Source organism: Legionella hackeliae, assembly GCF_000953655.1.
GTDB lineage: Bacteria > Pseudomonadota > Gammaproteobacteria > Legionellales > Legionellaceae > Tatlockia > Tatlockia hackeliae.
The window spans coordinates 3,215,858-3,331,200 of the sequence record NZ_LN681225.1 but is presented as its reverse complement, the minus strand read 5'-3'; the positions used below and the strand labels follow the sequence as shown (position 1 = coordinate 3,331,200).

The following is a 115,343-nucleotide window of genomic DNA, read 5'->3' as shown; positions in this document are numbered from 1 at the left end:
AAGCTACTCTAAACAAAAATACCTAGGCCAGCTTCAGCCATTTTTAACGTATGAAGTTTCCCAAATCATATCATCACGCTAGAAGTAAGAGTAGATTCTTCATGGTGTTGGAGCGCGGGATTCTTCCATGTCCAACCTTCCAGTAAATTCAGATCTACAAAATTATCGGCTCGTTGGTATTCTGGATCGGCATTAAAACCAAGTTTGGAATAAAATATTCTTCCCCCTTGATTTTTTTTACGAAGAAGCAAATGTACTGCATTGAGATCTGGTATCTCTTTGAGATTAATTAACGCATTGACTAACTGTCCACCGATGCCTTTTTGCTGATATTTCGGATCAACCACCAAAAGATTCATGTACACTTCTTTAGGATTCTTATGTTCACGCTCAAATGTTGCCCACCCAGCAATTTTTCCATCTACGCTTACTTGAGCCCAATAATCAAGCTTTCCTTCAAAAAAATCACGGAATTCATCATGAAAGTATTTATCATAATATGCATGAACATCCTCCCAGGTATGCAAACTGCAATCAATGTCAGAAGGAGATAGATATTTTTTATACTCACTAATAAAACTATTAATAAGTACTGCCTTGGACTCTTCTTGATTAATATGTTCAGGATTTTTTATTAACTGCATTATCCCTGTGGACTGTTCTCCTTTAAGAGAGAAGGTATATTTTTTAGGAAGACTTTGAAAAAATAACTTTGGTAACATTTGGAAATCTCTAAAAATTCAGATGGCCAAATGATAAATGACTGGTTCAATTAGAGTCAATTTAGACGTCGACTAAAAATCTTTAGTTATTTTTTATTCACTTTTATTTAATAAGCGCGCCCTCTTTTATCCAAGTCTAAAGGGTTAAGAGCGAGCATTCAGCGCGCAGCAGAGGTAGCTGAAATATTAGAAAAAAATATTTCTGGTCTTGGTCCGGTTAGAGACAGATTAATAAAAAAGGAAATGATTTATAGTCCAAGGTATGGAGAAATGGATTTTACAGTACCGCTATTTTGATGAGTTTATGAAATGAGTTATTCCAACTTTTCAAAACAACTAATAAGTCAAACTGAGTTACAGATGAAGACATATCACCAACCTTAGAGTCAACTAGCTAATGTAACCCGATTTTTGCAACCACGCCTATACTAGTGTAACTATATTTTCAGTTTTTCTAATAAAATAATGTCGGTACCGCGAATATGCGATATTTTTTGTACTGTTACTGAAGTTCCCCGTAGGATTTTTTGTACATCAAAAAATAAATCAAGACCGTGATGTTTCAATGGACGTAATAAAAAGTACGCTTTTCCTTTGTTTGTCAGCGAATTTTCTATCGCCCGAATATAACTCTGAAAGGAACTGTCTAGGTAAAATCGACAACGATTTTTAAATTGGGACGGAGAGAGTGTTCCATGGTCTGGCAGAAAATAGGGGGGATTGCTGATAATCACATCAAATTGTTCTTCCCATTTTTTTTCTTGTAATTCATCATAATTTAGAAGATACCAACGAAAGTTGAGCTCAGGTCGATTAACGTTAGCTATATTTTGATAAAAATAGTCCGTATAAATATCCTGAATCTCAATAAAATCAATGTGTCGGATTTCTTGCAGATGCCACGATAGCTCAATCCCAATGACTCCGCAGCCTGCACAAAGATCCAATATCTTTAGTGAAGAAAGATTTTTGCAGGATTTCAATTGTGTTGCGACAAATTGTGCAAGGTGAATTGAATCAAGGCTGAAATGATACTCGTCCGGTTGTTTGTAATTATAAGTGTAATGAATATTTAGTTCGTTCTGCATTGTATCAATCATTTTGAACTTAGTTCCGCCATTATAATCTTAAATGATTTTATTGTGTTGATTGTTATCTCAATCACTGAACAATGCGCTAAAAAACATAACTTTTTCTTTATTAATATAGTAATTACTTCAATAGACTAATGGCCTATAATAAATAGTAACCAAATACTAAGTAGTACAGGCAGGGACGTTTATATGAACTTAGGTAACTGGTTTCAGCTGGATACAATTCCAAATAACGCGATTAGCGGGCATTATGATATTAAATTGGTCATTCTTTCTTATATTATTGCCGTCCTGGCCTCCTATGTTGCCTTGGATTTGGTGGGAAGTTTGCGTGCTGAGCGTCGCAAAAGAGCGAGAATTTTTTGGCTAATTGGCGGTGCTATTGCTATGGGCTTAGGTATCTGGTCTATGCATTTCGTGGGTATGATGGCTTTTATTATGCCTATGCCGATGAGGTATGAGTTTACCTGGACAGCGGCCTCTTTGTTAGCAGCTATACTTGCTTCAGCATTAGCTCTTTTCATTTTGCAGAAAAAGAATTATTCATTAATTCATTTAGGTCTTGGCGGTATAATAATAGGTTTGGCGATCGCCACAATGCATTATATGGGTATGGAAGGCATGAAAACTCATGTCAACATACACTACTTACCCGGTTTGTTCGTACTCTCAATTATTATAGCAATTGTTGCGGCTGAAGCAGCACTTTGGCTAGCGCTGCGCAGTAATAAAGGGACCAATCGCCAACAATTTCATTTTAAACTGGTTAGTGCATTAATTATGGGGGTTGCTATTTGCGGCATGCACTATACTGGCATGGAAGCCTCTGTCTTTACTCCTCTTACTACTCACCATATGTTCTCGGGTATGCAGATAATTACAACGAATTATTTACCGTTCTTTGTTGCTGGAACAACAATTTTGATTTTAATTTTAGCGTTAACAACCAGTACTTATAAGAAAATGATTAGTAATGAAAAAGAATTTTTAAAGGCGATGTTAAACAATTTAGAGGACGGTATTATCGCTTGTAATTCTATGGGAAAAATAACCATGGTGAATGATTCACTGAATAAGAAAATGTCTTCAAATATTATAGGGAAATACGTCGATGATCTTCCTAAGCATTTTAGCATGTACTCAGTTAATAATGAGAAAATTTTAGATGAAAAATTACCACTAAAGAGAGTGCTAAAAGGCGAAAAAATTCAAGAGTTACCTTTACTAATTAAATTTAATAATAATTTAGTAAATGATGTTGTAATTGATGGTCAAGAAATTCTTAATGCAAGCGGCAAACGGCTTGGAGCTTTAACCGTTATTCATGATGTGACTGAATTAAAAAGAACAGAAAAATTAAAAAAAGAATTCGTTTCTATTGTGAGTCATGAATTACGAACCCCACTTACCTCGATACGAGGTTCACTTGGATTGTTAGTCAGTGGTGTGATGGGAGGATTTTCTGATAAAGCAAAAAAACTATTAGAAATCGCAAACAACAACTGTGAACGATTACTTTTATTAATCAATGATATTCTCGATATAGAAAAAATAGAAGCAGGAAAAATGGAGTTTCAATTAATCGAAGCGGATTTACAAACATTGGTGAATGAGGCGGTTGAAAGTAACAAAATGTATGCTGAAAAATATGGCGTTAAATTTAATCTCCTTAGTCCTGACGAGTCATTTCCAATACAAGTTGATCCAGACCGACTAATTCAAGTATTAAATAATTTGATTTCAAACGCTTGCAAATTCTCAGAGAAAGGAAATAAGGTTGAAATTTCGATTCAAAAACAAAATGGAATCGTGCGTTGCTCTGTCAGCAATTATGGCCCCGAAATTCCCATAGAATTCAGGCCACGTATTTTTCAAAAATTCTCTCAAGCGGATGCCTCAAATACTCGTGGAAAAAGTGGGACAGGGCTTGGTCTTAATATTAGCAAGGCAATTATAGAAAAACTCGGTGGACAGATAAATTTTGCGAGTACACCTGAAAAAACGACGTTTTATTTTGATCTACCCCTGATTCAAAGCCCTGTTTGCGATACATCATTTAGTAACGAAGAGATATTTGCTGATAAAAAATTATTAATTTGTGAAGACGATGAAGATCAAGCAAATTACTTAAAAGTGCTTTTAGAGTCCGCAGGATATGTTGCTAATATTGCGCATACTGCTAAAGAAGCAAAGAAATTATTAACGTCAAATCACTATGAGGCTTTGTTATTAGATTTGGTTTTACCCGATCAGGACGGTGTATCGTTTATTCGCGAGCTACGTTCAAATCGAGAGACGAAAGACATTCAAATCATTGTTCTTTCAGTGATGGCTCAAACAGGACGTACTTTATTAAACGGTGATGCAATCAGAGTAGTCGATTGGTTAGATAAACCAATCGACTTTAATAAATTATTAACTGCAATTAGTAAAATAAAAAACATAGATAGCAATAATAAGCCAAATATCCTTTACATTGAAGATAACCATGATCAGCAGCATCTTATGACAGTTTTATTAAATAAACACGCAAATATAATGACTGCAGATAATCTGCGGGAAGCCAAAGAAATGCTGCAGCAAAGAAGATACGACTTGGTTATTTTAGATTTGTTATTACCAGATGGTAATGGAGTAGATATTTTACCTTGGTTGGCTAAGTATCATTTTCCAGTATTAGTACTTTCAAATCTAGAGCTAAGTCAAGACTATGCGAAATATGTCAGTGATGCATTAATTAAATCAAAGTCATCTAATGAGGTTTTACTAAAAACAATTGCTAATCTGTTGTAAGAAAATTTTTTAGGGGTAATTTTTTGAATAAAAGGATAGAAATGACAAAGAAACTTAAAAATATTTTATATGCTGAGGATGAAGAAGATATCAGATTAATTGCGCAAATTGCCTTAGAAGATATCGGCGGATTTTCAGTAAAATATTGCACCAATGGTGAAGAGGTTTTGTCCATAGCTCAAACTTTTATTCCTGACTTAATACTTCTTGATGTGATGATGCCTTTAAAAGACGGACCAACTACACTCTCCGAATTAAGGCAAGTAAAAGGTTTTTCCTCAATACCAGCTATTTTTATGACTGCTAAAATTCAAGCAAATGAAATTGAGGAATACAAGGAAATGGGCGTTGTTAACATTATTGCCAAGCCATTTGATCCCATGATACTGGCGGCTGAACTTCATAGAATATGGAATCAATATCATGGAAAAAATAGCGAATAAATTACACGAACTCTTTATAGGGTTTTCAAAAAATTTACCGAATAAAATTGAGCAGATAGAGCAGGCTTGGCAGGAGCAGATGGATTGCTTTGATCATGAAAAATTTAAAGTGTTTCATCGCTATGTACATAGTTTATGTGGTTCTGCAGGAACTTACGGATATACAGAGTTAAGTAAAGCAGCACGAGAATTAGAGATTTATTTAAAAAATATATTAGATAACTCCAGTTTGAATGAGGAAGAAGAGCAAACGATCTCTCATTTATTAATTAAGCTAAAGGAAAAGTTAGAATTACCACCACCTAAAATGTTTTCATCAATCCTGGAAACAAAAATCACAGAAAATAAGGTCATCTATATTTTAGAGCAGGAAAAATCGTTTGCAGAAGAGCTTGGAGGCATACTTAGTCAGGCAGGTTATTCTCCTGAACTGTTATCTGATTTAAGTGAATTAGAAAATAAAATTGAACGACATCAATCCATAGCTTTATTGGTTGATACTCATTATTTAATGAGTAGTGATAAACAAAAATTATTAACCAATCTTCTAAAAAAACAAAATGCTCCTCTACATTTATTTTGTATTGTTCCAAATTCACAACTGGCACCACGTTTAATTGCTGTACGAGCAGGCTGCAGTGCTTTTTTTCAGAAGCCAGTAGATATATTTCATTTGATGCAAGTTATTAATCAAAAATGCAGCTTTGAGACAAATATTCCGTTTAGAATTTTGATAGTCGATGACTCTGAATCTCTTGGAGAATATTATTCTTTAATTTTAAAACAAGCAGGAATGGTTGCTAAAGCTATTAACAATCCTATGGATATTTTTAAGCAGCTTGAAAAATTCCGCCCGGATTTAATTTTAATGGATATTTATATGCCTGAATGTACTGGATTAGAGCTTGCTTTAGTACTACGTAAGGAAGACAAATATAATAGAATACCCATCATTTTTCTTTCCACAGAGCATGATAAACGTAAGCAGATGACTGCTTTAAGTGTCGGGGGTGATGACTTTCTAACTAAACCCATCACTCCTGCTCACTTGGTGTCCGCGGTGAGGGTACGCTCGCAAAGAGCTGGTGTATTAAATTATTATATGTCGACTGATAGTTTGACTGGATTATTGAATCATTCAAGCTTTTTAAAGCGCTTAGAACTTGAGTTAGATTATTCTAAACAAAACAATTCAATCTTATCTTTAGTAATGGTTGATATTGATAACTTTAAAAAAGTTAATGATAACTATGGTCATCCTTTTGGAGACACAGTTATTAAAAAATTGGCAACGCTACTAACCTTACGTTTACGTAATCAAGATATAATTGGCAGATATGGTGGTGAGGAGTTTGCTATTCTATTGCCTCAAACCACTGCACACCAAAGTAAAAAAATTATAGAGGAGATAAGACTACAATTTTCGAGTTACTGTTTTCCAAACACTAACTTTTTTACAACATTTAGTGCTGGCATTGCTCAAGTGTCTCAAGCTAATAGTATGAATGAAATAGTGAACCAGGCCGATCAGGCGCTTTATGAAGCGAAGAATTTAGGTCGCAACCAAATCGTTATTTTTAAAGAAATAAAATAAGGCCTTCAAGTAGGCTATATGTCTCAATGAGGCAACACGGATTTAGTGTAAATGATACGGGTTGCCTGAGTTTAACGTTTAGGCAATGCCACGAACAAAGAGCCTACGTTATTTAGCGCATTTGCTTCTATGCCCGCTAAATCCCCCTCACCTTTGTAGACATCAACGTGAGCTCCCATAATAGCGCCACCTGCGTCTTGGGCTACACACCATGAGGTGGAATTTTTACAACTATAGATAAAATTCATTCCAATAGGAATCACTTTGTGATCGGTTGCGCATGAAACGTGTGGGGTTAGAGAAATATTTTCTGAACCATAAGGTCCGCCATATTCTTTAGCAAAAAATACAAAGCTTTGATCGCGGTTTCGCAAGTTGGCGGCTTTATCGCGGTTAAGAGGATGATCCAAATATTGGCGAATTAGCTTTTCTGATGCAGCACTTAGCCTAATTTCTTTTGATACGTTGCAGCGTAACTTTTCTTCATCATGACATTTTGGATCTTTGGCACAGCGTTCCATGGTATCAAGATTGCCCCCACAAGTTGGGTCTTGGGCACATTGAACTATTCTGCCAAGCATGGTGCGTGGTCTGCCATTGTAGCCATCGTAATTAAGACGAAATAATTTACCATCGAGAATTAATGAACCAGAACCCTCTACCATCAAAAAATCTGGATCATTAGGGTCTTTAACATAGCCAATAACATATTTGGGGTGTAAAGCTCCACGACTAATTTCTTCCCGGTCTGGGGCTACAGAGTATTGCCCTTTGTCATTTTTCAAACAAAATCCACGGGGCACTTTGGTGAATGGATCAACCCCACAAAGAGGGGCTTTCAAATTAAATCGCCTGGTTTCCAACGCCACACTCACAACACCAGGGTTACTATAGATGGGGTATAAAAATGATCCGCCACGTTTGGTACGCGCTTCTACGGCAGCAGGTGCATAATAGGCAGTAAATTGAAACTCACCCTTTTTAAATCCGGCGTGATTTTCAGGCCAGCCATCGCTTTTATACCAGTCAAACTCGTTTTTGATGCTGGATAAATATCTTTTAAAATCACCGTGAGCTGCTTTTGCAAGAGTGAGCATTTTTTTGTTGGTATTGAGGCACCATTCTTGACGTTTAAATTTATGACCAGCAATAGTTACTGTCTGAAATTCACCACGGCTTTTATTGCAGTTTTCAATCTGAATATTCAATGCCGTGATAACTTCATCCATATTGCCCACAGGATTATTGAATGGTAGCTCTGATGCTGAAATTTTATGAAATTTAAAGCGCAGGACCCCAGGTTCTTTGGCGGCCATTTTCTGTCTTGTAGTAAAGTCTGCGAGCCTTCTGACATCTAAACAGCGCTGTATAGCGTCGGCAGGTAAAGCTGCTTGAGCAATGGTGCTAAAAGTGATTAAGGCAATGATTAAAATTGACTGAAACATGGATATTCTAGCCTGGCTTTGGTTGAGCTTTTGACAACCTTTAATTGTTTATGAGTTAGATTATATAGGGCAATGGTCAGGTATTCAAAGAGTATGATTTTCTCAATAGATGCGGTGGATTTAATCGGAGTAACTATAGGATTTTTAATGAAAAAAATTGAGGTGATTGACAATTCATCCTACACTGCTGTCAAGATCAAATGTTAATGCACACCCAGAATTACTTTTCTCAATCTTCCCCTAAGGTGATATTATTTAGATCAATTATTGTGTTGTGTGAACAAAAATAATCCAATATAATGAGCGAGTCCAATCACGGTAAAAGGAGCTTTATAGTGCATTACGAAATAAGAAATCTGGGTTGTAAAACCATTGCCGCAATAACCAAAGACTTCTCCAAAATTCCTCAAGGTGTATCCTCTCTTAATTTGAGCGATAACTTTCTTGGTCGCATACCTGGTACTAAATTGGCTCGTCTTTTTGCAAGACTTCGAGGCGTAACTTCACTTAATTTGAGGAACAATCATCTTCATCTCTTACCTGGTATTCAACTAGCACATGTTTTGACCGCCATTCCTCATAGTGCAGGTTTTCTTAATTTAAGTCGGAACTCTCTTGATAAATTTAGCGTTCATGCATTGATTCAAATTTTGGCCGCAATTCCTGCGAGCGTTCACTCTTTGGATTTGAGTGATAATGATCTTCAGATGAAATCCGGTACTGAGTTGGCAAAAATCTTGGCAGCAATCCCTGTGAGAGTGACTTTGCTTAATTTGAGCGAGAATGAGCTTGGTAAAAAAACAGGTGCTGAACTGGCTGAGGTCTTTGCTGCCATTCCTTCAAATGTAACCTCTCTTAATTTAAGTAAAAATTCATTTCACCTCTTATCTAGCGCTGAATTGGCTAAAGCTCTGGCTGCGATTCCTGCGCATGTAACTTCGCTTACTTTAAGTGGAAATCATTTAAATCTCAGAGCCGGCCCCGAATTGGCCGAAATTCTGGCAGCAATTCCTGCAGGTGTAACTCATCTTGATTTAAGCTGGAATCCTCACTTTAAATTGGGTGCTTTAACTCAAGGTTTGGCGGCGATTCCAGCGAGTGTCATTTCTCTTAACCTGCAGGGGAATTGTCTTCACTTGAAATCCAGTGCTGAGTTGGCTGCAGCAATGAAAGCTATGCCTGCGACTGTCACTTCTCTTAATTTGAGTGATAATGGGCTTCACTATAAATCCGTAACAGAATGGATCCAATTCCTGGCTGCAATTCCTCCAAATGTGACTTTTCTTAATCTCAGCGGGAATGAGCTTTATCTAAAATCTACTGCAGAATTGGTAAAAATCTTGGCAGCAATTCCTCCACATGTGGTTTCTCTTAATGTAAGTAGGAATAAGTTTCATCTTAAATCTGCTACGAAATTGGTCAAAATATTAACGGCAATTTCCCCACAAGTGACGTCTCTTAATCTAAGTGAGAATGAACTTAATTTCAAAACTGCTACCGAATTGAGTCAAATTTTGGCAGCAGTTCCCAAAAACATAACCACTCTGAATTTAAGTCAGAACGGTTTGGGTGAAAAATCGGCTGATGAGTTAGTCGAGATTTTGAGCTTAATCCCTGCAACAGTTACTTCTCTCGATTTGAGCGATAATGCCTTAAATAAACTTTCTGCAAGCGATTTGGTGCGTGTTTTAAAAGCAATTCCAACAAATGTAATTATCAATTTAGGGAAGAATAATTTATTGACTAACAAAACCACGACTGAACGAGATCAGTTACTGAAAAGCTTACAACCTCTCGAGCAAAACGGTCGGCTAAAGTTGTCACATAACGGCGAAGCCTCTTTTGCAAGAGCCTTATTGCCAATGTTATCTCTAGTAAAACAAAAAAAACTATCTTTTGATATAGTGAGTCACATCTTAGGTCATCTTTTATCAAACCCTGGAAATGTTTCTGGAATTACTTTACTGAATAACAAAATAACCCAATCGCTTCTGGCAAAAAATGGCTCATTAGTAAGGCATAGTTATTCACGCAATGGGGCTTCGTTTTTTCAAAAACTTCCCATGTTTTTTTGTGATAACTCTTCAAAAATAGAAAGATTAAAAAATTTGGCTAAAAATCATCCTGAAGGTGCTGAGGCAAAAACGTTAAAACATTTTTGTTTAAGAGCAAATTAATCAGTGCGTGATGCCGAGTTACTCACAGAAATTTGATGCAAGATTAACCTACTAAGTGCAACCTGCTAAAGATAGCGGCCGGGCTTACTTGTCCCCATAAAAACCCGGCCAATAAATTGCGACAGACATCATTAATCGCTGACCATTAAAAAAAGTTAACAAGCTTTATCCTAAAAGAATAAGGGGTAGGCCACGATACATTCAATCTTTTGATAGAATTATAATTCTGGTATAAGTAATGTTGTGAAGCATCAGTGAGAATGGATTTACAATGAAAAAAATAATAATCCTATTACTAATTTCATCAGGCTGTTTTGCTGATGGTTATCCAAACAACATAACTGGGCTGTACAAATGCAAGGGATCAGAGATTGATACTGGGCTCGTCTTTTTTTGTAAAATGAATATAAAAAAGACCCAGGCTACCTATGATGTAATTACTAAATGCAATGATGGGACGTTTTATTTAGGAACTGGCATCTATGATGTCGTGAAACACAATCTTTCGCTGATTTTTATGAATCCCAAAAATAAAGAGGAGACTGGGGTTGCCATGGTGGATATAAAGGAAGATGGTACTATGACTTCAGTCTGGACACACCTAAATAAAACTACGCTTGGTCATATGAATTGTGGAAAATCATTTATAGCGGGTTGAATGCGTTACAATATTTGAACCCTGTTTGGGAAGTAATCGATGAAAACAATTTTTTTACTATTAGGTTCTAATGTCTTCATGACTTTCGCGTGGTATGGTCATCTTAAAAACCTCAATAATAAACCGTTGTATATTGCCATTTTAGTGAGTTGGAGCATCGCTTTTTTTGAATACTTACTTCAAGTGCCGGCCAACCGAATTGGCTATAAAGAATTTGATTTAGGGCAATTAAAAATTATTCAGGAAATAATTAATGTGTGTGTTTTTGCTTTTTTCGCCTATTACTATATGAATAAACCAATAGGATTTAATTTTCTTTGTGCCGGTTTATGTATGGTGGGGGCTGCTTATTTCATTTTTAAAACTTAAATTACCGTGCAAATTCTTGTTTTGAATAAGCGACTCTTTCTGTAACGGATTCTTTTCCCTTCGCTGCATGTGCTTCAATTTTCTGATAACGTTTTAAACCCCCTTCGCGATTAGCAATTTGAATATTTAATCCAGGACGAGCATTTAATTCTAACATTAAAGGACCATGATCTTTATCAAGAACAATGTCGACACCCAAATAACCAAGACCAGTTAACTCATAGCAACTTGCCGCAATTTCTAAAATTTTATCCCAGTAAGGCACAGTGATATCCACAATAGGTCCTAAGGTATCGGGATGGTAATCAATAGCATCATTTTGAAATACACCACCTAGCGTTTTTCCCGTTGCTAAATTAATACCGACGCCGATAGCACCCTGATGAAGATTTGCTTTCCCGCCTGATTGCCGAGTTGGCAGACGAACCATTGCCATTGCTGGGTAACCTAATAAAGTAATGATCCGAATGTCAGGAATTCCCTCATAGCTAACTTCTTTAAAAACAGGATCAACGACGACGCGATGTTCAATGATTGCATAGTCACTGTGACCGCCAAGGCTATAAGCACCAGTAAGTAAACAGGAAAGATGATAGCTAAGCTCTTGGCTAGTGAACAATCGACCATTAATTTGGCGATAGCGACCAAAAACTCGATCGGTGATTACGATAATGCCATCTCCACCAGCACCATGTGCAGGTTTGATAACAAAATCTTTATAGGGTTCCAAAATCTTATCAATATTTTTTATCTGATGTTCACTGTCTATAATCTCATAGAGTTTAGGAACAGCTATTCCGGCTTGAATAGCCAATTTTTTTGTTTGTAATTTATCGTCAACTAATGGATAAAGCTTGCGGTCGTTATATTTTAAAACGTAATCGCTATTACGACGATTGATGCTTAAAATTCCTCGCTGATGCAGTCGACGATACAACTTCCACATTATAGTCGCTCTCCGCCTAGGACTTTAAAGCGTAGCAATTCGGAAAGGCGATAACCTCGATATTGGCCAAACCATAAAATAAGTGCAAGTAATACCAATAACAATTCTGGGAAAGCGAAGACTAGATATTGCATGGGTTCATAATTCATTGCTCCAAAAGCAATGACTGCAGCAATCAAACTTCCTATGCCAGATTTAATGGCTTCAGAGGCACCGCGCTCGTCCCAAGTAATGCACATGCGCTCAATAGTCATTGTTAAAATGACCATTGGGAATAATGCAACGGATAAACCGGATTCCAATCCTAGATTCTGACTCATTACGCTTATAAAAATCATTAGCAAAATCACGACAGTAAGAATAGCTGCCAATCGCGGCACTAACAGTAACCTGAGCTGATCTAAATAGAACCTCGCGAGAAGACCAAAGGAGACAATGATTACAAATAAGGTAATACCCCAAATAACATGAGTCTCCCGAAAAGCTAGTGCAATTAGTACCGGCATAAAAGTACCGAAAGTTTTCAAGCCAACAAAATTGCGTAACAATAAAATAATAAACGCCCCGATAGGAACAGTAAGCAGGATTTTATAAGTTTCCTGGACGCTAACAGGCAATTGCAACAATGAGAAGCGAAGTAGTTGAGAATCTGTTTGTACACCGCGTGCTTTTGCGATAGACAGTGCGTTTATTGGCGTCGGGGATACTGTTAAATTAAAAATAGGTTTTTTTCCGCCAATGACATTGAAGACGGGATCAAATCCATATTGCCAAACGAGGAAATCTTTGGGAAAACCGGCACTTCCTGTTCGCGGATTAATGTATACCCAATCTTTGCCGTTATAAACAACCATAAATAATTTAAAATCAGATTTGTTTTGATGTTTCAAATAAATACCTTTCACAGGCATTGCATAAATTTTTGCCTGATTTAATACGATAATGGCTGCATTGATGACGCTGTCATCGGTGAAATCACTACCAACTAATAATTTCGCATTACCATCCTGCTTGTTTAATTCTTTTATTGTACCTTGCGCAAAAGTTTGAATATCCGCTGAGGATTGGCGCACTTGATTAGTGATGGCATCCACTGCTGCCTTTTGATTTTCAGTTAAAGGCTGTGCTTTGACAGCAGGCGGTTTGACCAGTGAGGATTCGTTATTATCCGTTTCGCGAAAAATCGCGCGATAATAAAGCGATTGTGTGCCACTACTCCGTCGAAGAGACCACACGGTAACTCGATTATAACCGCTTAAATTGGTGGTGACACCATAATTGTGCGAGACAAAATATTCATCGAGAATGGCAAAATAGGGTGGCATATAGGGAATTGTAAAACTCGCTTTTACAGGAGTATTACGTTCCGCAGTAAAGCGTAAATGAGCCTCAACCATCCAGCTATTAACTGTTTCTGTATCAGTGAGGGGAACATCAAGGATTAAGTGGCGATAAAGGAAAACGCCAGTACCAACGATGAATAAAGTTAGAATTAATCCATAAACATGGCGTTTATTTGACTTCATTTTTTCTCAACTTTTTCGGTTTTAATTAAAAAGGCATGTTGTGGATCAATGAGACCATCGAAAGCAATAATTGCATCTCTACCCAGTAGGAGAGGATAATTGAAGCGTTTACGATTTGTTAAATTTACAGGGATGGTCCGTATTTTATCGCCGATTTTAATATCAATTTTTACAACAGGGCGCTTTATAGGCTCTACATGATGTTGTAAAGATAGATGTTCTCCAGCACGGACCTTAATTTTGACTTTACCTACGTACTCACAAGTAAATTCAACTTCACCTTCTTTACCGGGAACTTTAAAACGTAAATAAGCTTTTCCATCTTCTTCAATTTCGTGGATGTCGACGGCACTGAGTGAAGCCGATTTTGCACCCGTATCCAATTTGGCCGATAAAATCATGTTTTTATCAACTAAGGTTGCTTTTTCAACATAGCCATAAATAATTTTTTGATTGGCAGCCATGGAACACCCTAAGAACAATGATGAAACTACAATAAGAAAGCTACGCAGACTCATTAAACCCTTTCCAAATTATGTGAAAAACACTGTTAATCCTAGCAGATTTGTAATTTTACGCCCAGACTTGAGTTGAGTCATTAAGAATTTTTGTAAAATGTTTGGTTCTTGGCTAAGATGTTGTTTTTAGCCTAAAAAACAATCAATTTTAGCATAAAAAATTCTTTTTTAAGGTATTCTTAACTACAACGAATGAAATATTTAATCTTGGAGTGGAAGTTTAAAAAATTGTATTATCAGATAGTTAGCCGAATAGGGAAAAGAGAAAATTTCAAAAAGTATTTATTTAATTATTCATTATGATATTATTAGCGATGGACTATGCGTTTTGTTTTGTTTTAGTTCAAGATGAAAAATTGGTTGCCATTTAGTTCTTAATTCGGTACAATTCCTGCCATCTTAGCCGTTGCTTCTATTCGCATGACAAACGAGCTTACTCCTACAGATTCTATAGAACTTACCGAGCAAGGTTATGTCTATCATATTGCTGGGAGAATGGATACTCAAACCCGCTTGATGGCAAAACAACTGCATGAGCTGGGTATTGTTTATGCCATATATGGTGCGTTAGATGGCTTAAGTCTTTCTTACAGTATGATCAAATACCTTTTTGATCTCCTCTATGGCAATGGCAAAATCTCTACTTCCGACATAATGCATGACTGGATGCTCACTCCTGAAGGCATTGCTGTTGCTGCTTCAAGCACAATTACTTTAGTCGTCTTTGCAATGTTAGCGAATCACTTTAAAGATGATGATAAAAATCAATTTAAAGCCTTTGTAGCTACTGCCTGGCCTTATTGCCGTGACACAATGAAGGGCTTAAAAAATGCCTATAAAGGTTTTCGTAGTGCAGTGCAGGTTATTGATCTCCTTGGCGGTCAGAATCTTAATTTTATGATAGTCCCTATGGGGTTGTTGCTGGGCGTGCTGTCTGCTGCGAATCGTATTTGGTTTCGTTATCAAGTCAATATTCGTAAAGACATGATGAAAGCGAATGCAAAGTTACTTACAGAAATTAAGAATATGGAGAAGCTCTCTCTGCCAGAGATAGCAATAAAACGCGCTGAAATACAAAGTCAATCGATGGCTTTAAGACGTCAAATGCTGCTTTCTGCTGCCTATGGTGGAGTTGTAGATGGTCTTTATCTTTATGTCGGAGTATTGTCGTTATGCTCCCTGACGCCACCTTTGTTTTTAGCGATGTCTGTGTTTTGTGCAATTTATTTTGTAGCCTGTATTGCCACACGAGTCTACGAAGAACATGATTTTCAACGTCGTTTAGTCATTACTCAAGCTAAAATTGAATTAGCTTTATGTGGAAAAGAGCTGGAAACACAGTTTAATGCGCTTGTTAAATTAGCTGAAGAGATAGCTACAAAAGTAACGGATGAGAAATTAACAGACCAAAGAAAATTAGTCGACGAAATTAGCCATTTGCGTGAGGATTTTGAGAAAAGACGCGCCTATCTTCGTGAATTATCGACTCTTTCCTATTCGTCTGCCTTTCTTGCAGGAATTAAAAATGGTTTAGCAGCTTATGGGGCTCTGGCAAGCTCGATGTTTGCTGTGGCAACCGTTATTGTTTTGGCATCTTCCAGTTTCCCCCCCGCATTACTTGTAGCTTGTATTAGTGCAGGGATGGCGCTGTTAGTTGCATTTGTAGCTCATGCACTTATTAACGCTTATCGACATCAAGTTAAACAAGACAAAATAACTATCGACAATCCTCACGATGAAAAATTAAATACAATATTGGAGTCGCTTAAGGGAGCCAAACAGCACGTTGAGGATTTAAAACCGGAAAAAGTGAGAACTGCGATTACTGATGGCATGGTAGTCGATCCTTCACCTCAATTCTTCTTTCAGGAATGGTTCGAAGTGGTTCGCTCATTTTTTTCAGGCTTAGGTAAAGGCTCTAAAGCTGTCGATTTCACAATGAATAGCTTTCAAGAGCGAGGAACGGATGGTCATTATCATGACACTCCTATTATGTTAGGCTTAACAGTAGTAAGTGCCTTAGTGCATGGGACAGCCTTGGCATTAAGAGCCCAGGCACGTGGATTTGGAAGGGACCCTATTGACAACGTACCATCAGTTGTCAAAGCAAGTGAGACAAGCGGGGTCACAACCACCTCGCTGGAGGGGGAGTCAGACCGTTCTTGCGAGCTAGTTTCTGATTCCCCTAAGGCCAATGCGTCTTTGGCATCTGACAAGCCTAGAATGATTAATGGTGGTGATACTGACGAAATAAAACCTACCTTAACAAGTGAAAATCCCAGAATAACAGCTCCAGAATCAAAAAACCGCAATCCTCAACCTTTCTATGCATCCTTTTTTAGAGCAGATCGCAAATCTCAAAGCCATCTACCCCGCTCACAGAGTTCAAAAGAATTACAAGCGTTAGTGCCAGGAGGTAACTCCACCAGAGACGCACAACATACTCCAACACCGACTATACCTACCCAATATTGGTAATTATTTTTGCTGATAGAGTTCGGGATTTAAGCTTGGATCGTTATACATTTTAAATTGATGATATACTCGGAAAGTACGCTTTTGTTCAGTGACTTCATGACATAATTGGCTAAGGCAACTGAGTAACTGCTTTTGTTGTTCTTGGATAGTTTGCCATTTTCTTTGGCATGCTTGACGATGTAATTCATCCACATCCTGGCGATGAACTTGTAACTCCATATGATAGGCTTTGAGGGCAAGGATGGATAGGCGGTCAATCATCATTCCCGGTGTTTCAGAGTGTACCGGACACTCAGTGGGTGCTGCTGGTTGTAGTTTTGTAAATAACCATTCATCCATAGCTTCCATACGATTATTACGCTGCTGATTGCAATAGTCGATCTCTCGTTTGGCATGATAAACAAATTCGAAGCCCATATCTTCTCGTCGAGCTTTATCTTCTGCATGCCACAAGCGGTAGTTAAAAGCATGGTTTTCCTCTACTAACCCCATGAAATTGGTTTGCGTCAGGAGTATGCTACTCGCCTTCCACTGGATAATGCTATCCTTATGGAGCCTAGCTATTTCAGAAACTTGCAGTTCAAACATAGTGGTAATCGTATGGTAAAACACTATATTAACATGTCTTGGGACAAAGCCCTATTTAAAACAAGGATTGCTGAATGAAAGAAGCAGGTTTTTCATGGGAGGAAAAATGCACTCCTAGCCCAAGTAGACGCATGGGTTTAGAGGTTTCATTTCTAATTTTATGAAAAAGCTCATAAAATTTTTGCAATTCAGGTTTAGAGCTTTTAATTTCAGCAGTCGCCAGCTTAAAATCATGAAATTTGATTTTAATATATTGGTTTTTTATTAATAAATTAGGAGTTGAAGTCTTAATGCGTTTTAAAAGCTCGTTGTAAAGTTCGTTAATAATCGTCGTTGCTTGTCCAGTATCATTAATATTCTCAACGAAGGTAGTTTCTACACTTAAGGATTTACGTTCTCTATTGGGTTGTACGGGCCTGTTATCGATGCCACGAGATTGGTAATAAAGATTTTCTCCTAATTTGCCAAAATGGTTGACTAAAGTTTGCAGGGATAGCAATTGCAAATCGGCACAAGTGTGCAAATTCATAGTCTGCAATTTTTGGGCTGTAACCTTGCCGACTCCAAATAGTTTATTGACAGGAAGCTCACTTACAAAAGAGTGAACCTGTTCTGGTCGAATGACAAATAAGCCATTGGGCTTATTCCAACCGGAAGCAATTTTCGCCAAAAATTTGTTAGGAGCCACCCCGGCAGATGCTGTTAAATGCTCGGCCTCCCAGATTTTCTTGCGAATCGCGTCTGCAATCCATGTAGCACTTCCTTGATGGAGGGAACAGTCAGTGACATCAAGGAAAGCTTCATCCAAAGCTAAGGGCTCAACGAGTTCCGTGAACTCCTTAAAAATACGATGAATAGTTTCTGAAATTTGGCGATATTTAGACATATTCACAGGTAATACAATTAAGTCAGGGCAATGTCGATAAGCAATAGCAGTGGGCATCGCTGAATGAATTCCATACTGCCTTGCAATGTAATTGCAGGTACAAAGCACACCACGTTGATTCGCAGCACCGCCTACTGCTACTGGTTTTGTGGCCAAGGAGGGATTATCTCGAATTTCTATAGCCGCATAAAAACAATCCATATCTACATGGATAATTTTGCGGGTCTTAATAGTAGTTAGAGGCTCCATAGTCGGGGTCGAAAATTTAAATACAATTTAATTTTAGCAAGAGCGGGTATTTTTATAATGCTCATAGCAATTTATTCTAAATGCCGACGTGTCGCGGTTTATCCACGCACCTATGGATCCCGCGGACAAGCCGCGGGACGTGGTCTTTAAGACGAAGTGTTAACCTACTCTAAAACATTGGCGTAAATAACATTAATAATTCATCTTAAAGTGCCGACGTGCCCGGTTTATCCCCAGCATCTATAGATCTCACGGACAAACCGCGGGACGTGAACTTTAAGATGAAATGTTAATATACTTTAAGACATCGGCGTAAAATAACGTTGATAAATTTTCAAATAAGTACCATCCGATTCCATATCGGTAAGGGCTTTATTGACTTGATTAATCAAGTCCTGGGATTTTTTATTGGCCATTATTCCATAGCCTAAACCAATGGGAATAGGATTTCCAACTAATTTAAATTGTTGATCAGTATTCGCTACCCAATATTTTGCGTTTTCTTCATCCGTAATTAAAATATCAATGTCACCGTTGTCTAAGGCTTGAAATACTTCAGGTAGTGTCCGATATTCAATAACTTGCACTTCTTTATTAAATTTTGCCAATGTAACGTCTTTGAATACGGTGCCTTGTTCTATACCTACGATCTTATTACGAATATCTTCGGTGCTATTAATCGATGACTTAGTGTTGGTAAGATATTGGCCGTTACTTGTAAAATAGGGCAAACTAAATAAAAATGTTTTCTGTCTTTCTGGGGTAATACTAATTGCACCTACGGCTAAATCGATGTTACCTGCTAATAATTCTGTGAATAATTGGACAAACGTTAATCCCTTAAACTCACAGTCAGCATCAATGCGTTTGCAGATCTCTCGTATTAAGTCGATATCAAAACCAAAATAATGATTATTTTTATCTGCTGAGGTTTCAAAGGGAGGATTGTAAATTAATGCGCCAACTAATACAGTTTTTGCATTTAGGACTGGAAAAAATAAAATGGCAATGAATAAAATGAAACCTCTCACATCAATTCCTTTGATTTTTATTACAGGGTACTTTACTTAGAGAGGGTTGCCAAGTTAGCTTTTGTGCAATTTTTAATTGTTTGGAGGATATAAATGAAGTTAATTGTATCAATTTTATTGATCTTGTGTTTTAGTGCAGCGAATGCTGAAATGACTATGCCTGCATCTTGCAAGCCAATTTCAGTAAAAGAGTCAGTTATGCTATCCACCAAAAAGCCGCTGTTGGTTATGATACATAATTTATCGAGTACGGATTTATGGATTACCCATCCTGTTTCCGAGCCGAGTGCCAGTGCTGGTTGGAGTAGCCGTTTGCAGGCAGGTAATTGGTCTGCTTTAGCTTTAGATAAAGAGTCATTTGAATTAAGTTGCATAGAATCGAAACCTGGCCATGAGCAACAAGTGCCTTGTATGGGAGTCATCTCAGTGTGTCGTTGGCCTGTTGTAACCATGCCGAAGCAAGCTTCTGGGACATTTTGGGCCGGTGAAGATATGAGTTTATCGGCCTTAGCTGAGCATTTAGGGGGTCGAGGTTTTGGATTACCTGATTCTCAATAAATGATAGACTGAAAGTAATAATATAAAAAAATGTGGTGAATGTGAGTAAAAAATCAAAGGATCCTTTCTATAAAAGGGAAAAAGAAAAATACGCTACTCCAATACCAAGTCGTGAATTAATCATGCAGGTACTGGATGATTATGGGCGTCCCATGTCTCGTAATCAATTAATTAGTAAGCTTGAAATTGATAATGCTACTGAACAGGAAGCATTGGGGTTTCGTTTAAAAGCGATGGTTCGAGACGGTCAAATTATGCAAGATCGTCGGGGGCGTTTTTGTTTGTTGGGTCGCATTAATTTACAACGCGGAAGAGTACAGGGGCATCCTGATGGTTTTGGCTTTTTTATTCCTGAGGATGGTGGTGATGACATGATCATGTCTGCCAAAGAAATGCAGACGGTTATGCATGGTGATTTAGTGTTAGCGTACCAGACGGGTATTGATAGACGTGGCAGACCAGAAGGTAAAATTCATGAAGTATTAGAGCATGCTAACCAAACTGTTGTTGGACGTTTCTTTACAGAACATGGTGTAGGATTTGTTATCCCTGATAATAAACGTCTACTTCATGATATTTCTGTCCCATTAGAGTTTGCTGGCGATGCTAAAAATGGCCAAATGGTTCTGACTGAAGTTGTCGCTTTTCCAACTAAAAGGAATCAAGCGATTGGTAAAATAATTCATATTTTGGGTGACCATATGGCGCCCGGTATGGAAATTGAGGTCGCTATTTTTGCTCATGGAATTCCTTCTGAGTGGCCTGACGAAGTATTGGCTGAAGTTGCCAAGATTTCACAACATGTTAGTGAGGAAGACTGTGCAGGACGCACAGACTTAAGGCATTTACCTTTCGTGACTATTGATGGCGAAGATGCAAAAGATTTTGATGATGCAGTTTATTGTTATCAAAAACCCAAAGGTGGTTTTCAACTCTACGTTGCTATTGCTGATGTCAGCCATTATGTCAAAGTAGATTCGGCGTTGGATAAGGAGGCTGCAAAACGCGGTAACTCTGTTTATTTTCCGGGGCAAGTTGTTCCCATGTTACCTGAAGCGTTGTCCAATGGTATTTGTTCTTTGAACCCTCATGTTGATAGATTATGTATGGTTGCCGAAATGGCTATCTCTGATGACGGTAAAATAACTCGTTCACGATTTTATCGCGCAGTTTTTCATTCACAAGCACGTCTAACCTATACCAAGGTAGGAAATTGGTTAGAAGATAAGCAGAAAAGTGGTATTGATGAAGCATTGTGGCCGGCGCTCGATTCGTTGTATACCTTATTTAGTACTTTATTAAAGGCTCGCAAGGAGCGTGGTGCCATTGATTTTGATACTACAGAAACAAGTATTGAATTTGATGAAAATAGAAAAATAAAACGAATTGTTCCTGTAGTACGTAATGACGCTCATCGTTTGATTGAGGAGTGTATGTTGGCTGCGAATGTGGCTACCGCACGCTATTTAGAACGAGCTCAAATACCCACGCTATATCGCGTACATTCTTTACCTGATGAAGAAAAGATTAATGCGTTAAGACTTTTCTTAGGTGAATTGGGTTTAAGACTTGGGGGTGGCAAGAAACCTCATCCTAAAGATTTCCAAAAGACTATGGGGGATATAGGTGATAGACCTGAGCGGCATTTAATTGAAACTGTTATGCTACGCTCGCTTAAACAAGCACAATATGTTGAAGAAAATGATGGTCATTTTGGACTGGCTTATCCTGCGTATACTCATTTTACCTCACCAATTCGTCGTTATCCTGACTTGTTAATTCATAGAGCCATTGGACATTTAATTGATAATCAGGAGGCAAACGAATTTACTTATACTAAGGAGGATATGAGTCGCCTGGGCAAACATTGTTCTGCTACCGAGAGAAAAGCAGATGAAGCCACACGCGAAGTGGTTTCCTGGCTTAAATGTGAATATATGCAGGATAAATTAGGGCAAGTATTTCAAGGGACAATTTCGGCCGTTACTGGCTTTGGCATTTTTGTCGAATTGAACGAAATTTATGTAGAGGGATTGGTACATATCACTTCTCTTAGAAATGATTATTATGCATTTGACGCTGTGAAACATCGCTTGGTAGGAGAACGCAGTGGCCATGTTTATCGCTTGGGCGATAAAATGTCGGTGATGGTTGCGCGCGTGGATTTGGATGAGCGTAAAATTGATTTTGAACCTGTAGAAAATGGGGATTAGCATGAGTGAGCATTATGTTTTTGGTATGCATGCCGTTCATGCTTTATTATTAAATGCTCACCGCCCTACAAAAATGTTGTACGTAAGCCAGGATCGTTTGGATAAAAAGTTGCAAATGATTCTTACTTTAGCCGAGCAAAAGGGCATTCCTGTTGAGAAATTAACAACACAAAAAATGAATCAGCGTTTTGCTGAATTTGCCCATCAAGGTGTTGTCGCTAGTGCAGGAAATTTACCGCAGTATGGGGAAAATGATTTATTAACTTTGCTTGCAAACGCTAAAAAACCTCCTCTTATTTTGATTCTCGATGGGGTTACTGACCCTCACAACCTCGGGGCTTGTTTACGTACAGCAGATGCAACTGGTGTTGATTTTGTGATTATTCCTAAAGATAAAAGTGCAAGCATTACCCCTGTTGTCAGTAAAGTCGCTTGTGGTGCAGCAGAATCAATTCCTGTAGTTCGTGTGACTAATCTAGTTAGAGCTATTGAAATTATCAAACAAGAAGCTGTTTGGGTTTATGGTGCAGCCGGAGAGGCTGGCGATAGTATTTACTCTCTTGATTGTAAGGCGGCGATTGCTATTGTGATGGGCGCTGAAGGAGAGGGATTGCGACGCTTGACTCGAGAACATTGCGACGGGTTATTTGCATTGCCCATGCAAGGAAGTGTTGAGAGTCTGAATGTTTCTGTGGCTACCGGTGTTTGTTTGTATGAGGTGGTTCGTCAGCGCTCCTGATATTTGCAGTGGAAGCAACAAAGGATTGTGTCTATTTATCAACAGGTTCAGCAGGGATTGCTCCGTAGCGTGCCATAATGAATTGGCCCATGTTTTTAGCCAATTCTTTTTCAGCATAAAAGAATTTTCCTTCAATTTCTTGTTTCAATAATTTCTCTTCTTCCTCGTTACTGACGCGAATAGCTGCTTCAATTTGAGGGTTAAGAGTACGTGCAATACTCATAATTTGTCGTATATTAAATGTGTCTGAAGTAGCAACAACTAACATCCCTGCACGCGCAACATGCGCCTGTATCAGGACATTGGATTCAGATGCATCACCAAAAACTGCCGCCATTTTTTTCTTGCGTAGTTGCTCCACAAGTTCGCGATTTTGTTCAACAATAACAAAGGGCAAGCCTTGTAAAAGGAATACTTGAGCTATACGCCGACCCACACGTCCATAGCCTACCAAAATGATTTGCTTCGATAGATATTTTTCTTCGGTAGTCATGGGCAATTCGCCCAAGGGATCCTCATCACGTTCGAAGCGTTGAATCCAGGAGGATTTAGATCGCATCCAAATTTGCAAAGGCCCCACCAATTTAAAGATTAAGGGGTTTATCGCGATGGAAAATAAAGCCCCTGCCAGTATTAATTCTTGTCCCTCTCTTGGTAATAGTTTTAAACTAACACCAAGTCCTGCAAGAATAAAGGAGAATTCACCAATTTGTGCCAAGCTGGCTGAAATAACCAATGCCGAATGTAGAGGATAACGTAATGCTAGTACCAAAGCGGCAGCAACAATGGATTTACCAATAACAATAATCCCTACGACCGCTATAACCTTTATTGGTTGTTGGATAAGAATGAGTGGATTAAATAACATCCCGACTGAAACAAAAAACAATACTGCAAAAGCATCACGAAAGGGTAAACTCTCCTCTGCTGCGCGATGGCTGAATTTAGATTCCCTCATGACTACGCCAGCAAAAAAGGCACCCAGTGCGAAAGACATTCCAAATAACTTTGACGCTGCAAATGCAATACTTACCGCTGCCGCAATGACACACAAGGTAAACAATTCTCTAGACCCTGTACGGGCTATATGCCATAACAATTTAGGAAAAACCCAACGGCCAATAAATAGCATGAATGCAATAAAGGAGGAGATTTTAAGAAGAGTAATTCCTAACACTAACCAAAGGTTTTTGTCCTGTCCTGGGGTATCAATACCCATCCAATCCGGTAACAAAGGTAGGAATACCAGGACAAGAATCATGGCAAGATCTTCAACAATTAACCAACCTACAGCAATTTGTCCGTTGATAGAGCCAAGAATACCTTGAGATTCAAGCGCTCTTATTAACACAACGGTGCTGGCTACTGATAAGGCAAGACCGAATATTAATGCACCGCCTAAATTCCATCCCCAAGCCATGGCAAGACCTGCACTAAGCAGAGTCGCGACTACAATTTGAATAAGAGCTCCAGGCAAAGCAACTTTGCGTACTTCAAGCAAACTACTTAATGAAAAATGCAGACCGACACCAAACATCAAGAGCATAATACCAATTTCAGCCAGTTCCGCGGCAATTTCAGTATTAGCAACAAAGCCCGGCGTAAAGGGACCTAAGATAACTCCAGCTAATAAATAACCAACCAAGGCCGGTAAATTAAGTTTGACAGTAATAAAACCCATAATTAACGCCAAACCCAGGGCCGTTGCAATTGTCGTAATCAAGGGCAGGCTATGAGTCACGATTACTCCCTAAGCATGGAGATAATTTTTACATCGCTATTGGGCAAAAAGAATTCTGACAAGGTTGTATAACCATTTTTCTCATATAATATTTGATTGCTCGCATGTGCTGTTTCTAAATAACAGGGGAAACCACTTTGATTAGCCAAGTCAAAAGTATGGTTCATTAAGGCGGTACCAAAACCTTGTCGCTGATAGCCTGGTTGGGTTGCAAGACACCAACAATACCAAAAAGACTTTAATCCCATTTGTCGATTACGTTCTTCTTGCGCTAGTTCATCAAATAGCATAACGCGATTGAAGGCTTCTGTTCCCAACTGTCTAGGCAAACCAAGATAGCCCGCACGAAAGGCTCTCCACCAGGAAAATTTATTATCCCCTGGCGACTTGCGAAGGGCCACAGCTTCTAAGTTTGTTGTACAAAATGCTTTTCCATACAACATGCAATAGCGAGTTATCGCATTAAACATGTGGGGGGCTTTTTGTTGATAATTCTCAGCTAAAACCCATTGCATCAGTGGATCTTTGGCGAATGCTTGCGTTAAAGTGGCGACAGCTGAGTTGATGTCGCCGGATTGTAAATTACGAATTTGAATAATGTGATTAGTCATTATTTCTCAAGAAATTGCTTAATTGTTTTTGTAAGCCTTAAAACCAATTCCTGAATTTCTTCTTCATTAATAATTAACGGAGGAAGTAATCTAATGACTGTATCGGCAGTCACATTAAAAAGTATACCATTTTCAAGACCAATAGCTCTGGCATCATTGGCTGGCCTATCAAGCTCAATTCCTAACATATATCCTTTACCGCGAAACGCCCGAATATTCGGATGTTCACCCAGCTCCATCACTAATTTCTCTTTCAAAATAGCACTGTTGTGGGCAACCAGGTCGCATAATTTATCGCGCTCAATGACATCTAGCACAGTGAGGGCCGTTGCACAGGCAAAAGGATTACCGCCAAAAGTTGAACCATGATTTCCAGGTTTAAACAAATCACTTGCTTTTTCACCCATTAAACAAACACCAATAGGAATACCGTTGCCAAGCCCTTTAGCAGTAGTCAGGATGTCTGGCTTAACGCTATTGTGCATATAGTAAAAATATTTTCCAGTTCTGCCGTTTCCGGTTTGAACTTCATCTAAAATGAGTAACCAATCATGCTTTTTGCACAGCTCAGCAACTGCACGCAAATAGGTATCATCAACAACATAGATACCTCCTTCACCTTGAATAGGTTCAATCATAATAGCGACGACATCATCACGATTTGCAGCGATGGTGTGGACAGCTTCGATATCGTTAAAAGGGGCTCGAATAAAACCGGGAACAAAAGGTTCAAAGCCTGCCTGCACTTTTCGACTGCCCGAGGCAGTTAAAGTAGCCATTGTTCGACCGTGAAACGCTCGCTCCATAACAATAATCGATGGTGTTTCAATGCCTTTTTTATGACCATAAAGGCGAGTAAGCTTAATTGCTGCCTCGTTTGCTTCAGCACCTGAATTGGCAAAAAAAGCTTGTTTCATCCCGCACATGCCAATTAGACGCTCGGCCAATAATTCTTGTTCTTTAATATGATAGGCATTAGAGGTATGCAGTAGTTTTGCTGCTTGCTGCTGAATGGTTCGAGTGACATCTGGATGCGCATGGCCTAATCCACAAACAGCAATACCACTTAAAGCATCAAGATAAGCTTTACCCTTATCGTCATATAGCCAGATACCTTCTCCATGGGTAAAACTGATGGGTAAAGGGTTATAGCTTGTGATTAGTGCCATGAAAACTCCTTTTGTTTAACTATTGCCTTCGTTAATCGAATAGCATGTAAATTAACGTAGATTGCTAGCGACAAATTCCCAATTTACGAGTGACCAAAATGCTTTAATGTAATCAGGACGCACGTTACGGTAGTCAATATAGTAAGCATGCTCCCACACATCACAGGTCAATAAAGCTTGTAAGCCTTCAGTCATTGGCGTGCCTGCATTACTTGTATTTATAATTTTAAGTGAACTATTTTTGTCTTGCACTAACCAAGCCCAGCCTGAACCGAAGGTTGTTGCAGCCACTTGAGAAAATTCTTCTTTAAATTTTTCAAAAGAACCAAAGTGTTTGCCAATAGCATCGCCAATCTTGCCTGTTGGTTCGCCACCGCCGTTTGGACTTAGACAGTGCCAGTAAAACGTATGATTCCAAACTTGAGCTGCATTATTAAAGATGCCACCAGACGATTTCTTGATAATATCTTCCAGACTAAGATTTTCAAATTCAGTGCCGGGAATTAATTTATTGAGATTGGTCACATAAGCGCTGTGATGTTTACCATAATGGTATTCTAATGTTTCTTTAGATATATGTGGTTCTAAAGCATCCATCGCATAAGGTAGTTGTGGTAACGTAATAGCCATTTTTGATCCTCCCGATTTAAAGAATGATAAGTGTAGCAGGAAGGTAAACATATTCAATCTTATATACAAGAGGTCGTTTTACAATCTATGTTCATTATAATCTATAACTTTTTGTTAAGTTTCGACGGCTTAAGCCGGTTGCTAGTTGCGAATTGATCTCATTTTCGCCATAATTAACACTGGCTAAATTTTTTTTGTTTTTTTGATAGGTGACCCAAGTGGATACAATAGACAAGATCAAACAACAAATTGCAGATAACGCAATACTACTCTATATGAAGGGTACTCCTAAAATGCCTCAATGTGGTTTTTCTGCTCGCGCCGTACAATGTATTGATGCTTGCGGAGTGAATTTTGCTTATGTGGATGTTCTTGCTAATCCAGACATTCGTCAAACACTGCCACAATACGCTGATTGGCCTACTTTTCCGCAATTGTATGTCAAGGGAGAGCTAATTGGTGGTTCAGATATTATTGCTGAACTTTATCAACAAGGCGAATTAGAGTCGTTATTACGTGAAGCTGTCGCACTTTAAGCTTTATAAAATTTGTGCACCTCTGTGCGCTTTCTCAAGGAGAAATAGATGAGTGTTTTAGTTGGACGCAAAGCCCCGGATTTTACAGTACCTGCTGTATTGGCTAATGGGGATATCACTGACAAATTTAATTTGCATGATTCATTAAAGGGCAAATACGGGCTAGTATTTTTCTATCCTTTAGATTTTACCTTTGTATGCCCTTCTGAATTAATTGCACTTCACCATCGTATGGATGAATTCCAGCGTCGTGGTGTTGAAGTTGTTACCGTGTCAATTGACTCTCAATTTACTCACAATGCTTATCGCAATACCTCTGTCAAAGAGGGTGGTATTGGGCATGTGAGTTTTACAATGGCTGCGGATATGACTCACACTATTTGTCAATCTTATGGTGTTGAGCATCCGGTTGCTGGTGTAGCGTTCCGCGGAGCCTTTGTTATTGATAAGAATGGTGTTGTGCGTTCGCAAATTGTTAACGATTTACCAATTGGTCGTAATATTGACGAACTTATTCGCATTATTGATGCGGTTCAATTCTTTGAAGAGCATGGAGAAGTTTGTCCTGCTGGTTGGCAAAAAGGAAAAGCAGGTATGAAGGCCTCTCCAAAAGGCGTAGCAGAATATTTATCCAGTCATTCAGACGACTTATAGTAATCTACATGAATATTGCGCCATGCGTTTAGCATGGCGCAAAAAAGTTCTGCTGTTTTTTCAGCATCATAAATCGCCGAATGTGCTTCACTTGCATTAAAATTAATTCCAGCTGCTTGTGCTGACTTTGATAGTACAGTTTGTCCATAAATAAATCCTGAAAGAGTTGCAGTATCAAAGCAGGTAAATGAGTGAAAAGGCGATTTAACACCAGTTCGTTTGACGGCTTCTTTTATAAAAAGCAAATCAAACCAGGCGTTATGTCCCACTAATACCGCTTTTTGGCATTTCTGTTCTTTTAACGCCTTATTAATGGGTGCGAAAAGATTTTTAAGGGCTTGTTTTTCTTCAATGGCAAACCTTAGAGGCTGATAGGGATCAACCTGAATAAACTCAAGTGATTTCTCATCAAGTTCAGCACCCTCAAAAGGAATAATATGTTCAAAATAACTCACTTTGGGGGCAAAAACACCTTCACTGTCAATTTCAAGTAAGACAATACATATCTCCAACAACGCATTTTTAAAAGGATCAACGCCAGCAGTTTCTATATCGACAACTACAGGCAAGAAGCCCCGAAATCTGTCCTTGAGTTTTGAACAAAAAATCGTATCAGGTCGATTCATGAATACTCCATGGCAAGGTCTCTCCAGCCGCAACAGGAATGACCTGTTCTGTTCCAAAAGGAAGTATGGCAGGTATAAGCTGCGAGGATTTTACTAAAGTCAATTTTTCTTTATTAATTGGTAATTGATAAAAATTAGCACCAAAGTGGCTTAAAAAAGCTTCTAACCTGGATAACGCATTTAATTGTTCGAAAATATCAGCATACAAGGCGACGGCATAAGGCGCTGAATAAATACCGGCACAGCCACAAGCACTTTGTTTGCTACCTACTGTATGGGGAGCACTATCTGTGCCTGCAAAAAATTTAGGATTACCGCTCGTTACAGCATCCCGCAGAGCATATTGATCAGCTTCGCGTTTTAAAATAGGCAAACAGTAGTAGTGAGGTCGAATGCCTCCAACAAGCATGTGATTACGATTATACATTAAATGGTGAACTGTCACAGTGGCCGCGACTGTATCCGGTGTTTGTTGAATAAAATTAACAGCAGCTTGAGTAGAGATATGTTCAAGCACAATGCGTAATTTAGGAAAATTACTAATTAAAGGCATTAAATCAGTATGAATGAATTCAGCTTCACGATGGAAAATATCGCCTCGAGTGACCTCACCATGAATTTGCAATACTAAATTTTCATCTTGCATTGTTTCAAATAGTGGGTATAGGGTACGTAAAGAATTGACGCCCTCTTCTGAATTCGTTGTCGCTCCTGCAGGATAGAGTTTCGCGCCTAATATAAAAGAATAATCTTTTACCTTTTGTAACTCATCTGCGGTGACGCTTTCATTAAGATATAACGTCATATAAGGAGAAAAATTGGTATTCTTAGGCAGTACTGAGAGAATTCGTTGGTGATAACTTACTACATCATCAACGGTTGTTAGAGCCGGTTTAAGATTAGGCATAACAAGAGCACGTGCAAAATGTTGTGCCGTTGCTGGGACTGTATCATTTAAATATACGCCATCCCGAAGATGTACATGCCAATCATCGGGACGAGTAATCGTTATAAAATCCATAATAAAGATTCCGCTAAATTTGCCGATATTTGAAGCATAACATGGATTCGCTAAGCGGGATGAGCAAAAAATGACATTTATACGGTTTGTTATACAATGTCAGTTACGAATTGCAATACTGTGCTGGCTACCTTTCAGTGCGATGGCTACTGTTCATGTTGATTACGCTAGCCCAATGGGAGATGAAAATTGGCGAATGAGCGGTAGTAAATTGCGCTGCGGGTTATCTTTAACTGTTCCTAATTATGGAATTGCTTATTTTGAGCAGTACGCCGCCAAGCCACCGCATTTTATTCTAAGTAAGTGGCAGCAAGTTCAAAAACAATTACCCGCTGTTGTTTACGCAGCACCACCCATCTGGAAACCCCAAGGAAAATCTTATTTTATTTCTAAAACAACTGTTAATCCTGGCGAATATGGTCTTTATCTACCTCGAGAGCCGGCATTAAAAGTACTCACTTATTTAGCAGAAGGTTTTCAAACAAAATTTGAATACCAGTCTGAAGAAGGATTTCCCGTTACTGTTGCACTATCCCCAGTCCACTTTCAACGTGTGTATGCGAAATATCAACGTTGTCTCGGGAATTTATTGCCTTTCGATTATGCGAGCGTAAAGACTACTATCATTTATTTTGATTCAGATAGTTTTGAGTTGAGTGATGAAGCGAAAAAATTATTGAAAAAAGTTGCTATTTATTCACGTGTCGATCAACAAGTGAAAAAAATTAAAATAGCCGGATATACCGATGACACAGGGCGGAAGTCTTACAACAACGCTGTATCTGAGGCACGAGCAAAGGCTGTGGCCAGTTATCTGCAAAGTCAAGGAGTACGCGAGGACCGCTTATCGGTTACTTGGTTTGGCATTAAAGATCCTGTGGCCCCCAATGATTCTGAAGCAGGCAAAACGTTAAATCGAAGAACAGTGGTAAAAATTATTAAATCAAATAATTGAAAAATATGTTAAAAAATAAATTGCACACCTCACTATATATCTGTTACATTCGAAAGAAATGAGCCGCTAGTAAACCTCAAAAAAAAAACCTAAAACCAGCTAATTTTAGTTTTTAGCGATGGTTGTTTTTTTTGATCTAAAACGAGAGGCTTTTTTTAGGAAATTTAAAAGTTAGCTACTTTGTCCCCTAATACAAGTTGGTAAAAAATTTATTTGTATGGATATAAAAGAGGCAACTTTGTGCGTTAAGCCGATTAAATTATCGAATTTATAGAGATTTTTTGTAGAAATAGTGTTGACTTTGGTAAAGTAGCGCTTGATAATCTGACCATGTACGTTCTCGGATAGAGCGATGATTGCGTACTATAGTCAATACCATGTTGTGGTTTGACGGCTAAACGGGAAATTAATAATAAAAAAAGTGGAGATGAAGCATGTTAAATCTGAAAAAAACAGCGGTGGCTGTTCTTGCTTTAGGTAGCAGTGCAGTATTTGCTGGTACCATGGGTCCTGTTTGCACCCCTGGCAATGTTACTGTTCCTTGCGAAAGAACTGCTTGGGACTTTGGTGTATATGCTCTGTACCTTGAGCCAGCATATGACGTAGACTTCGGCTACCCATTCTATACTTCTCCTGATGGTATCTCTACTCACTACCGTGATTTAGATGCTGATTGGGGATGGGGCTTCAAATTAGAAGGTTCTTACCATTTCAGTACTGGTAACGACCTGAACCTAAACTGGTACCACTGGAACAAAGACAACAGCAATAACTTTGGTGCTGCTTTCTTTGGTCCTTTCGGTCCTGTCTACGGTTCACACCATTGGGAACCTAAGTGGGATGCTGTTAACTTAGAATTCGGTCAACACGTTGACTTCGGTGAGTTCAAGGACATCCGTTTCCACGCTGGTGTTCAATACGCTCGTATCGAACATGAATTCACAGCTTCTGGTTATGTTCCACCAGCATCTGTGTTAACTGGCTTCTCAACAACTGGTAGCAGTGAGTACAACGGTTTCGGTCCACGTACTGGTATGGACATGACTTACAACTTCGGTAATGGTTTCGCTATCTATGGAAACGGTGCCGCTGCTCTGTTAGTTGGTGACTCTAAGTTCAGCACTTCAACTGGCGCTGCTGGATTCTTAATCGGTCATACTTCTGGTTCTAAGACAACTATCGTTCCTGAGTTGGAAGCTAAGTTGGGTGCTAAATACACTTATGCTATGGCACAAGGTGATTTGACTCTAGATGCAGGTTGGATGTGGGTTAACTACTTCAATGCTAACCACTTCATCGGTACTTTAGCTGGTAACCGTGAATCTAACTTTGCTCTACACGGTCCTTATGCTGGTTTGAAATGGGTTGGTAATGTGTAATTAACCCCCAAATCGGACATGTCTTACTGAAGCCCATCCTTGTTGATGGGCTTTTTTTTGATAGATGGAGTGATCAATGTTGAAAAAAACAACCCTCGCTATTCTTGGCTTGGCAGCAAGTAGTTTTGTATCAGCAGGGAGCATGGGTCCTGCTTGCGTTCCTGGTGATGTAACAGTTCCTTGTGAGTCCAAAAAATGGGACATTGGAGTGCAAGCACTCTACTTACAACCCGTTTATAGTGCTCACCGAGGTTATGAATTTACACCTATCTCTACCATAAAAGAAATTGAAGATGAGTGGGATTGGGGATATCGGTTAGAAGGTTCTTACCACTTTAATACTGGTAATGACATAACTATGACTTGGATGCATTTTGACAATGACTCCGATCGTCATTATGGTTATGGTGGTCTAACTCCTTTTACAGGACCTCTATCGGTTCCATTTGGAATTTCAATTGACAACCGATTTGACCAGGTTAACCTTGTAATGGGACAACACGTGGATATGGGACAGTATAAAAATGCCCGTTTCTACGGTGGATTACAATATGCCAATATTAGAGTTGATACCGAGTATGCTTATGCTTTAGGATTGCCTGTGATTTCTCCAGCAGGTTTCTTCCAAGATCGTGACGCAGACTTTAATGGTATAGGACCTGTAGTAGGTATTGATTACTCCTATGATCTAACTCCTGCCTTTAGTATCACCGCAAATGGCGCAGCCTCAATCCTGTATGGATCAAGTCGTTTCAACATGAATTACGTTTTTGCTCCAAGCGGGCTAGTGCCTGTAAATATTTATGCAAGCAAGAAGTCTGTGGTGCCCAGTTTAGAAGCCAAACTTGGCCTGAACTACGCGTATGAAATGGCTCAAGGTACCCTCAATATTCAAGGTGGATATCAAGCAGTCAATTATTTCGATGCATTACAATCTCTTGAATTATTGTGCGGATGCTTAAAGAACTCAGATTATGGTCTTTATGGTCCATACCTTGGAGTAAAATGGGTTGGTAATCTGATCTAACTTCTCCAAAAAAGCCCGAAAGGGCTTTTTTTTTACCCCTCAAACATAATTCCTTATTTTCGAAGTGAGCTTAACACCGCTCATAAGTTGCAAACATGAAAGCTCTCACTACGTATGCAGTGAAACAATCTACAATTGTGAGACTCATTAATTCCCATAAATCAGGTTTGTTTCGGGTTTGCTTGTAACGACGTTGTTGAAATCCTGAGAAATCAATCATAAATAACTATTTAATAATTTTGGCTGTAGTAATTTAATAAATATTGTGCGCAAACACTGGCCACTGCGATCAAGGCAAGTTATAATCTGCATCGATTAATAATCAGGAAGCAAAAAAAACAGCCAGGAGTACCCCGCGTGAAACAGAAAGTCTTATTGATGGCCATTGCCGCCATTTCCGGACCACTGTATGCTGCAAGCAATACAGAATTACAAAAAGAAATCCAACGACTACAACAACAGACAAAAGCATTGCAAACGCAGCTCAATCGCTTACAAAATAAATTAGTTTCACAATCGACAGTAAAATCAGAGCGAAACAATGAGAGAGCAATTAACCGAGAGCAGGTAAAATCGACTACAGCGCCTCCAACAGCTACGACAAAAGCTAAAGCTACTACTGAAAAGACAGTCAAAGAAGAAAAGGTAAAAGGAAAGTTCCATTCAGCCCATGTACTTGTTCATACAATAGATGGCGATCCTTCTTCAAGTAGCTTTTTTCCGACTGCACTGATTGCAGATAATCAAGTGGTAACTTATATTGCAGGTACGCCAGTGGTCACGTCTCCTTACACTGGTGAGCGACCCGCATTTGATGATTCGGATTATATTGTTAATATTTCAAGTATTAACCGTGATATTCGTTTAATGGAACAACGACGCCGAGTCTATAGAGCTTATGAACAAATCGGATATCCTATTCCTAATATTCCAATTATTGCATTAAGTGGGAAAGCAGAACCTGTCGCCGATATAACTCGTCCTTATTTCGGAGATACAACAGGTGACATAAACCTAGGCTCCTCAGAACTGGATATCGCTACTTTATTAAACGATAAAGTGGAAGCATTTATGTCGATAGCCTACGACGATACGCCACCTCAAATTGGGGGAACGCGGGTTGAAAATTCGACATTCTTTCTAAACCAAGGGTTTGTAAATATAGGAAATTTAGATATAACCCCTTATTATTTTACAGCGGGTCAGCTTTATGTACCGTTCGGACGATATACTAGTTCAATGATAAGTTCTCCCTTGACTTTAAGACTGGCTCGTACCAAATCAAGACCCATTATATTAGGCTACAAATCACAAACCGATTCCGGTCCATTTGCGGCTGTGTATGGTTTTAAATCAGATACAACAGATGGCCATTCTGGAGTGGGTGGTATAAATGCAGGTTATACTATTCATGCAGGAAATACACGAGGCGAAATTGGCGCAAGTTATATCGGTTCAATAGCGGATTCTGCCGGTATGCAAGATTCAGGCGGATCAACAGGAACCTTTGGTGGATTCGGTTCAGCAACTAACGGTAGTGAAGAAGTGCATAAAGTGCCTGGAGTCGGGGCGCATGCGACTCTGAGTGTCGATCGCTATAACTTGACGGCTGAATGGGTTGCCGCTACACAAGCCTTTACTCCTCAAGATTTAAGTTTTAATGGTAATGGAGCAAGACCACAAGCGGGACAGTTGGAAGCTGGTGTTACTTTTATGGCATTTTCCAAACCATCTTCATTTGCTGTAGGCTATCAATGGTCTCAACAAGCCTTGGCATTGAATTTACCACAACGCCGTATTAGTGGTGTGTTTAATATTTCTATCTGGAAGGACACGGTAGAAAGTCTTGAATACCGCCATGACATTGACTACAAGACTAATCAGTTTGCTAATGGTATTGCGCCTCCAGGTGTAGTTAACTTAAATACTGTGGGTACTGGTCGGGCTTCCGATTCTCTAATCGCTCAAATCGGAGTGTACTTCTAATTAGGGAGTTGTTCATATCATTCTTTGTCATGATATGAACATCAAACTTACACAGACTAAAGTATTCAACCTGGTTTCTAAAAAAATGCTATCCTTATCCAATAGGAAATATTCAGGGATAGTTATGGAAGTCCTTCACACCTTGTTGAGTGTGGCTTTTACTGACAAAAATTCTTCAAGCTCCTGTTCTTCTTCTCGGCCACTAGCCATTTTCTGGCGTCATCTAATTGTTTTTGTTGGCTTATTTTTAGTGACTGTCCCTGCTATGGCTAATAAAATCATAGAAATTAAAATTAATGGGGCTATTGGCCCTGCCACTGCTGATTTCATAAATCGAGGTATTGCAAAAGGTCAGGATGCAGCATTAATTTTAATAATTCTAGACACACCAGGTGGCTTAGATAAATCAACTCGCCTTATCGTGCAAGATATTTTAACGTCAAAAGTGCCAGTTGTTACCTATGTCTCACCCAATGGTGCACGGGCAGCTAGTGCGGGAACCTATATTCTTTACGCAAGCACCGTTGCTGCCATGGCACCTGGTACGCATCTTGGTGCTGCAAGCCCGGTTTATTTAACAGAAATCACAAGCGACAAGGAGGATAAGAAAAACAAGTCCTCGACCATGGATAAAAAAGTGACTAATGATGCGATAGCTTATCTACGCTCTCTGGCTCAATTACGAGGCCGTAGTGCCGAATTTGCAGAAAAAGCAATTACTAATGCAGAGACACTCACTGCAAGGGAAGCATTACAAGGCGGGGTAATCAATTTAATCGCTACCGACACAGCCGAACTTTTACGGCAATTAAATGGCATGGAAGTAACTCAGAATGGACAAAAAATAAAGTTGCTGACTACCAATGCTGAAATCTCTATTTTAACCCCCGATTGGCGTTTGCAGTTACTACAGATTATTACGGATCCCACGGTTGCATACTTGCTATTGCTCCTTGGAATTTATGGAATTTTTTTCGAGCTAGTCAATCCAGGTTTTGTATTACCAGGTGTCATCGGTGCAATTGCAATTTTGGTGGCACTCTATGCATTGCAGTTATTACCGATTAACTATGCCGGGCTAAGTCTTATTATTTTGGGAATCCTCTTTGTAATTGCCGAAGCGTTTACTCCCAGTTTTGGAGCTCTGGGTTTTGGTGGAACTGCTGCTTTTATCATTGGTTCTATCTTGCTGATAGATACCGAACAAAATAGCTACAAAATTGCATGGTCAGCCATTTGGGCCATGGCGGCAGTAAATTTGGTGATTTTACTGAGTTTAGCTGCTATGACGGTGAAATCCCGGAAACGTAAACTTCAGCATGGTGTTAATGTTTTATTAGGAGCGGAAGGTCGTGCTTTAGGGGACATCGATTTACAAGGCCAAGCTGTTATACGCGGAGAAATTTGGGCAGTGCATGCCAAGCAACCAATCACAGCGGATAAGCTCATCAGAGTAATTGCAACAAAAGGTCTACAACTCGAAGTAGAAGAAATCAGTGTCAAAGATAGTTAAAAGTAAAGGATACCGTATCAATAGTAAAATGGATGAGCGAATAAAAGGAGAAAAAAATGCTTTCATTTCTGGGATTTTTTATAATTATCGTTGCCATTTTTTTAATGTCTACCCTACGTGTACTTAGGGAATATGAGCGGGGAGTCATATTTTTACTGGGTCGCTTTTGGCGAGTGAAGGGGCCAGGTCTTATTATCGTAATTCCTGTTATACAACAAATGGTTCGCGTTGATTTGCGCACAGTGGTAATGGATGTGCCTAGCCAAGATGTTATTTCAAGAGATAATGTGTCAGTACGAGTGAATGCTGTGTTGTATTTTCGGGTGGTGGAGCCACAAAATGCAATTATTCAGGTTGAAAATTACTTTGAAGCAACCAGTCAGTTGGCACAAACCACTTTACGTTCTGTACTCGGGCAGCATGAGTTGGACGAAATGTTGGCTGAACGAGAGCAATTAAATAGTGATATTCAAAAGATCCTGGATGCTCAAACTGACAGTTGGGGCATTAAAGTTTCAAACGTTGAAATTAAACATGTCGATTTGGATGAAAGTATGATTCGTGCTATTGCCAAGCAGGCTGAAGCAGAGCGGGATCGACGTGCTAAAATTATTCATGCAGAAGGAGAACTGCAGGCCTCCGAAAAATTACTGCAAGCCGCTCAAGTGTTGGCTCAACAGCCACAAGCGTTACAATTACGGTATTTGCAGACTTTGGCAACCTTGGCAACCAATAATCCCTCAACCATTATTTTCCCCATGCCAATGGAATTAGGAGAGTTGCTTTGTAAATTAAGCTCTAAGAAATAGGAGACAAAAGAGTAAATATTTACTCTTTTGGCGTTCTCATCAAAGAATTTAAGTTGGTTTCGAGGGTGGAGGATTCTTAATTGTTTCTCCAACTATATCGGCAACATCCGCAGTTGCTGTTTTAGCTTGAAAGAAACGCCAGTTATTAGAGAATGCAAATTTTAAAGTAACAACATTTAAAAGAACATTTAGAATATCTAATAATATTTGCTTGTAACCACGATGTTGCTCCAAGACTGATTTAGCCTGAGTGATTAATTCTGTGCATTCTTTCTGAAAATTTTGATAATCACCATTTGGGTTATCAAAATAAGTTTTTGTAGCTTTATTCAGTTGGCAATAAAGAGTAATTGCTGTTCGAGCCACATTCTCGTAGCTGGGGCTATGCAGTGCTTTGACAGCATGTTTGCAAGCCTTTAATTTTAATTGCTCTAATGATAGCTCTATTTGCTGTTTAGCATCAGCAGGAAGCTGTTGTTTCATTTCGTTATATTGAGTCGTTCTAAAATCAAGCCAAGTTCTACGATCGCTTTCTGATAAATTAGACAGTGCCTTTGTTAAGTTGTCATAGCCAGGAACCTTATTCGCTACGATAATATATAGCTCGTAAGACAGACGATTTTTTTGTAGAATTTTTTCAAATTGATCTTCTTTTGAGCATTTCTTGGCAATTACTCTTAGCACAGGCTCAGTAAGCTCTTGTCGATTTAAGAGTTTATCAAGATCATTTTGAGAAGTAGTTTTTTCTGCTAAACTTAGTAAATCGTCCTCAGACAGTTTGCCTGTTTTATCAGGATCAACCAGTAATTTAACGTCATCCTCATTAGCAATTGAAATCATCGCTTTCATTGGTAATGTGATGGCTTCGGTTGCGTCTTTGCCGAACAGTCGTACCATAGTTAAACCTAGGCGAGGACTCAAATCACTCTGCTCTCTGATCACATCAAGAGCGTCTTTCTGTTTACCCTCTTCCTGATACTTCTCTAATAAGTCAATAAGAGTATCTTCTTGCGCATTGCCGAGTTTAAATAAAATATCCAGTAGGTTATTACGCACACCAAGGTTCTTAACAAAATTAGTATGCTCGATAATGCTTTTAACAACTTTCGGTGAAAGATGAGGAGTAGAAATTATTTCCTGAATAATTGTGTCTAGAGAAGCGTGCTTACTGTATTTCTTAATTAGCTCAATAAAGCAATTTTCCCATGAATTTTCAGGGAGCCTGATATGCGATTGCTCAATAGTTCGTTGAATTAAATTTACAAAAAGATGATGATCGTCATCGATACTATTGCTACTAGCAATAACTTGTTGAGCTACTGCTGGTGAGAAGCTTCTACTTTGAATGGCAAGATTTCTAACTTGAGTATTCGCATTTCGATGAGAAACTACCATTAACAAGTCATCAGAGTGAAGTTTCTCCTTGAGCATCGCTTCTAGTACGGCAGAGGTGACCGCTGGATGTTGTAAAGCTAATTTTACTTCATCCCTAGATAAGCCCTTTACTAATGACAATAAGAGGTTTGATGAGAGTGCAGCATGTTGTAGTAATGTTTTACGAACAGATTTAAGATCTTTAGCTTGTTTATAGACCGATGTTAGTGTTTCCTCAGTCTCCGCATCCATAAGAATGCTTAGTAATTGCGGTTCTGTGAAGCTGTGATCTGTTTTGAGCACAGCTTGAACAACTTTTTCAGTGAGATCGTCTCGTTCAAGCAATTTGTCATAATGAGTCTTGCTTTTGAAATTGGGTATTAACAATAGTAGCTGCTCTTCTGAGGTTGCAATTCTAATCATCTTTGTAAGAGGCAATTCTATGTCTCGTGCTTCTTTACCAAAGACGCGCAGGGTCATAAGGCCAATAATAGGACTCTTACTAGGATTGCTCTTAATAATTTCAATTATTTCTTCCCTCGAAAAATCATCAGCATGGATATATTTCATCAGCAGTTTGGCAAGAACAGGATCCCAACCCTCCGTCTGTTGTTTATCCTCAGTGAAAGAAAGCACTTTTTTTGCGAGTTTTGCCAACAGAGGACGGGAATCGTAGGTATTTATTTTATCAAGAATCCTAAGAGCAACATGTACTGAAAATTCATCATTTTCGACTATTAAACCCCATAGCTGGGTATTTGCGGATGAATGTGATGCTGCTGCAAGTAATACTTGCGAATTAACCTTCTTTAAAGCGATATGTGAGAGATGTCCAAAATTGATGAGTTTAGTATTGTCAAAAATAAAAAGAATCTCCTCATTATCTAATTTATCCTCATAGATTAGGGATAGCAGGGTATCGGAAGAAAATGCAGAACGTGTATAAATAAGTTTTCGGTTTGCAGGAGTAGCAGCTGGATGAGCATAAGCAAGTTTGAGAGTGCTATCTTCCCTAGCCATTTTTATAATTAAGCCTAATTGAGTCTCTGTTAATTCCTTATCCTCCAGAAACTGTCGTAGTATTTTTTCAGAGAGATCTGTTCGTGTAAGAATTAGGTCTCTCAGTTCGCTGGTTGTACATTTTTTAATAAGAAGTTGTAATTGGTCTTCCGAGAGATTACCTGTTTTTTCTTGCTGTAAAAGCAATTTCAGCTCGTCAGTGTTGGCTACATTAACCATTTCCTGGAATGGTAACATTGGAATTGCCTGGCTGCCAAAAGAAGATAAAAGCATAAATCCAAGTCTTGGATGATTAAATGCCCGCTCAGAAAAAGGTATAATGGAGAAGCCAGTTTTTGAAGTTAGCTGTGCTTTAACAACGGTCAGTATATTTTCTTTATGCTCATTGTCTCTCTTGATATAGTGTTTAAAAATTTTATCAAGACAATTTTCCCATTCGATTTTTTCCGATTCTTTAGCTATTTTGTATTTATCAAAAATTTTCGTTGTTAAGTTTTGACACAGCTCATGATCATTATCTTCGCTAAGTTTTTGTGCAACTTCGAGAGTAAGTTCTGTTATATTAAGAATCTTGCTTTTTGTTGAAGGAGTAATGGCAGAGTGAGAGAGAACGGGCAAAACAACTCTAGAGCCAAACTCCGCTACCATCGTTAATAATACAGGACTTGTGATCGCAGTAGGATGCGATAAAAGCCCTATAGCTGTGTTGGCATCGATTGCCCGACTCTTAAGCAATGTTTTTAATGTGACGGAATTAAATGCAATATGAGTGAATACTGCTTTTTTGATATCTTCGTTTGCAGATTGATGAGAATAAGCTGCTGCAACAATAGAAGAATTTTTGGTACGCTCTAAAATAAAGGATAATTGAGTTGTACTCAAATTCACTTTTTTATTGCAAATTAATGTTTCTAAAACATCATCAGAAAGATTTGTTTTTTTCAAAAGTTTATCGATCGATTCTGTTGAAAGTGATTTTTCTGCAAGGAGTTTTAATGTGTCTTCGGACAATTCCATGGAACTCAATACTGATTGTGTAATAAATTCATCACAACTATTATTTACAAGGATTGAATGAAGTACTGACATTGTAGGATTTTTTTTCAATATAGCTCTTAAAACCTCTTTCGATGAGGTATTTTGGGCGAGCTTTCTGAACCAGTTAGAAAATAATGTATCCCCCCTTTCTGATTGAAGCTCTGGAATCTGCATTACCGGATGATTCTGTAGGATATTAAATGCTTCAACGGTTGCCAGTTCTATGCTGCCAATGGGTGCGGTACTGGGATTTTTGATGCCTTGTTGCTCATAAAAAGTTTCAAGAGTTATGTCGAGACATTTTTCAAGGCAAAGTTTTTCTTCCTCAGGCAATTGAGTTAGCAGAGGGGTCTTCAATTGCTCCACCTGCTGCAATAATTTTTTAATTTTAGAAAGACGTTGCACCTGTTCATTAGCATAAAAAAGACTATTGGGTGGCAAATTAAATTTGGACAGTTCTTGCGTTAAATTTTTACTGAACCAATTCTTATTCAAATAATTAAAGACCGAGGCCATTTTTTGATATTCTGCTATTTGCACAGGAGCGGCGCTTGGAAATAGCGTTTGCCAATCACAGTCAATAAGATCATCAAAAGGATGTTTGGTGATATAAACAAATCCTTCGATATTTCCTTTGAGCAAGGTTGTTTTTAATTGTTCGAGTTCGGTTTCAGAGCCAGGTCTGTAAGGAAGTAGATGTTGCTCAAAGAAAGCAAGTTTGTCTGATGCTTTTTTATCCAGCCAGAGTAAAGGAGTATCCTGATTTAAGAGACTTTTACACTCACCATTAAAGAAGCGTACTTGCTCACGTAATTCTTGATACTCACTGTTGGAGCAAATATTATCCGGAGCTGTGCCAGCTATCACAGTATCATCGGTCGTAGCTAGCCAGCTGTTGTTGACACCATTTAAATTAATTAGTTTCTCCAATGATTCTGATTCTTGAGGAGTAACAACAGTGGCATGCAGGCATTTTTTATCGTCCAGATGATACCAGACAAGAAAAACTGGTTTTAAAAAGGCATCCGTATACTCATCTTGATATCTGTACGTCACAGCATAATTAGTACTGAGTCTCAAATTTTCAGAAAATAAGTTGGGCGTGGCCGTTTTGTCACAGAGGCTATTGGCAGTTACAGTCTTGTTTTTGATATTGTCTTGGAACGATCTAACCTGACTTGTATAGTTCCAGGTCAACTCATTCGCTGGTCTGCGCTGCTTATTATAAGAGGCGTTAAGAGCTACTCGTTGTGTTTGTACTTGCTTTTGCACCTGCTTTTGTACTTGTACTTCTTTGTTACCGGAGTCATGAGCATTTTCGTACTCTGCCTGACAGTTAGGGATTGCTCTATCAATAATATCCTGCAGGCTCTTGCCTATGAGGTCAAGAGCTTCAGAGCTTAAGCGAATATTTGCTTTTTTATGACATTCAGTCCAAATGTCAAGCAGCTGGGTTTTGAAGCTCTTAAAAATGTTCTCAATTTTATCTTTTCTGCTGAGAGCACCGTAGAGAGCAAAGAAATCACGCGAAGGAACGTCAATAAAGAACTCTTCGAAATGCTTAGCCAAGTTGGCTTTCGCTTCTACCTCTTCAGAGGGCAAATCTTGAATTAACGAAAGGCAAGTACGTCGCAGCAAATTAGTCATTTGCCCTTTTGCCGCAAATAAATTATCGAGTTCCAATACCTTTTGATCATTTGCTTGTAAGCGCTTAACTAATTCATCATAGGACAGACCCAGGATGCGCGTAGGGGATATAAACTCAACGGTTTGACTTTGGCTTAAGCCTCTCATGCGGTCATTTCCTTGCTTCCAGGCCTGGAATGAGTCTTTTTCATCAGTGAGTACCAGGGCGTGGGCATGAGAATATTGTCTAATATCTATTCCAAGAGTATGCACTTGATCATAAAGGGTAAATCGTTCTTCAGGAGACGAACCTAACAGGTGAGCTATTTCTTTTTCGTCGCTTGTACCAAGTACTATGGGTTTTTCAGGTTTTTCCACATCAAGTGCACATAACACTTGGTCAGCATTAAAATAGAGAACGTGCTTAATAGGGTTGCTAAAGTGCGTTGGATTTTCTTTAATAAAATTCACTATTTCTCTGGCAACATCAAGATTCGTTACCCCAGTGAATGTTGCATTGATATCGATGATGGCGCGAATACGTTCTTTGGACTCTGACTTAGTGAAAGCCGTTTTAATAAACTCTGCAACATTGGTGTAATCAAGATAGGTAATGTTGGTTTTCTTACTGCGTAATAATTCAACAGTATAGGCATCACTACCAAAAGAGTTTTTGGGATCGAAGTTTAAACGTTGATGATAAGTTGTATGATTGGAGGGCGTTCCTGAAACACCTTGAGTACTACGATAGATATCTACATGGTTATAAGCATCACTATGAAGAATCGCACCATCTTGATGAATCTGTTTTAAAACGCGCTCTTGTAAAAGCGTATTAATCAAAGAGCGATTGTATTTATGCCGCTCATGGAGCTCAGCCATCTGTTTAGGATTAGCAAGGTCCACCTGGTTTAAGGTGAGACCTTTTTCCAAAAGAGCAAAGCCACGTGCTGTTGGTGTTTCATCAAGATGTTTAAAATTTGGATTTTGGAATAATTCTTGGCGAGCTGTGGAAATCCAGCTAGCAATACGTTCGGCAAAAAGTTCTTCACTAATACCCCTGATAAGCATCATTTGGATGCTATAATTCATAGCTTCCAATTCATTCCCAAAACGACTTGCTTCATTAGAGACCTTATTGCCAACATAAGGAATCGCTAAAGTGTACTCGACTGGACTTAGCCCTTGAATAAGAGACGGACCATAAGTTACTTCGAATTTACTGACAGTTGTGTTACCTCGAAGAGTAGAGGGGAGCAACACATTGATTTGTTGTTTGAAGAAGGCCAGGGTCGCTTTGTCTTCCAATTTTGCATTCAAGACAATCGGGCTTAACTCAGTTGCTTTATTGGTCAAGTAGGCTAGAAGCTCTTCTTTGGCCTTATTTCCATAAAGTTTGACAGCTTTGGCAACAAAGTGACTCAATGGGCTGGCTTGCTCATTAAGTAGTTTGTTAGCAAGCTCATTCTGAAAGGGTTCCCAGTCGTAATTCAGCGGAAGTTCGTGAGCTTTTTTAACAAAATCTTTATCAATAAAACTGTATAGAGCAACACCATTCTTAATAAGATTGGGTTCAAGAGGAGACGTATTGCCCAATGTGTAATTTAATTTTTTCTTTAACCATAAGCCCTGATGGACTTCGTCAATGAGACAATCTGCATTGTGATGAAAGAGATTGGTGATTTTATCGAGCCAATAGACTTGCTTACGCCAATTACTGTCTCTATCTTTTGCAAATAAGAGTTCAAGGTATTTAAGCTCCAGAGACCGAATAGATGGTCCTGTTGTCATCAGGTAGCTTCTAGTCGTCATAATTTCTGTAAACAAATAATACATCTGTTGCAGACGCTTTGGAGAACAGTTACTGTCGCGGTTAAATTCAAAACGATAAGCACGCTTGCCAAATAGTCGCTGTGAGGTACGATTCGCATCGACATAGTTTGTTGCTAATAATTCCGGCGGAACCTCCCAAACAACGAGATTATCACCACGCGCTTTGCTTTCAGCGGCCACCGGAATAATTACTTTCGATTTACCGCCGCCTGGAATAATTTTTTCAATCGTTTCTTTAAACCCTTTACCATCTGGAGATGACTCAAGTAAAGAGGCTATTGCACTGACCTGACGTCTGCGTAGTAAAATATCTTCTTCATGCTGGATGATAACAGTAGCCGGTGAAGTTAAAGCAGGGATTTCTTCTCTGGCTAAAATTTCCAGGGCTTGCACAGCATCATCAGCATTACCCATGCTTACTGCGCTGTCAATTTTCTTTCCCACCTGCTTAAATAGCTGACCTTGTATGTCTTTAAAAAGAGCAGCATGAATTGCTGCATACAGTGTTTTAACTTTCTCAGGACTTAATCCAGTGAGTTCTGCTCCATAGTTAGCATCGCCTCGACAATACAAGGTAAATAGATCTTGCTTATTAAGAGTAGGTTTTTCTTTTGCCAGTCTGGCAATATGCCATTCTCTTGCCCGTTTTACATCTTCAGGGCCTTCATTAGCTAATGCTAAAGCGTTATTCCAGGCTTTCTCGCGTTGTTCCGCGAGAGGTTTTTCAACATGAGCAACCAGATCGCGAATGAATATGGCCAGCTGAGGTGTGTCAATAAGTCGTTGCGCAATTTCTTTTTGTTGCTGCTCTGCTTGAAGAAGAAGTGCTCCGGCTAACTCCTCGTTTGTTGTGTCCTTGATTTTTGTAACTGTTTCTTCGTGCACTTTGCGGTATTTAGCAATTAACCCATGGAATTCTTTTACTGCTGAATCTTTAGATTCTATAAAAACTTGAGCATCCTCTTGTTCGAGTAAAGCAGTTTTTTCCAATGTGGGAACAGTTAAAGGCACAAATTTTGGCCTGTCTTTGGCCAGTATTTCTTTTGGTTTCGCTAAAATAGGATCATAGACGTCTCTAGCCTCTAAAACCTCAAGAGAAGGACAATAAGAGTCACTTACCCTTGTGATTAAGTCGGCTAGAGTAATGGTAGTCAATTTGGTATTAAAATGATGATGACAGGCGCGATATAAAATATTACATAGAAGAGGGATATGAGACTCTTGTTTGTCTAAAGGAGTATGACGATTAGCAATTAGTGTTGCAGCACAAAAGGTGGATAAACGATGTTGTAATGTCGGATCTTGCCCAGAGGCAGCCAGTTTTAAATACGTAGGAAAATGGGTTATAAAGGTATCCTCGTTGATTTCGGAGGTTAATACATCGAAGGCAGCTTTAAGCTTTAGGTCATCTTCTTCTTTCTCAAGAGATAGTTGCATTTTCCACTTTTCAAAAATATCTTTAGTGGTTTTTTTAAGACGAGACTCCTCAATTTTACTATCTGATTTTAGTGTTAAATCAATCCTCACTGGAACAAGGCTAGATGAATTTGCTATTGTAGGCTTTATTTTTTGCAGTTGCTTTTCAATGAATGCCAGGCGTTTTGTATCGTCCTTTGATAATAAGCCTGACTGTTTGCGAGCAATGAGAGTGTCTTGTTCTTGCTGAATAGCTTCAATGCTTAAAAGCATCCATTCATAGCCTAATGCACCTTTTGGAAAAGTTTTATCAGGTTGTGATTGCTGATAATAATCTAAAAGACGCTTTCGTTCCAAAGTAGATAATGTAAAACTATGTTCAAGATGACGACGCATACTTTGAAGGCGTGTGAAGGATTGATAAATTTTTGATGGCAATCTATCAAGAAAATTTTTCGTCTGTTGATATTGAAGTTGTGCATACTGTGCGTTAGCTGTGTCCTCCTGACTTGGATTTTTTAAGTCAAATTTTCTGTCTTGCAAGAGAAAATCAGATACAAGACTCATTGCTTTAAGTTGGCATGCTACATAAGGCGGAGTACTACGTATGGCTTTTTTTTGTTTGTCATGTTTATGAGCCAAAATATGCGGCAAATCCTCGCAAATCCAGCTTACAAATTGAAGTTCGGCAGGATCTCCGGTAAGTCCGCCTAATCTAGCATTGCAGTCTTGCAATACAGCCCAAGCTTTCTCTGGCTGATTGGTGGCTAAGTAGGTATAGGCTAAATAAAGTGCGTCAGCAACGGTATCAGCAACAGGTTCTCCATTGTGTAGACGAAAGCTAATGGCTCTCTCGCTACCTTGATAATGCCACATAGGTTTTTGCAGAGGAGGGCGACGTTTCCATTCCTCTTTGACCTCGGATTTTGCTATAGTGCCGTACGTGTCATGAATAACTGGATAAAAATCACCAGGTTCAGCATCTTTCTCTGTGGCGTAAAAACGAGAAACTGGTACAAGATAGCGAGTATGTCCCTTTTTTTCCAAAAGAAGTCCTGCAACTGCTGGGTGAATGGGGGATGGAGCATCGACTACACACTCTTGGGTTTCTTGATGGATAAGTTCAGGTTTTGCATCACTGACGTTAAACGTTAAATTATAACGAGGGAGCTTAATCACGGTATCTGTCGGATTTGAATGTGCCAGAATAAATTGATTACTTTCAAATGTGTTCAGTAATCTAATCCATTCGGGCTTTAGTTTGCTTAATTGATAGTTTGTTTCTTCGCCTTTCTCATTTAATAGAACGAATTTCTCCCCACCTTTTACCAGATAGCTAGGTTTACCGTTACAAACTAATAAATTACCCTTGATAGGGTTTTTTGAACGCCAATAATCCATCGAGCCATCGGTTAGTACTAAGGGCAGCGAAGAATTAGTGGGTGATATGCTTCGATTGGCATGATAAGCATGGTGACGTTCGGTCAGCGGTTGAAGCTCATACTCATCAACAGTGCCTGCAACACGCCAAGTTTTTTGAACGGTGAGCTTGTCTGTTTGATAAAATAGACTTACTTCATTTTCCTTATCCGGCAGAATCATGTAGCTGCCATCAGAATTAACAAGGCATTCTTGTTTATCTTGTAAGCCTAAATGTTTCATCAGTGGATGATTTTGTAAAGCGAGAGGTACCCCACTCCGTGCTAATCCGCGTTCAAATAGCTTACATTCCAGGATATTGAATTCTAGTTGAGCCCCATCTTTATTCTGTAAACGATAGATTGGAAATTTTGCAGGGGTGACGGTATATTCTCTGCTACCAGGATCACTTTGCAAGTAGTCTTCTACAGCTTTTTGAAGCTTTTGCTCAGATTGTTGACTCAGTAGTGTTTGAAATTTTGCAATGTTGCTATCTACATCAACTCGATGCGCCAAGTCTTCGAGAATAAAAGGATTTGCATGACTTTGAATATACACATAAGCTTTAAAAGCATGTTCAAAAAGCTCGCCCGGATTTTGGTCGAGTTCAATGAGAGTCGTTGTAGTTAGAAATAAATATTGCTGTAAAACATAGGTAACCTTTGAGTCATTTTCTAGCTCAAGTTGTTTTAAAAGGTCTGCTTGAAGCATTTTAAGTCGTAATATACCCGCTGATTTATCCATTTGATAAAGGTAACGACTGACTAGAAAATTTAATCGCACAAATAAGAGGGAATCGGTTGTAAGCTGACCGTTCTTATTAAAAAAACGATAACCTGTTTTTAAGAGTCTATCAAATTGCGGGAAAAAGGCAGTTTTTTTGAATTCTGTCTGCAAAAGCGTTGATTGGAAGAGATTCGCCTCTAAGTATCGCTTATTTGCTTCAAGAGCAAGTTTGTCTATATTACGAGTAAAATAGTCAATTGTCAGAGCAACCTGAAATTTTGGTTGAGTTCTTAAATGTAGATAATCACGGGCTGTAATATCAGCTTGAGTAACGGGTCTATCAACCGCTACTTTGGACTTGATGGGCTGAAGTTGGATTTCGTTAGCACTTTTAAGTGGTCTTGTCTGATTCAGGCTGCAGTACTTAGTTATCTCTGCGTCTAAAGCATCCTTTGCTGGTGACTCTGGGAGCACATATTTATTCTCAGGAAGTTTTGTCGATAGCTCTTGCCAGGTTAAAAAAGTTGGGTATAAAGGCGTATAGAGCATCAAATGGCGGTCTTTATCATTTATGATAAAGTCTAGTCTTGGTTTATCATCAAGGTTTTTTAAAAAGAAAGGATTAATTGCACGGCGTAATTTAGCTTCAAAGGACAAATAGTCTTTTATTTTCTGAATTATAGGGCTGAAGTCTGGAGTTCCATTAGTTTTGAGGAGAGTTTTTCCTGAAAGATGTAAAGAAATTAGATAAAGTGCTCTAAGATCATTTTCTTTTAATCTAATTAGCTTATGCAATTCTGAGGTATCCGAACCGAAAGTGCTATCGTACTGTGCATTTAATTGTTCATAGAGAGTAGGCTCAGTAGCCATTAAGTCATTGAGAAATTTATAAAAAACAGGATGGGTATTTGTTTTGGCGTCAGAGAAATCTTTTTGCATTTGAGCAAAGTTTCTATCAAAAACCACATGGTTTGTGGCATAAAAAGGATTCCTGCGATTGTGCTCCAAAAGTGTGTTTAGCATGGTAGCGGCAAAAGGCATAAAAGAGGGTAGCTTTTGCGTCCGAGTGATCATTTCTTTCACTCTAACTTGCATCGTAATGAGCTGTAATCCCATCACGTTTAACGTCGGAACTTGTCCTGTTTTAAGCCAATTTTCCTGTAAATTCACTAATACTCTCTGAAGCGAATCAAGATGTGCTTCTAAGATCTGACAATCGATAACTGTCTTGAGCTCTTCATAACCAGGTCTTTTGGCCTCCACATCAAGTGGGAGTGAGGCCATTATTTGTTGAAGATAATAGTATTGAGCCTCGGGAGTTGGCAATTCCTTAAGATTTTGTATAGCCAACTCTAAATTCTTTAGAAGGTTCTTTCCTGAATTGAAATTAAAAGGTAATGGGAATTTATTGTCCGTAGTTGATCTGAATAATGAAGGTTTTCCAGTTATAGAAGAGGAAGAATATAATTCAAGATCAGGTTCTGGGTCATCCTCTGTAATTCTTTTGGAAGTCGCAGTGAATTTGTGCGTATCAAGTCTTTGTTGTATTGTTCGAAGTTCATTAACGTAATCTTCAGTAGTGACATCATCGAATAGAGGTTGTTTTATTCCATTATCAGACTGATGAGAAATCTTTAATATTTTTAAATTGTTTTCTACCGCTAAACGAATTTGACTAATAGCCCCCGGTGTAAGAGGAAGAACTTTAGTATCAAAACAAGCCTTTACATAATCAAGTAAAGCATAATGCTTAAATTCAAAAATAAAACGTTCATAGTCAATTGCAGATGGAGAGTTAAGCTTAAGCATTTGATGAAGACAACGTTGTGTACAAGTTCCTGACAATTGGCTGCCCGTATAACCAAAATCAGGAATTTTATTTTTCTCAGTTGCCATACCACCGATATGGCTAATACTTGCTAATGTCTCCTCATAGAGTACCTTTTCAGTAAAAAACTTACGTTTTTTTGTGGGTACCTTTGCTTTTAGCAGACGACTTAAGAAGAGGCCAAGCTCTTCTTTTTGAAAATCGGTAGTAGGAGCACGAAATTCCCATGCCTTGGTCGGATTATAAAGTTCTTTTTCTCGACTTGATTTTTTGTGATGATAATTAAGTCCGCTACCGGCATTAATAGCAGTAAACGAGAATTCTTCATCAGAGGTGCGCATAATTTGGTAAACCATAGCATGGCCACCACCGTTAATGTTTATCCAGCCGCCAGGAATAAATAATCTCTCCCCTTCTTTGAGGGCAAGAACTTTATTTTTAATATCCGTGGCTAATTTTTTAATATCAGCTTCGTAGAAAGCGTCTAATACTCTAACTGCCTCCAACTCTTTTTCGACCCGCTTTAAATAGTCCATGTCGTCTAATAACTTCTTGTATGCTGGTGGAACCTCTCCCTTTATCTGAAGTTCTTTTACATACTCTTGCAGGTAATCGATAGCATCGATAAATGGTTGCCCTCCAAGTTGGTAGAGTCCTCCAAGATGGGCATCATTTTCAATGCCAGCAAATATAGCGGGGGTAATTTTTGTCATTTTTCTCAGTGAACAGATTGGAATAGTATTGCTGTATTATAGTTGGACATTCTTAAGTAAATATTAACTTTCGCTCAAGAATTGTTTGTGATAAAAAGGATGTTTTTATTTTTAAGAAGGGGTGATGCAGTATGTCGATAAAATCAGATCGCTGGATAGAAAAAATGGCTCTTGAGCACGGAATGATATCCCCTTTTCAGTCGGGACAAGTACGTCATACTGATAACGGACGAATCATATCGTACGGAGTTTCCAGCTATGGATATGATGTTCGCTGTGCCAATGAGTTTAAAATTTTCACAAATATAAATTCTGCAATCGTTGATCCTAAAGCTTTTGATGAGAATAGCTTTGTTGATGTGCAATCTGATGTTTGCATTATCCCACCAAATTCCTTCGCTCTGGCGCGGACTGTTGAGTACTTCCGGATTCCTCGTAATGTTTTAACGATTTGTCTTGGGAAATCTACCTATGCGCGTTGCGGCATAATTGTTAATGTAACTCCGTTAGAGCCAGAATGGGAAGGCCATGTGACTTTGGAATTCTCAAATACCACAACATTACCTGCTAAAATTTATGCGCATGAAGGGGTAGCTCAAATGTTGTTTTTAGAGTCGGATGAGGTCTGTGCGGTTTCTTATAGGGATAGGGACGGGAAGTATCAAGGGCAAACTGGCGTAACACTACCTCGAGCTTGAATGTCGTGTGTTATACGAAATAGACTCGCCTAAAACAATCGTCACCCCGAACATAGTAAAAAGCTCTGTTACCACAGAACTTTACTAGGTTCTGGTTATTCGGTAAGAATGACTAATAAAGTACACAATAACTTATTGATCATCCTTGTCCTGCAATTTAACTTTGGCGCGTGAAGCATCAACTCGCTCTCTGAGCTCTTTGCCGGGTTTAAAGTGAGGACTATATTTCTCCTGTGTAACCACCTTTTCACCCGTTTTAGGATTATGAGCATTGCGAGGGGGACGATAGTGCAGCGAAAAGCTACCAAAGCCTCTGATTTCAATGCGTTTTCCGTCAATGAGTGCTTGACTCATTAGTTCTAAAATACGATTTATGCTGTCTGTGACTTGCTTCTCAGGCAGATGTGTCATTTTGGCAGCAAGGTTTGCAATGAGTTGCGATTTAATCATACCCACCTCGGTTAGCCGCGTTTTTGGGGCGTCATCACCAGGACACAGCAGGTGTTGACTTTCTAGCATTCAATTTTAGTATAGACTCGAAAAAAAATTATTCAATGTTATCAATTAACTGTAACAAGATTTTTAGCGTTAATGCAACAACATTGTGTGAAATATATTGTAGCCTATTCATGATCCTTCATATCATCTCTCGCCTGCCTAATGCTCTACCCGCTTGGGTTTTATCCATGTTACGTTGGCTCTACGTGTCTTGGCTTGTCCGAGGCATCCAGTGAATATTCACATTAAAATCTTTATTCTAATAAATTTATTATTAATAATTTTATACGAAAAAAATGCGCTTGAGCTGGTATCTTCCTGGATGCCTCGGACAAGCCGAGGCACGTAGAGGATAAAGAACAAGGCACGTAGAGGATAAAGAACAAGGCACGTAGAGGATGGGGAAAAGAGGCACGTAGAGGATGGGGAAAAGAGGCACGTAGAGGATGGGGAAAAGAGGCACGTAGAGGATGGGGAAAAGAGGCACGTAGAGGATGGGGAAAAGAGGCACGTAGAGGATGGGGAAAAGAGGCACGTAGAGGATGGGAAGAAGAGGCACGTACAGGAAGAAGGGTAGACGAGATAAATTAAGGTACAATGCCGTTAATGCATTTTTCTTGAATAAACGCATTAACGACGCCCCAATTCATTTGAATAGCGGTCACTTCTCGCGTTGTGAATTGATTTGAAAGGATTGCCTTGCTGGTTGAAATGACTAATGAACCGGGTTTTAACTGTTCTAAATGTTTGCTAATCGTAAGCCAATATTCACCAAAAAAAGCAGTGGCATTAATAAACACTAGGGAAGCATCATTAAACTGACTCGTTAATAAATCTCCCAATATAAATTCAATACGTTCCGCTTTTTGTTGATAATGTGAAAATTGTTTTAGCCGTCGTTGTTGCGTTTGAGCGCAGTTGTGCAAAGTAGGAAAAATTTCAATACCACAACTTTTCTGTACTTCAAATACTAAAGCGCAGGCAATCACTGCTTTTCCTGTACCACTCCCCAAATCATAAAAAATTGTAGAAGCGTTAGTTTTACACAGAGACAAGAGGGCTATAAACGATTCAAATTCAATTTCGCCGTAGACGTATTCCAGGGCATCTTTGTCTTCTCTTGCCCGTTTTGATAATGCAAAGCCATCAACATTGGCATACAGAGCTTGAAAAACTGCAAAATGCTTATCTAAGGCTAAATGTTTCCGCCAGCTATTAATGGCTCGTCGTTGTCGTGAGCCTATCCAAATGAAAAGAATAGCCAACAACAAGAGCAGCAAAAAAATTAACATAATTAAACTTTGTGAGGTTTTTGATGACTTAAGATCTTGGCTTTTTCCTCTTGTGTCAATGTTGGCCATGCCTTCATTAAAACCTGACCTGCTTCACGCTCATTTTTTGCTTGCTGATGAATTTCCCAGGGTAATTCATTGCTTACATAAAAACCCATCGCAAACGCAGTAATAATTGTTGTTATTAGGGCAAATGAAGCGGCACGCCATTGAAACCGTCCAAGTAATCCCTGACTTTTAATCACTGCATTTTGCGCCACTCGTTCTACTTGTTCACAGCTTTCATTCGCTATGCGACGAAAATGGTGAATATCATATTGAGTAAAATGTTCATCCAGACGTTCTATAGCGCGTAAAGTATATTGTTCGAGTTGACTGATTCCTTTTTCCAGGAATTTACTTAACTCTTGCTGCTTATTTGCGATCTCATCGAGCAATTCCTGACACACTTTTTGTAAATTATTGAGGTTATCTTCACCTTGCTTTAATATTTTTTCTGCACTTAAGCGAAAACGGGCAATTCCTGCTTGTGTCAGGACGTCCTGTAAAGCTTCCAATTCATTATGGAGGTTTTGCATTTGTTGTTGAGCTTTATTTTGTTGGATTTGGGCTTGTTGATCGATATCATGGCGCCATTCTAGCATTTTTGTCTCGGCTAGTTCAAAGTAGGCAATAAATTCCCCGGTATGACGCAATAGCTCTTTTAATTTAGCGATATCCTGATCCTGTAAATGCTCCATGATTGCCTCCTGGCATTTTTAATCCTTTTGATTCGTTAAAATAACTCTGATTACCGTATACTTAAGAACGCAAATTCAATTGTTTTTCTAATGGCTTTAAAATGATTAAGCAAGTGTTTCTAATTAGTACAGTTATCTTTGTTATCGCAAGTTTATTTATGTACTTCATGCAGCGAAATTTGATGTACTTTCCAGCAAAAGAAGTGCCAAGTCGAAAATTTTTCCATGCAGACGACATGCAAGTGGTAAAAATTCAAACCAAAGATGGTATCCACTTAATGTCTTGGTATAAACCTCCAATACCTGGGAAGCCAACAATACTTTATTTGCATGGCAATGCAGGTCATATTGGGTATCGTATGCCTTTAGTACGGCAATTTCTTGCAGCAGGCTTAGGGGTGTTGTTATTAGAATACCGTGGCTATGGAGGGAATCCTGGACACCCTTCGGAGCAGGGATTATATCGTGATGGGGAGGCTGGATTTAATTTTTTGCAGCAACAAGGAGTCCCCGCTCAACAAACCATTTTGTACGGAGAATCTTTAGGAACAGGTGTTGCGACGTATTTGTCTACACAATTCTCAGTATGCGCAGTCATATTGCAATCTCCTTATACCTCTATGACCAACGTAGCTCGATACCATTATCCTTGGGTATTTATCGCTCCTTGGGATAAATATGATTCTTTGTCACGGATATCTCAAGTTAAGAGCCCTTTACTCATTCTGCAGGGAGAAAATGATACGATTGTGCCTTACGAGCAGGCCCATATTCTTTTTGAAAATGCAAATCAACCTAAAGAATTTATTCATTTACCTGGTCGGGGTCATAACGATTTATGGGACAATAAATTTGTTAAGGATTTGCTTGATTTTATTGGGGCGCATTGTTCCTAATCGACGCATTTAAGTTGAAATTTGGGCAAAATAGTGTAAAGTCTTAGTTAATATTTCCTTAATCTGAATTGATTAAAATGAACTTATTGAGGTAACTAAGGGGAGATCCACCATGCCAGCTACAAGGTTTTTTGGAAACCTTAGCCAACAAAAAACTCAAGCCACACACCTTGGCAAAAAATCCGTGCATTATGTGGATGTGGGCGGCAATGGGGATTGTGGGTTTCGAGCAATTACAGCTGCATTGATCAGTAAAATTTTATTTGAGAACCGTAATTCACCAGAATTAGCCGCTTTACTGCATGAACATTTTAAATATTTTCCCGATCAGAAACCTCGTTTAGCCCTTGCGACGCCTGTTGAACAATTAAGATGGATGACAGAAAGCAGTAGAATGGCTACAAGCGTACAATCTCTAGCGTATACCATTCGCCAATTGACCGTTGATGAGATGGTTGCACATCCTGAAAATTACCGTGGCGCCTTCATCGGTGTTGAAAATATGCCAACCTCACCTGAGGCAATGCGTCAAGCTTCAACTTGGATCGATGAAACTGCTATTGCGGCAGCTGCTAAAGTCACTGGATTTCCTATTGATGTTCGTGTCGTCACCGAAGGAAGAGAATTACCGATGCGTTTGCGTTATCCTGCTAAACCCCAAACAGCTACCAGTCCTTTAGTCATTCAGCTGCAAGATAAGCATTATATCCCTGGGGTAAGAAACGCTGCCCAATTTCACACTGTGAAATCAGCACCTGTGCGCACTCTTGAACCTAAACAACTTGAAAGACACGATCCTGAACTCAAGGATATTCTGGCGAAAATCAAGGCGGAGGATGATCGCATATTAAAGCATTTCGAAGATATCAAAACTCGCTTAACAGCAGCTGTTGAGGCGGATGGAGCTACGAAAGAAGTGTTGTTAAATATTTACATTGAAGGCTTGAAAAAGGGTGATTATCTCCAAGGCTATGTTGGTTTTGAGCATGGCAGTGAACACTTCTTCAAAGTTCTCAGAGACTCAAGAAGTGACTTGCAGGTCGTTCGGAGCGAGTTTGAGAATCCAAATAAACATTTTACCACTCAGTTGGTGCATGCCATTGCAAGAGCAGTCAGTATTAATCAGCTAGATGGCAACGAAGTATTTGATAAAGTTGAACGAGCTCTTGATAAAAGAGTTGGTGCCGCTCAAATCATGTAAAATTTCACACCACACCTAGTATTAAACCGTATACTAGGTGTCGGTTGAACATTACAAAAATCCATGTTCCTTCATCCATTCATCGATAGGATATTTGGACATGTAATTGCGAATGGAATCAGGCAGGATAACCAGACAGCGTTGGCCTGCATGTAAAGATTTCGCAGCTTGCAGTGCTCCCCACATGGCTGCTCCAGAAGACCCTCCAACTAGCAATCCTTCCTCACGCATCAATCTTCTCGCCATGTCGAAAGAATTTTTATCATTTGTTTTAACATAGCTGTCGATTAAATTGTTATCGAGAACCTCAGGGAAAAAGTCATACCCTATTCCTTCTACTAAATAGGGTTTAATTTCATGGCCACCGCCTAAAATGGAACCTTCAGGGTCAATTCCAATGATTTTAATTTTGGGATTGTATTCTTTCAAACGTCTGGCGATACCAGTGATAGTGCCACCAGTGCCAACGCCTGCAACCACCATGTCTAAATCCATGCCGAAGTCATCAATAATTTCTTGAGCTGTTCCATAGTAGTGAGCATTCGGGTTATCAGGGTTGGCATATTGATCAAGAATATGCGAGTTAGGTATTTCACGTTGTAAGTCTTTGGCAAGGGAAATATGGCTATCAGGATCATCCCAAGCTGCTTCCGTTCGGGTGCGATAAATAGTTGCACCAAGGCGTTCAAGTACAGATTGTTTTTCCTGGCTCATTTTATAAGGCATGGTAATGACTACCTTATAGCCAAGAACCGCACCTGCTAAAGCGATCCCAATGCCGGTATTACCTGATGTAGGTTCAATTAATGTATCGCCAGGCTTGATACGACCAGTCTCCTGTGCTTTTCTAACCATTTCAAAGCCAATGCGGTCCTTAATGGAGCCTCCTGGATTAAAAAATTCGCATTTGGCATAGAGTTCGCAGGAAAGATCCTTGCCGACACGATTAATTTTTACGACGGGAGTCTGTCCTATGGTGGCAAGAATGTTGTCATAAATCATTGCTGGTCCTTGTAATCAAAGTTGCTGCTCAGTATACGTCAAAACCAACCCTTGTCGTCAATTAGACTTAGATGCTTGCTCAACAAACGGCGATTAGTAGATTAATTGCTATTTAATAGAAACGTTTTAGCGAATTGTTCGTTGTAATTCTTTTGTAGAATCTATATTGTGGATAAATAAATGTTAAAAATCATCAGACTGGTTTTACAAGTTCTTTAACACGGGCTAGAATGCAAGACAGTATAAATTACCTATTTTTCAAGGATGACACTATGAAAAAAAATCTAATTTTATCCAGTGTGACTGGTGCGTTGATTTCTTCAACATTATTATTAACCGCTTGCCAGGGTATAGAACAACTGTTTACTGATTCTCCAGCTAGAAGTGCTCAACCTAGTTATGGTACGAGCAATCAACATACTACTACTGTTTATCAAAGTGGCGCTTCAAACTCATCGGCATCAAGGGCAACAAGCGGTTCTAGCACAGCAAATAGTGCTAATACCAGCTCTTCAGGGTCGTCCTCTGCTTCAACAGCTACTGAGCCTACTACACAAGCGGCCAAGAAAACAGCGGGCACAGCTGTACCGTTAGAGGCACCCACTGTAGGTCAATAAGCTATCCATTATACTAGAAACTAACTCTTATGCTCCTCGCTTTGTTGAAGACGCGATGCAAGAGTTAGTTACGTCATTCGTCAATAGTCAAATAGAAGTTTTAGAGTTGGTTAAAACGTCTTTAAGGCGTTAGAATGCCCCGTAAATCTAAAATTTATGGATCAAACATGAGCACCTTGAAAGAAGCGGTTGCCAAAAAAGCTTTAACATACCTTAATGATGACGAAATGATTCTTGGCATCGGCACAGGATCTACTGTGAATTGTTTTATCGAACAGCTAGCCACCATTAAACATCGAATTGATGCTTGTATAGCCAGCTCGAAAGAGACGGAAGCTCGATTGCGTGCCTTAGACATTCCCGTTATTGATTTAAATGTTGCTAGAGAAGTTCCTTTTTATATCGATGGCGCTGACGAAGTCACTGAGCAACGCCAAATGATAAAAGGAGGAGGTGGTGCCTTAACGCGGGAAAAAATTTTAGCCTCAGTCGCCAATCAATTTATTTGTATTATCGATGAGTCAAAACTTGTAGGGCATTTGGGTAGCTTTCCAGTTGCTGTAGAAGTCATTCCTATGGCACGAAGTTATGTGGCTCGTGAACTGGTCAAGCTGGGTGGCGATCCTGAATATCGTGAGGGATTTATTACCGATAATGGCAATATAATTCTCGATGTGTATAATTTTGAAATCACCAAACCCATTGAATTAGAAGGATTAATTAAATTAATTCCCGGTGTCGTCGATAATGGTTTATTTGCAAAACGTCTAGCAGATACAGTTCTAATTGCAACCCAAAATGATATTAAAATTATTCGCTGAATTCTTAAGTTTCCCTTAAGGTTTGAAAGTTATACTCCTTTCTGAAAGTTGAAGGGAGTTTCTATGCGTGTATTAATTGTTGAGGATAATGCATTTAATGCGTTTTGCTTAACCCGACTGTTAACAACAGTTAATAAGCAAATTCAAGCCACTGTCGTTGGTGACAGTCTGAGCGCTTTAAATTATTTAGCTGAAAATGAGGTTGCCTTTGTCATTATGGACGGTGATTTGGGAGCCACAGATGGTCTATATTGCAATGGGCCTGCATTAGTCGAAACAATTTGGCAACAAAATTCTCAACTACCTGTTGTTGCCTGGTCAGATTCTGAATCTATGCGCAAAGCGTTTGCCGATGTTTTCAAACAATATAATAAAACTTTAAATGACTATACCTGTTGGACAAAGATAGTCAGCCACGAGCGTATTCGCCAGTCATTACCCTATCTATTGGCGCAAAATTTTGAAAACTATCTTTCAGTAAAACAAAAGAAACAAGAACATTGTTTGCCTGCTGCCTAAGGGAAAATAATAATTCCTACCTTTGTAATCTATATACTTGGCACAGAGCCCTGTTTCAAGTTAGGATTATGATTTTTGCACAGGGTATCACTCATGGAGCAACTCGATGTTACTTCAACTCAAACGGTCCAAGAACACCTATCGCAGATAAGCGCTCATTTAAATACGCGTATTCTTGGGCAACAAGATTTAATCTCAAGATTATTGATTGCTTTGCTAGCTGATGGGCATTTATTAGTTGAGGGTGCTCCGGGTTTGGCAAAAACACGAGCAGTTAAAGAATTATCCGCCGTGGTTGAAGGTGACTTTCATCGTATTCAGTTTACACCGGATTTATTACCAGGTGATTTAACCGGTACAGACGTGTATCGCCCAGAAAATGGCTCTTTCGTTTTTCAACCAGGTCCCATTTTTCATCATATGATCCTTGCTGATGAAATTAACCGAGCCCCTGCCAAGGTACAGTCAGCGCTGCTTGAAGCTATGGCCGAACGACAGGTAACCATTGGGGGAACGACCTATCCATTACCCGAGTTATTTCTGGTTATGGCAACGCAAAATCCAATTGAGCAGGAAGGTACATACCCTTTACCAGAAGCGCAACTCGATCGTTTTCTAATGTATGTAAGAATTAGTTACCCTGATGCTCAGGTGGAGCATGATATTTTAGCGTTGGCTCGCTCGGAAGCAAAAGGGACTCTTGCGTTAAATCCTAAAACAGCACCGATAACCCCCATTTCTCAGGTTACTTTATTTGAGGCAAGACGACAGGTTCTTGAAGTTCATACGAGTGAGGCGCTCGATAATTATTTGATTCAGCTAGTGGTTGCCACGCGTAATCCAGGAGTTTATAGCAAAGAATTGGCCCGCTGGTTGCGATTTGGGGCAAGTCCGAGAGCCACGATTGCCTTAGATCGTTGCGCAAAAGCTCATGCCTGGCTTGCTGGACGAAATTATGTAACGCCAGAAGATATTCATGTTATTGCTCATGATGTTCTTCGCCATCGTATTCTTTTAAGTTTTGAAGCAGAGGCTGAGGGTGTAAATAGTGATGACTTCATTGATTCTTTATTGCGGTTAATTGCCGTGCCTTAGAGGTGATTGATGGGTGATGGTATAGTTGCCGAACTCGATGAATTGATTGCGTTTAAGCGTTATGCTCAGAAAACGAACTACAAACCTGAGAATAATGCCGCTTACGCAGGTAATCATCGTTCAAAATTACGTGGACGAGGAATGGATTTTGCGGAGGTACGCAATTATCAGGCCGGTGATGAAATTCGACATATGGAATGGCGAGTCACTGCGCGTACCGGCCGTGCTCATATAAAACTGTATCAAGAAGAGCGTGAGCGACCGGTGGTTTTATTGTGTGATTTTAATCCTTCCATGTATTTTGGAACACGTGCAGCATTTAAATCAGTCGTTGCTGCTCGTTTGGCTGCGATGCTCGCGTGGACCGTCATCAAACAAGGCGATAAAGTGGGAGGATTACTTTATTCTGCAACGGAACATAGTGAATTTACACCCCATAGCCGTAATTTAGGGGTGTTGCCTTTCTTAGCCGCATTAAGTTACTTCACCACCCTCACCAAGGCTACCCCAGCAAAAGCAAAGCCCTTAAGTGAAGCATTAACCCGCTTAAGACGGGTAATTCGCCCAGGTAGTATTGTGGTTATCATTAGTGATTTTTATTCGCTGGATGAAGAGAGTGAGCGTCATTTAAGTCGCTTACGCCTTCACAATGATGTTTTGGTTTATCATTTGTGTGATCCGTTGGAATTAGTTCCACCTAAGCCGCAGCATTATCCAATTACGGATGGACAGCAAGAAACAATACTCGATACAACAAGAGATGACATCACGAAAAATTATCAGGAGTATTGTCAGCAGCGAATTTTTAATTTAAAGGCGCTTTTTCAACGCTTGCAAATACCCTATACCCAGGTCACTGCAGAAGAAAATATACCTAAACTCGTACGACAGACTTTTCCAAGGAGAACAGGTGGCTGACGCGCAGGTTTTAAATCAATTACATGATATTCAATTACCGCAGTCTATTGGCTGGTGGCCAATGGCTTCTGGTTGGTATTTTTTAATGATTATCGGTCTTCTTCTGCTGACCTTCATGTTTTACAGGTTTTATCGGCGCCGTCAATATGGCAGGGCAAAGAAAGAGGCACTGGATTTATTGGCAGATTTACAAAAAAAATATCAACATGATGGAGATAGCCAAGAGGCTAGCATGAGAATTTCTGAACTTCTACGTCGTGTGGCATTGGTTTACTATCCCAGACAAGATGTGGCCAGTTTACAAGGACAAGGCTGGATAGATTTTTTAAATAATACGGCGCGTAGGGTTGATTTTAACAAAGTGACGTACCATCTTTTAGAAGTGCCTTATCAAAAGTCGACTGATGCTGATTTAAACCCACTTTTTAGTTGTGCAAGGACGTGGATAAAACAACGAGGTTTACCATGTTCCAATTAGCCTTGCCTTGGGTACTATTTTTCTTGCCTCTGCCATTACTAATCTGGCTACTTTTGCCAAAGGCTCATGTTAAATTACCTGCAGCTCTCAAAGTTCCTTTTTTTAATGCAGTGATGACAATTGTCGATCAAAAAAAGCATGCATTTGCTGCTCAAGCCCAGATTGGTCTTCTTACTCTGATATGGAGTTTACTGCTTTTTGCAGCAGCAGGACCTCGCTGGATAGGCGAACCCCAGCCTTTAGAACGCGAGGGACGCAATATTATGTTGGTTCTTGATCTTTCAGGCAGTATGGAGTTGCCGGATATGATTCTTCATGGTCGTCCTGTGAATCGTCTGGCGGTGGTTAAACATACTGCCGAAGAATTTGTGCGTCGGCGCACAGGTGATCGTATCGGACTTATTTTATTTGGGGCACGGGCTTATTTACAAACGCCTTTAACCTATGATCGTCAATCTGTATTGTTACGTCTTGACGATGCGACAGTGGGTCTTGCAGGTCAGACTACTTCTATTGGAGATGCCTTGGGTTTAGCAGTAAAGCGTTTGCAAGATGTACCTGAAAAAGGACGTATGATCATTCTATTAACTGATGGCGCTAATAATTCAGGAGTGCTTGCGCCACTGAAGGCTGCTGAACTAGCCAAATTGGATAATATCAAGGTGTATACCATTGGCCTGGGCTCAGAAAGTGATCCCCGAGCATTAGGAAATGTATTTTTGAATATGAATGCCTCCTCTGATTTGGATGAAGATACCTTGCAAGAGGTCGCAAAAATAACGGGCGGTCGTTATTTTCGTGCAACGGACGTCCAATCATTAAATGCAATTTACGAAACAATTAATCAGCTAGAAACAATAGTTCAAGAAGAAGCCACCATACGTCCACAGCATGATTATTATCCCTGGCCGCTGGCGTTTGCGTTGATATTGTTCTCTTATTGGCTCGCAAACAAAACAGGATTATTCCGTAATTTGAGTAAAACTTCCCATCGTAAGGTTTCCCTATCATGAGCGAGTTTCATTTGATACGTCCTTGGTGGTTACTGGCCCTATTACCTTTATTAATACTAGCCTGGGGTTTATGGCGTCGCCGACCGCAATTGGAGGCTTGGGCTGCAATCTGCGACAAGCATCTGCTGGAGCATCTTTTAGTCTCTAAAGGGAAATATAATCGTCATTTGGCATTACTATTTTTATTAGCAAGTGCTCTCTGCATGATTATTAGTTTGTCTGGGCCTAGTTGGGAGCGTTTGCCAGTGCCTACGTATAAGCAAATACAACCAAGAGTTTTAATATTGGATATGTCAGATGCTATGTTACAAACAGACCTCTCGCCGGATCGCTTAAGTCGCGCCAAGTTTAAATTACATGATTTATTTAAGCGACGTGATGTAGGACAGCTGGGGCTGGTTGTGTATACGGGTGAACCATTTGTTGTATCACCATTAACGGATGATGCTCAAACGATTGATGCGCTTTTATCGTCACTTTCTCCTGATATTATGCCTGTTGAGGGACATGAACTTGATACGGCACTTGAAGAGGCTGCACAATTAATTAAGCAAGCAGGTTTCAATCAAGGACAAATTCTAGTGCTCACTGCACAAACGCCAAATGCTGCTGCGATTTCTACAGCTAAAGATCTGGCTGAGAAACATATTATTACCTCGGTTATGCCGGTGATGGCTGATAAAAATTTTAATCCTCTATTTCATGAATTTGCTGTTGCAGGAGAAGGGGAGTTATTACCATTTTCCGATAATAGCAGTGATTTGGAAAAATGGCTTGCCAGACAAGCGGGTGACAATCAATTCAGGCGCAATCAACAAGATGATATTCCTCTTTGGCGAGATGAAGGACGTTGGTTTTTGATCCCAGCCCTTGTTTTTTTGTTGCCAGTTTTCAGAAGGGGTTGGTTGCAGAGGTTAGATACATGAAAAGAGTTTGGTTTCTTCTACTTTTGAGTGTTTCACTGTCTGGCTATGCATTGAGCTGGCGCGATCTATGGGTGACTAAAGATCAACAAGGGCAAATGCTAATGCAACAGAAGCAATTTAAGCAGGCAGAAAAAACTTTTCAAGATAAAGCATGGCGTGGAGCTGCTGCTTATCGAGCAGGGAATTATAAAGAGGCTGCCAAGTATTACGAGTCCTTACAAAATGAACAGGGTTTTTATAATCATGGCAATGCGTTAGCGAAGTTGGGCCAATACGAGCAGGCCATAAAAGCTTATGATAAAGCCTTAGCCTTAAATCCGAACAATAAAGATGCTCAATACAATCGTCAATTACTCGAAGACTTGTTAAAAAAGAATAAAAATCCACAAGACAATGATAATCAGAATCAACAGGACAGTAAGCAACAAGATAAAAATCAACAAAATCAGAGCCAGCAAGGTAATAATCAGAAAAATCAAAACCAACAAGATCAAAATCAGCAAGGCAATGATAATCAAAGCCAGAATCAGCAGGGCAATAATCAGCAGGATCAAAATCAACAAAAACAGGGCCAACAGGGAAATAAACAACAAGATAAGAATCAACAAAGTCAGGGCCAACAAAAAGCTCAGCAAGAGAAAGACGAGCAAAATCAGGATAAGCCGGGCAATGGCGAACAGGATAAAAAGCAAGCTGAGCAAGATAAAAATCAAAAGAGCCAAGGAGAAGCGGATAAAAAAGCACAAGATAGCAAAGAAGGTTCTAAATCTCAGGCTCAATCCATAGAAGAAAAGGAAAAACAACAGGCAAAAGAACAATGGCTGAAGCTTATTCCCGATGACCCAGGGGGGTTGTTACGAGAAAAGTTTTTACGCGATCATTTACGTCGACAAGGTGGTTGGTATCAATGAAAAAAATTTTATTGAGTTTAATTTTATTGTGCATAACAAAGTTAGGATTTGCTACTGCAATCATGCAGTTGGAATCATCAAAAGTTCAGGCAGGTGATACAGTTCGATTAATTTTAACCTTAGATGGTGCTGAGTCCGAAAGTGTTCCTGACCTAACGCCTTTGCAGAAGAATTTTAGCATCGTGGGTACAGAACGAAGCATGAATTATACAGTAATAAATGGCCAAGCGCAGTCTACAGGGCAATGGCTTATACTACTGGTCCCTAAAAAAACAGGCGTTTTAACCATTCCTTCTATTCAAGTTGGCCAGGAGAAAACCGCACCCACTACGCTTGAAGTCACTGAGGAAGCGCTTGAAACGCAGCAAACTGATTCTACCCAACCTGTGGATGTTAAACTAATTGGGGAGGTGAGCGAAGTAAATCCCTATGTTAATCAACAAGTTATTTATACTGTAAAGTTATATAATAGCCGCCGCTTGATCAATGTAGAATATCAACCACCTCAAGTGGAGGATGGTTTACTCATCCCATTAGGCTCCGGACGCCGCTATCAAACCGCAGAAAATGGACGATTATATGGCATTGATGAACAACAATATGCTATTTTTCCACAGAAAAGTGGCCCTATAAAAATCACTCCGCCTACCTTTAGTGCTGTAATTTATGACGCGGTTCCCAAGCATATTAAGGAGCGTGCCAAAGCTATAACACTAAATGTAAGGCCTGTTCCTACTCAATATGTAGGCAAGACCTGGTTGCCAGCTAAACAGGTTAATTTAACTGAAAATTATGACAACAATACCTTATCTTTCCAACAGGGTAGTACCTTGGTACGTACTGTAACTCTAGAGGCAACGGCAGTACCAGCACAGTTGTTGCCTGCGCTAGATTTTGGAAATAGTCCCGATTTCTCTATATATCCAGAAAAACCTCTCGAAAGAAACTCATTTAAACAATCAAATATCGTGGGAACGACAACTGTCAAAGTGACTTATTTACTCAACAAGGCGGGCCAAATCACCATTCCTACGCTTCAATTGGTGTGGTTTAATACATCAACTGGCATGGAAGAAGTGACTACTTTGCCGGCACGCACTCTTGAGGTTATTGCAGCACCGAATGTTCAGGCATCGCCTAAAACTCCTCAAACAATAACAACAACCACCCAACAACAACCTGCGCCCCTCTCTTCTTTGACGATGAAACAGGAAAAAAAGAATGAGATAGCACCACCCATGGCTAAGTCTTCGACACAAATGGCCTGGTGGATTGCGTTAGTTTTTGCATTGGCATGGTTATTAACTCTTGTATTGTGGTTTTGGCAACGACGAGCGAATCGTGATTCATCTTATGACATGAAACATATTTTAAAACGATTAGAGGAGGCTTGTCTGCATAATGATGCTTCTTCAGCACGCGATGCTTTAATGCGTTGGGCGCACAAACAATGGCCAGAGTCTAACTTGCTAAATTTATCGGATGTTGAGAATAAAGTGGATGATTTAGCGTTAAAAGAACAAATCAAAGAGCTGGCACAAGCGTTGTACTACAAGAGCAGTAAGAGTGTGTGGCAAGGTGATTTACTGTGGGGTGCTATTATTTCTTTTAAGAGAAGTAAAAATGCAATGAGTAAAGATAATTCATTGCCACCGTTGCATAAATTATGAGGATTATTGATGTTGCTCAGTGAATATTGCAACCTGGATGTTTCTGGTCTAAGCAACCTTATTAAAACTAAGGCAATAAAGCCTGAGGAAGCTCTAGACTGTGCTTTAATGCGTATGCATGAAGTTAATCCTTTATTAAATGCAATTGTTACCGACTGTAGCGATTGGGCACGTAAGCAACTCAAACAAATGCGAGGTGATGAGCTTTTCTATGGAGTACCTCTCCTGGTTAAAGACTTAGGCTTTGCGCTGAAGGGCATTCGCTATACAGCAGGTTCATCGTTTTATGCAGATACCATTTCAAAACAAAACAGTGATTTTATTGAGCGATTGCTAGCATTAGGATTTTTACCTTTTGCCAAAACCAATGTTCCTGAATTAGGGCTTTCTTATGTGACAGAGTCGTCTCTTCTTGGACCTTGTCGAAATCCTTATAATTTAAACTGCACTCCAGGGGGGTCTTCTGGGGGCTCGGCTGCGGCAGTTGCTGCAGGAGTGGCACCTATTGCTACAGCCAATGATGGCGGCGGTTCAATACGTATTCCTGCTGCGTGCTGTGGGCTATTTGGCTTTAAGCCAACCCCAGGCTTAACACCTGTTGGGCCTTGGGTTCCTCAACCTTGGTCTGGTTTAGCGTCAAGTTATGTGTTAACTCGCAGTGTGCAGGATTCGGTATTATTGTTTGAGGCTTTAACGGCACCGACAATCAAAGAGATAAACCTTCGCAATGATCGATTAAATGAACCGTTACCTTCATTAAGAATTGCAGTACTGGGTGGAAATTCATTTTCCACTGTTCCAGTTAATACTATTTTTTATCAGGCTGTCGAAGAGGCTGAGCGCGAACTGAAAAGCTGTGGACATCATTTAATAAAGAATAATCTTACGCTCGAAATTAATGCGATAGGGGATTGTGCCTTTGTGGTAATTGCTGCCAATGTGTGTGCTGAGATCGAAAACCAGCAAGCCGAAAGTGGACGTAAAGCCCAAAAATCTGATTTGGAGCCAATTACCTGGGAATTTGTAAAGCAAGGAAAAACTATCACAGCTTCTCAGTTAATTAATGCAAAGAACAAGCTTTATCAATTATTACAACCTGTGCGCGATTTGTTTAAAGATGTTGATGTGGTATTAACGCCATCTCTGGCCCAATTGCCAATAACTATTGGCCAATGGCAAAATAGTAATTTTTCAGAGTATTTGCAAAAAAATCTGGAGTTTTCTCCGTTTACTTCATTATTTAACCAAACAGGAATGCCAGCCATGACTTTGCCAATTATGCGAACAGAAAACTTTCCTATTTCTGTGCAATTTGGTGCTGCCAAAGGTCACGATAGATTATTGCTGCGGCTAGCCCAACAACTCAGTGCCAAATTCCCTGATTTTAGCCGCCCTATTATGAGGATTAAGTAGTTAGAGTGCAATTGAGAATTATTTCGCACACAATTCTCGCTATTTGCTCAACACTAGGTTATAATCAAATTACTTGTGGTCTTTTTGCTTCATGGCTGGAAACAGTGTTCTTCGTGAAAATCCCTCCTTTAGTAGTTCAAAGTAGCGAGTTAGCGCGTGGTATAACTTTATCTGTTTCATTGTTAGTAGCTACCGCAAGTGTATGTTTAATTTTATTTGGAAAGTAGAAATGTCTGAGAAAGAAACAGGCCACGTTAAGTGGTTTAATGATGATAAAGGTTACGGATTCATCAGTCGTGATAACGGTCAAGATGATGTGTTTGTGCATTTTCGCGCAATCGTAAGCGAAGCTGGCCGCAAAACTTTAAAGGAAGGCCAACGCGTAGCCTTTTTGGTAACGAAAGGACCTAAAGGTTTACAAGCGGAAGAGGTAACTGCCATTTAATTTCTGCTGTTTCTCTGTATCTTCCTTCTTTGTTGTTCTGGGGTTGCCCCGACATCAAAGAGGGATGATCTTTTTTTTTGCCTATGAAAAATCCTGATGTAATTATTATTGGTGCAGGTGCTGCCGGGTTGATGTGTGCTATAGAGGCAGGCAAACGTGGAAGACGAGTACTAATTATTGATCACGCCAATAAAGTAGGTAAAAAGATTTTAATGTCAGGTGGCGGGCGCTGTAATTTCACCAATTATTTTATAGAGCCGCAACACTATCTTTCAGCCAATCCACATTTTTGTAAGTCTGCACTTAAACGATATTCCTCGTATGATTTTATTGCCTTGGTAAAAAAGCATAATATTCCTTTTCATGAGAAATCACATGGACAATTATTTTGTGACAATAAAGCATCTGATATTGTAGGGATGTTGTTAGCGTGTTGTTCTACAGCTAATGTCACCATAAGTCTTAATACATCGATTAAGCAGGTTGAAAATACTGAAAAAGGCTTTTCGCTCTCGTTAAGCACGGGGGAGCGTGTTGTTTCGCAATCATTGGTAGTTGCAACAGGTGGATTATCAATTCCAACTATGGGCGCTTCGCCTTATGGTTATCAGTTGGCTACACAATTTGGATTAACAGTTTTACCAACACGTGCAGGTTTGGTTCCATTTACATTACAGCCAGACGATAAAGAACGTCTCAGTATTCTTTCCGGTATTTCACTACCCTGCCAAGTGAATTGCAATGACCAGAATTTTACCTTGGACATGCTTTTTACTCATCGGGGTTTAAGTGGTCCTGCAATGTTACAGATTTCTTCTTATTGGCATCCGGGAGAACCATTAGTCATTGATTTTGATGTCAACGATGAATGGGCTCTTTCGCTCGCAAAACGCAAGAGGTCAAATCCAAAGACACGATTAAAGCAATGTTTGGAAGAAGCATTACCTAAAAGAGTAGTGGCTACGTTTTTTGAGGAAGAGTTATTAGAGTCCGAACTGCAAACGTTTTCTGATAAACATTTGCAACAAATTGGTGAAACTCTTAAGCAATGGCGTATTAAACCTAATGGTACGGAAGGTTATCGGACTGCAGAAGTCACGTTAGGCGGAGTTGACACAAGAGCGATTTCATCACAAACGATGCAAGTTAATCATATTCCTGGACTTTATTTTATTGGTGAAGTGCTTGATGTGACAGGCTGGTTGGGTGGCTATAATTTTCAATGGGCTTGGTCATCAGGTTGGGCTGCAGGGCAAGTCGCCTAAAAGCTCTATAACTTTAATTCACAGTTAAATTTTTGTTTTTATTAAGAATATGCATTTACGATACTTAAGCGTATAATGATTTCATCTTATATAGTTGCTGGGATGCTAAATGATAAGATTGCTAAGTTTCTTAGGTATAATCTTTCCTCTGTTGTCGTTCTCTTCTGTTGGTGTCAATGGGAATTTTGAGGCCCATAAATCTTGTCCGGCCTATGTGTCTAAAAATAAAAAAAATAATCCTGGTGGCTTGATGGTGACGCCTTCACAAAATTATGTGATTCGAGAAATTAACCGTCCAGTCAATCCTGATTGGCTACGCATAGAATTTCCCAATACAGAGCATTCATTACGTTGGGTAAGTGCTGATTGTGGTGAATATCGATTTGATGCTAACGGTAAAACATCGTGTGAGCAAATTCCCGGCCTTGCAGATTCACACGTATTAGCATTAAGTTGGCAACCTGGCTTTTGCCAAACCTATGGCTATGAAGTTGGTAAACCTGAATGTGTGAAGTTACCTTCTGACTCTTACCAGGCTACCCACTTGGTATTGCATGGTTTATGGCCTAATCAACAGATATGTGGCGAACACTATGGTTTTTGTGGGGTAGAGGCTAAAAAGCATCATTGTGATTATCCCCCTGTGAATTTAAATAAAGAGGTTGCACACACTTTACAACAATTTATGCCAAGTTATGCCGCTGGAGGCTGTCTCGAACGTCATGAATGGAACAAACATGGAAGTTGTCAGATCCTGTCAAGTGATGCTTATTTTTCTTTGGCAACGCGATTAAATCAAGAGATGAACCAAACTGCTTTGGGGCAATTTCTCCATGAGCATGTAGGGGAAACCATAAAGAGAGAAAGATTACGGACTTTGGTAAGTGAGTCGTTTGGTCAAAATACGGCTCGTAAGGTATATTTCGGGTGTAAAAATGGCATTCTAGTTGATATTTTTATTAATTTGCCAGCCCTCATTCCGCAATCTGAATCGTTACCAGCACTGGTAAGTAAGGCACCTGATTTTGAACGCTATGATGGTTGCCCAGCGAATATTGCAATATCCGATTTTAGTAGTGACTCCTGGTATTAGAAATGTAGGCTTTCGCTTAAGGATATTATTTAGTCTGCTAATAACCTTGCGCATTAGATTAACTTCCTCTAATGTAGGGAAATTCGGGTAAGGGGAAGGTTGGCATGTTGAGGCGGTTTTTTTTATTGGTTTTCATCATCTTATTGGGCACAAGTTGCTCAAAGCACGTTACTGTTATTCCGCCAGCAGCTAAAAAGGCATTACAGTATCGCCAGCTTCCGGCGTTTAACCAAGTTACAATCGAAGGAAATGTGAATGTAAGTTTACATACAGGTTATAAACATCCACAGCTGATTCTTCATGGTGACCCTACCGATTTATTGCAGGTGCAAACGGCTGTAAGCGGTTCTAGTTTATCGATTTCTGTTGGAAAAGGTTATCCTCGCTGCGGACCTATTACCGCTGAGATTCGCGGGCGCTATTTGAATGCATTTACCTACCATGGCGCAGGTACTATCACTGGTAACAATCTGCATTCAAGAGTATTAGATCTGTCCATTGAAAATCCAGGTCGTACTACATTGGGTGGAAGTATTTTCGTAAGAAGATTAGCCATCAGTGGCGGTGGCTACACGCAAATTAGCGGAATTTCCAGTCAAAACTTACAGTTGTCCATCGAAGATAAAAGTCGGGTGCACTTGTCAGGAACGGTGAATATTACCAGACTTAATTTAGACAATGATGCCTGGGTGGCCATGTATTGGATTAAGAGTAATGCTCTCATTATAAGGGCAAAAGGACAGTCATTTATGCAGTTGGCCGGTGTCGTTGGTAAGTTGGATGTGGAGTTGTGGGATAAGGCTCATTTTAATGGTCGCTATTTACGGGCAGGCCGGGCATTTGTTAAAACTCACGATAAATCTGTGGCCGATATTGCTGCGGTTAGACGTCAACATACCTTGGCTACCGATGCCAGTGATATTTATTTTTACAATATTCCCTCGATGAAAACTGATTTCATGGCCTTCAATGGTGCAGTGCTTGATATGCGCGATTGGGATTTATTCGATATGCAAGAATATGATCGCTACAACAAATAATTTCTGTTCGGCAGCTTCAATTATTCGTGTAGATGCTCTTTCATGCATGCAATAATGTTTTCAATGTCCCCATCCAAAGGGATGACATGCGCTGAATTGCTAAGCCAATGAATGTTGACATTATCCTTGTTGGCAAAGCGCGCAGCGACCTGCCAAGACGAGACAACCTTATCGTGACAACCTAAAAATACATCTGTTGGACAATTAGGAAGATTAAAAGAAAATTGTTTAATTAGATTAAAAATTTCAATGATGGCTGTTAAGGGCAATTTTCGATAGGCAATTTCACAGTGTTGATCTGTATACAAGTCTCCTGAAAGACCACGAACTTCTCGAAATCCTAGACGTGTTAGAAATTTAGCTAACCTCAGCACCTTTTCAATGGGTAGGCGCAAATCAAGTGCAGGGGCTAATAAATAAAGATGATGTAAGTTAAATTGATTACTGAGATGGCAAGCAAGCACCCCACCTAACGAGAGACCTAACACATCAACCTGTTCAAATTCATTAACCAGTAATTGACAAGATTGCTCTGCAGCTTTGAGCCAGGCTTCTGCTTTTACATTAGCGAAGGCATTAAGATCTTCAGCATGCCCTGGTAGCACAGGACATATAACCGCATCATAAAAACTGAGTGAAGGTAACATCTCGCGAAAAACAGCTGGCGTAGATGTAAATCCATGCAATAGAAGTAAGCCACTTTTTCTTTGTCCACTGCGATGTTCGATAGGCGCTAATATCGCTTCATCTTTCTTATCCAGCGCAAACAATTGAATGCCTCGTCTCATTGCGCGAAAATCATCAATATTCATGCAAATCCCTTTTAGTAAAAAAAATTGCAAAATAAGTGTAAATTAATACTAAAAGTCTAGGCTATAAACAGTAATTTGGTATTATCAGAATACAGTTATAACCAAGAAAAGATAGTTTGTACGTCTCTTAGACTTAATTAATTACTCATGTAGAATACGTGAGCTTAAGAGATCAGTAAATGGAAAAGAGTGATTATTACTAAGTCTTACATGAATTGTGCTATCTTTTAGTTAATATGCTACAGATTTTTAGGGGATTACAATGCCTGGATTAGAAGATGCTCCTGACCTTATGAATACAGAAAGCTCCGGCTCATCTTATCAAAGTAATCAGGATGACGATAAGAAACCACAAGCCAAACAAGAAGCTCCCAAACCTAAGCCCAAACCCACTAGTGATGGGAAAAAGGAAGAGACTACTAACGATTTGCAAATGAAGATGGTAGAGCAGCTTAAAGACTTGGTTAGCTCCACGAATAATATGCTCTACGGCAAATTTTATGATGAGTTAGAAAAATCATTGAAAGAAGGCTTTCAAAGTGGTTTTGGTCTTAAGAAACAAGGTAAAGGTAAAAGTACCAGTGACGATGGTCCTGACGAAGCTCAAGATAAAGATGATATCGAAGACATGGAGTTCGGTGATGACATTGAATCCCTCTATGACGACGATGATGATTTAGACACCAGCTTTGATGGTGGTTCAGGTCCTGGTGGCGGTTCAAGTGGTGACAATACCCATGATGACGTTGAAGACATGGAGTTTGGCGATGATATTGAAAGTGTTTTTGATGATTCGCCCATGGAAAGCATGTCAATGGATTCAGTCAGCAGCCCGGGTGGTTCCAGCGATGGCTTACAGTCTATGGACGGATTATCCGGCGGTGGCGGTGAAGGGGTTTCCCAGGTCACTGAAGTTGTGGCTGACAATCCCGAAATTTTGGCGGCTTTATAAAAGAGTCATAAGCAAAAAGGAGAGCATAGCTCTCCTTTTTTTATTGCCTAAACTTAAGGCCTAATTTTCTAATAACTTGTGTGGCAAACTCTCAAGACGACCGGCTTGTGTAACGAGCACATAATCGAGTTTGCGTTGTAGTTCGCTAATGGTATCTGCACCAGCATAGGTCAAGCCAGAGCGCAAACCACCAATGATATCGGCGATGATATTCTCATGGTTATTCCGATAAGGAACTTCAGTGGCAACACCCTCTGCGGTTTTCCATTCATGCATTTGCCCCAAGAAATCTTCTTGAGCTTCTCTTGATGCCATTCCACGATAGCGTTTTACTTGTTTGCCATCTTCTTTAGTGATGATTTCACCAGGCGTTGGTTCTGTTCCTGCTAACATTCCGCCTATCATGACGAAATCCGCCCCAAATGCCAACGCTTTAACGATATCACCGGAGGTACGAATTCCGCCATCGGCTACGATTGAACGATCAGTGCGGGCGCAATCTTGAATACAAGTCAGCATGGGGATACCAAAACCTGTTTTAATACGTGTACTGCATACCGATCCACCGCCAATTCCAGCTTTAATGATATCAGCACCACAAGAGGCAAGATAATCGGCACCCGCGTAGGTAGCCACGTTTCCTGCCATAATGCAACGACTGCCTAATAGTTGCCTTAAATTTTTTAATGTTTTTCCGACATATTTAGCATGGGCATGAGCAACATCAACACAAAAATAATCCGCACCTGCATCACGCAAGGCTTCTGCACGTTGTAATTCGGCATCAGTACAGCCTACAGAAACAAACACAGAACCTTTGCAGTTTTTAAATTCTTTAATATTCTCTTCGATACTTAAGAAACGATGTAAAGCACCTATACCGCCCTTACTATGCATGAAATTAGCCATCTTGCTTTCAGTGATAGTGTCCATATTTGAACTGATAACAGGCAATTCCAGACTGAGTTTAGCTAATCTATCAGTCATGCTGATATTAACTACTCGCCTTGATTCGTGATGATTGTAGGCAGGAATTAGCAGTACATCATCGAAAGTGATGGCTTGGTGATTCATTCTTGGTCCTTATATGGCTTAAGCAAAAGTGTGTACTATAAATGCTCAGCAGCATAATAAGCAAGTCTTGAACGCTCCCCACGTGTTAAAGTCATATGCGCACTGTGCTGCCAATGCTTGAAACGATCCACTGCAAAGGTCAATCCAGAGGTGGTTTCTGTCAAGTAAGGCGTATCAATTTGCTTGATGTCTCCAAGGCATACAATTTTGCTTCCAGGACCTGCTCGTGTGACCAGGGTTTTGATTTGCTTTGACGTTAAATTTTGTGCTTCATCAATAATAATAAAGCGATTTAAGAAAGTACGACCTCGCATAAAGTTAAGAGAGCGAATTTTAATCTTGTTTTGCAATAAATCCTGGGTAGCGCTACGACCAAAACTTCCGCCTTCTTGTGAACTATGGAGCACTTCAAGGTTATCCATGAGTGCTCCCATCCATGGAGTCATTTTTTCTTCTTCTGTGCCGGGTAGAAAGCCGATATCCTCACCGACAGGGATAGTGACTCTTGTCATCAAAATTTCATTATAACGACTTTGGTCTAACACTTGGGTCAAACCTGCAGCAATGGTTAAGAGCGTTTTACCTGTACCCGCAGAGCCTTGTAAAGTTACAAAATCAATCTCTGGGTCTAATAATAAATTAAGGGCAAAATTTTGCTCACGGTTGCGTGCTGTGATTCCCCAAATGGCATGTTTGGATTGGGTATAATCACGTGCCAACTGGACTACTGTTCCGCCTTCAGAAATTTCTTTGACAATAGCCTGAAACTGATTATCTTGGGTGCTAATACAATCATTAAAATTCCATTGAGTCGTTAAAGGTCCACTAATACGATAAAAAGTTTTACCATTGTCTTGCCAGGCTTCCATATTTTTTGCATGCGTATCCCAAAAATCATTTTCAAGTATATGTAGACCGCTATGCAAAAGATTAACATCGTCTAAAACTTTATCGTTGTAATAGTCTTCAGCAGGAATACCAAGGATACCCGCTTTGATACGTAAGTTAATGTCTTTTGAAATAATAACAACTTGACGACCGGGATATTTTTTCTGCAAACCAAGCGCTGTGGCAAGGAGCGTATTGTCAGCTTTATGCCCTGGTAAAGATGTGGGACGAAGCTGCTCGAATTCATCTGTTTGGAAAAACAAACGGCCGCTACTTTTTATTTTTTCAGCGCTTAGAAAATGGGCAATCGGAATGCCTGCTACTATCTCTTGATGACTTGCATTGCTCATTAATTCCACGAGCATTCGGTTCGTTTGACGAACGTTGCGAGCAACTTCAGAAAGACCAGTTTTATGGCTATCTAACTCCTCCAAAACTACCATTGGAAGGTAAATATCATGTTCTTCAAAGCGATAGATAGCCGTAGGATCATGCATCATGATATTCGTATCAAGTACGAATAGTTTAGTGTCTTTATTTTCTTTATCCATGATTTCACCCACCTGCTAAATGTATTCATTGTGCTGAGGGTGATTAACGCAGTCAAGTATTATCTTTATGAACTATCAATTAGTTAGCTTACGTTAACCTTGACTGCATGCATCGGCATCATTTTTGTAATTGTTGTAAAGTATTCATCACCTCGGCAACATGACCTTTGACGCTGACTTTGCGCCATTCACGACGTAGTATCCCTTTAGGATCGATAAGAAATGTACTGCGCTCAATTCCACGAACTTGTTTGCCATACATGGACTTCATTTTAATAACATCAAATTGTTGGCATAAAGCCTCTTCCGTATCGCTGATTAATTCGAAAGGAAATTCTTGTTTACATTTAAAATTTTCATGGGACTTTAGGCTGTCGCGTGAGATACCGAGAACTTCAGCATTTAATTTTTTCAGTTGGGTATATGCGTCACGAAAATCTTGACCTTCTGTAGTACATCCGGGCGTGGAGTCTTTAGGATAAAAATAAAGAATTAGCCATTTCCCTTGGAAGTCATTCAATTGACCGCTTAAGCCATTCGTCGCTGTAAATTTAAAATTAGCAACCTTGTCATTAATATTCATAGTACCTCCTCGTTAAAAAAGATAGACTAATTCAAAGAGAGAATTTCGCCAAGTGCCGTGTTAAGTGTATAATTGTGCTTTTAGTCTATAAACTGTTAAATTGATTCAGGTGTATTATGAGTAGCCATAAACAATCAAGTGCTACAATTGTTACGAACAAAAAAGCTCATTTTGAGTATTTCATTGAAAATGAATACGAGGCTGGTCTTGCGCTTGAAGGTTGGGAAGTAAAAAGTTTGCGTGCTGGCAAAATAAATTTGTCAGATGCTCACGTCATTGTTAAATACGGCGAAGCTTTTTTATTGGGCGCTCAAATCCAGCCCCTACCTACTGCTTCAGCGCATCTTTTTCCAGACCCAACTCGTACGCGAAAATTATTATTGAATCGTAAAGAACTTAATCAACTTATTGGTAGCGTGGAACGTCAGGGATATACGCTCATCCCTCTTTCTTTATATTGGAAACACAATCGTGTCAAAATGAAGCTGGCTTTGGCTAAAGGTAAAAAAAGTCACGATAAACGAGAAACCATTAAAGACAGAGACTGGACTCGTGAGCGCGCACGCTTGCTAAAAAAAAATAGTTAATCGTCCTTATATAGCGAGTTATTTATCGTCAGGATTTTTGGGAGCCTTCATCCCTTTTTCACGCGCTTTGGATAAACCAATAGCAATGGCTTGTTTGCGACTTTGGACTTTATCTCCCGAACTGCTACGTGCTGTTCCTTTTTTGTAACGATGCAATTCTTTTTCCACTTCTTTCTGCGCTGCCTTGCTGTATTTTCTTTCCATAGTAGTACTCCTTTTTTCTCCATTTTTAAACACTCTATTAGTAAGTGTAACATTTGGGACTAAATCTTCTTTTTAAGACTGGCAGTACAAACGATTGCTTTATTGCTGATAATAAATTACTTAGGTGCTTTCGTCTTTTCTTTTGCGGCTTGCCATAGTTCCATCATCCGCGTAATAGAATGTCCTTTAAGCGTGATAATCCCTTGATTTTTAGCAATTTCTTTCAATGCTCTAAAGCGAGTTGTGAATTTATTAGTGATATGATTGAGGGTTTCTTCAGGATTAAACCCTGCAAAAAGACAAAGAGAAAGTGCGGTATGCAATAAATCGCCAATTTCTTCCTGAATGCGCTGCTTAGATTCGCCCTGAGCAATCGCTTCTTTAATTTCATCACACTCGCTAATCGCCTGATCGATGATCATTCCCTCATCTGGCCAATCAAAACCAAATCGACGTGCCTCTTGTTCTATAGCAATAAGATCATGCAATGGGTCATGAAGATGTTTGGCCATGTAAACCATATTCCAGGTATAGGTGTCTGGTTTTAAGGTGAAAAGGGGATAAAAGCCGTTTTTTTCGTAAAAATAGTAAGTTTTTAGGTAATTTTCATCGTTTTCGGTGGGCGCCAGTGTTTCTACGGTAACCGTTTTCGCATGGTGTTGTTTTGCATAAGCAAATGCTTTTTGCAGCAATAAACGACCAAGTCCCTGGTTTTGATAGCCTTTGAGAATACCCATCCAGTAAATATTGGCAGTGGCAGGATAGGGAAAAGAGAGGCTTAAAAGGCCCACATCCAATCCATTGACCTGAATAATTAAGTTTGTGCAGGATTTTACGCCAAGTGCATAGGCTTCATTGCATTCAGGAAGACCAAAATACTCCGGTAAGTCCGTGCTAATTTGGCGACATAAGCATTCTGCATGGTCTGTAGAGCTGAGCACTATGGTGTGATTCATTTAAAATCCAAAGGCGCTTAAGGTTTGAAGAATGGAGTGTAAATCAGAGAGTGCCGGAGAGTAAATAATCAAATTAACAGCGAAAAGCTTCAGTTAAGAGAACAACTTTATAGATAGTTCGTGTTTATCAACCAGCTAATAATTGCTTATTAACTAATTGATAAGACACTTACTATTTTACTGACTATTCAAGAGAAATTCTATCGCCAAATGCCTGCTCTAGAAATGGGTAATATTACCCATTTTATTAAAGAATCAAGGGATTTTGGGCGATATAATTTAAAATTGACTTCACTGTGACTCTGCAATTTTCATCTATGCTAAGTAATAAGCATTTAAATAAGCCAGAAATTAGACAGGAAATTAAACATGGATACTCTTCAATGGCTCAACAAACTTATTAGCTATAATACCATCTCTAACAATCCTAATATGGAATTAATTGAAGCCATTGCTTTGTGGTTTAAAGAACATAATCTTGATACTCAGATTATTCATGGTGCTACTAAAACAAAAGGAAATTTGTTAGCAACCATACCGACTAAAACTGGCCAGACACAAGGTGGAATTGTGTTGTCGGGTCATACGGATGTAGTGCCAGTTGCAGGACAGATATGGACTACGGATCCTTTCGTCGCTACAGAGATAGATGGCAAAATTTATGGTCGAGGCACAAGTGATATGAAGGGATTTATCGCTGTATTATTGGCTTTAGTACCTGAGTTCAATCGCTTGGAATTGAATAAGCCCATTCATTTTGCGTTTACTTATGATGAGGAAGTCGGGTGTATTGGCGTTGATTTTTTAATTGAATATCTGCAAGAAAAAGGAATTAATCCTGAAGGGTGTATTGTTGGTGAACCTACGAGTATGAGGCCTATTATTGGTGAAAAATCAAGGCAGGTTTTCCATTGCCAAATACAAGGATTATCTGCCCATTCTTCCAGGGCTGATAGGGGGTGCAATGCGATTGAGTATGCTAGTCGCTTAATTTGTTATATCAACAAATTGGCTGATTATACTCGCGAGAAAGGCCCTTTCGATAAAGATTACGACTTACCTTTTACCACCATTTCTACGAATATAGTCAGTGGCGGTACTGCTACCAACGTCATTCCTGGTAATTGCGAGCTGCTATTTGAAGTGCGTTATTTACCGCAATTCCCTCTCGAAAATTTTCGCAGTCAAATCGAAAATTATATCAATACAGAATTATTACCCGACATGAAAAAAATATACCCGGAGGCAGCAATTTACCTTGATCAAATTTCCGAAGCTTCAGGGTTTGCAGCATCAGAAGATGCCCCGCTGACACGATTAGTGAGAACAATAACGGGGGTCAAAGAACGATACAAAGTGTCCTATTCAACTGAGGCCAGGACTTATCAAGATGCGGGTATTCCTTCTATTATTTGCGGTCCTGGAAATATCGAACAAGCACATCGACCAAATGAATTTATCAGTATTGATCAACTGAAAATCTGTGAGCATATGTTAAAAAATGTGGTTAATTTATTTTGTCTTGATATTGCGAGCTAAATCAGTTAGCGATTTTTTATTCGATAAAATCGTGCTTCCATGTCGAGATAAATAGCGTCTTTATAATATTCCATGCCGCATTTTTTCATCACACGAAACGAAGCAGTATTGTCTTTGTCGGCATAAGCAATAATGTAATCGGTATCGATATTATTTTTTGCCCATTCCAGTAATCCTTTTAATACTTCCGTTGCATATCCTTTATTCCAATCTTTTTTATGAAAAAGATAGCCCACTTTAATTTCACCTGATTCAATTTCATCAAAATAGGCTTCACCAATGAACTTATCTGTTTTGCGATTAAAAATGACAAGGCAGGGTAAATTTTTATTTTTAAAGTTATCGAAACAGTCCTCCATGTATTGTCTAATTTCACGATTACTAAGTGTTCCCTCCGGGAAATATTTTTTTACTTCTGGGTCTTTATCCAGCTCTTCTAAATAAGCAATATCTTCTTTAGTCATAGGACGTAAGCCAAGACGTCTAGTAATAATTAGATATGACATTTTATTTTCTCATATAATCAAAAAGCATCAATTTAAAGATGGCATAGTTCCCCAGGAATTTAAAGTCAAGGAATGCTTAAGAGATAGAGTACAGGATGATAGAAAATTTTTGTTAATAAAGAACAAAATATTTACTGAATGGCTTTTTTTTTGTAATCTTAGGCAATGGGTAAAGGTCAATTGGTTTTTGAATGCATCAATTCCTACTACTAAATAAAAATGTTGTTTCTGTTCTAACTCAAATGGGTTATCAAATTCAAACGACCATGAAGCAAGATTTGAGAGCTGATGAAAACTTGCCTACAAGGGATGAATGTCTAGTTCAAATCGTGCAAATTTTAGAACGCGTTGAAGATACAGAAAAAGCCAGTCTTCCTTCCCGAGAATTATATTGTCTTGAAGTTGAGTCTGCCAAGGCTCTTCAGAATCCCACCCACTATCAACTCATTGAAAAAAAAAATTTACAGCAGTTGTTTCAGACGAGTCGACTCAATGGGAACTTAAATTCAATGCCAGCAGATATTGACTGCTTGCCTGATGAAATCTGGTTAAAAATTCTGGACTATGTACGGCATGACAAGCAAGCCCCCTTTGCATTTTTTTCATCCGATGGTCTAGTTAATAAACGCTTTCAGCGTTTACGGTTTGATTTATCTGCAAATGACTACAAGTTAATGCTGTTTTGCTTGCTGGGCCAAGAGGGGGTGACGGCATTTAGCACAAAATGGACACTTCCCTGGAATCGGTTTGTATTCTCAACAGTTTTTAGAAAATTAATCACACAAGCCAAAGAATTTAGGCACGAAGAAGTTTTTACCGCACTTGAAATGCTTCTCTCAATGACCGAGTACGGGTGTTACTACAATGCTAAAACCAATTGTTTTGCATTTACCGAAAAAGATCCAGCAGTGCCTTTAAAATGGATACCTCAAGAGCAATTATTAGAGAAATTTTTTAATATTGATGAAGCCTTGCGGCAAAAGCTAATGGCATTGACCTCCGATAAGCATTGCCACTATGCATTAATGGCTTTGTTTTACATCATTAATCAAAAGAGTTCTGGCAACTTTCTAAAGCTTGCTTCCTTTTATGGACGAGCTGGTTTTTTACGAGGCGCTTTATTCATTATTGAGTTTTGTCGCGGGTTTGGCATATGGGAAAAGGATTATCCAAATAATTCGTGGGCGATAGCAATATTAACGGCTGCGCTACGGTGGGGAAATTTAGGCAGACCATTAGCACAGTATATTCTGGATTGCTACCCATTTACTTATGACTTGACCCAACTCCTTCAAATCATTTGGAGTTGCGAATCAAAAGATACTGCGATTAGCTTATTATTTCCCGATATCAGACATTACGAATCTCCTGAGCAATTTATCAGAACACTCGTTTTAATAACGGCATTGCTGAAAGAATACTTTGCCAAAAATCGTCCTGGTGCTTATTTACTTGACAAATTTAATGCAATAGAAAAATTTATAGCTCCTATTGTAGGCATTTCAGCGACACCGGAAGAGCAAGCAATGATGAATCGTTTATCAGAAACCTTGCTGTATGCTGTTAATCCTAAATGGCCCCCTGTTTGGGTTGATGTCCTAGTGGAAGTTGTTCAAGAATTAGTAAAACATCTGGATATGGATTCTCCGTTTACAGAAGAGCAACTGGTAGGTCATGTCGAAGAAAGCACGCCCGTATTTTCAGAACCTGTGGGTGACTTAGAGGCAGTTTTTATAAAAACTGCCTGTCTTTCCAGTAATAAAGACGTGTTTTTTTCCTGTGCTGCAAATTATCTGACACATCATCTACCTAGACTCATGGCTATTTAGTGCAAATTTAATGCTCGTGGTCGTAATTCTGGTCAGGAATAATTCAGTTTTTTTAGAAGGTTGACAAAAAATTGATACAGGATCTAATCTAGTAGGTAAATTCATAAACAACCTTCCCTTTATAGGATTAAAAGCAAGCAGGTTCTAATGGAATTATTGTGAATCTAAGGAGAGATTTATGTCATCATTTTGCACGAGGATGTGCTCTTGGTTATGTGTGCTGATTTTTTGCCCCGTTGTATTTGCAACTACTCCTGTTAAATCGATGGTTATCTTTGGTGATAGCTTATCAGATAATGGCAATACCACGCATCTTTTAAAAAGTTTAAGACAAGACGAGAGTCCTGCTTATCTTGTAAGACCTTTGAAGATTTTTGTTATTAATAAGATGGAAGAGTTCGCGTATGACTACTACGTCCCTCAAATGGTTCTGGATACTGGGGTTAGTATAGTTACTGAATTTTTTGACACTGAATTTGGCCCTTTTTTAGCGAATTTAGTCGGTAAAGTTCGTAAAGTCCCCGTTCTTCCTGGTGAACCCTATTGGCAAAATCATTTTTCTAATGGGCGTGTCTGGAATGAATACTTAGCCTCAATGCTAGGTTTGGATAGAGAAGATATACATTATTACGATAATCAGGCTTTTGGCGGTAGCTGGGCTGTGACTTATGATTATCAAGTGACTACCTGGAATTTAATTCGCCATCCACTGGGTACCTTAAAAACTTTAATTGTTGGCAAGTTAATTCCTCCTAGCTTAGGTTTAACTGTTCAAGCTTATTTACTAATGAACAGTTCACTCGATGAGAAAGCAGTTTATTTTGTATTTACTGGTGCCAATGATTATTTGAATGTTTTGTTTTTTGAAGATAATTATAATCCGGCAGTGATGAGTGCCTACATTGATAATGTGATTGATGGTTTAGGAGCTGGAGTGCGAAAGTTAGTGAAGGCAGGGGCCCGTCATGTTGTGATTATGGGATTGCCAGATATCGGTTCCGCACCTAAATTTGTGAATACGACGGATAAAGCCGTACTTGCTGCGGCCATGCAACAACATAATGAACGTTTACAAAAACGGGTTGAAGAATGGCATACTGCCTATCCTGAAGTTGATTTTTTATATGTTGATATTCAACAGTTTTTGCAAAAAGCATTAGTGGATCCCCAAAAATATGGGTTTTCTAACATTACTGATGCCTGTATTGATGTAAAATTCCCGATGTTTGGCGCGTTTGCAAATTCACCTTTTGCAAGAAACTATGTGTTGCAATATGCACAAGTATTGCAATATCGCGACAGGCAATTTGGTCCTGACGAGAAAAATTATCATATTTGTGATGCGCCTGAGGGTTACTTATTCTGGGATGAAGTTCATCCAACAACTCGTGCTCATCATTTTCTAGCTTATGAAATTTGCGAAGTAATGAAAGAGCACGGTTATCAAACTGAATGTAAAGCACCGGCAAATATTTAGATTTTGGTACCAAATGTGGCATACTGGGCAATTTTGCAAGATATGACCCTATGTTCTACAGTTTGAAAATGGGTATATCGATGATCTAAGGAGTTTCTATGTGTGGGATCATGGGTGCAACATCACAACGTGATATTAGTAAAGTACTGTTAGAGGGGCTAAGACGCCTGGAATATCGCGGCTATGATTCAGCGGGTATCGCTTTAATTAATAATACTGGCCATTTACAGCGGGTAAGAATCCAGGGCAAAGTACAAAGTTTGGCAGATGCAATGCAAGAAACTGCGATTAGCGGTACTGCAGGCATCGCTCATACACGTTGGGCCACACATGGTAAACCCTGTGAGGAAAATGCTCATCCGCACATGTCTCACGATGAAATTGCTATCGTTCATAATGGTATCATCGAAAATCATGACGCTTTGCGTGGAAAATTGCGTGAAGAAGGTTATGAATTTACTTCTGAAACAGATACCGAAGTAGCAGCACATCTTATCCATTTTTATTATCAACAGCATGAAGATTTATTAAGAGCAGTTCGAGAAGCTGCTCAAGAAATGCATGGTGCTTTTGCGTTAGGAGTGATTCATCAGCAGCGTCCTCATGAACTTGTCGCCATCCGCAAGGGTAGCCCCTTAGTGATAGGATTGGGAATTGATGAACAGTTTATCGCCTCTGATGCATTGGCATTGCGTTCCTTTGCTCAGTCAGTCATTTATCTTGAAGAAGGCGACAGTGCGTTATTAACAATAAACAAAGTTTCCTTGTTTAATGCCAAGGGGGAAGCGATTACACGCCAAGCTCATGTGCTCAATGGAGATAGCGAAGCAGTTAGTAAAGGTCCTTATCGTCATTTTATGTTAAAAGAAATTTATGAGCAGACCAAGGTATTGGCCGACACCCTAGAAGGGCGCATTAGCAGTCAAGAAGTATTAAAAGCAAGTTTTGGTGAGCGTGCGAGCTCTATTTTCCAGCAGGTTAAGCAAATTCACATTGTGGCATGCGGAACTAGTTATCATGCTGGTTTAATTGCTCGTTATTGGTTGGAGTCATTAACCGGTTTACCCACTCAAGTGGAAATTGCCAGTGAGTATCGTTATCGCGATGTTGTGGTCGGTGACAATACTTTGTTTATTACGGTATCCCAATCGGGTGAGACGGCAGACACCCTTGCTGCGCTCTATAAAGCCAAGTCTACGAACTATCTGGCTAGTTTAGCCATCTGTAATGTGGCTACGAGCACCTTGGTTCGAGAAGCAGATTGTGTGTTCTTAACCCGAGCCGGAGTTGAAATAGGGGTTGCTTCCACGAAGGCATTTACCACCCAATTAGCGGCGTTTTTAATGCTTGCTGCCGCACTTTGCAAAGATGAGAGAGCGAATCGCGTTCTTGCTGAGCTGCAAGAATTGCCTGCCTGTTGCGAACGAGCTTTAAAAATGAATGGAGAAATTAAGGGATTAGCCTCGCTGTTTGTCAATAAGGCGCACACCCTGTTTTTAGGTCGAGGAGTGCAATATCCTGTCGCCTTGGAAGGTGCCTTAAAACTAAAGGAAATTTCTTATATTCACGCGGAAGCCTACCCTGCGGGTGAGTTGAAGCATGGTCCTTTAGCATTGGTTGATAAAGATATGCCAGTGATAGCTGTTGCTCCCAATGATGAATTGCTGGATAAATTGAAGTCCAATTTACATGAGGTAAGTGCTCGTGGTGGACAATTAATTGTTTTTGTCGATGATTCTCAAGCTTGGGAACCTGATGGTGCTCGTTTAATTCGTGTCCCTGCTTGTGGGCAATGGGTTGCCCCAATTTTATATACTATACCTTTACAACTACTTGCTTATCATGTTGCTGTTGCTAAGGGAACAGATGTTGATCAACCCCGTAATTTAGCCAAATCGGTAACTGTGGAGTGAGTCACCCCAAGCAGTTCTGGTTGAATACCTGGCAGGAAGGGAGAATTCCCTTCCATCAAAATGCAGTGAATTCAGATTTAATAAACTATTGGCCTCTTTTAAATTTGCCACGCGAAACCACGGTGCTTGTTCCTTTATGTGGAAAAAGTTTAGATATGCTTTGGTTAGTAGAAAAGGGGTTTCACGTGGTGGGCATAGAATTAAGTGAAGTGGCCGTTTCGCAGTTTGCTCAAGAAAATAATTTGTCCATGACAAGAACTATCAAAGAAGACAGTATTTATTACTCAACTGATTTCATTTCTATATGGGTTGTAGATATTTTTCATTTAGGTTCGAACCTTATCACTGTGGATGCTATTTATGATCGCGCTTCCTTGATTGCGCTTCCTAAGCCATTACGGCAATCCTATGTCGATCAATGCTTGCAATGGTTAAAGCCAAATGGAAGGATTCTTTTAAAAACAATTTCTTATACGGAAAATGATATTGAGGGTCCTCCTTTTAGTGTCACAAATGAGGAGGTTCATGAATTATATAAAACCTGCCAAATCGTGAACTGTATTAAGAGTGACAAACGTGAGTTTGTAAGTAGCGAACACTTAAGCACTCAGGGAGTTCGTGAGCTCATAGATTATACTTGGATTATTCAATATTAAGACATTGATTCCCACTGAGATGAGAATCAATCATTAAAGAGTAGGTTTTTAAATCAAAAATTTAATTCTACTTGAGCTGCTTCCAATTTTTCTGACTGCTTGACCCCTTTCTCAGTAAAAATAGAGGGAATTATCATTTGTTGTTTCAAGGGAGGGATTAGAGTAGTTTTTGGAATTAAATTAGCCTCTTTTAGCTCTTCCCAAAATTTAGGGTTTATTGGTGTGTTTGCGTATTTCAAGGACGTACTAAGTTCCTCTTTGGTGCGAGCTCCAACAACAACTCTTTTAACATCTGGGTTCATGTGGACAAATTGCATAGCAGCATGCGGAAGGCCTACGTTATATTCTGCACAAATCTCTTTAATTTTTGCTACTTTATTTAGTAAGTTCTCATTAGCTTTTTCGTAGCGAAAAAAATTATTTCCTGGTTGATCACTCAATAGACCACCACCATAAGGTGCCGCGATGTAAAGTTCAATATTTCTTTTTTTACAAAGAGGGAGAAGCTCATCAAGTAAAGTAAAATTAAGTAAATTGTAACAGCCAGCCAACATAATTCGGTCAATGTTAAAGCGCCCATCTTTGATTAGGTCGACGCAAACCCTGGCATCATTTGAACCTATACCCGTGACGGCAATTTTTTTCTTTGCTTTTAGATTATCAAACCCAAGATAGCCATCTTTAAGGAATGTTTGGTAATGCATTTTATGATTATCGCGATGAGTATTCTCATCGATATCATGGAGATACAAAGCATGAACGGTGGGTACACACATTCTTAATTGACTTTGTCTAAAGGATGTTTCAATTCCTTCCTTGCTATAATTAAAACTTTGCAAAAAACCACTGCTGTTGGTAAAGCCGTTACTACTTTCAGATTTCTGATCAGGATCGATAACGCGACCCACTTTTGTAGAAATTTTCACACGATCTCGTAGTACTTTAGGTAAAGCCAATAATGCCGCTGCGAGAACATTTTCTTGCGCTCCATCTCCATAATGCGGTGCACAGTCAATTTCTTCAATACCATTTTCAATCGCAAATTTAACTAATTCTATCATTTCTTGGATAGTGACTTCTTTATCACCCCAATGAGCAAAACCAAGCACAAGTTTATGATTAGACATAGAACCCTCTAGATTGTTTAAAATGAGTGTATTGACTGTTTCCTTTAATAAGCAACAGCTTATCCACTTTAAATTTCTGGTCAATAAATTAAAAGGAGTGAGCGAATAATTTAGCAATTTTAGGGCAGTAAGAAATAACGCAATTAAAGCTGTTGAAAGGTCGCAAAATGAAGAACAATCAGTATATAATGATTGCGTTTTTTTTATATGTTTTGCGGGGATGTGAATGACTCAAGAGATATTGGCGGCAGCGACCATTATTGCAGAGGAACTGAAAGTAAAAGTTTCTCAAGTGGAGACAGCCATTCGTTTGCTGGATGATGGAGCAACCGTTCCATTTATCGCGCGTTACCGTAAAGAAGCTACTGGCGGTCTAGATGATGTGCAATTGCGGCAATTAGCTGAGCGATTGCTTTATATTCGTGAATTGAACGAACGCCGTATGGTTGTCCTGGAGTCAATTCGTGAGCAAGAAAAGTTAACACCTGAGCTTGAGAAAGCCATTCTTGCTGCAGACACCAAAACTCGTCTTGAAGATTTATACTTGCCCTATAGGCCAAAACGTCGCACAAAAGCGCAACTTGCTAAAGAAGCAGGCTTGGAACCTTTGGCTCTGGCATTATGGGAAGACCCTACTTTGATGCCAGAAACACATGCGCAGCAATTTATTAATGCTGAAGCGGGTGTCACGGATGCAAAAATAGCTCTTGAGGGTGCTAGTCAAATTCTCATAGAAAAATTTGCTGAAGATGCTGAGCTAATTAATGAATTACGTGAATACTTATGGCAGCATGCTGTACTAAAATCTGCGGGTTCCAGTGATAAAAAAGCAGCAGGCAACAAATTTGCCGATTATTTTGAATACGAAGAGCCCATAAAAAAAATCCCCTCTCATCGTGCATTAGCGCTGTTTCGTGGCCGTCGAGAGAGTATTCTGCAACTAAGTCTGGTGGTACCTGATGCCCAATATGGTGAAACGCGCGTAGCTTCCTATTTTAATATTAGCAATCAGCAGCGAGCGGCAGATAACTGGTTACTTGATGCAGTGCGTATGACTTGGAAAGTAAAATTATTTACCAAACTTGAATTAGAATTATTTACGCGCTTAAGAGAAATAGCTGACGAAGAAGCAATTAATGTATTCGCCAGAAATCTACGGGATTTATTATTAGCAGCTCCGGCTGGTCATCGTGTTACAATTGGTCTTGATCCTGGTATTCGCACTGGTGTTAAAGTAGTGGCGGTCGATATCACTGGAAAATTACTGGACTACACGACGATTTTCCCCTTTTCACCACAAAATGAATGGCATCAAGCCATTGCAGAGCTCGCCAAGTTAACGGCTAAACACAATGTTGATCTGATAAGTATTGGTAATGGAACTGGCTCTCGTGAAACTGAACGTTTAGTTTCTGACATGATGAAGATGTATCCAGATCTTAAATTGGCCAAAATTGTGGTGAATGAGGCTGGCGCTTCAGTTTATTCAGCATCAGAGTTGGCTTCGAAAGAATTCCCTGATTTGGATGTTTCTTTACGTGGTGCGGTTTCTATTGCTCGTCGCTTGCAAGATCCATTGGCTGAATTAGTAAAAATCGAACCGAAATCCATCGGTGTTGGCCAATACCAGCATGATGTTAATCAAACACGTTTAGCGCGCTCTTTGGATGGTGTAGTTGAAGATTGCGTAAACGCGGTAGGGGTTGATGTTAATACCGCCTCTGTAGCATTACTGACTCGGGTGTCTGGCTTGAATGAAACTCTGGCTAAAAATTTAGTACAGTATCGTGATGAGCATGGGGCCTTTCAAAATCGCGAACAATTGAAAAATGTTGCGAGAATGGGCGAAAAATCGTTTCAACAAGCCGCAGGATTTTTGCGCATCATGAACGGAGATAATCCTTTAGATGCGTCTTGCGTGCATCCAGAAGCTTATCCTCTAGTTGAGAAAATGTTAAACGACCAGGGTGTTGATATCCGCAAAGCCATTGGCAATCGTGATGTATTGCAAAGCATGAATGCTGAACGATATGTTGATGACGTGTATGGCTTGCCTACTATTCGTGATGTGTTACGTGAGTTAGAGAAACCAGGTCGAGATCCACGTCCTGAATTTAAAACTGCTAATTTTAAAGAGGGCGTTGAAGACATTAGCCATTTAGAAGAGGGAATGATTCTAGAAGGCGTTGTTTCCAACGTAACTAATTTTGGTGCATTCGTTGATATCGGTGTTCATCAAGATGGTCTAGTACATATTTCTGCTATGACAAACCGTTTTATTAATGATCCACATGCCATTGTGAAAGCAGGTGATATTGTTACTGTAAAAGTTGTTGAAGTGGATAAAGAGCGTCGCCGCATTGGTTTAAGTATGAAGTTGAATGAAGAAAAAGCAGCTGTCATACAGAAAAAAGTAGAAAAAACACAAACCTTTGCGAAAAAATCTCCGGCTAAAAAGCAAGGCATAGCAAAACCTGAAGCTAAAAAGAAACAGCAAGAGGTCGCCAAGAAAACTGTTTTTAATACTGCAATGGCAGATGCTTTGGCAAAATTAAAGCGTGGTTCTTAAACTATGACGCCTCGTGGAGAAATCACAATCCAGACTTTAGCTATGCCAGCAGATACCAATGCCAATGGTGATATTTTTGGTGGTTGGCTGGTGTCGCAAATGGATTTGGCTGCAGGGGTTCTAGCTAAAAAAATAGCGCATGGTCGGGTGGCAACTGTGGCAATTCATAGTATGACATTCTTGAAGCCCGTACATGTTGGCGATATTGTCAGTTGTCATGTGGAGTTAGCAAAACGTGGCACTACCTCCATGACCATTGCTGTTGAAGTATGGGCGGAGCGGGCGACCACTGGCGGTCGATACAAAGTAACAGAAGGAACATTTGTTTTTGTTGCTATTGACGAAGAAGGAAACCCACGGAAGGTGCCTGGCTAAGCATGACGGTTGATTTTGAAAATTTAAAAAAATGGATAGCGGATATGGCGGTGCTTATAGAGCAAAATGCAGAGCCAGATCCGCAACATTACACGCCTTTTCTCCAAGAGCCTGATTTAGCATTACGTCTTATTCATCTTCTTGATAGTTTAGAAAACAATGAAAGCGAACCTGGACAGGCTTACTATTCAGCTTGTGTTTTTGCTTTGGATATTTGTGTAGCCCAATTACACACGGCTCAGGATAGTGGAAACAAGCTTGCTTTAAAGACATTAAATCAATTAATGTTAACCCTTGCTGAGGTGATTAATAAAGGCCATCACTCCTTAGGATTTTGGCTACCCGTTCTTAATGCTTTCTATGAAGTACACGTCGATTTGAGTCCTGAATTACAGCAGGCTTATCTCGATTTGGCGGGTCAAGAGAGTGAGTTAACGCCAGAAGAGGAAATTGATCATTTAAATGCAATTCGCGAAATGATAGAGGAATTATCAGATCTTTCAGTATTTGATATTGCAGAGAATTTCTTCGCACAAAGTTATGCAATGCCCCCTGATTTTTTTGTTGATCTAATTTTTGATTTATACAGCATTGAAGAGGGCCATGATATTGCCTTACTGAGTCTACTGCATCCTAAAAAAGAGGTGCGCGACATAGTTATCGCAACGTTTGATCAATTAATGAAAACGATAACGCTCAGTTCAATATCACTTTCACGATTACAAGCAATTAAACATTGGTATCCTGAGTCGTATCACGATCAATTTGATTACTGGATTAAAATGCAACGTCGAAAAGGTGTTGTTTTTCATTCGGATACTTCTTCCAAACCCGTGATTCGTATTAAAGCCAGCGAAGTTGATGGTAGTGGTGCTCAAGGCATCTTTATCCATGTCAAAAAACAACGTAAAAATTATTTATGTGGCTTACTATTTAAACATGATTTTGGGATCAAGGATGCCTGGATTACCCCAGCAATCCAAGCTAGCGAGGTCCCTAAATATTACGATGAAGCATTCGATGACAGTGTCACACTGCGAGATGTCGATTCTTCTTATTTATTAATGATGACGGGTCATTTTTTAGCGTTTACAGTACAACGGGGAGAAATACCCGATTTACATCTGCTGGAAATACAAGAGCTCCTTGGTTTGCATTTTCTCCCTCGTCCTATCGATACGCCTTATCTAATTGAACAACTGAGCATACAAATAACGCCATTTACTCCAGAGGCAATAGAGTCCTCTCTGAAACGCTCCAAATCGTGGCCAAAAAGCAAACGTTTCACGGAGTCTTGGTATATTGAAAATTCAAACGTTGATAAATTGGTAAATCGCTGTTGTACAATTATTGAGGGTGTAAAGGTTTGTACAATGGAAGACGCACTTAAGGCTGTATTTGCCAAAGAGTTGGAACCGCACCGAGATAAATGGTTATTTCATTTTTTGTGGTTGGCATTATGGGTGAAGTCCAAGGCTCGTAAAAATGAAAAAATATGGCAGGACAGTTTATTCATTGCTTACACGATTAATTCTGGTGTTCCATTAAAAGATATTCCAATCATGCATGAAATCTGTCAACAAACTGTAATAAACAGTATTGAAACAATGAATGAGCGCCGTACTTATTTAAGTCAAGAATAAAACCTGTGGATAACTTTGTTCTTAAAAATTATATCTGTTAATAAAGAAGACATAAAATCGCGTAACTTAATGAAAATTAATAGATAATATTAAAAATGCATCTGGGGTTATAATCCACAGATTTTGTGGATAAGCTTGTGGATTTCAAGATGAAATCCTGAAAAAACGAGGGCTTAAGCCGGTGTATTGTTTTGAACCAATTTAAAGTCATGTTTGATAGATGCGACTAAAGTATGGACCGCCACATATACTGGCAATTTTCTTTGAGTAGCAAATTCTTATATGATCTCTAAACAGTCAATTAATCGATAATCCCAATGCTAGATATTGTGGCCGCTTTTTTTCTGTTGTTTAGCAATGCTGTCGTTATTATTCCCTTTCTAATTTTGGGTTTTATCTGGTTAGATAAAAGTCTTTTTTATCATGCGATATGTCTGATCTTAATAAGTAGTTTGATTAATGTGGCCTTGAAAGTTAGTTTTCAAATTCCCTTGCCCGCGTCTATTGCTAAAAATTGGTTTGCATTTCCTAGTGGGCATATGCAAATGACTACGGTTTTATATGGATGGATAGCTTACAAAATAGGGATTGAATGGATCAAAAGAGTGTTAATCACCCTATTAATCGGCATTGCTCTAAGCTTAATTCATTTCAATTATCATAATGTTTACGACATTATTGGAGCGCTATTTTTTGCGCTATTAATTCTTGTACTCTATCCAATTTTGTACTCAAAATGGCCAACAGCGATGCCATGGATTTTATTAATTACAGCGATTAATTTGATCGCTTATATTCATTTACGTTATCGACCTATCCCAAATCATGCCTGGGTTGCATTTTTTATGTTAGTCGGGTTTATTATTGCGGAGACCCTCTCAAAGGGGCGGCATATTCTGCTTTCTATAAAGCAGAAATTAATCGCTACTTTGTTGGTTATTGTCCTGATGATTCTCACTTACAGTGTGTTCCAAATTCCTGCTGTTCACACATTACCTTTTTATTTTGCCTATATGGAATGGTTAATTATTGGCTTTATCCTTCCTTGGTCATGCTTAATTGCAAAATGGATTAAGCCTTCAAGTGTTTTTTAGTCATCAGTATCAACCTGGTAAACATGCAATCTGCTGCGAGAGTCTCGCAGCAGAGGTTATGAACGTTAAATAGGTCTGATAAATGCTGAACGTGATGTGGAATCACGGGGAAGAGGCTCTGGTTTTTTTATAGGCTCAACATCCGGTAGTGGTTCTGGTTCAGTCTCAGGTTGTTCAACAGGTTCTGTTTCGGGAAGTATTGAAGGGACCGGCTCATTCGGTTCTGGTAGCGGGGGTTCTTCTAACGGGATTTCCTGGTTATTGATATTCATGTTTTGATTGAGCATCCCTATTAATTGTAAAAGTGCACTTTTAATTCCTACTAACTCCTCAGCGATTCGACTTAGTTCAAAACTTGCTTGTACAGTTTCTTTTGAGACTTCCATATCTAACTCCAAGTATCCTGCGATACGGTTAAGTATGATAATCGGAAAGTCGTGCTCTCTCCCTTAAATGATTAACTTTCCATAAATTAAATTTATTGCTTAAAAATTAAGCGCTCACTTTAAACTTACCACATCAACCTGCATTGTCAAAGGAGAACACGGATAGTTAGGTATAAAGCAGGATAATCTTTCAAGAAAAAATAATGAATGTGAATAATACTAAGACAAACGGCATCGGAAAAAAGCTCAATTTTGCAGGATGGGTGGCTGTCGTCTATGCTTAAAGGTAGGTCATATAGTTAAAGGATTAATTGTATGAGCTGGGTAAATATTGTTAGTGAGTGTATTTACAGCATATTGACCTATGACCTACTCAATCAAGACTTATTTTGCCTACAGCTCTTCTCTAAATTTAATCCTACTGCTTCAACCCGAATGGGTATGCACTCAAAGCAATAATTTACGCTAGCCGTAATTCTAATTAAAGTCTGATTGGAAATAGTGAAGTGATTCATGGAATGAGGGAATGTATTATGGATAAATTAATCCAATTAAAATTTGCAACGGTGTTGTTGTCCAGTGGTTTAGCTTTAGGAGCTTTTGCTAACACAAGTAACAATGAAGCTACCACAAGCGAATCGGCAGTAAAGCCTGCGCAAACTCAAACTGCTCCGGCAAATAATTTGCAATCTAACAGTATGCAAAATGACAAAGTGCAATTAAGTGATGAAGCACTACTTTCTTCTGTCCAATCAGCATTAGGAGCTTATAAAGATAAAGTTAACGTCACTTTGACCAATGGCATAGTTTATCTTTCAGGCCAATTAGATTCCGATACTGATTATGAAAAAGTCGTTACTTTAGCAGAGTCAACTCAAGGTATAGGTGATGTTAATGTTGACAAATTGACTGTAAAAGGGAGTGAAGAACCGTTAGATGACACTCTGTTAACAGCTAAGATTAAAGCTACTTTAATCCAGGCAGATGTTATGGGCAAAGACCTGCCTTCCTGGTCTGTAGGAGTGGAAACCAAAAATGGACAAGTTTTCTTGTCTGGAAAAGTTGCTTCTGCACAAGAAAAGCAAGCTATTTTAAAGGTAGTTAAGTCAGTCGAAGGTGTTCATCAAGTTAACGATAAAATCGAAATTACTGCTGCTGATCCTGCAACAGAGACTAATGCTGCGACAGATACTAACGCTGGCAATAAGTAAAACTTATGGAAGATGGACTACAAGGAGGAAATAAAATGACACATCAAATCGTGAACGCAGAAGACGTTATTAATGTGAAAGTCAAAAATTTGCAAGGTGAGGACTTAGGAAAAATTGAAGCCTTGATGCTTGATAAGCGTGAGGGGCTTGTCTCTTACGTCGTATTGTCTTTTGGTGGCTTCTTAGGGATGGGAGATAAATTATTTGCTATGCCATGGAGCATATTTTCCTATGACGATGCGCAAGATTGTTTCATTATTGCAGTGGATAAAGAAACCCTAAAAAACTCTCCGGGCTTCGACAAAGAGCATTGGCCAGATATGTCAAATCCTACATGGGGAGCATCCATTCATAAATATTATGGTGCTCTGCCTAATCGTGCAAGACATTAATGCCAATGAATTTTTGTCGTAATTTGCGTTGGTAAAGAGCGATTTTGCTCTTTACCAATAAGGGGATTTCTATGACTAGCGAAAAGCAACAACCGCCGCAGCATCAAAAAAAGCAACCTGGCATCGAAGCAGCCATGCATCCGAGACCACAATATGTAGCCCCTTATTATCAAGGGAGTAATAAATTGGCAGGTAAAACCGCGTTAATCACCGGAGGAGATAGTGGTATTGGGCGTGCTGTAGCCTGTGCTTTTGCGTTAGAAGGTGCTGATGTTATCGTGCATTATCTTAATGAAGATGTGGATGCTGAAGAAACAAAACAATTTATTGAAGAGACAGGAAGAAATTGCTGGTTAATCTCAGGAAATTTACAAAGTTATACAGCTTGCGAAGAATTAGTAAAAAAAGCATTAAAACTGTGCCCAAAAATAGATATTTTGGTTAATAATATTGCGGAGCAGCATCCTAAAGATTCCATCGAAGATATTAGCTGCCAGCAACTGGAAGAAACCTTTAAAACAAATTTTTTTTCCTATTTTTACATGATCAAAGCTTTATTACCGTCTCTAAAAAAAGACAGTGTAATTATCAATACAACTTCAGTAACAGCGTATAAAGGAAGCGGGCATCTTATAGATTATTCTGCTACTAAAGGCGCAATCACCGCGTTGACACGTTCCTTATCTCAGAATTTAATTGATAAAGGGATTCGAGTTAATGCAGTGGCTCCTGGACCAGTATGGACCCCCTTAATTCCTGCAAGCTTTACTGCTGAAGAAGTGGAAGAATTCGGTTCACAAGCCCCAATGAAACGTGCTGGGCAACCTGCAGAAATTGCTCCGGCTTATGTGTTTTTTAACGTCTAGAGATTCCTCTTACATGACAGGACAGGTATTACATCCAAATGGTGGAACCATTGTAAATAGCTAAGGGTGTTGATAATTCAGAATCATGCTTGGCAAAAACCAATTTTGCCTATTTGATTAACAACAATGCATTTAAAACGAAGAAAAACTTGATGATTTATAGCTAATGCACTAAAAATTAGATTTGTCGATGAAGTACTTACTATGTAAAGGACTACAAATGAAGATACTCAAATTGGACATTTTAAAGGGGCCGAACTACTGGTCAAATAACAGAAAAAAACTAATAGTTATGAAGTTGGCTCTGGAGAAATATGAGTATCTGCCTACTAATTTACTACCTGGTTTTCGTGAACGACTTAAAACGCTAATTCCGAGCTTATACAACCATCGTTGCTCTCCTGGCGTTGAGGGAGGATTTTTTGAGCGTGTTACTGAGGGTACCTGGTTAGGACATGTGGTCGAGCATATTGCATTGGAGTTACAGTGGTTGGCGGGAATGCAATGTGGATTTGGCAGAACCTACAGTGCTCATGAAGAAGGTGTATATAACGTCATATTTTCTTATGAAATCGAAGCCGCGGGGCTTTATGCTGCTGAAGCTGCGGTAAATATAGCCAGAACTTTAGCCGAAGAAAAAGAGTATCTACTTTTAGAAAAAAATCTCCAAGCCCTAAATCAAATTGTAATTCAGGCCCAATTAGGACCAAGTACCCAAGCAATCCTCACCGAGGCGGAACGAAGAAATATTCCCTATTTCCAATATGACAACAATTCGCTAGTAATTTTAGGATATGGCCAAAATCAAAAGAAAATTTGGGCGACCATCAGCTCGCAAACGAGCTCCATTGGGGTCGATATAGCAGCCAATAAAGAGTTAACCAAACAGGTTCTGGCATCGAATTTTATCCCAATACCTTTTGGTTGCACGATACGTCAGGAAGATGAGTTAAATGCAGCTCTTGAGCACATTAAATTTCCAGTAGCGATTAAACCTTTAAACGGAAATCATGGCAGGGGTGTGACGGTTGATATCAATAATCATGAAAAGGCAATTTTAGCATTTAATTTGGCTAAAGAGACTGCCAATGAGGTGATTGTTGAACGTTATATTCAAGGTGAGGACTATCGTTTTCTAGTGGTGAACTATAAAGTAGTTGCGGTAGCTAAACGTACACCAGCAATGGTTATAGGCGATGGTGAGCATACTATTGAGCAATTGATTGACGAAGTAAATCGTGATCCACGACGTGGTATGGGGCATGAAAATTTTTTAACGGCAATAAAAATTGATGAATCAACATTGGCTATTTTAAAAGAAAAACAATTGTCGTTGGATTCTGTTTTAGCTGATAAGCAAATTTTATATTTAAAAGAAGCAGCAAATATAAGCTCTGGTGGAACTGCAACGGATGTGACGGAGGAAGTGCATCCATCGACAAATTACTTGATGGAACGTGTTGCTCGATTAATGGATCTGGATATTTGTGGGGTGGATGTGATTGCCAAAGATATTCATAGTGAGTTGACTGAGGAAAATGGCGCTATCATTGAAGTGAATGCCGGTCCTGGTTTAAGAATGCACTTGGCACCCACGTATGGTAAGCCACGAAATGTGGCTGAACCTATTCTAAATATGTTGTTTCCAGCAGACTCTCAAGCGGGAATTCCATTAGTAGCAGTTACCGGAACCAATGGAAAAACAACTGTAGTCCGCCTAATTGCCCATTTAGCGAAGCAAGCCCGTTACTATACGGGTTATACGACCACTGAAGGTGTTTATATCGACAATAAGCTTATTTATGAAGGAGATTGCAGTGGCCCTGCAAGTGCTCGGGTTGTGTTGCAAGATCCAAAAGTCAATTTTGCAGTACTCGAGTGTGCTCGTGGAGGTATTTTGCGCGCAGGATTGGGATTTAATGAGAGCACAATTAGCATTATCACCAATATTACGAGTGATCATTTAGGGTTAAATGACATTCAGACGCTCGAAGAGCTCACCAGGGTTAAAAGTGTGGTAGCTCATAGCACCAAAAAAGGTGGATATGCTATTTTAAATGCTGATGACAGGCTGGTGTATGGACTTAAAGATGAACTTAATTGCCATATTGCTCTTTTTAGTCGTTATGAAAACCCTTTGATTCAAGAACATTGTACTGCAGGAGGGTTAGCTGCCTATCTTGAAAATGATGTCATCGTCATTAATGACGGCACTAAAAAGCATGCCTTGGCGAGGGTATCTGAGTTACCACTGACATTAGAAGGTACAGCAACATGTATGATTCAAAATATACTTCCTGCAGTATTGGCAGGTTTCGTCAGTAAATTCTCTTTAGAGCTGATGCAAAACGCGCTATTCACTTTTTACCCGACTGTAGAAAATATTCCGGGACGCATGAATTTATTTGATTTTGCTGACTATCAAGTCATGGTTGATTATGCCCATAACGAAGGTGCTTTTGTTGAGCTTCAAAAATACCTAAGTACTATCCAGTGCGAGAAGAAGATAGGTATTATTACGGCACCTGGTGACCGACGTAATGAAGATATCACAAAACTTGGTTATCACTCCGCTTATATGTTCGATGAAATTATTATTCGTCATGATCAAGATGGTCGCGGACGAACTAAGGAGGAAATGACGGAATTATTAAAAAAAGGTATTAATGAATCTAAGTTAAACCCTCTCGTCACTATTGTTTCTGATGAATTGGAAGCGATTTGTTATGCAATGCGGGAAGCGACTCCAAATTCCTTTATCTATTTTTCAGTTGAAAATGTATTTCGCGTGGTTAACTTTATGAAAAAAGTAGAATTAAATTTTAAACTGCGTCGAGAGGAAGTAGTGGTGTAAAGGGAGTAATTATCAAGACTGGCATATACAATGCATCAGGGAGGGTATGTCTTTTTTAAAGACACATAATGGAATCCCTATGTTACCAAAAGCTAAATTACTGATTATTGGTGGGGCTGAAGATAAAGTGGATGAGCCACCAGATATCATTGAGCAAAAAAAAGAATTTACCCGCTATGAGATATTAAGTGAGTTATTGCCTGATTCGGAAAATAAAAAAATAGAAATGATAACTACAGGTTCCGAAGTACCAAACGAGGTGAAGCGTGTCTATAAAAAAGTCTTTCATGAAATTGGTTACAAGAATATTGGCTTCTTACATATAAAAGAAAGAAAGCAGGCCCGTAATAAAGAAATATTAAGAAGAGCAGAGGATGCGGGCACGATTTTTTTTACCGGGGGTGATCAATTTAGGTTATCCACCATTTTAGGGGGGACTCCCTTTATTGATATCGTAAAAAACAGGTATCAAAATGATACTAATTTTATCGTGGCAGGAACTAGTGCAGGCGCCATGGTGATGTCATCTATCATGATTACCAGTGGCGGTTTAACAGAAGCATTAATTTACCGAAATCTAATGACTTCCTCAGGTTTGGGAATTTTACAATCCTGCATTATTGACACTCATTTTATTAAGCGAGGTCGATTTGGAAGGCTCGCTCACGCGGTTATTATGAATCCTGAGCAACTTGGCATTGGATTGGGTGAAGATACTGCCTTGATCATTAAAAACGGCTCTGATGCAGAATGTCGCGGTTCAGGAATGGTTGTTATTATTGATGGTAGAAATATTGTGCAAACCAATATTACCAATGTGGCTGAGGGTGAGGCAGTTTTTGTTGAAAATTTGAAAGTCCATTTGTTAGTGAAAGGCTGTCAATTTTCAATTGCTACGCGTAAGCTGGCTAATCCGGCAATCCCTCGTCGTGAGAAGAATAAATAATTACAAGGACGACTATGAGTATTGTCGCTATTGCAGTTCATGGAGGAGCTGGAGAATACAGTTCTTTTCTTAAAATTAACCGCTTACAAACCGAAGAAGGATTAGCAGAAGCTGTGCAGGCGGGTTTTGCTTTTCTCGAGGACGGCGGGAGTGCTCTTGATGCGGTTGAAATGGCTGTGAGGTACCTTGAAGATAATCCATTGTTCAATGCTGGAAAGGGTTCTGCTCTTAATTGTGCTGGTGAAGTCGAAATGGACGCATCCATCATGGATGGAGAAAATTTAAAGGCGGGTGCTGTATCGATGGTTCGCGAAGTGCGTAATCCTGTAATGTTAGCCCGATTAATCATGGATATGACACACCACGTTTATCTTTCTGGCTACGGTGCCCTGGAGTTAGCAAAAATAAAAAATCTCCATCTTGAGCCTGAGTCTTACTTTATCACTAAGCATCAGCTCGAAGAGTTTAAAAAGCGCAATAAGAATGAATCCTTTGAGCAGATTTTGAATAAAAAAATGATGGGAACAGTCGGTGCTGTTGCTTTGGACAGCCAGGGGAACATTGCTGCTGCTACTTCGACAGGGGGGCTTAGTAACTGCTTACCCGGTCGAGTAGGAGATAGTTGCCTTATTGGAGCTGGCTGCTACGCTAATAATGTAAGCTGCGCGGTATCTGGAACCGGTGAAGGGGAGTATTTAATAAGGGCAGTTGTAGCAAATACTATTGCTTCCTTGATTGAGTTTAAAGCGATGAATTTGCAAGAAGCTTGCGACTATGTCATCCACGAGCGCACCAAACAGTTAAAAGGAGAGATGGGGGTGATAGCATTAAATGCTAAAGGCGAAATAGCAACATCGTTTAATACGGAAATTATGAAACGGGCCTGGAGAAGCAGCCGAGAAAAGCTACAAGTAAAGATTGAGTAGGACTGATATTTGAGAATGAAAAATGCAAAATCATCATTCATTGTGTTACTAGCCTTATGGGTTAATTTGGCCACTGGTGCAGAGTTGTGTCCACCATTAGATAAACAAGGCAGGTTAAGAATTGACCCTCAAGCAATGACTCTACTTGAAGCCTGCATTGATAAGGCGCCCTCTACCAAGTCACTGCATTTTAATGATAAAAGCCAAAGCTATTCGACAAGCCGCCAGCAACTCCACCATCAGATTATTGATAAGTTATTACAGAATAAACCTTGCCGTGTCGATAAACCGATTGCTTTACTAACGGGTGGTTATCCAGGAGCTGGTAAAACAAGTTATTTAAATAAAAAAATTCCAAGGATTAAGCAACATTTTATTATTATTGATGCCGATGATATTCGTGCCCAACTTCCCGAATATAAAGGATGGAATGCCTTTAATACTCAAGCGGAAGTCAAAGACATTGTTACGCAGGTATTAGACTCTCTTGGAAGGCCTTGTGTTTATAATGTAATTTACGATGCGTCGATGTCTGATCCTCAATTCTATATGGAATTCATTAACCAATTAAAAGATAAGGGTTATAAGGTTTATATTATTTATCTGCAAATACCTTTTGATATCGCCATACAAAGAGCGAATCTGCGGTATTTAGAGACTGGGCGTTATGTTTCTTCAGATTTTCTAAATCATGTAAGAAAAGAAGGACTAAACACGTTTAATACCATTAAAAATGAGGTTGATGGTTATATGGTGGTCGATGGTTTGACAACAAAAGTGATTAAAGAAGGTGGCGATAAAATACCAAAAAACCTCTAGGAAATTGTCATTTTTTACAAAAAATAACAAGTTAATATTTAAATAATTTTTTATAAATTTAAGATAAAATTTGTAAAAATTTTCTATTAAATTTTATGAAAATCTATACTTAAAATATGTAAACATTTTAGGAATAGGATGTTATGAAAGCCATATGGAAAGGAGATATCTCATTTGGGTTGGTTACTATCCCGGTGCAAATTATACCGGTTGAGGAAAAAAAAGATTTACATTTTCATTTATTAGATGCACGCGATAAGTCGCGTATTCGTTACAAACGTGTTAATAGCAATACGGATAAAGAAGTTCCTTGGGAACAAATTGTAAAAGGTTATGAATTCGATAAAGGAAGTTACATTATTGTTGATGAAAAAGCCTTTGAAGAAGCAAGTCCTGAAGTTTATAAATCGATTGATATAGAAGAGTTTATTGAATTAGATGAAATAGACAATTTATACTTTGATAAACCTTATTACATTGTCCCTGATTCTAAAAATCAAAAAGCCTATGTTTTATTAAGAGAAGCATTAAAAAAAACCAAAAAAGTGGGTGTGGCAAAGGTAATGATTCGTACTAAAGAGTATTTGTCTTTAGTCATGCCTCATGAGAATGCACTCGTACTCAATCTTATTCGATTTCAACAGGAAATTCGCAAAGAAGACGATTTAAAAGTCCCGACAGAATCGCTTACCTCCTATAAAATTTCAGAGCGGGAAATGAAAATGGCCGTTGATTTGATTAAAGATATGACTGCCCCGTGGGAGCCTGAAAAATATCATGATGATTATCAGGACGCTTTAGCAAAATGGCTTGAGAAGAAAACAGAAGAAGCCGAAAAAGAAATGGGTAAAGGCGCCAAAACGAGGGTTCGAAAACCGGATGATGTTGTCGATTTCATTAGTCTGTTGAAAAAGAGTATGGGAAAGGACAAAAAAAGTAAAAAAACATTGCCTAAAAAGGACTCTGCAAAAGCCCAGAAAAAAGCGTAAATGATTAGTCTTGAAGAAATTTAATAATAATAAAAAATATCTTCAATTTTTCTTGCTATAGTTAAAAATAAAAATTGGAGTTTCCCATGTGCCGTTTTGTCGCCTACCTAGGACATGAAGCTTTATTGGATGATATATTGGTTAAACCTGTTAACTCCATTGTGATGCAAAGTTTACATGCACGGGAAACTGTTGTGCCCACTAATGGAGATGGTTTTGGCTTGGGATGGTATACCCCATCCATTAGTCTTGAACCTGCCCTCTTTACTTCAATTTCGCCAGCCTGGAATGATAGAAATTTATTGAATTTGACTGCCAAGATTAAATCCCCTTGCTTTTTTGCTCATGTAAGAGCTGCTGGTGCTGGAGGAGTCACAAATTTCAATTGTCATCCATTTATCCATGGACGATGGATGCTCATGCATAATGGTGATATTGCAGATTTCATTGTGGTTAAACGTCATATCCGCCATTTACTCGATGATGATATTTATCACTGGATTCAAGGCGAAACAGATTCAGAACACATATTCGCATTATTTTTGCAATTGGCTAAGGGAAAAGATTTAAGTGAATTGTCGGTAGTTGCTGATATTCTAGAAGAAACGTTCGCCCAAATTAATGAATTAATTAAATATTTTGGGGCAAGTGATGCGTCTTATTTTAATGTCTGTTTGACAGATGGGGAGCGGTTAATTGCTAGCCGCTATACTACCCATAAAAAAGCCAAGCCTGAGTCCTTGCATTATTTTGTGGGGAGCTGTTTTGCAACCTTCAATCATTGTGTCGATGTTTCTTCACAGCCTGAACATGTTCATCAGTGCTGTCTGATTGCCTCTGAAAGACTTACGGATTTTAATACGGATTGGCAGGACGTGCCTGCCAATCATTTGTTGTTAGTTGATAGAGAGCAGAATATTCAGTTACGGCCATTACGTAAGAAATATTAAGGATGATATGAATTTTCGTCAGTGATAGCGTCAGGTGTATTTTTTCTGGCTATACCCCGAATAGTATTATATTTTTCAAAAATTTTAGGATTAAACTGACCTAGACGAGATAGGACTATTTCATCTAATTCCACAAGCAGTGAGTTTTTTAGTTCTACATTACTAATTTGACGCAAAAAAACAACTAAATTGTCTAAGGAACTATAAGGAAAATGAAACGCTCTACGCTCTTGGAACGCCTGAATCATTTCATCAACTAAATTACTGAACTCGACAATCTTTAAGTGATAGAAAGATTGCAACTTCTTTTCATTGACACTTAATTTCATAACAAATATGCCTTTAAAAAAAGCATATCGTATTGTTTTGGTCGATAAAGAGCAAGCATTTACAGTGTGAAGCATTATTTAACATATGTCGGTTGCGGCGCTTGGCCACCTATTGATATGAGTCACGGAATCGCAACAGAAATTTTCCTGGATACCTCGGACAAGCCGAGGTACGTAGGGTGGGGACCCTATCAGAGGTGCGAAGAGTGAAACTGTCAGTGGTGCGAAGAGTGAAACTGTCAGTGGTGCGAAGAGTGAAACTGTCAGTGGTGCGAAGAGTGAAACTGTCAGAGATATGTGGGGGTCGACTTGTCCGCGGTACATAGGGGGCCATCAGGATACGTTGTATGGTTTATCAGAGCTACGTAGAGTGGGGTCATCGCAACAACCTCTCTACCTGCCTCGGCTTGTCCGAGGCATCCAGTAGAGGTGATTTGCTATACTTGAGAAAAGACATAATTTCAATTAAGGGAGTAATTACGATGGATATTAGAATTGCTGGAAATTCTGATTTAAAAAAACAAGTAAACAAAATTTTTAAAAAGGGCAAGAAATTAACAAATAATCTCTATGAAGAAACTCGTGATACAGTAACCGATGTTGGCGATAATATTAAGGAATATTCAAATGTGGCCATAGAAAAGGTCCATGACAGACCATTGGCAACAACCCTGTTAATTGGGGGAATAAGCTTAATTATCCTGGCTGCATTTGTGCGTCGATAACTGAGTTTTTAAAAAATAAAAATCAGGTTTCATTTTTCATTTCGTAAAACTCTTGCCACTCAAAATCGATGTAGTCTTCAAGAAGTTTTTTGATTTCGGTTTCTGCGCCCTTTTTAGTAGGGTATTCAGTATGAAATTTTTGAGGGGAAGTTGAATTGCGATTATCCGTTGCACGAACTACGTATCCATCCGCTTTGTATAAATTAGGGGCCGCATCCGACGAGTCCACCTGATAAATTACTTTAAAACCCTTATACGTATACTGATTCATGTTATCTCCATTGCTGAGTCTTAGATATCCTTAGAGCCTCAAGATTATTAACGTCTTTTTTAATTAATATAGTCCATTCAGAACAAAGCAAGGAAAGTATTTACAAAAAAACATTAAATTTATTTAAAAATTAATTTAAATTCATTAGGTTGTTTTTAGGTTTGTGAAAAATAATATGTTTTAAAGGGATATTTTTAAAAAAAATCAATTAGTTAGCAGGATCATTTGAAAAAATGATAACTGTTTTCTATTCTTTTAGGGATTCATCATCAAATAAAAGATTTTAATTTTGGATATAGTCAGTTTATTAAGGATAGACCATGATAAAAATCACTCGCGATGAATTTTTAGCGTTTGCTTTGATACCGGATATTTCAAATGCGAAGGAAATTCATTGGTTTAAATCAAATGTGATGGCCGATAAATTAGGAATAATTATTCAAATTAATTCTAATCATAAATACGATTATCTTATTTATCAAAAAGATAAGACTGAAGATTATATTCTCTATCCCAATGAGCAAGATTTTTCTTCGAAAGATTATGACGATATTTATCATGAATTAGAGAAGAGAATGGTCTAGAAACTTTCCGTCATGGTATTCCTTAAAAAGACCTCAAATTCCTCTGAAGCGAGTGGTTTGCAAAAATAATAACCTTGCCCTTCTGTGCATTCATGGGTTTCTAGAAATTTGATTTGCTCGCTCGATTCTACACCTTCGGCGACAATTTCGAGATCAAGACTTCGAGCTATGGCAATAATTGCCTGAATAATGACTTCATCCACTTTATTGTAATGAATATTATTTATATACGTTCTATCGATTTTGATTCTATCGATGGGAAAAATTTTAAGATGATTCAGAAGCATATAGCCTGAACCGAAATCATCCAAAGCCAGATGAATACCGAGTTTTTTTAGATCGTTAAAAATTGCCGTTGCTTCCAGACTGGTTAAAATTACATTTTCCGTAATTTCTATCTCAAGAAATTCAGGGCTAAGCTCTGTTTCTGTCAATATTCTGCGAATGACTTGACCAAACTCAGGATGTTTAAGCTGCTTGGTTGCCACATTAACGGCAACACGAATTTTAGGAAGACTAAGTTTTTGCCATTGTTTATTTTGCTTGCAAGCTTCTTGCAAAACCCATTCACCAATAGGAAGAATTAATCCTGTTTCCTCAGCCATAGGGATAAAATTGATGGGTAGCAGAATACCTTTTTTAGGATGTCGCCAACGAATTAACGCCTCGGCGGATACTAATTTTCTGGTTTTAAAATCGAGCTGTGGCTGATAGCACAAAAAGAACTCTTTTTTTTCAAGAGCCTGATACAATTCGGCCTCCATTTCCATACGAGCCACACTTTTTTTACCCAGGCTATAGGTATAAAACTGAAATTGATTGCCACCCTGCTCTTTGGCCCGATACATGGCTATATCTGCATTACGTAGTAACTCATCGATAGTTTCACCATCTCGGGGAAAAGTAGCAATGCCGATGCTTGGAGTTATCCAAATTTGATGAGAGTTAACCTCAAATGGGGTATGAAATACATCAAGTAATTTTTTAGCAATTTTCGCAACATTGGTTTCATCATGTGATTTTAACAAGGCTACAAATTCGTCTCCCCCGAGTCTTGCCAGCGTGTCTTCCTCTCGCATGACTTGACGAATTCGTTGAACAACGTCTTGTAATAACTTGTCCCCCGCGATATGGCTGAAACTGTCATTAATTAACTTAAAACGATCTAAATCAAAAAATAGCACGCAAAACATCGAGTTATTGCGTTTCGAGTAAGAAATTAATTGTGACAGTCTGTCGGTCAGTAGCACTCTATTGGGCAGTTGCGTTAATGAATCATGAGTCGCTTGATGATGCAGTTGCTCTTCTAATAAAGCGCGTTTGGTAATATCGCGAAAACACCAAATACGTCCAGAGATTGTGTCATGTAACTTGTAGGGCTGTGTATAAATTTCAAGAATGCGACGATCTTTGCATTTTAAAGTCATCGTTTTGCTGTTCTTTTTTGAGTTTGCTAATTTACTGGTAAATTTCAGGAAAACATCTGGGGTTTCAATTTTTTCGGCAAGGTATTCAAGAATATGTTGTGCTTCCTGTTCAACCAGAGCTGCTTTGGAAATTTGAAACATTTTCATCAAATTTTCATTGTAATCAATAACTTGATTTTGATTGTTCACCACTAAAATACCGTCAGCCGAAGACTCAAGAGTTCCTCTGGTGACAGACAAAGATTCTTGCAAAGATTGAGTCCTTTCTTTAACTTGTGTTTCTAATAATTGTGTGTAGGCACGTGATTCCTGCAAGAGCTGCCATTTTTTACTCAAGGCACAAGACAATTGTCTGACAGCGATGCTATCAAAAGGTTTTTTAAGAATAAGCAAATTTTCTCGTTGACCTAAGTGCTGAATTGTTTCTTCCCAGGTATAGTCTGAGTAGGCGGTACAAAGAACGATTTGAATATTCGGATCCAGTTCCCAAATTTTTCGAGCTGTCTCGACACCATCCCAGCCCGGAGGCATACGAATATCGACAAAGGCCAATGCATAAGGGTCATTGTCTTCCAAACCTTCGGCGATTTTAGCAACGCCTTCTCGACCCTGCATTGCCGTAATTAGACGAAACGTGGGTAGTTCAGAACTACGTTTTTTACCGAAGATTTGATGCTCAAAATTGGCTAACTCATTATCCTCAAGCGTATTTTTAGTGGTTAGTATCTTGATGAAATCTGAATGAATGGCAGGATTGTCATCAATAATGAGAATTTTTACGCTTCTCGAAGTTGTTGTCGCCATGCAAATATCTCCGTTCTACCTGCGTTGAGGGTAGTGTCAAAATAAATTCTGCTCCATAACCGAAACCCTTGCTGTCCATTTGTAAGTTACCGCCTAATTCTTTAGCAGCAAGAGCGCTTGTATGTAAACCGAACCCATGACCATAAGATTTGGTGGTAAAGCCGAAGCTAAAGATTTTATCGCGATCTTCTTCTTTAATGCCTGTTCCATTGTCTTGTATCTTAATGGTGAGATTATTTGCCTCAGGGTACTCTGCGACTGTAAGGCGTATGATTTTATTAATAGCTTCATCAGATGCACTTAAGGCGTCAATAGCATTTTGAATGAGATTGATGAGTATTTGTAGCAATTTGGCTTTATCCGTTACGACAAAAATGCTTTCTTTGCTATCGTAGTGTATTTGGACTGCTTGCTTATCCAAAGCACTTTTACACATCTCAATGGCATTGATAATGATTTCATTGACTGACAATTGTTCGAAGACACCGGAAACGCCACAAAGCGATTTTTGCATGGCAACCACATCTTTAATATGGGCAATTTGATTGCGTAAACAAAGCATCTCTTTTCCAATGGTTTCGTGCTCTTGATTGATTTTTCTTATCAATGCAAGTAGATAATCAGGTAAGAGTTTTCCTTTAGCATCCTCAGTAAGATAGGACGTTAAAGTGCCTTTATGCTCTTTAAACATTAAAGAAACAGTCCTTAAATCTTGTAAATAAGATGGATTGGAATGTTCTTTTATCATATCTAGCGATACATTGGCGCTATTAAGCACATTACCAATGTTATGTAAGATGGATGTAGCAAGATCAGCCATGCCTGCTCTTCTTGCAATACTGACTAGCTGCGAGTTAAGTCTGCAATTTTCCAAGTAACTCTCATATTGCTTATACGCAGCAGTAGTACGCGCAATTAACTCCTGTGGGGAAAAAGGTTTTACGAGATAGTCATCCGCTCCAACGTTAAGACCAGTGACGACCGCTTCATCTCCGGCTTTGGCAGTAATTAAAATAATTGGAATGTTGCAGGTTTCCTTGTGCGCTTTAAGTGCTCTTGTTAATTGATAGCCATCCATGATAGGCATCATAATATCGGATAAGATAACTTGAGGATTGTGTTGACGCACAGCTTCAAGCGCTGCTTTACCGTTATCAACAGTAACTACGTTGAATTTGTCTTTCAATAAAGAGACGATATAGGTACGGATATCAGGATTGTCATCAGCAAGAATCAAAAGAGGCAGTTGTCTGTTTTCTGACAGGAAATCATCCGGCGTATTGTTTTCAAAACTGCTGGTAGCAAGGCCTGCTTTGAAGTTTTCAAATGTAGAATCTGTTGTGAAATTCGCCTGCTTTTCTGGATAGTCCGAGCGATTCGCAAGTTGAACAGGTAAGTTGATAATAAATGTTGTACCCTTACCGATTTCACTATCCACAGAAATACTTCCCTGCATCATTTCTACAAACTGCTTAACAACAGTTAAGCCTATTCCGGTACCTTCGTAAGCACGAGTGCTTGAAGAGTCAACTTGATGAAAACGATCGAAAATATAGGGAATTTGCTCTTTGGGAATTCCGGGGCCGCTATCACTGACGCGTAAACACATAGCTTCATTTTGTTGCTTTAATTCAACGGTAATGAATCCTTGAGCAGGCGTAAATTTAAGCGCATTAGAAATTAAATTTAAAAGAGTTTTCTCAAGCATGCTTTTATCAAGAAGCACGGCTTTGTTTTTTCCTTTCGTCTGAAATGTTAAGTGGATATGTCGTTCTTTTGCCAAATCTTGAGCATCGTCTATTAGTTGAGAGAGAAATTTTTTCAAATCAATCGGTTCTTCACGAAGTTGAAATTTTTCTGCTTCAAGTTTTGAAAAATCAAGAATATTGTTAACTTGGGTGAACAGTCTCGCAGCATTTCTTTGAATTCTTTCTAAATTCTGCAAGACATCCTGAGGGAGCGCCAAATCATTATTTTCTAAAATAGTTTTCAGTGGCGCTAAAATCAAAGTCAAAGGTGTTCGCAGCTCATGACTCACATTTGCAATGAAATCAGATTTCAGCTGATCAAGTTCCATTAATCGTGTATTTTTCTCTCTGACATCCACTAAGGAGCGGCGAGCAGTATCAAGAACAAAATTAACCAGCATGGTAAGTTTTTGCATACTTTCATTTTCAGTATCAATTTTGATTGTAAAATCAAACTCACCTTTAACAGCCAAGCAAAGCTGATTCGCCATTTCTTCAATATTTTTTTGGATCTCATGTAATGCTGGATGCTGCATATTAATTCCTCAGCTCTGTCCATTGAATGTGGATTTCACATTCGTCATTTCCTAATTTTAGACATTTTTTTTCCTCTATACTTGCTTCGTCATGATAATAGTCAACTACCCAGCGGGCTAAAGCTTTGTACAAACCGCATAATCTATTAGGGGAGCGATAGTGGGTAATCAGCTGATTGGGTAATTTTTCTAATCTAAATTTTTCATTAATTGCCTGCCGCGTTTCTGCATCCGCCATACTTGTCGCAAAACAATTATGAATAGTGGGTTGTATAGATAGGAACTCATAAGAGTTTGGGGACATATTAAACCAAGTGGGGAAGCGATGGACGACATCCTTACCAAAGTAGTTAGCATAATGCGCCTCTACTTCTTCAGGACTTAGGCGCAATAAAGTTTGAGCTGCCAGAAATAGCCGTTGCCACTCCTCATCTGAATATATATTATTAATTTGAAAAGATTTATCTACAGGTACGTTTGCTAGTTTCTTAAGCTCTATCATACCTTCCTCACCTTTTAAATCTTGAACCATGCTAAGTAGAATTTTTTGAATGAGTCCAATCATTATTATCCTTTGTATCAACATTCCATATTAAGTATAAATGTATCTTAAACATTTTTTTCTAAAAGCAAAGACTGCGTGTGGATATAGATTTATATAAACGATTGATTAGTAATAATTTTTTACAATGTGGTTTTTGTTGCTATATTTATTATTTGGATGGTCAAACCTACAGGTTAACGATATATTGATATTCTTATTATTTGGTAACAATCTTTATGGAATTTTTATTCAATTTATTAATCATTGTCGCAGATCAATTCATGCTTTTTGTTATCAATATGTTGGTAGCAAGACATGCTGGTGAGGTTTTATTTGGTGATTTTACTGTTGCAACGAATGCGCTTTTTTTAATTGCTACAATCATTACATTTGGTATCGACTCAATCATTGGTTATTATGTCCCCAAACTGTATGTTAGGAAACAATACAAGGAAATTATTGCTTTAACATTCTCAGTAAAAGATTTTCTTAAACCCATCTATTTGACATTGCTTGTAGGCGGATTGCTTTTAAGTCTTTCCCTAATTGCCTTAAGCTCTGCAATAAAAAATTTACAGATCTTTGAAATTAGTCATCCTCTGAGCCTTTTTCTTTGGGGGGCGGTGGGAATTTCAATCTATAGCATCTATTTACAGTTTTTCCGGGCTGTCGATTATATGCGCACCGCTGTAAGCCTAAGTTTAATGCAAACAGTATTATATTTTTTACTAAGTTTATTTACTTATTTTTACCTCTATCCTGTTTTATTTCATGATAACCCCAGCTATTTCCCTCATGTAATGCTAATTGGTTTTATCTTAAGCTATCTATTTTTTGTAGGTGTGGCATTTATTATTCAGCAAAGGACCAAACTTCAAGTATTTTTAAATCCTGAAACTGAGCCCAGTGATACAGTGGATGTCTGGAAAGAAAAAATGTACGGCTATACAGTACAGAATTTAAACAAATATGTCTTTACAGCTATCCCATTATTGGTCATCGAATGGCTGGGACATACAGAACATGCAACAGGGTTATTTTCGGCTGTTACTTCGATTATTTCTTTGGCATTTATAGCCATTGGTCCTATTGGTATTTTGATTGGCCCGGATATTTCTGCCGGGTTTGCGCAAAGTAAAGAAAAATTGTTAAAAATAATGAAAAAATACCTCCTTATTTGCTTTGGTATTGCTTGTATTATTGCCTTGCTTATTGGGCTTTTTGCCAAAAATATTTTGCTGCTTTATCAATCAAATTTTATTGATGCCCTGCCTTATACTTATATCTGTTTAATAAATATTTTCACTTATGCGATATCCATGCCTTTGTATAAAATGATCCAATATTCACAAGAAGGTAGTCGAGTAGGAGCAAAGTTAACCCTATATCTTTTACTCTTGCAGATTATCGCTTGTTTGATCCTAATTCCCTGGCTGAATCTCATTGGGGCAATTATTTGTTATGTAGGAATCAATATCGTTTACAATGTGTCCATGGTGTTTATGGCTATCCGAATTTACCGGCAGAATCAGTTTGGGCGGGAGGTAGTCATTAAATAACAAAGATATTGGCTTGCCCAGCGTCTGCCTTAAACAATTAGGCGTGCGCTTGTGCTAGAAGCTCTTTAGCATGAGAGCGCGTTTGCTCTGTAATGGTCAAACCTCCTAGCATGCGTGCTATTTCATTAATCTTTTCTTGATTATCTAACGCGACAATACGCGAATAAGTTTGCTGATTATCGCTATGTTTTTCGACGATATAGTGTTGATGCGCACAGGATGCTACCTGGGGTTGATGAGTCACACAAAAAACCTGTAAGCGTTCACCGAGCTTACGCAATAACTGCCCTACCAAGGCTGCGGTAGCGCCACCAATACCTACATCAACTTCATCAAAAAGCAAAGTAGGCGTTGAACCACGTTGAGCAGTAATCATTTGAATAGCCAGGCTTATTCTTGAAAGCTCACCACCAGAAGCAATTTTCGCCATGCTATCTGGAGCCATCCCGGGATTAGTGCATACATTGTATTCGACCTTATCTAAACCATGGGCCTGCATTTTTTCAAGAGGAGTAATTTCAATACTAATGTAACCTTTGGGCATGCCTAATTGTTGAATGGTTGTTGTTATTTCTGCGGCCAATTTTTTGGCAGCGGTTTCACGCGAGCTGCGTAATTTGAGGGCTGCACGCTCAAAGGCTTTCAATTGCTCTTGATAATCCTTTTCAAGGGTAGCGCTACGATTCTCAGCATCCTCTAGTTGTTCTAACTGTGTTTGTAGGTGAACTAAATGGTCGGCTAAATTGTTAACATCAACATGGTATTTGCGACTCATTTGGTGAAGCATGCTCATACGCGTTTCAACATCTTTTAAACGCTCAGGGTCTAATTGCACCTGTTCTGAGAATTGTTTAACTTCGTCAAGTGTTTCTTCGCATTGAATTAGGGCGCTATTGATAAGTTCACAACTATTTTTAATCGCAGAGTTTTCCTGCGGCAACTCTTGTAATAATTGCAGAATCTGATTAAGACCCTGGCAAATATTAGATTCATCATCGGCATTTAATAAATGAACAATGCGTTGCGTATTTTGTAAATAATCACAAGCATGATGAAGTAATTGATGTTCCTCATGCAGGCTTTGCATTTCTTTCCCTTGTAAATTAAGTGCCGCTAATTCTTCAATTTGAAATTTCAACAAAACGATTTTATCGTTATCATTACTTCGATTATTCAGTGCATCCAATTCTTGTTTAATTTTTTGGCATTTTTTATATAACTGTTGAACTTCATCAAGCAGTGCAAAATGACCTGCATAACGGTCGAGTTGTTCGCGATGAGTTGTATGCTGCAACAGAGTTTGATGTTGATGTTGTCCGTGAATATGAACGAGCATCTCACTTAACTCTTTCACTTTCTGCAAGGGAAAGGGGTGGCCATTAATATAAGATTTTGAACGACCTTCAGCATAAAAAACTCGTCTTAAAATAACATTGCCATCCTCTGTGTCCAGGTCATTTTCACGAAGCCATTTGGCGGGAGGGGAGTCATGTTCGATGTGGAAACTGGCATTAATGTCGCACTTTTCTTCACCAGCACGAACAACGGATGCATCGGCACGATCACCCAAAGCGAGCATCAGAGCGTCAATCATAATGGATTTCCCAGCGCCGGTTTCGCCTGTAAATGCAGTCATACCGGCAGATAAATCAAGTTCCAATTTTTTAACAATGGCGAAATTTTCGATACGCAAGGTTGTAAGCATGATTAGCCCTGATGTTTTGATTCCCAGCCTAATTTAACACGTAATGTATCATAATAATGATAATCAAGAGGATGTAATAGACGCAGTTGTTGTGCATTTTTTTCAATGGACACCAATTGTCCCGGCTTAACCAGACGAGACTCGTGACCATCACAACTGATGCGCAAATCACTTTCATTGCGTTCACTAATTTTTAATTCGATCTTCACTTCTCCATCGACGACAATAGGGCGTGAGCTCAAACTATGAGAGAACATGGGCACAAGTACGATGGCATTTAATTGTGGATGCATAATAGGACCACCGGCTGATAAGGCATAGGCAGTTGAACCTGTGGGGGTCGATAAGATCATCCCGTCAGAACGATAACGACTCACAAAGCGTTGATTGATAATAACATCAAACTCAATCAAATGAGTTTCATTACCACGACCCAAAACAACATCATTCAAAGCATCGCCCTGAAAATAGATTGTTTCACCATCGTGAATACAGGTATGCAATAAAAAGCGAAGCTCTTCTTCATACTTACCGTTTAAGACGGCACTAAGCTGATTTTCAATGTTTTGTGGCGAGATATCCGTTAGAAACCCAAGCCGGCCTCTATTGATACCTATAACCGGAACATTCACTTTAATCGCCATACGGGCAGCAGACAACAGACTACCGTCTCCACCGACTACAACAATCAAATCCTGCTTTTTCCCCATAAGATTGCGATCAAGTGTTGGTAAGTCCACATCAAAATGTGTGGCTGTATCGATATCTAAATACGTATCGACTTTCTCATGGTGCAAGAATTCAACCAGGCGATGTAGGCTTTCATTAACCCCCTGATTCGCACGATGTTGGCGCACATAGAGAATAACGCGTTTGAATTTTTGTTTCATGATCTCAATATTAGGAGTAGATGATACTATTTTATTTTACAATATTTTCTCGCATATCCTAAAGCTTAATGATGAAAGTAATCTTGTTGAGGGGGTAAGAGTCGGGCTTGGGTCGCTTATATCGATTGTCATTGCAGCTGTGGGCAATGACAATCGGTAGGATTTAAATATGTTGTTTAGTCTTCACTGGCTCGTGATGCACGTTTGCGCTCACTCTCTTTTAATGCTTTTTTGCGCAAACGAATGGATTGTGGTGTAACCTCAACCAGCTCGTCGTCATCGATAAATTCCAGAGCTTGCTCCAAAGAAAGTTTTATCGCTGGTGTTAATAAAATATTTTCATCACTGCCTGATGCACGAATATTAGTCAGCTGCTTTTCTTTAGTAACGTTAACAACCAGATCGTTATCGCGAGCATGAATACCCACGATCATTCCTTCATAGCAAACCGCTTGAGGCTCAATAAACAAGCGACCACGTTCTTGTAAATTAAACAACGCAAATGCACGTGCCGCACCTTGGCAGTTGGCAATTAGAACCCCATTATTTCGTTTACCAATACGTCCTCGAATAGCAGGGCCATAATGATCATAAACATGATACATGAGCCCGGTTCCAGAGGTGCTGGAGAGAAACTCAGTGTGGAATCCAATTAAGCCGCGAGTAGGAACAATATAGTCAAGTCGTACACGTCCTTTACCGTCGGGGAGCATATTTTGCAATTCACCACGACGCTCACCGAGCTTTTCCATGATAGTCCCTTGATGTGTTTCTTCAACATCAACCGTCAAGCGCTCGTAAGGTTCTTGCTGTTCACCATTTTCTTCGCGCAAAATTACTTCGGGTTTACAAATGGCTAATTCATAACCTTCTCGACGCATATTTTCAATGAGAATGGATAAATGCAATTCACCACGACCTGATACTCTAAATTTATCAGGGTCTTCGGTATCTTCTACCCGTAATGCAACGTTGTGAAGTAATTCTGTTTGCAAGCGCTCTCTAATTTTACGGCTAGTTACAAATTTACCTTCCTGACCTGCAAAAGGAGAATCATTGACTTGGAAGGTCATGCTAATTGTTGGTTCGTCCACGGTTAATGGAGTCAGAGCCTCTACATGGTTAGGATCGCATAGCGTGTCGGAAATATTAAGCAATTCAATCCCTGTTACGGCAACAATATCGCCAGCGCGAGCTTCTTCAACCTCGACTCGCTCCAAGCCTTTAAAGCCTAATAATTGCAAGAGTCGACCACTGCGGACTTGCCCTTCTTTATCGATAATTTTCACCGCAGATTTTGCTTTAATATGACCACGTGT

96 protein-coding genes (1 of these 96 cut by a window edge) are annotated in these 115,343 nt (G+C 39.2%); 59 read left to right on the top strand and 37 right to left on the bottom strand.

Annotated features, from left to right (window positions below; genetic code table 11):
• Positions 1–65: 65 nt before the first annotated feature.
• On the bottom strand, positions 66–722 hold the full coding sequence (locus LHA_RS14705) for a GNAT family N-acetyltransferase (RefSeq protein ID WP_045107216.1): 657 nt from the start codon (positions 720–722) through the stop codon (positions 66–68).
• A gap of 437 nt (positions 723–1,159) precedes the next feature.
• Positions 1,160–1,822 carry a methyltransferase gene (locus LHA_RS14700; RefSeq protein WP_045107215.1) on the bottom strand — a complete coding sequence of 221 codons (663 nt, stop codon included), beginning with the start codon at positions 1,820–1,822 and terminating at the stop codon, positions 1,160–1,162.
• A 183-nt stretch (positions 1,823–2,005) separates the two neighbouring features.
• Here LHA_RS14700 and LHA_RS14695 point away from each other — a divergent pair, with 183 nt between their 5' ends.
• From LHA_RS14695 to LHA_RS14685, 3 genes are read left to right on the top strand one after another with little or no spacing between them, the layout of a single operon-like run.
• Entirely contained in the window at positions 2,006–4,609 is a 2,604-nt protein-coding gene (locus tag LHA_RS14695) for an MHYT domain-containing protein (protein WP_045107214.1), read from the top strand.
• Positions 4,610–4,650: 41 nt separating this feature from the next.
• The gene (locus tag LHA_RS14690) at positions 4,651–5,052 is read left to right on the top strand and encodes a response regulator (protein WP_045107213.1); all 402 of its coding nucleotides are present in this window, start codon (positions 4,651–4,653) and stop codon (positions 5,050–5,052) included.
• A complete protein-coding gene (locus tag LHA_RS14685; protein WP_102046670.1) occupies positions 5,033–6,646 on the top strand; it encodes a diguanylate cyclase in 1,614 nt (537 codons plus the stop codon). The genes LHA_RS14690 and LHA_RS14685 overlap by 20 nt, the downstream gene beginning before the upstream one ends.
• Before the next feature lie 71 nt (positions 6,647–6,717).
• Here LHA_RS14685 and LHA_RS14680 read toward each other — a convergent pair whose 3' ends face one another.
• On the bottom strand, positions 6,718–8,091 hold the full coding sequence (locus LHA_RS14680) for an MltA domain-containing protein (RefSeq protein ID WP_045107211.1): 1,374 nt from the start codon (positions 8,089–8,091) through the stop codon (positions 6,718–6,720).
• Between the two features lie 335 nt (positions 8,092–8,426).
• Between LHA_RS14680 and LHA_RS16250 the strand changes: the two genes are divergently transcribed.
• The 3 genes from LHA_RS16250 (at position 8,427) to LHA_RS14660 (ending at position 11,295) form a co-directional block, all read left to right on the top strand.
• Positions 8,427–10,268, top strand: coding sequence for a leucine-rich repeat domain-containing protein (locus LHA_RS16250; protein ID WP_052673739.1), 1,842 nt, complete (start codon positions 8,427–8,429; stop codon positions 10,266–10,268).
• A gap of 271 nt (positions 10,269–10,539) precedes the next feature.
• A complete protein-coding gene (locus LHA_RS14665; RefSeq protein ID WP_045107210.1) occupies positions 10,540–10,926 on the top strand; it encodes a hypothetical protein in 387 nt (128 codons plus the stop codon).
• Positions 10,927–10,965: 39 nt separating this feature from the next.
• A complete protein-coding gene (locus LHA_RS14660; RefSeq protein WP_045107209.1) occupies positions 10,966–11,295 on the top strand; it encodes a DMT family protein in 330 nt (109 codons plus the stop codon).
• Between the two features lies 1 nt (position 11,296).
• Here LHA_RS14660 and LHA_RS14655 read toward each other — a convergent pair whose 3' ends face one another.
• The 3 genes from LHA_RS14655 to LHA_RS14645 are packed head-to-tail and all read right to left on the bottom strand — an operon-like array spanning position 11,297 to position 14,285.
• A complete protein-coding gene (locus tag LHA_RS14655; protein ID WP_045107208.1) occupies positions 11,297–12,241 on the bottom strand; it encodes an alpha-L-glutamate ligase-like protein in 945 nt (314 codons plus the stop codon).
• Positions 12,241–13,767, bottom strand: a complete 1,527-nt coding sequence (locus LHA_RS14650; RefSeq protein ID WP_045107207.1) for an inactive transglutaminase family protein — start codon at positions 13,765–13,767, stop codon at positions 12,241–12,243. The genes LHA_RS14655 and LHA_RS14650 overlap by 1 nt, the downstream gene beginning before the upstream one ends.
• Entirely contained in the window at positions 13,764–14,285 is a 522-nt protein-coding gene (locus tag LHA_RS14645; protein ID WP_045107206.1) for an ATP-dependent zinc protease family protein, read from the bottom strand. The genes LHA_RS14650 and LHA_RS14645 overlap by 4 nt, the downstream gene beginning before the upstream one ends.
• A gap of 420 nt (positions 14,286–14,705) precedes the next feature.
• Between LHA_RS14645 and LHA_RS14640 the strand changes: the two genes are divergently transcribed.
• Positions 14,706–16,763 carry a hypothetical protein gene (locus LHA_RS14640; RefSeq protein WP_045107205.1) on the top strand — a complete coding sequence of 686 codons (2,058 nt, stop codon included), beginning with the start codon at positions 14,706–14,708 and terminating at the stop codon, positions 16,761–16,763.
• On the opposite strand, the gene LHA_RS14635 is transcribed toward LHA_RS14640, so the two are convergent.
• The 3 genes from LHA_RS14635 to LHA_RS14625 all read right to left on the bottom strand — a co-directional run bounded on the left by LHA_RS14635 (position 16,764) and on the right by LHA_RS14625 (position 19,517).
• Positions 16,764–17,351: a DUF4254 domain-containing protein gene (locus tag LHA_RS14635; RefSeq protein ID WP_045107204.1), complete on the bottom strand. Its 588-nt coding sequence runs from the start codon at positions 17,349–17,351 to the stop codon at positions 16,764–16,766.
• Between the two features lie 55 nt (positions 17,352–17,406).
• Complete coding sequence (gene dinB / locus LHA_RS14630) at positions 17,407–18,486, bottom strand: DNA polymerase IV (RefSeq protein ID WP_045107203.1); 1,080 nt, start codon at positions 18,484–18,486, stop codon at positions 17,407–17,409.
• Between the two features lie 299 nt (positions 18,487–18,785).
• Entirely contained in the window at positions 18,786–19,517 is a 732-nt protein-coding gene (locus tag LHA_RS14625; RefSeq protein WP_045107202.1) for a transporter substrate-binding domain-containing protein, read from the bottom strand.
• A gap of 93 nt (positions 19,518–19,610) precedes the next feature.
• Between LHA_RS14625 and LHA_RS14620 the strand changes: the two genes are divergently transcribed.
• The 3 genes from LHA_RS14620 to rlmB are packed head-to-tail and all read left to right on the top strand — an operon-like array spanning position 19,611 to position 23,027.
• Positions 19,611–20,075 (top strand): hypothetical protein, encoded by a 465-nt coding sequence (locus LHA_RS14620; protein ID WP_045107201.1) that lies wholly within the window; start codon positions 19,611–19,613, stop codon positions 20,073–20,075.
• 41 nt (positions 20,076–20,116) lie between these two features.
• Complete coding sequence (rnr, locus tag LHA_RS14615) at positions 20,117–22,288, top strand: ribonuclease R (protein WP_045107200.1); 2,172 nt, start codon at positions 20,117–20,119, stop codon at positions 22,286–22,288.
• Between the two features lies 1 nt (position 22,289).
• Complete coding sequence (rlmB, locus tag LHA_RS14610) at positions 22,290–23,027, top strand: 23S rRNA (guanosine(2251)-2'-O)-methyltransferase RlmB (RefSeq protein ID WP_045107199.1); 738 nt, start codon at positions 22,290–22,292, stop codon at positions 23,025–23,027.
• Positions 23,028–23,058: 31 nt separating this feature from the next.
• On the opposite strand, the gene LHA_RS14605 is transcribed toward rlmB, so the two are convergent.
• From LHA_RS14605 to sodB, 4 genes are read right to left on the bottom strand one after another with little or no spacing between them, the layout of a single operon-like run.
• The gene (locus LHA_RS14605; RefSeq protein ID WP_045107198.1) at positions 23,059–24,768 is read right to left on the bottom strand and encodes a cation:proton antiporter; all 1,710 of its coding nucleotides are present in this window, start codon (positions 24,766–24,768) and stop codon (positions 23,059–23,061) included.
• Between the two features lie 2 nt (positions 24,769–24,770).
• Positions 24,771–25,379: a GNAT family N-acetyltransferase gene (locus tag LHA_RS14600; RefSeq protein WP_045107197.1), complete on the bottom strand. Its 609-nt coding sequence runs from the start codon at positions 25,377–25,379 to the stop codon at positions 24,771–24,773.
• Positions 25,379–26,548, bottom strand: coding sequence for an aspartate aminotransferase family protein (locus LHA_RS14595; protein ID WP_045107196.1), 1,170 nt, complete (start codon positions 26,546–26,548; stop codon positions 25,379–25,381). Before LHA_RS14595 ends, LHA_RS14600 begins: the two co-directional genes overlap by 1 nt.
• 51 nt (positions 26,549–26,599) lie before the next feature.
• The gene (gene sodB, locus LHA_RS14590) at positions 26,600–27,178 is read right to left on the bottom strand and encodes a superoxide dismutase [Fe] (protein WP_045107195.1); all 579 of its coding nucleotides are present in this window, start codon (positions 27,176–27,178) and stop codon (positions 26,600–26,602) included.
• A 218-nt stretch (positions 27,179–27,396) separates the two neighbouring features.
• Between sodB and grxD the strand changes: the two genes are divergently transcribed.
• Together grxD and LHA_RS14580 are read left to right on the top strand one after the other, a co-directional pair.
• Complete coding sequence (gene grxD / locus LHA_RS14585; RefSeq protein ID WP_045107194.1) at positions 27,397–27,714, top strand: Grx4 family monothiol glutaredoxin; 318 nt, start codon at positions 27,397–27,399, stop codon at positions 27,712–27,714.
• A 48-nt stretch (positions 27,715–27,762) separates the two neighbouring features.
• Positions 27,763–28,368, top strand: coding sequence for a peroxiredoxin (locus LHA_RS14580; RefSeq protein ID WP_045107193.1), 606 nt, complete (start codon positions 27,763–27,765; stop codon positions 28,366–28,368).
• Here LHA_RS14580 and rnt read toward each other — a convergent pair.
• A complete protein-coding gene (rnt, locus tag LHA_RS14575; protein ID WP_045107192.1) occupies positions 28,350–28,994 on the bottom strand; it encodes a ribonuclease T in 645 nt (214 codons plus the stop codon). The two genes, LHA_RS14580 and rnt, sit on opposite strands and share 19 nt — an antisense overlap.
• Positions 28,981–30,015 (bottom strand): dihydroorotase, encoded by a 1,035-nt coding sequence (pyrC, locus tag LHA_RS14570; protein ID WP_082060372.1) that lies wholly within the window; start codon positions 30,013–30,015, stop codon positions 28,981–28,983. Before pyrC ends, rnt begins: the two co-directional genes overlap by 14 nt.
• A gap of 70 nt (positions 30,016–30,085) precedes the next feature.
• Between pyrC and LHA_RS14565 the strand changes: the two genes are divergently transcribed.
• From LHA_RS14565 to LHA_RS14540, 6 genes are all read left to right on the top strand, one after another.
• Positions 30,086–30,970 (top strand): flagellar protein MotY, encoded by an 885-nt coding sequence (locus tag LHA_RS14565; RefSeq protein WP_045107190.1) that lies wholly within the window; start codon positions 30,086–30,088, stop codon positions 30,968–30,970.
• Positions 30,971–31,404: 434 nt separating this feature from the next.
• Positions 31,405–32,349 carry an Lpg1974 family pore-forming outer membrane protein gene (locus tag LHA_RS14560; RefSeq protein ID WP_045107189.1) on the top strand — a complete coding sequence of 315 codons (945 nt, stop codon included), beginning with the start codon at positions 31,405–31,407 and terminating at the stop codon, positions 32,347–32,349.
• 76 nt (positions 32,350–32,425) lie between these two features.
• Positions 32,426–33,376, top strand: coding sequence for an Lpg1974 family pore-forming outer membrane protein (locus LHA_RS14555; RefSeq protein WP_045107188.1), 951 nt, complete (start codon positions 32,426–32,428; stop codon positions 33,374–33,376).
• 357 nt (positions 33,377–33,733) lie between these two features.
• On the top strand, positions 33,734–35,362 hold the full coding sequence (locus LHA_RS14550; RefSeq protein ID WP_045107187.1) for an LbtU family siderophore porin: 1,629 nt from the start codon (positions 33,734–33,736) through the stop codon (positions 35,360–35,362).
• 124 nt (positions 35,363–35,486) lie between these two features.
• Positions 35,487–36,875 carry an NfeD family protein gene (locus LHA_RS14545; RefSeq protein WP_102046668.1) on the top strand — a complete coding sequence of 463 codons (1,389 nt, stop codon included), beginning with the start codon at positions 35,487–35,489 and terminating at the stop codon, positions 36,873–36,875.
• A 104-nt stretch (positions 36,876–36,979) separates the two neighbouring features.
• Positions 36,980–37,684 (top strand): slipin family protein, encoded by a 705-nt coding sequence (locus tag LHA_RS14540; protein WP_370447950.1) that lies wholly within the window; start codon positions 36,980–36,982, stop codon positions 37,682–37,684.
• A gap of 48 nt (positions 37,685–37,732) precedes the next feature.
• On the opposite strand, the gene LHA_RS14535 is transcribed toward LHA_RS14540, so the two are convergent.
• Positions 37,733–50,677 carry a DUF3638 domain-containing protein gene (locus LHA_RS14535; protein WP_045107185.1) on the bottom strand — a complete coding sequence of 4,315 codons (12,945 nt, stop codon included), beginning with the start codon at positions 50,675–50,677 and terminating at the stop codon, positions 37,733–37,735.
• 131 nt (positions 50,678–50,808) lie between these two features.
• On the opposite strand from LHA_RS14535, the gene dcd reads away from it, so the two are divergent.
• Positions 50,809–51,375: a dCTP deaminase gene (dcd, locus tag LHA_RS14530; RefSeq protein ID WP_045107184.1), complete on the top strand. Its 567-nt coding sequence runs from the start codon at positions 50,809–50,811 to the stop codon at positions 51,373–51,375.
• Between the two features lie 132 nt (positions 51,376–51,507).
• Here the strand turns inward: dcd and LHA_RS14525 are convergent, their stop codons facing one another.
• The 3 genes from LHA_RS14525 to LHA_RS14515 form a co-directional block, all read right to left on the bottom strand.
• Positions 51,508–51,894, bottom strand: a complete 387-nt coding sequence (locus tag LHA_RS14525; protein WP_158644252.1) for an integration host factor subunit beta — start codon at positions 51,892–51,894, stop codon at positions 51,508–51,510.
• Between the two features lie 566 nt (positions 51,895–52,460).
• A complete protein-coding gene (locus tag LHA_RS14520; protein WP_231861939.1) occupies positions 52,461–53,234 on the bottom strand; it encodes a class I SAM-dependent methyltransferase in 774 nt (257 codons plus the stop codon).
• The gene (locus LHA_RS14515; protein WP_045107182.1) at positions 53,168–53,905 is read right to left on the bottom strand and encodes a hypothetical protein; all 738 of its coding nucleotides are present in this window, start codon (positions 53,903–53,905) and stop codon (positions 53,168–53,170) included. Before LHA_RS14515 ends, LHA_RS14520 begins: the two co-directional genes overlap by 67 nt.
• A gap of 101 nt (positions 53,906–54,006) precedes the next feature.
• Here LHA_RS14515 and LHA_RS14510 point away from each other — a divergent pair, with 101 nt between their 5' ends.
• Together LHA_RS14510 and LHA_RS14505 are read left to right on the top strand one after the other, a co-directional pair.
• On the top strand, positions 54,007–54,801 hold the full coding sequence (locus LHA_RS14510; protein ID WP_045107181.1) for an alpha/beta hydrolase: 795 nt from the start codon (positions 54,007–54,009) through the stop codon (positions 54,799–54,801).
• Between the two features lie 112 nt (positions 54,802–54,913).
• Positions 54,914–56,002 (top strand): OTU domain-containing protein, encoded by a 1,089-nt coding sequence (locus LHA_RS14505; protein WP_045107180.1) that lies wholly within the window; start codon positions 54,914–54,916, stop codon positions 56,000–56,002.
• Between the two features lie 51 nt (positions 56,003–56,053).
• Here the strand turns inward: LHA_RS14505 and LHA_RS14500 are convergent, their stop codons facing one another.
• On the bottom strand, positions 56,054–57,004 hold the full coding sequence (locus tag LHA_RS14500) for a pyridoxal-phosphate dependent enzyme (protein WP_045107179.1): 951 nt from the start codon (positions 57,002–57,004) through the stop codon (positions 56,054–56,056).
• A 272-nt stretch (positions 57,005–57,276) separates the two neighbouring features.
• Between LHA_RS14500 and LHA_RS14495 the strand changes: the two genes are divergently transcribed.
• From LHA_RS14495 to LHA_RS14420, 15 genes are all read left to right on the top strand, one after another.
• Positions 57,277–57,621 carry a hypothetical protein gene (locus LHA_RS14495; protein ID WP_045107178.1) on the top strand — a complete coding sequence of 115 codons (345 nt, stop codon included), beginning with the start codon at positions 57,277–57,279 and terminating at the stop codon, positions 57,619–57,621.
• Between the two features lie 167 nt (positions 57,622–57,788).
• A complete protein-coding gene (rpiA, locus tag LHA_RS14490) occupies positions 57,789–58,442 on the top strand; it encodes a ribose-5-phosphate isomerase RpiA (protein WP_045107621.1) in 654 nt (217 codons plus the stop codon).
• A gap of 63 nt (positions 58,443–58,505) precedes the next feature.
• Positions 58,506–58,961, top strand: a complete 456-nt coding sequence (locus tag LHA_RS14485; protein WP_045107177.1) for a response regulator — start codon at positions 58,506–58,508, stop codon at positions 58,959–58,961.
• Positions 58,962–59,054: 93 nt separating this feature from the next.
• Entirely contained in the window at positions 59,055–60,056 is a 1,002-nt protein-coding gene (locus tag LHA_RS14480) for an AAA family ATPase (protein WP_045107176.1), read from the top strand.
• 9 nt (positions 60,057–60,065) lie between these two features.
• On the top strand, positions 60,066–60,974 hold the full coding sequence (locus LHA_RS14475; protein ID WP_045107175.1) for a DUF58 domain-containing protein: 909 nt from the start codon (positions 60,066–60,068) through the stop codon (positions 60,972–60,974).
• On the top strand, positions 60,967–61,452 hold the full coding sequence (locus tag LHA_RS14470; RefSeq protein ID WP_045107174.1) for a DUF4381 domain-containing protein: 486 nt from the start codon (positions 60,967–60,969) through the stop codon (positions 61,450–61,452). The genes LHA_RS14475 and LHA_RS14470 overlap by 8 nt, the downstream gene beginning before the upstream one ends.
• On the top strand, positions 61,440–62,465 hold the full coding sequence (locus LHA_RS14465) for a vWA domain-containing protein (RefSeq protein WP_045107173.1): 1,026 nt from the start codon (positions 61,440–61,442) through the stop codon (positions 62,463–62,465). The genes LHA_RS14470 and LHA_RS14465 overlap by 13 nt, the downstream gene beginning before the upstream one ends.
• Complete coding sequence (locus LHA_RS14460) at positions 62,459–63,391, top strand: vWA domain-containing protein (protein ID WP_045107172.1); 933 nt, start codon at positions 62,459–62,461, stop codon at positions 63,389–63,391. Before LHA_RS14465 ends, LHA_RS14460 begins: the two co-directional genes overlap by 7 nt.
• Complete coding sequence (locus tag LHA_RS14455; RefSeq protein WP_045107171.1) at positions 63,388–64,302, top strand: tetratricopeptide repeat protein; 915 nt, start codon at positions 63,388–63,390, stop codon at positions 64,300–64,302. The genes LHA_RS14460 and LHA_RS14455 overlap by 4 nt, the downstream gene beginning before the upstream one ends.
• The gene (locus tag LHA_RS14450; RefSeq protein WP_045107170.1) at positions 64,299–65,972 is read left to right on the top strand and encodes a BatD family protein; all 1,674 of its coding nucleotides are present in this window, start codon (positions 64,299–64,301) and stop codon (positions 65,970–65,972) included. Before LHA_RS14455 ends, LHA_RS14450 begins: the two co-directional genes overlap by 4 nt.
• Before the next feature lie 9 nt (positions 65,973–65,981).
• On the top strand, positions 65,982–67,385 hold the full coding sequence (locus LHA_RS14445; protein WP_045107169.1) for an amidase: 1,404 nt from the start codon (positions 65,982–65,984) through the stop codon (positions 67,383–67,385).
• A gap of 229 nt (positions 67,386–67,614) precedes the next feature.
• The gene (locus LHA_RS14435; RefSeq protein ID WP_045107167.1) at positions 67,615–67,830 is read left to right on the top strand and encodes a cold-shock protein; all 216 of its coding nucleotides are present in this window, start codon (positions 67,615–67,617) and stop codon (positions 67,828–67,830) included.
• A gap of 83 nt (positions 67,831–67,913) precedes the next feature.
• Complete coding sequence (locus LHA_RS14430; protein WP_045107166.1) at positions 67,914–69,095, top strand: BaiN/RdsA family NAD(P)/FAD-dependent oxidoreductase; 1,182 nt, start codon at positions 67,914–67,916, stop codon at positions 69,093–69,095.
• Between the two features lie 109 nt (positions 69,096–69,204).
• Complete coding sequence (locus LHA_RS14425; protein ID WP_045107165.1) at positions 69,205–70,188, top strand: ribonuclease T2 family protein; 984 nt, start codon at positions 69,205–69,207, stop codon at positions 70,186–70,188.
• Between the two features lie 104 nt (positions 70,189–70,292).
• The gene (locus LHA_RS14420; protein ID WP_045107164.1) at positions 70,293–71,228 is read left to right on the top strand and encodes a GIN domain-containing protein; all 936 of its coding nucleotides are present in this window, start codon (positions 70,293–70,295) and stop codon (positions 71,226–71,228) included.
• Between the two features lie 20 nt (positions 71,229–71,248).
• On the opposite strand, the gene LHA_RS14415 is transcribed toward LHA_RS14420, so the two are convergent.
• Positions 71,249–72,040: an alpha/beta hydrolase gene (locus tag LHA_RS14415; RefSeq protein ID WP_045107163.1), complete on the bottom strand. Its 792-nt coding sequence runs from the start codon at positions 72,038–72,040 to the stop codon at positions 71,249–71,251.
• 262 nt (positions 72,041–72,302) lie between these two features.
• Here LHA_RS14415 and LHA_RS14410 point away from each other — a divergent pair, with 262 nt between their 5' ends.
• Complete coding sequence (locus tag LHA_RS14410; protein ID WP_045107162.1) at positions 72,303–72,992, top strand: hypothetical protein; 690 nt, start codon at positions 72,303–72,305, stop codon at positions 72,990–72,992.
• Positions 72,993–73,052: 60 nt separating this feature from the next.
• Here the strand turns inward: LHA_RS14410 and LHA_RS14405 are convergent, their stop codons facing one another.
• The 3 genes from LHA_RS14405 to LHA_RS14395 all read right to left on the bottom strand — a co-directional run bounded on the left by LHA_RS14405 (position 73,053) and on the right by LHA_RS14395 (position 76,088).
• Entirely contained in the window at positions 73,053–74,066 is a 1,014-nt protein-coding gene (locus LHA_RS14405; protein ID WP_045107161.1) for a guanosine monophosphate reductase, read from the bottom strand.
• A 35-nt stretch (positions 74,067–74,101) separates the two neighbouring features.
• On the bottom strand, positions 74,102–75,505 hold the full coding sequence (locus LHA_RS14400) for a PhoH family protein (RefSeq protein ID WP_045107160.1): 1,404 nt from the start codon (positions 75,503–75,505) through the stop codon (positions 74,102–74,104).
• Between the two features lie 118 nt (positions 75,506–75,623).
• Entirely contained in the window at positions 75,624–76,088 is a 465-nt protein-coding gene (locus LHA_RS14395) for a peroxiredoxin (RefSeq protein WP_045107159.1), read from the bottom strand.
• A gap of 116 nt (positions 76,089–76,204) precedes the next feature.
• Here LHA_RS14395 and smpB point away from each other — a divergent pair, with 116 nt between their 5' ends.
• Positions 76,205–76,675: an SsrA-binding protein SmpB gene (gene smpB / locus LHA_RS14390; RefSeq protein ID WP_045107158.1), complete on the top strand. Its 471-nt coding sequence runs from the start codon at positions 76,205–76,207 to the stop codon at positions 76,673–76,675.
• 18 nt (positions 76,676–76,693) lie between these two features.
• Here smpB and LHA_RS14385 read toward each other — a convergent pair whose 3' ends face one another.
• Both LHA_RS14385 and LHA_RS16695 read right to left on the bottom strand, forming a co-directional pair.
• Positions 76,694–76,879, bottom strand: a complete 186-nt coding sequence (locus LHA_RS14385) for a DUF6496 domain-containing protein (RefSeq protein ID WP_045107157.1) — start codon at positions 76,877–76,879, stop codon at positions 76,694–76,696.
• Between the two features lie 116 nt (positions 76,880–76,995).
• A complete protein-coding gene (locus tag LHA_RS16695; protein WP_082060371.1) occupies positions 76,996–77,835 on the bottom strand; it encodes a GNAT family N-acetyltransferase in 840 nt (279 codons plus the stop codon).
• Between the two features lie 369 nt (positions 77,836–78,204).
• On the opposite strand from LHA_RS16695, the gene argE reads away from it, so the two are divergent.
• Positions 78,205–79,374 (top strand): acetylornithine deacetylase, encoded by a 1,170-nt coding sequence (gene argE, locus LHA_RS14370; RefSeq protein ID WP_045107156.1) that lies wholly within the window; start codon positions 78,205–78,207, stop codon positions 79,372–79,374.
• Positions 79,375–79,379: 5 nt separating this feature from the next.
• Here the strand turns inward: argE and LHA_RS14365 are convergent, their stop codons facing one another.
• On the bottom strand, positions 79,380–79,880 hold the full coding sequence (locus LHA_RS14365; protein WP_045107155.1) for a GNAT family N-acetyltransferase: 501 nt from the start codon (positions 79,878–79,880) through the stop codon (positions 79,380–79,382).
• A 191-nt stretch (positions 79,881–80,071) separates the two neighbouring features.
• Here LHA_RS14365 and LHA_RS14360 point away from each other — a divergent pair, with 191 nt between their 5' ends.
• The 4 genes from LHA_RS14360 to LHA_RS14345 all read left to right on the top strand — a co-directional run bounded on the left by LHA_RS14360 (position 80,072) and on the right by LHA_RS14345 (position 85,755).
• The gene (locus LHA_RS14360) at positions 80,072–81,709 is read left to right on the top strand and encodes a hypothetical protein (protein WP_045107154.1); all 1,638 of its coding nucleotides are present in this window, start codon (positions 80,072–80,074) and stop codon (positions 81,707–81,709) included.
• 178 nt (positions 81,710–81,887) lie between these two features.
• Entirely contained in the window at positions 81,888–83,186 is a 1,299-nt protein-coding gene (gene plaC / locus LHA_RS14355; protein WP_045107153.1) for a lysophospholipase/glycerophospholipid:cholesterol acyltransferase PlaC, read from the top strand.
• Positions 83,187–83,284: 98 nt separating this feature from the next.
• Positions 83,285–85,099, top strand: a complete 1,815-nt coding sequence (gene glmS, locus LHA_RS14350) for a glutamine--fructose-6-phosphate transaminase (isomerizing) (protein ID WP_045107152.1) — start codon at positions 83,285–83,287, stop codon at positions 85,097–85,099.
• Positions 85,100–85,119: 20 nt separating this feature from the next.
• Complete coding sequence (locus LHA_RS14345; RefSeq protein WP_231861938.1) at positions 85,120–85,755, top strand: thiopurine S-methyltransferase; 636 nt, start codon at positions 85,120–85,122, stop codon at positions 85,753–85,755.
• A gap of 53 nt (positions 85,756–85,808) precedes the next feature.
• Here the strand turns inward: LHA_RS14345 and LHA_RS14340 are convergent, their stop codons facing one another.
• On the bottom strand, positions 85,809–86,882 hold the full coding sequence (locus LHA_RS14340; protein WP_045107150.1) for an aldo/keto reductase: 1,074 nt from the start codon (positions 86,880–86,882) through the stop codon (positions 85,809–85,811).
• Positions 86,883–87,108: 226 nt separating this feature from the next.
• Here LHA_RS14340 and LHA_RS14335 point away from each other — a divergent pair, with 226 nt between their 5' ends.
• The 4 genes from LHA_RS14335 (at position 87,109) to LHA_RS14320 (ending at position 92,563) form a co-directional block, all read left to right on the top strand.
• Entirely contained in the window at positions 87,109–89,451 is a 2,343-nt protein-coding gene (locus tag LHA_RS14335) for a Tex family protein (protein WP_045107149.1), read from the top strand.
• A gap of 3 nt (positions 89,452–89,454) precedes the next feature.
• A complete protein-coding gene (gene yciA, locus LHA_RS14330) occupies positions 89,455–89,826 on the top strand; it encodes an acyl-CoA thioester hydrolase YciA (RefSeq protein ID WP_045107148.1) in 372 nt (123 codons plus the stop codon).
• A 2-nt stretch (positions 89,827–89,828) separates the two neighbouring features.
• Positions 89,829–91,469 (top strand): hypothetical protein, encoded by a 1,641-nt coding sequence (locus tag LHA_RS14325; protein WP_045107147.1) that lies wholly within the window; start codon positions 89,829–89,831, stop codon positions 91,467–91,469.
• A 317-nt stretch (positions 91,470–91,786) separates the two neighbouring features.
• Positions 91,787–92,563, top strand: a complete 777-nt coding sequence (locus LHA_RS14320; RefSeq protein WP_045107146.1) for a phosphatase PAP2 family protein — start codon at positions 91,787–91,789, stop codon at positions 92,561–92,563.
• Positions 92,564–92,628: 65 nt separating this feature from the next.
• On the opposite strand, the gene LHA_RS17015 is transcribed toward LHA_RS14320, so the two are convergent.
• Entirely contained in the window at positions 92,629–92,949 is a 321-nt protein-coding gene (locus LHA_RS17015; RefSeq protein ID WP_045107145.1) for a hypothetical protein, read from the bottom strand.
• Positions 92,950–93,482: 533 nt separating this feature from the next.
• On the opposite strand from LHA_RS17015, the gene LHA_RS14310 reads away from it, so the two are divergent.
• From LHA_RS14310 to LHA_RS14270, 9 genes are all read left to right on the top strand, one after another.
• Positions 93,483–94,160 carry a BON domain-containing protein gene (locus LHA_RS14310; RefSeq protein ID WP_045107144.1) on the top strand — a complete coding sequence of 226 codons (678 nt, stop codon included), beginning with the start codon at positions 93,483–93,485 and terminating at the stop codon, positions 94,158–94,160.
• Positions 94,161–94,195: 35 nt separating this feature from the next.
• Positions 94,196–94,552 carry a PRC-barrel domain-containing protein gene (locus LHA_RS14305; RefSeq protein WP_052673738.1) on the top strand — a complete coding sequence of 119 codons (357 nt, stop codon included), beginning with the start codon at positions 94,196–94,198 and terminating at the stop codon, positions 94,550–94,552.
• Between the two features lie 71 nt (positions 94,553–94,623).
• On the top strand, positions 94,624–95,418 hold the full coding sequence (locus LHA_RS14300; protein ID WP_231861937.1) for an SDR family oxidoreductase: 795 nt from the start codon (positions 94,624–94,626) through the stop codon (positions 95,416–95,418).
• Between the two features lie 220 nt (positions 95,419–95,638).
• Positions 95,639–98,272, top strand: a complete 2,634-nt coding sequence (gene cphA / locus LHA_RS14295; RefSeq protein WP_045107142.1) for a cyanophycin synthetase — start codon at positions 95,639–95,641, stop codon at positions 98,270–98,272.
• 79 nt (positions 98,273–98,351) lie between these two features.
• Entirely contained in the window at positions 98,352–99,218 is an 867-nt protein-coding gene (locus LHA_RS14290; protein WP_045107141.1) for a cyanophycinase, read from the top strand.
• 14 nt (positions 99,219–99,232) lie between these two features.
• Positions 99,233–100,144, top strand: coding sequence for an isoaspartyl peptidase/L-asparaginase family protein (locus LHA_RS14285; protein ID WP_045107140.1), 912 nt, complete (start codon positions 99,233–99,235; stop codon positions 100,142–100,144).
• A 15-nt stretch (positions 100,145–100,159) separates the two neighbouring features.
• Positions 100,160–100,963, top strand: a complete 804-nt coding sequence (locus tag LHA_RS14280) for a zeta toxin family protein (RefSeq protein ID WP_045107139.1) — start codon at positions 100,160–100,162, stop codon at positions 100,961–100,963.
• Positions 100,964–101,106: 143 nt separating this feature from the next.
• Positions 101,107–101,952, top strand: a complete 846-nt coding sequence (gene ku, locus LHA_RS14275; RefSeq protein WP_045107138.1) for a non-homologous end joining protein Ku — start codon at positions 101,107–101,109, stop codon at positions 101,950–101,952.
• 86 nt (positions 101,953–102,038) lie between these two features.
• Complete coding sequence (locus LHA_RS14270; protein WP_045107137.1) at positions 102,039–102,902, top strand: class II glutamine amidotransferase; 864 nt, start codon at positions 102,039–102,041, stop codon at positions 102,900–102,902.
• Here the strand turns inward: LHA_RS14270 and LHA_RS14265 are convergent.
• Positions 102,899–103,231: a hypothetical protein gene (locus tag LHA_RS14265; RefSeq protein ID WP_045107136.1), complete on the bottom strand. Its 333-nt coding sequence runs from the start codon at positions 103,229–103,231 to the stop codon at positions 102,899–102,901. The genes LHA_RS14270 and LHA_RS14265 overlap by 4 nt on opposite strands.
• Positions 103,232–103,713: 482 nt before the next feature.
• On the opposite strand from LHA_RS14265, the gene LHA_RS14260 reads away from it, so the two are divergent.
• Positions 103,714–103,956 (top strand): hypothetical protein, encoded by a 243-nt coding sequence (locus LHA_RS14260; RefSeq protein ID WP_045107135.1) that lies wholly within the window; start codon positions 103,714–103,716, stop codon positions 103,954–103,956.
• Positions 103,957–103,978: 22 nt separating this feature from the next.
• Here LHA_RS14260 and LHA_RS14255 read toward each other — a convergent pair whose 3' ends face one another.
• Positions 103,979–104,227 carry a hypothetical protein gene (locus tag LHA_RS14255; RefSeq protein ID WP_045107134.1) on the bottom strand — a complete coding sequence of 83 codons (249 nt, stop codon included), beginning with the start codon at positions 104,225–104,227 and terminating at the stop codon, positions 103,979–103,981.
• Positions 104,228–104,547: 320 nt separating this feature from the next.
• Between LHA_RS14255 and LHA_RS14250 the strand changes: the two genes are divergently transcribed.
• On the top strand, positions 104,548–104,811 hold the full coding sequence (locus tag LHA_RS14250) for a hypothetical protein (protein WP_045107133.1): 264 nt from the start codon (positions 104,548–104,550) through the stop codon (positions 104,809–104,811).
• Here LHA_RS14250 and LHA_RS14245 read toward each other — a convergent pair.
• The 3 genes from LHA_RS14245 to LHA_RS16245 are packed head-to-tail and all read right to left on the bottom strand — an operon-like array spanning position 104,808 to position 109,891.
• On the bottom strand, positions 104,808–107,042 hold the full coding sequence (locus LHA_RS14245; RefSeq protein ID WP_045107132.1) for a GGDEF/EAL-containing response regulator: 2,235 nt from the start codon (positions 107,040–107,042) through the stop codon (positions 104,808–104,810). The two genes, LHA_RS14250 and LHA_RS14245, sit on opposite strands and share 4 nt — an antisense overlap.
• Positions 106,999–109,326 (bottom strand): ATP-binding protein, encoded by a 2,328-nt coding sequence (locus tag LHA_RS14240; RefSeq protein WP_052673737.1) that lies wholly within the window; start codon positions 109,324–109,326, stop codon positions 106,999–107,001. Before LHA_RS14240 ends, LHA_RS14245 begins: the two co-directional genes overlap by 44 nt.
• A gap of 1 nt (position 109,327) precedes the next feature.
• Positions 109,328–109,891, bottom strand: coding sequence for a heme NO-binding domain-containing protein (locus LHA_RS16245; protein ID WP_052673736.1), 564 nt, complete (start codon positions 109,889–109,891; stop codon positions 109,328–109,330).
• 215 nt (positions 109,892–110,106) lie between these two features.
• On the opposite strand from LHA_RS16245, the gene LHA_RS14230 reads away from it, so the two are divergent.
• On the top strand, positions 110,107–111,429 hold the full coding sequence (locus LHA_RS14230) for a lipopolysaccharide biosynthesis protein (RefSeq protein WP_045107131.1): 1,323 nt from the start codon (positions 110,107–110,109) through the stop codon (positions 111,427–111,429).
• 37 nt (positions 111,430–111,466) lie between these two features.
• Here the strand turns inward: LHA_RS14230 and recN are convergent, their stop codons facing one another.
• The 3 genes from recN to typA all read right to left on the bottom strand — a co-directional run.
• Entirely contained in the window at positions 111,467–113,134 is a 1,668-nt protein-coding gene (gene recN / locus LHA_RS14225) for a DNA repair protein RecN (protein WP_045107130.1), read from the bottom strand.
• A 2-nt stretch (positions 113,135–113,136) separates the two neighbouring features.
• On the bottom strand, positions 113,137–114,024 hold the full coding sequence (locus tag LHA_RS14220; protein WP_045107129.1) for an NAD(+) kinase: 888 nt from the start codon (positions 114,022–114,024) through the stop codon (positions 113,137–113,139).
• 176 nt (positions 114,025–114,200) lie between these two features.
• Positions 114,201–115,343 carry the 3' portion of a translational GTPase TypA gene (typA, locus tag LHA_RS14215; RefSeq protein ID WP_045107128.1) on the bottom strand. Its footprint extends 678 nt past the window's final position, so only the last 1,143 of its 1,821 coding nucleotides appear in the window; its start codon lies off the right edge, out of view — the gene reads right to left on this strand; it ends in the stop codon at positions 114,201–114,203.

Coding starts and splice junctions, on each gene's coding strand:
- LHA_RS14705 (WP_045107216.1), bottom strand. CDS start 722: ATGTTACCAAAGTTATTTTTTCAAAGTCTTCCTAAAAAATATACCTTC.
- LHA_RS14700 (WP_045107215.1), bottom strand. CDS start 1,822: ATGATTGATACAATGCAGAACGAACTAAATATTCATTACACTTATAAT.
- LHA_RS14695 (WP_045107214.1), top strand. CDS start 2,006: ATGAACTTAGGTAACTGGTTTCAGCTGGATACAATTCCAAATAACGCG.
- LHA_RS14690 (WP_045107213.1), top strand. CDS start 4,651: ATGACAAAGAAACTTAAAAATATTTTATATGCTGAGGATGAAGAAGAT.
- LHA_RS14685 (WP_102046670.1), top strand. CDS start 5,033: ATGGAAAAAATAGCGAATAAATTACACGAACTCTTTATAGGGTTTTCA.
- LHA_RS14680 (WP_045107211.1), bottom strand. CDS start 8,091: ATGTTTCAGTCAATTTTAATCATTGCCTTAATCACTTTTAGCACCATT.
- LHA_RS14665 (WP_045107210.1), top strand. CDS start 10,540: ATGAAAAAAATAATAATCCTATTACTAATTTCATCAGGCTGTTTTGCT.
- LHA_RS14660 (WP_045107209.1), top strand. CDS start 10,966: ATGAAAACAATTTTTTTACTATTAGGTTCTAATGTCTTCATGACTTTC.
- LHA_RS14655 (WP_045107208.1), bottom strand. CDS start 12,241: ATGTGGAAGTTGTATCGTCGACTGCATCAGCGAGGAATTTTAAGCATC.
- LHA_RS14650 (WP_045107207.1), bottom strand. CDS start 13,767: ATGAAGTCAAATAAACGCCATGTTTATGGATTAATTCTAACTTTATTC.
- LHA_RS14645 (WP_045107206.1), bottom strand. CDS start 14,285: ATGAGTCTGCGTAGCTTTCTTATTGTAGTTTCATCATTGTTCTTAGGG.
- LHA_RS14640 (WP_045107205.1), top strand. CDS start 14,706: ATGACAAACGAGCTTACTCCTACAGATTCTATAGAACTTACCGAGCAA.
- LHA_RS14635 (WP_045107204.1), bottom strand. CDS start 17,351: ATGTTTGAACTGCAAGTTTCTGAAATAGCTAGGCTCCATAAGGATAGC.
- dinB (WP_045107203.1), bottom strand. CDS start 18,486: ATGGAGCCTCTAACTACTATTAAGACCCGCAAAATTATCCATGTAGAT.
- LHA_RS14620 (WP_045107201.1), top strand. CDS start 19,611: ATGAAGTTAATTGTATCAATTTTATTGATCTTGTGTTTTAGTGCAGCG.
- rlmB (WP_045107199.1), top strand. CDS start 22,290: ATGAGTGAGCATTATGTTTTTGGTATGCATGCCGTTCATGCTTTATTA.
- LHA_RS14600 (WP_045107197.1), bottom strand. CDS start 25,379: ATGACTAATCACATTATTCAAATTCGTAATTTACAATCCGGCGACATC.
- LHA_RS14595 (WP_045107196.1), bottom strand. CDS start 26,548: ATGGCACTAATCACAAGCTATAACCCTTTACCCATCAGTTTTACCCAT.
- sodB (WP_045107195.1), bottom strand. CDS start 27,178: ATGGCTATTACGTTACCACAACTACCTTATGCGATGGATGCTTTAGAA.
- LHA_RS14580 (WP_045107193.1), top strand. CDS start 27,763: ATGAGTGTTTTAGTTGGACGCAAAGCCCCGGATTTTACAGTACCTGCT.
- rnt (WP_045107192.1), bottom strand. CDS start 28,994: ATGAATCGACCTGATACGATTTTTTGTTCAAAACTCAAGGACAGATTT.
- pyrC (WP_082060372.1), bottom strand. CDS start 30,015: ATGGATTTTATAACGATTACTCGTCCCGATGATTGGCATGTACATCTT.
- LHA_RS14565 (WP_045107190.1), top strand. CDS start 30,086: ATGACATTTATACGGTTTGTTATACAATGTCAGTTACGAATTGCAATA.
- LHA_RS14560 (WP_045107189.1), top strand. CDS start 31,405: ATGTTAAATCTGAAAAAAACAGCGGTGGCTGTTCTTGCTTTAGGTAGC.
- LHA_RS14555 (WP_045107188.1), top strand. CDS start 32,426: ATGTTGAAAAAAACAACCCTCGCTATTCTTGGCTTGGCAGCAAGTAGT.
- LHA_RS14545 (WP_102046668.1), top strand. CDS start 35,487: ATGGAAGTCCTTCACACCTTGTTGAGTGTGGCTTTTACTGACAAAAAT.
- LHA_RS14540 (WP_370447950.1), top strand. CDS start 36,980: ATGTCTACCCTACGTGTACTTAGGGAATATGAGCGGGGAGTCATATTT.
- LHA_RS14535 (WP_045107185.1), bottom strand. CDS start 50,677: ATGACAAAAATTACCCCCGCTATATTTGCTGGCATTGAAAATGATGCC.
- dcd (WP_045107184.1), top strand. CDS start 50,809: ATGTCGATAAAATCAGATCGCTGGATAGAAAAAATGGCTCTTGAGCAC.
- LHA_RS14525 (WP_158644252.1), bottom strand. CDS start 51,894: ATGCTAGAAAGTCAACACCTGCTGTGTCCTGGTGATGACGCCCCAAAA.
- LHA_RS14520 (WP_231861939.1), bottom strand. CDS start 53,234: ATGGCCAACATTGACACAAGAGGAAAAAGCCAAGATCTTAAGTCATCA.
- LHA_RS14515 (WP_045107182.1), bottom strand. CDS start 53,905: ATGGAGCATTTACAGGATCAGGATATCGCTAAATTAAAAGAGCTATTG.
- LHA_RS14510 (WP_045107181.1), top strand. CDS start 54,007: ATGATTAAGCAAGTGTTTCTAATTAGTACAGTTATCTTTGTTATCGCA.
- LHA_RS14505 (WP_045107180.1), top strand. CDS start 54,914: ATGCCAGCTACAAGGTTTTTTGGAAACCTTAGCCAACAAAAAACTCAA.
- LHA_RS14500 (WP_045107179.1), bottom strand. CDS start 57,004: ATGATTTATGACAACATTCTTGCCACCATAGGACAGACTCCCGTCGTA.
- LHA_RS14495 (WP_045107178.1), top strand. CDS start 57,277: ATGAAAAAAAATCTAATTTTATCCAGTGTGACTGGTGCGTTGATTTCT.
- rpiA (WP_045107621.1), top strand. CDS start 57,789: ATGAGCACCTTGAAAGAAGCGGTTGCCAAAAAAGCTTTAACATACCTT.
- LHA_RS14485 (WP_045107177.1), top strand. CDS start 58,506: ATGCGTGTATTAATTGTTGAGGATAATGCATTTAATGCGTTTTGCTTA.
- LHA_RS14480 (WP_045107176.1), top strand. CDS start 59,055: ATGGAGCAACTCGATGTTACTTCAACTCAAACGGTCCAAGAACACCTA.
- LHA_RS14475 (WP_045107175.1), top strand. CDS start 60,066: ATGGGTGATGGTATAGTTGCCGAACTCGATGAATTGATTGCGTTTAAG.
- LHA_RS14465 (WP_045107173.1), top strand. CDS start 61,440: ATGTTCCAATTAGCCTTGCCTTGGGTACTATTTTTCTTGCCTCTGCCA.
- LHA_RS14455 (WP_045107171.1), top strand. CDS start 63,388: ATGAAAAGAGTTTGGTTTCTTCTACTTTTGAGTGTTTCACTGTCTGGC.
- LHA_RS14450 (WP_045107170.1), top strand. CDS start 64,299: ATGAAAAAAATTTTATTGAGTTTAATTTTATTGTGCATAACAAAGTTA.
- LHA_RS14445 (WP_045107169.1), top strand. CDS start 65,982: ATGTTGCTCAGTGAATATTGCAACCTGGATGTTTCTGGTCTAAGCAAC.
- LHA_RS14435 (WP_045107167.1), top strand. CDS start 67,615: ATGTCTGAGAAAGAAACAGGCCACGTTAAGTGGTTTAATGATGATAAA.
- LHA_RS14430 (WP_045107166.1), top strand. CDS start 67,914: ATGAAAAATCCTGATGTAATTATTATTGGTGCAGGTGCTGCCGGGTTG.
- LHA_RS14425 (WP_045107165.1), top strand. CDS start 69,205: ATGATAAGATTGCTAAGTTTCTTAGGTATAATCTTTCCTCTGTTGTCG.
- LHA_RS14420 (WP_045107164.1), top strand. CDS start 70,293: ATGTTGAGGCGGTTTTTTTTATTGGTTTTCATCATCTTATTGGGCACA.
- LHA_RS14415 (WP_045107163.1), bottom strand. CDS start 72,040: ATGAATATTGATGATTTTCGCGCAATGAGACGAGGCATTCAATTGTTT.
- LHA_RS14410 (WP_045107162.1), top strand. CDS start 72,303: ATGCCTGGATTAGAAGATGCTCCTGACCTTATGAATACAGAAAGCTCC.
- LHA_RS14405 (WP_045107161.1), bottom strand. CDS start 74,066: ATGAATCACCAAGCCATCACTTTCGATGATGTACTGCTAATTCCTGCC.
- LHA_RS14400 (WP_045107160.1), bottom strand. CDS start 75,505: ATGGATAAAGAAAATAAAGACACTAAACTATTCGTACTTGATACGAAT.
- LHA_RS14395 (WP_045107159.1), bottom strand. CDS start 76,088: ATGAATATTAATGACAAGGTTGCTAATTTTAAATTTACAGCGACGAAT.
- smpB (WP_045107158.1), top strand. CDS start 76,205: ATGAGTAGCCATAAACAATCAAGTGCTACAATTGTTACGAACAAAAAA.
- LHA_RS14385 (WP_045107157.1), bottom strand. CDS start 76,879: ATGGAAAGAAAATACAGCAAGGCAGCGCAGAAAGAAGTGGAAAAAGAA.
- LHA_RS16695 (WP_082060371.1), bottom strand. CDS start 77,835: ATGAATCACACCATAGTGCTCAGCTCTACAGACCATGCAGAATGCTTA.
- argE (WP_045107156.1), top strand. CDS start 78,205: ATGGATACTCTTCAATGGCTCAACAAACTTATTAGCTATAATACCATC.
- LHA_RS14365 (WP_045107155.1), bottom strand. CDS start 79,880: ATGTCATATCTAATTATTACTAGACGTCTTGGCTTACGTCCTATGACT.
- LHA_RS14360 (WP_045107154.1), top strand. CDS start 80,072: ATGCATCAATTCCTACTACTAAATAAAAATGTTGTTTCTGTTCTAACT.
- plaC (WP_045107153.1), top strand. CDS start 81,888: ATGTCATCATTTTGCACGAGGATGTGCTCTTGGTTATGTGTGCTGATT.
- glmS (WP_045107152.1), top strand. CDS start 83,285: ATGTGTGGGATCATGGGTGCAACATCACAACGTGATATTAGTAAAGTA.
- LHA_RS14340 (WP_045107150.1), bottom strand. CDS start 86,882: ATGTCTAATCATAAACTTGTGCTTGGTTTTGCTCATTGGGGTGATAAA.
- LHA_RS14335 (WP_045107149.1), top strand. CDS start 87,109: ATGACTCAAGAGATATTGGCGGCAGCGACCATTATTGCAGAGGAACTG.
- yciA (WP_045107148.1), top strand. CDS start 89,455: ATGACGCCTCGTGGAGAAATCACAATCCAGACTTTAGCTATGCCAGCA.
- LHA_RS14325 (WP_045107147.1), top strand. CDS start 89,829: ATGACGGTTGATTTTGAAAATTTAAAAAAATGGATAGCGGATATGGCG.
- LHA_RS14320 (WP_045107146.1), top strand. CDS start 91,787: ATGCTAGATATTGTGGCCGCTTTTTTTCTGTTGTTTAGCAATGCTGTC.
- LHA_RS17015 (WP_045107145.1), bottom strand. CDS start 92,949: ATGGAAGTCTCAAAAGAAACTGTACAAGCAAGTTTTGAACTAAGTCGA.
- LHA_RS14310 (WP_045107144.1), top strand. CDS start 93,483: ATGGATAAATTAATCCAATTAAAATTTGCAACGGTGTTGTTGTCCAGT.
- LHA_RS14305 (WP_052673738.1), top strand. CDS start 94,196: ATGACACATCAAATCGTGAACGCAGAAGACGTTATTAATGTGAAAGTC.
- LHA_RS14300 (WP_231861937.1), top strand. CDS start 94,624: ATGACTAGCGAAAAGCAACAACCGCCGCAGCATCAAAAAAAGCAACCT.
- cphA (WP_045107142.1), top strand. CDS start 95,639: ATGAAGATACTCAAATTGGACATTTTAAAGGGGCCGAACTACTGGTCA.
- LHA_RS14290 (WP_045107141.1), top strand. CDS start 98,352: ATGTTACCAAAAGCTAAATTACTGATTATTGGTGGGGCTGAAGATAAA.
- LHA_RS14285 (WP_045107140.1), top strand. CDS start 99,233: ATGAGTATTGTCGCTATTGCAGTTCATGGAGGAGCTGGAGAATACAGT.
- LHA_RS14280 (WP_045107139.1), top strand. CDS start 100,160: ATGAAAAATGCAAAATCATCATTCATTGTGTTACTAGCCTTATGGGTT.
- ku (WP_045107138.1), top strand. CDS start 101,107: ATGAAAGCCATATGGAAAGGAGATATCTCATTTGGGTTGGTTACTATC.
- LHA_RS14270 (WP_045107137.1), top strand. CDS start 102,039: ATGTGCCGTTTTGTCGCCTACCTAGGACATGAAGCTTTATTGGATGAT.
- LHA_RS14265 (WP_045107136.1), bottom strand. CDS start 103,231: ATGAAATTAAGTGTCAATGAAAAGAAGTTGCAATCTTTCTATCACTTA.
- LHA_RS14260 (WP_045107135.1), top strand. CDS start 103,714: ATGGATATTAGAATTGCTGGAAATTCTGATTTAAAAAAACAAGTAAAC.
- LHA_RS14255 (WP_045107134.1), bottom strand. CDS start 104,227: ATGAATCAGTATACGTATAAGGGTTTTAAAGTAATTTATCAGGTGGAC.
- LHA_RS14250 (WP_045107133.1), top strand. CDS start 104,548: ATGATAAAAATCACTCGCGATGAATTTTTAGCGTTTGCTTTGATACCG.
- LHA_RS14245 (WP_045107132.1), bottom strand. CDS start 107,042: ATGGCGACAACAACTTCGAGAAGCGTAAAAATTCTCATTATTGATGAC.
- LHA_RS14240 (WP_052673737.1), bottom strand. CDS start 109,326: ATGCAGCATCCAGCATTACATGAGATCCAAAAAAATATTGAAGAAATG.
- LHA_RS16245 (WP_052673736.1), bottom strand. CDS start 109,891: ATGATTGGACTCATTCAAAAAATTCTACTTAGCATGGTTCAAGATTTA.
- LHA_RS14230 (WP_045107131.1), top strand. CDS start 110,107: ATGGAATTTTTATTCAATTTATTAATCATTGTCGCAGATCAATTCATG.
- recN (WP_045107130.1), bottom strand. CDS start 113,134: ATGCTTACAACCTTGCGTATCGAAAATTTCGCCATTGTTAAAAAATTG.
- LHA_RS14220 (WP_045107129.1), bottom strand. CDS start 114,024: ATGAAACAAAAATTCAAACGCGTTATTCTCTATGTGCGCCAACATCGT.